Here is a 115,343-nt window from a genome sequence, read left to right on the forward strand (position 1 = left end):
GCGGTCTTACCGTCCCGCAGCTGTGGACATTCGGATCAATGAGAGGAGCGAGGGCTTTCACACTTTCTGTCGCTTCATCGATCGCCGTCCGCAGTTCGCTGAAAATGGTGCGGTCCGGACGATTGCCCGTATTGACGATCATTTCATCCACTCCTTTGATTTCAGTTGTGGCATTCTTGATGATCAACGTTCCATTTTCAGCAGACATCACTTGCTCGATCTTGAATCCTTCATATACTTGGACGATGCCGGAATCGACGAGGCGATGGATGCGGCTCCCGAGTTCTCCCCTGGCAGCAAGAGCGTCTTTCTCCTCACCACCGTAAGCCTCACTGACGCTTTTCTTACGGATTATCCAGACAATTCCCGTTTCAGGGTATGCTTCTTTCAGTGTTGCCAGTTCAAGGAGGGCATTAATGGCGGAGTGCCCGCTCCCGACAACAGCCACATTTTTTCCGGAATAACGTTCACGATGTTTCCCCGTCACATCCGGCATGCCATAGAATGATCGTTCGTTGGCATGTCGCTCACCGGAAAGCCAGACACCATCTGAATTGGCCGGGTTCGGGTTCCCCCAAGTCCCCGTAGCATCGATGACGGCCTGCGCTTCAACCTTGGAGACTTCCCCGTCCCGCTCGACGTAGAGGACAAACGGGACTTCGTCACGGCCTGCGGTCTTCATCTTATCGCGATCTTTCTTGCTGATCGACAAGACCTTTGCATTCAGTTCAAGATGAGGCTTTATTTCAACGGTCTCAGAAAGGGGGAGGAGGTAGTCATCGACCAGCTCCCGGCCTGTCGGCAGCGCTTCCAGATCCGGCTCTTGCCACCCTTGGCGTTTCAACAACTCCACTGATTTTTTATCCATGTTATACCTCCAAGGTGAGAAGAGGCGGATATGTTCCCACGTCTTGATATTCGCTCCGACCGCTTCTCCTGCTTCAAATAGGACAAACGGTTGACCGTAACTGATAAGATGAGCGGCAGCTGCCAATCCGACTGGTCCCGCTCCGGTGATGGCAATTGGTAATTGAGGTGATTGGTTCATGATTCTCTCTCCTTTTGGTTAGTTGGTAGAATTTTTTCCATGATCATGACATCGACATATGTTCCATCCAGTATTCCTTGATCCTTAAAGATTCCCACTTCCCGGTATCCACGTTTCCTGTAGAGCCCTTGCCCAAGGGTATTAAACGGGAAGGTGAAGAGGACGAGTTTGTGAAACTGATTTTTGGCCGCTTCCTCCTCCAGGTTCCTCAGAAGCTGCCCGCCGATCCCTTGCCCTCTTGCTCCCCGCCTGATATAAACCGACAACTCGCCCACACCGGCGTACGCCGCTCGCGGACTGTACGGTTGAATACTTGCATATCCGTTGATTCCACCCATTCCTTCAGAAACCAGTACGATGTATCGACCCGTATGACTTTGAAACCATTGGTTTATGTAGACTGCGTCTTTTTGATCCGTTTCCAGCGTGGCAATCCGGTCTTCAATCCCCTCGTTGTATATCGACAGGATCGCTGGCAGGTCCTTTTCTGTAGCATGACGAATCATTCCACCACCTCCATTTGAATTAGTCATTTATTGACTTTATCAAATACAGGTCCGAAAGCAACACCACTCCCATCAAGTGGCGCAGCTCCCATTTCCTCCGTTCTGGCGCATAGCCGAGAGGAGGAGACTCATACTTTCCATGACCTGATCATGTTTAGCCGGCTCTATGAACTGAAAAATATTCCCGATGTATTGGAGCATCTGACCAGCAATTTCGTCCGCTTTCTCTTCACCTGTATCTGTCAGGGCAAGGAGCACGTAGCGCCGGTCTTTTGGATCGGCTGTCCGGGAGAGGAGCTCCATTTCTACAAGCTTGTTTACTTGTTTGCTTAGCATACCCGTATCCATCACCAGCTTTTGAGCCAGCGTTTGAAGGGAGATAGCAGGACTTTTTTGAAGCTCATACACAATATGACTTTGCGTTACCGTGATCCCGCAGCAGTCGGATCCATCTCGCTGCAATAATCCGAAATCCCTGACAAGCTGCTGAAGCATTTCGCGCATCTCACTCTGCTTTTCTTTATTCATAGAATCACTTCCTTACTTACATGATAATACCAATAGTTGATTAAGTCAACTATAATTCTTATTCTTTCCGCTTTTTTGAAAATAGTCTACTATTAAAACGAGACACGATCATAGTTTTCAAGAAAGGACGGCGGCAATGTCATCACTAACGATTCTTACCAAAGAAAAACTGACTGATTGCATCCACCTGTACGTCGACGTATTCAATTCTCCACCCTGGAACGAAACATGGACCGTGGGGTCGGCAGAGGAACGGCTGTCAGACCTCGTGAGCACACCGAAATTCCGCGGTTATACCCTGCACATTGATGGAAAGCCCGCCGGCTTCATTGCAGGTAATGCCAAAAGGACATCAAAAGGGATGACCTTCTATATCGCAGAGCTTTGCGTCGACCCATCCATACAGGGAAAAGGAATTGGATCCACACTCCTCTCTCACTTGGAAAAGGAACTGAACCGTGAAGGAATTCAGTCGATCTATCTTCTCACCTCGCCGGGATCTCCTGCGGAAGGTTTTTATGAACGGCACTCCTTCACAAAGAATGACAACAGGATTATCATGCATAAATGAAAGCGTTTCACGTGAAACAATAAAGCCTGGGAATGCTTATATTCAAGCATTCCCAGGCAATTTATCAATTCAGCACGTTACCCGTGATATACATCGTGATCAGACCGCCGAAAATAAAGAACAATAAGATCATACCCAAAATGATCCAAAATTTCTTCATGTATAACCAACCCTTCATGGATATTGATACGCCCATTGTAACACAACAGGCTTAAAAACAACCCTCTCCGGATGCGTCCAAATGTGACAGAATCAGGGCTTATTCGTTCAATTCTTCTGTCAGCTTCCGTCCCCCGATGCGGTAGGCAAGTGGGGTGAATATGATCAGGGTCGTCACCACCATCGTGAGGACGATCCCTCCTATGATGCCGTAGTCAATGGCCAGCGGTCCCGGATCAATGATATTGATGATATAGGAGATGACGGCTCCAACCACGATACCAAGACTTATTCCGATCAAGATATATAATAGCACCTGTGTGAGGATCACACTGATGATTCCTTTCCTGGTAAGTGACAGGGTCCTTAATATGGCAAACTCCTTACGCTTCGAATGAATATTGTTCAATAGGGTGTTGAAGACGCCGATTGTGACGCTCAGAAGCATCACGCCAAGGAAGATGATGAAGATGGACCAGCGCTGTTGGAACATTTCATTTGATTCTTTAACAGACTGCCCGTACGAGTGGACCTGCAGTTCCGGAAACTCCCCCTTCAATGATTCCAGTTGCCCTGGGACCCCTCCACTGACGAACATCCTCGCAAATCCTGCGTCACTGAACGTATCGTCCTTCCAATCCACCAGGATATCCGTATCAAAAAACTCACCTTCGATGGCGGCTACCTTTAAAGGCTTCAACGGAACATAGTCCTCCAAATCATTCGAGAATGTTTCCAATTGAAGGCGGTCCCCCGCTTTCAAATCATGCTTCTTGGCAAAAGGTTCAGAGACAATCACACCGTCCTCATCACTGGATGATTCATCGATGAATCCTTGCTTCACCATCCCATCCAGATCACCCCTCAGGACCGTCACGTCCAAGCGGGAATCCCCTTCCATAAGGGCGGCCCCTGTATAGGTACTGATGAAGCTTGCTTCAGAACCAGGCATTTTTTCTTCGACTGATTCCTTCAGTTTGAATGGATCAAGGGATGTCGACTCCAGTCTTGACTGCAACACGACTTCCGTCGGAAACTGGCTCTTTAGATACAGGGCTTCATTGTTCTGGATCGTCGTCAGCATGACGGATCCAAATACGGCAATGATCATCATCATGCTCACCGTCAGGATCACGAATGTATTTTTCTTCACCTGGGGAATGACATTCCGGATTGCGACGTAGGAGGCATTTCCGGCTATTCTCCTCAGGAAGGGCGCGCCCTTCTTCAGGATCGGTGAGAGATAGAGTGGGAACAGGACGAAAATGGAAAGGGTGAAAATTGTCGCGGCAGCAAGCACGCTCAACACCTGATTCTCCTCATCCACCGCCACCAGTTTTCCGAATACCAACACGACGATGCTCATGATGAGCAGGGCCCTGCCTATGACCCTCCTCCCCTTGGTGGAGAACGAGAGCTCCTCATTCTCCTGCATGACCTTCAATGGTAGGGTCTTCCCGTTTTTAATGGCCGGGATCAGAAGGAACAACTGGATCAGGAAGGCACATGCCACAGTCACCCACAGGGTGGTGCCGGTATGGAAGTCTCCACGTGCCACAGCTATGCCCATCCAATCCTGGAGGAATCCCTGGACGTAGCGCTGACTGAGGTAAGCGAGCCCCACGCCAAGGAAGGCACCTGTTGCCGTGATGACACTGCTTTGAATGAAGATGATTCCGAAAAGCTGCTTCGCGGTTGCGCCGATCGACCTCATGATGGCAAACTGCTGTTTATATTTGTATAAGAACGTTTCAAAGTTCGAGATGATCAGGAGTGAAGTCACGATCAGGACGAAGAAGCTAAGGACATAAATAAAGATGGAGAGGGATGATAGATTCGCTGTCAGATACGGGTTCTCTTCTGCCAGTTCGACGCGGAGTCCCTCATCCAATCCCTTGATTTGCGTCGCAAGCTTGAGATTGTCTGTTCCTGCTGCCGTCTTCACCAGTACATAGGTGGCTTCGATGTCCCCACCCATGAAGCGCTTCACGTCATCATAAGAGAGAATCAGGATATCGGGCACCACCCCAGTGCCCGTATTGTCCTTGAACGTCTCAATCAAGGAAAGGGTCTTCCCTTCCACCGTCAACTCATCCCCTACTCCCACTCCTAGGGCCTTGGCAAGGGACTCATTAATGATGATCTCACCTTCCCCCACCTCTTTGTTGAAATGATAGCGGCTCTTGACCAGCTCATCGGTACCGACCCCGAGACTGTACGTAGGGGCTTCCCCTCCGAATGAAGAAAGGGCGAGCTGGGAGATGAGGACATTGGACGTCTCTTCTACACCTTCCATTGCGGTCAGCCGGTCAAGGAAATCCTGATCGATGAACCCGTTATCAGCGGTATCATATCCGACAGACAGATCCATCGTCCCGAACATTTCCGTGACTTCATCCTTCACCGTCTGCTTGGCATTCATGGCGAACAGCATCATGGTGAGAACGAGGGAGATGGAGAGACAGACGCTCAGGATCGAAGACAGGGTGATGAACGGATTTGCCCTCAGGAAGCGCATGGAGGTGGCGAAGATCGTCTTCATGCCCCTCATTGACGTAGCTCCATGATCATCTGGAATTTCTTCAGGATGGCTGAAAGGTCGCCACTCCCTTTACACCGGTGCTCATCCACGATCTGACCATCATGGAAGAAGAGGACCCGGTCCCCATAGGTGGCCACATTCGGATCATGGGTGACCACGATGACGCTTTTTTGGAATGTTTCTTTCAGTTCGACCAGCATATGTAAGATATCCCTGCTTGTATTGAAGTCCAGGTTGCCCGTCAGTTCGTCTGCAAGGATGATGGGTGGCGATGTGACCAGGGCACGCCCGATGGCCACGCGCTGTTGCTGCCCTCCGGATAGCTCGACCGGCCTGTGCTTACGCCAATCCGAAAGCTGCACGAGACTCAGCATCTCATCCACCTTTTGCTTCACTATGTTCTTCTCCATGCCTTTCAACACCAAGGGCAGACCGATATTTTCTTCAACAGTGAGGTCCTTTAGAAGGTTAAATGACTGGAAGATGAACCCGATGTGATCGCGACGGTAGAGGGTGGCATCCGGTTCCTTGAAAAATCGGGTTTTCTCTTCTCCGTTCAGCATGATGGAACCTCCACTCGGCTCATCCAGTGCCCCGAGGATATTCAGGAGCGTACTCTTTCCGGATCCGCTTGTGCCCATGATGGTCAGCATCTCCCCCTGCTCCAGGGAAAATGATACCCCCCTCAGGGCGTTCACCTCGTGACCTGCACCTTGGTACTTCTTATGTAAATTGCTGATTTCCAATACCGATTGACTCATGAGCCACCTCGTTTAAGATAATCTATCCATTATTGTTGTAATTTTACAACCAGTGGTCACTTCCTGCAAATTTTAAATAAAAAAGTCCAGTGGCATCTAAAAGCCACAGGACCTTGAGGGTCATCAATCGATATGCTTTCTCTTTGTGATGGTCTCCTGAGCGAGCTGAAATCCATAAATCAGGAGAGACTTCAGAAAGAAAACGGCATACACTTGGTACTCATTCAATCTGACATATGAAAATATCCCATGCTTCTTCAAGAATTTTGAGAATGGATAAATGAAGAAAAGGTCGGTCACAAAGTTCGTCAGCAGATACTTAATGAAATTGCCGTAAGAGAACTTAAGGATCCAGATCGTCCCGATAAGGAACTGCCCCCATATGAGGGGTGTCTCCCCATTTGCTTTAGGAAACAGCCTCTCATAGAACCACCACCATTTCCTCTTCTCGGCCAGGACCCCTTCCAGCCGGATGAACAGACAGATGAACAGACTCGCCAGTCCGTATCGTTTAACGGTTTCCTTCCCAAGGAATGGAGCCGAAAGCCACGGAACCAATAAGATCAACCACAACAAGAGTCTTGGATGCTTCGTCATCAATACGCCCTCCTCAATGAATCTTCAAGCGTATTGTCTCCATGAAGCAGGATTAATATGAGAGGCTGCGATTAAAATACTTTTTTCTCATAAATGCGGATCGACAGGACCCACGAGAGCGCGAAGATCGCCAGGACCGCCACACAGACAATCAGATAGGGGGCGGTACTTTGCAGGGAGACCAGCGTCCCGACAGATTCCCTTATGATGTCATTCAAATTGGGGATGAACACATTCACGACGGCAAAGTAAGTCGCGAACAGGACAAGTGAGGCTATCATCAGATACTTGGATGCAAACCGGTAAGCAAACGGGAGCATGAAGGAAAGGGACAGGAGGGACAGCATCGTCATGAAGACGATCCCTTGCCATTCCATGATCCTGCCGTGAATGATCAGACTCCCTAAAAATAGCAGGATGGTGATGGCAACCGTATAGATTAGGACGCTGAGATACTTGGAACTGACGATTTCCTTACGGGTGAACGGAAGGGAATTCAGAAGGAGATTGATCGTCGGCTTCTCATCATTCCCAAAGGTCGACATCGATAGGACCAGGATGAAGACAAGCCCCACCCAGATCGGCGGAGCCCCCAGGACAAGATAGAGGACCAAGACGCCCAAAAGGATGACCAGGATATTTCGATGGAGCATGAAGTCCTTACGAATTAACTGAAGCATTGATTCGGTCCCCTTTCTTCGTGTAATACATGATGTCCTCCAACGTCGGTGCCTCGATGAGGGCGTGGCCGCCGAACAGACTCTCAGCCTTCCCACGGTCGGCTGTCAGGGCTTCGAAGCCGAATTTCGTCTTCTTCAAACTGACAAACTCCTTTTCCGTATCTGCATCCAGCAGTTCAAGCCCACCTTTGACCAATGCGTAATCTTCTTCAATGCCGTAATAAGGCTTTGTGAAGATATGCCTTCCATCATGGATGAACGTGATATAATCGGCCGCGCTCTCAAGGTCCGTCGTGATGTGGGTCGAGTAAAGGATCGTCTTCTCCCCCTCCTCCATCACGCTGTGCAGGATATCGAGGAGCTCCCTGCGGAAGATGGGATCAAGACCTGCTGTCGGTTCGTCCATCAGGATGAGTTCTGCGTGATGGGAAAATGCAATAGCCAGTGAAGCCTTCATGAGCATTCCTTTCGAGAAGGTCTTAAGCCTTTTCTTCAAGGGAAGCTGGAACATCGTAACATACTGTTCGAACACATCATCATCCCATCTAGAATAGGACCACTTCGCAATTTTTTTCATTTCATGGAGTGTCAGCTGCTCGTAGAAGACATTCTCATCAAATACGAAGCCGATCCGTTCCTTTATTTCCTTTTCATGATTCCTGTAGTCCATACCGAGCACCTTCAGCTCTCCACGGTCCGGCTTCAACAGGTTCAGGATCATTTTGAGCGTCGTGGATTTTCCGACCCCGTTCCCCCCAATCAGTCCTGTTATGAACCCTTTCTTCACTTCGAGTGAAAAATCATTGATTTCAAAGCCGTTGAATCGTTTCTCCACATTCCTCAGTTCAATTGCATTCTCCATCAGTCTTCCTCCCTATATAACATGTCGAGCAACTCTTGAAGTTCGGAAAGAGGAATCCCCATTTCCTTCCCGCTCCGGATGGCTGAAGAGAGCTGCTCTTCAATCCCCTTCATCTTCTCCTCCTTGATCAGCTCGCTGTTTTGATCCGCAACGAACGATCCTTTCCCTACAACTGAGTAGATGTATCCGTTCTTCTCAAGTTCTTCGTACGCACGCTTCGTCGTAATCAGGCTGACGCTGAGTTCCTTTGCCAGCTGCCTCATGGATGGCAGGCTTTTTCCGGCTTGAAGATGCCCCGATATGATCTGCTCCTTTACCTGTTCGTTGATCTGTTCATAAATCGGCTGCTTGGAGCGATTTGAAATTAGGATTTTCATACCTGAACCTCTCAATTTTTACTTTATATGTAACAATATATACAATATACACAATATATACAATAGGAATTCCAAAAAGATTGTGATTGACCAATACTCCCTGATGATTTAATATGTTTAATAGTTTAACTACATAAACTATTAGAGGTGAATAAACTTGAATCAAGCTGCCTATATCAAAGAAGCCGTATCCATTTTCAACTCCATCAACAGCCATCTTCTGAAACATCATTTTGCGAAATTGAACCACGATATCCCTCCTAAGCAGTTCATGATCATGAAATACGTGTACGAAGTCAAGAAGACAAAAATCCAGGATGTGGCGGAACAATTCGACCTTTCCATGAGCTCCGTCAGCCAGCTCGTTAAAAAGCTAGAATCAGACGGATTTGTGACTCGCTCCATCAATCCAGACAATCGAAGGGAAACATTTTTGACCCTGGGTGATAAGGGAGAATACTACTTCAAAGAGTATGAACGCGTCGATCAATACATCATGGACCACTATTACGCACAATTAAGCATCGAGGAGACGAAACAGATGCGCGATATCGCGAGGAAGCTCCAAGGAATCGTCATGGATGATAGTCAAGGGGACGACGAGTGAATTGGGAGCAGCAGACAATCGACCTTTTCCTTGCATATGAGTCGATAGCCGTCGTCATCAGCATCGTATTGAACATTGTCATCAGCGTTCTGGGCGTCGTCCCCAGCGTCTTTTTGACTGCTGCAAACCTCGCTGTATTCGGCCTCTGGGGTGGAATCGGCGTGTCATTCATCGGGGAGGTATTCGGGGCCATCATCGCCTTTTTCCTTTATCGTAAAGGCTTCAGGCAGTTGAAGGATCGGAAGGGGTTCACCCACCCTAAAGTTCAGAAGCTGTTAGGTGCCTCTGGAAAAGAATCATTCATCCTCATCCTTTCCCTGAGGATCATGCCCTTCATCCCATCGGGGTTGGTGACGTTCATCGCAGCCATCGGCAAAACGCCGTGGACGGTATTTGTTGCGGCAAGCTCCCTTGGCAAGATCCCTGCCATTTTGATAGAGGGATTTTCGGTTTATCAGGTCATTCAGTGGACAGGAACGGGGAAATGGATCCTTGCCGCCCTTGCAGGAATCTTCCTCTTCATCATCATCAAAAGGCTTTATGCACGGCCAACCAGTTGAAACTTCTGCACGATGAATAATAATTACGACTGCTCAATGGCAGATACTTGGACACTATTTATCCATAGTAAGCATATTTATTATGAACGCTCTTTTAAAGTTACATTGTTAGTAAATTGATGCTTGCCCGATGAACAATGAAGACACTGTTGGGTTCGGGAAGGGCGGCAACGGTTTCAATGTCGACTAATTTGAAACGAGATGGGAAGTGCAAAATGGAAGATATTTATACTAATGTTTTGAAAAATGACAGATTAGATGAATACCCTTTATTCAAAAAGTTTTGTGTCCTCAAAGAAAAAGGGCTACGAAAGGAATCCTTTAAAGCATTATCCTCATTTATAGATGAAGCAAAGGAATGGGATAAAGATAAACAACAGAATTTTGCTTGTTGGCTATTTACTTTATTTGAAGTATCAGACAATATTCACCACTTACTTGTTCATCCTTTAGAAGAAAATTTATTAAAGTCTATACTTAAGGAATGGATTAAGAAAAATCCTAAAGAACCAAGACCATATAGGTGGTTTGGCTTGTTTTTACAAACCGAAGAACGTATTGAATACTTAAATATTGCAATTGAACTTGGTGGAAAAAGCGAACAATTATCATTGTTAAAACTCATTGATATTCATTTTTACTCGCTGTGGTATTCGTTTCACCATATATCTGAAGATTTATATTTAGGCAGTATTGAAAAAGATACTAAACTTATTTCCAATATACAGCAGTTAAATGATAAAGTAGAATGCACACAAACCAGGAAGAATATCGATGACGAAATTAACTATTATAGAGAACTTTTGAATGATTGGATGATGTTTAAAAAAGAACAAAAAAAGGACTTTGTTGAATGGTGTAAAAGCAATAATAAAGATTACCATTGGACAAATGCTTATTATTACGAATAAAGAAGGGCTTTTTATAGCCCACTTAAAATTGTGCTAAATCAACATTGAGATTTAGCGGAGGTATCAGGAAAATAAAGTATTTACATTATTTTCTTCCTCTGGTATAGTTGGTAACAATTTAATCAATCGACTCGGCCATGACGAGGATACGAGGCTGGATGAACGGTTTACAGAGAAGGGAGACAAGGCTGAAAGCTCCCCAATGCAGCATCCGGTTTTACTCCCTTTGAGCCGCGCTTGGAAACTTGCGCCGTCTTATGCGATGTTACAGCATATTCAATGAGCCACCGCTTGCGGTGGGAATTTGGGTGGAACCACGGGTAATCAACACATGCTCGTCCCTTCTTGGGACGTCATGTGTTTTTTTATTTTTATAGAAAAGGAGACAAAGAAGATGTCAAATCAACTCGTTAGGATTACATTTCCAGATGGTCAACAACAAGAATTCCCACAAGGTGTCACACTGACCCATATCGCTCAGTCAATCAGCCCGGGCTTACGCAAAAAAGCCGTGGCAGGGAGTGTGAATGGGACGACGGTTGATTTGACACGACCGATTCTTGAGGACGCTGACATTGCTATTTACGATGCCGGGTCTCAGGAGGGAATCGGTGTCTTACGCCATTCGGCCGCCCATATCCTCGCCCAGGCAATCAGACGACTGTATCCGGACGCCTCTTTCGGAGTAGGGCCGGTGATCGAGAACGGATTCTATTATGATATCGATATAGAAAAAGCTTTAGTCCCGGAGGATCTGGTGGAGATCGAGGACATGATGGGACAGATTGTCCAAGAGGATCTTCTTGTCCTCCGAAAAGAAGTGACAAAGGATGAGGCGGAGCACCTCTTCTCTCATGATCCATTGAAACTGGAACTGCTTGAAGATATTCCTGCCGGCGAAGCCATAACGGTATACGAACAAGGGGAATTCTATGATCTCTGCCGCGGTCCCCATGCGCCGTCCACTGGCAAGGTGAAGCACTTCAAGCTTATGAGTGTCTCAGGGGCATACTGGCGGGGGAACAGCGACAACCGTATGCTCCAACGGATCTACGGGGTCGCCTTTGCGTCGAATAAGGAAATGGGGGAGCACTTCCTTTTTCTTAAAGAGGCGGAAAAACGGAATCACCGGAAGCTCGGGAAGGAGCTCGACCTGTTCATGTTCTCGGAAGAAGCTCCGGGGATGCCCTTTTACTTGGCGAACGGACAGTTGATCCGGAATGAGCTGGAATCCTTCTTAAGAGACCTCCAGACATCATACGATTATCAGGAAGTACGCACTCCCCTCATGATGAACCAGCGCCTTTGGGAGCAGTCCGGTCACTGGGATCATTACAAAGAGAATATGTACTTCACTCAGGTCGACGATCAATCGTTTGCCCTTAAGCCCATGAATTGTCCGGGACATATGCTGATCTTCAAGAATGGTCTACGCTCTTACCGGGACCTGCCGATCCGCATGGCAGAGTTCGGACAAGTACACCGCCACGAGTTCAGCGGGGCCCTCAATGGTTTGTTGCGCGTCCGCAGCTTCTGTCAGGATGATGCCCATATCTTTGTAACGCCGGAGCAGATCGAGGCAGAAGTGTCCCTTGCCTTGAAGATCATCGACCATGTATACCAGGTGTTCGGGTTCAGCTACGAAATCGAGCTTTCCACCCGTCCCGATGACTTCATGGGGGATCCCGATCTGTGGGACCAAGCAGAATCTGCTCTGGAGAACGTATTGAAGAAGAATGATCTTCCTTACAAAGTCAACGAGGGTGACGGTGCTTTCTACGGACCGAAGATCGATATCCACATCAGGGATGCCATCAAGCGCAGCCATCAGTGCGCGACCGTCCAGCTCGACTTCCAGCTTCCCGAGAAGTTCGATCTGACATACGTGAATGAAGAAAACGAGAAAGTGCGCCCGGTTGTCATCCATCGTGCCGTCTTCGGTTCCATTGACCGCTTCCTCGGCATCCTGATCGAGCACTTTGGAGGAGCGTTCCCCCTTTGGCTCGCACCTAAGCAGGTCGAGGTCATCCACGTCTCAGATGCGCACACGCCATATGCCGAAAGCGTTCTGCTGAAACTTCGGCAGGCAGGGATACGCGCCTCTTTGAATAATAGGAATGAAAAGCTTGGGAAGAAGATCCGCGAAGGACAAATGCGAAAAGTTCCATATATTCTTGTGCTTGGAGATAAAGAGAAAGAGAATGGCTCCGTGACCGTCCGGTGCTACGGAAGCGAGAAGCTTGAGGAATACCCCGTAAATGATTTCGTGGAAAAGGTAAGAGATCAGATCCGCGACAAGCAGTGATGGGAATGTCGCCTTGTTGAATGCCAAAAAGTAGCGTATCCTAAAAAGATAAAGCTGCCTCAATCCAACAAGGAAGGTGTCAACATGACCGTTTCTCTTATCATGTTCGGCCTGATCGGGATCCTGATCGGGATTCTCTCAAGTATGTTCGGTTTCGGTGGAGGCTTCGTCGTGGTACCGGTGCTGTATGCATTCCTGCCCGACACGATCCCTCATGAATACCTCATGCACACAGCCATCGGATCATCCCTTGCCGTCATGATCATCAACTCATTCAACTCAACCTATAATCACTCCCGAAAAGGGAATATCAAGTGGTCTGTCTTCAAGAAGCTCGCGGGGTTCATTGCTGCCGGATCACTCATCGGCGGCATCGTGGCCATCTTCATCGACAGCGAGGTGCTACGATACCTCTTCATCGCCCTGCTCTCCTATATCCTGATCAGCAATCTGGTGAAGAAGACGTTCACCTCCGATCGGGAGGACGATGACTTTGAGCTTCCAGGAAAAAAGGCTGCGACTGTCTTCGGTACCGGGATCGGATTCATCTCCACCCTCCTCGGCATCGGTGGAAGCGTCATGACCATCCCGTTCCTCCGGAAGCAAGGGATGCGGATGCTGAATGCTGTCGCACTGGCGACCCCACTCGGCCTCCCCATCGCCATTGTAGGGGCAATCAGCTACTTGGTTTCAGGTTTGCAGGTAGACCATATGCCCGCATCCACCATCGGGTTCATTTACCTCCCTGCCCTCGTCGGATTCACGGTTGGGGGATTCATAGGGGTCCCATTCGGGAGAAAATGGGCACAGAAACTGCCTGACGGAATCTTTTCAAAAGCGTATCTTGCCATCCTGGCCGTCGTCATCATCATGATGATCGTGGCATAAATCAAACGGGGACGAATCCGGTGCAGACCTGCACTGGATTCGTCCCCGTTTTTATTCTTTATTCAGTTGCAAAAGCCCCGCTTACTTGAGAGGACGGCTGGAGATATATCACGATGAAACCTTTATGGTGGTCCATCCGTAAATAAGAGCAAAGGAGTTGAACAACATGGTTGCTTGTACAAACTGTCAGAATAAATGGAGGGGACGAGATCTTTGGAAACTTGGTTTCTCCAAAGAAGGAAAAAGCTGTCCCCACTGTGGTACCACCCAATACATTTCTGCCGAGTCGCAGAGGATGATGAGCCTCGGCTTCATCAGTTTGGTGGCCATTCTGCTTTTCCCTTTCATCATAAAGCTGAGCGGAGAGAAAGAGCCCCTCTGGTAAATCTGAACCGGCATGATCGGTAAGGGATCGTTCCGGTTTCTATAATTCTTCGAGAATGGACGAAACAATATGCTTGGAGTCCCATTCTCCTCTGGAAAATGACATGATCGGGTACTTTTTGGGGAACATAGTCTGTTGAATCTCATTGACTCCAAGGCCTTCATGATGCAGGGCCGTCACCTTTTCCTTAATTTTTGTTAAGTACTCAAGCTTAAGCTTCATGGCTTTTTTCCCATTCTTCACATAGCCTGCATGACAGCAGAACATCTCGTCGAAGTCATACGTGAGAATTTCTCTGATTGAGCGGATGATGGCAGGTATGCTTTCTTCCCGCAATACAATTTTCGTTTTAGGAGAAACGTAGAGATCCCCCGAGAATAGGTGCCCGGTTGACTCATTCAGGAATGAAACGTGATCGGCTGCATGTCCCGGAGTGGAGATGACCTTGAACACATCCCGCCCGGAATGGATGACTTCAGGCAGCGCTTCTGATTGGAATGCAGGACGCTTACCCCAGAACATCCGTCTGTAAAAGGGGTAGTTTGCCTTTTCCGTACATTCCTTATGATACAGAGGGTTCATCAAGACCGGGATTCCTTTGCTGTTGCAATAGGAGGCGTTCCCTGTATGATCTTCATGATGATGCGTGATCATGACCAATTCAGGGTTCACTTCATCAATGAACGGTCGGAAATGATGACGCAAGGAATGCGACCCGGTATCGATCAGGACATTCCCTGCCGCAAACGCATAGCAATTTAATTTGACTCCGAATGCTTCTTGCCTACATTCGAACAATCGTACGCCTGATTGTTCACTCTCACATGCATATTGTTTAAAAAGCACGTAGAACCCTCCCCGTGATCTCTCTTTCCTCTACTGTACCATATGAATGAATATTCACTCACTTTTTTTCATTAGGAAAAGGAGCAGGAATCTCTCCGCTCCTTCTTACACGACAACCTTACTTGAAATAAAAATGATGAAGGATGAGGGCCACCAGTGCCTCGTGATCCCCGGTCCCCACTTCCATGACCGAAACGTTACTCACGTCATGATTCCGCTTCAATGTTCCGATCGATTCGGTACCTGAAGTCACTGAGATGATAGAGGTGACAGGGTTTGTGATCGTTTGAAGCGTCCGCTCTCCAATCTGTAGCTCGATGACTTGCTTCCGTTTCCCTACGCTCTTTGAATTCACCAGTGTCTTGGCTTTCCCGATCGGCACACCGCCCCGCACGATTTCCCAGTGTTCCTGCATGGAAAACCTGTGTTCCCGATACCATTTCACCTGATAAAGCTCCTCGTCAATCTTGATCTCCATGGATACGTACCAGTTGGAACTGACCATCTCCCCGAGGATGAAACGGCGTTTGTTTTCGTAATACCGTTTGAGATATCCCCTTTTTTGGTCGCCTTTGAATAAAGGCTTAGGGGCGGCGAAGGACCGTTGAAGGTGATAAAAGCTCCACCCCTTCACATCCTTCGGAACATATGCCTGCTCCTTCTTTTCGATATGCTTGGTCAACACGTACAGAATAAGGGCTGCGACGGGAAATAGGAAGGCCGCTCCCAACAGTTCTGGATCGAATGCATCGAAGACAAGATAGCGGAACAAGGCCACGACCATGACCATGACAAAATAAAAGAGTAATTGAATCAACGTTTTCCCTACTTTCAGCTTTCATTTCTCAGAAGTTCGGCCAGGACCTCAAGTGCCCTGGCATCGGTGATGATGTAACGGGTGCCTTCTTTCCTGATGTATCCTTTTTGTGTAAAGGATGAGAGCACATGAAGGAGATGTCTGTAGGAAACACCAAGGAAATCGCAGACCGTCACATGCTTCTCTTTATAGATGGTACCATCCGCCGTCTGGAGGATGAAATCGGCCAATCGATTCTCAAGTGGAAATGACAGGGTTTGAGAATACTTGGCCGACATGGCCGTCGCCTTCAGCGTAAGGAACTTGGTCAACTCCCTCAAGAACGTGGCGTCTTCTAGCAGTTGATCACGGAATGATTCGAATGGAACAGCATAGCAGACCGTTCTTGTAAGTGCCTGGATCCCTTTGGAATAATATACTTCGTTCACAAGCTCCATCTCACCGATGAAGTCATGGGCATTCACAAAGTTGATCAGGGAGACTTTTCCGTTGGAATACGTCACATAGATTTTCGCCTTTCCTTCGATCACATAATAAAAATAGTCGGGCCTTGTCCCTTCCCGGATCAGCCACTCATCCCGCTCAAACACGTGGACTTCCAGATGCCTGTCCATGGGAAAGGAAAAGAAGGACCCTATGGAATGACGTTTCATGATGCTTTGTCTTTGCGCACCTGTGATTTTCTTCATGGCACTTACCCTCCTTTTCTCCACAATGTATAAAGAAGAAAGGTGATCAGGATCAAAAATACGAGTCCAACTCCCACTAACGTATCAAGGATGAAGTCGATTCTTCCCACCTCCAGTTATAATATCTAAAATCTACCATAGTCGTAAGGGGGTGGAAAGACGTGTTTTTCTCAAAATGTGAGATTTCTCATATTTTTTTGCCGCTCTCCTTGGTATGATGCAATCAAATGGAGGAATCGACATGAATACACAACGCTGGATGAGTAGACAATTTTTCACTTTTTATCTTACATGGGGAATCTTCCTGCCGTATTGGACGGGCTGGATGATCAATTCAAAGGGGGTATCGGTTGCAGAGGCAAGCTTGATCATGAGTCTCGGGCTCGTCATCCGCGGACTCTCGACCCTGTTCGCTTTTCCCTACCTTTCTTCTAAATTCAGTAGCAAGATGCTCTTGAACGGCATGGGGATCGGGACCTTCCTGGCCATCCTTCTCTGCATCCCGGCAAGTTCCTACTGGACCCTCATGGCGGTTGTCCTACTGCTGCACTTCTTCTATCCTACGCTCATGCCTGCACTCGACACCGCGGCTGGTGTCCTTGTACAGAACAAACAGCTGAAGCATTACGGAAAAAGCCGCTCCTGGGGGTCCCTAGGCTTCGTCATCGGTGGACTGATCCTCACGCTGTTCACAAGTAAGCTTGGAGATGGGGTCATCATATGGGCCTTATTGATCGGGCTGTTCCTGTTGATCGGACTCGGGATGCTGAAGGCTCCAGACGTCCTGTCTAATAAGCCTAAGCCGTTACCTGCCGACCGAGGCGCCATGCTCAAGCTGTTCAAGGTGAAACACTTCGGCCTTGTCCTTGTCATCGTCATCCTGCTGCAAGCGGCCCATGCGTCTTACTACAACTACGGTTACATCTTCCTTCAGGAAATCGATGCACCCAAGTCCTGGATCGGGGCCATCATGAACATCGGAGTCATCGCTGAGATCCTGTTCTTCCTCGTGGCAGACCGCTTATTCCGGAACGTGTCTGTCGGGACGATGCTTGCAACGGCCGCACTTGGTTCGACCATCCGCTGGCTCCTTGTATTCGCCTTCCCGAGCGTCGCCGTGTTCTCGGTTTCGCAGCTTCTGCACGCCTGCTCATTTGCCATGGGACACTATGCGTTCATGCAGTATCTGATCAAGAACATCGCACCGAAGGACGTCCCGAAGGCGCAGGGCATCTATTCCGCCCTCGCCCTCAGCTGGAGCACCGCCGTCTTCACACTGTTTGGGGGATTTCTGTACGAAATCGACCCGCGTTACGCGTTTTTGGGGATGATCGTCTGCACCATCCCTTCGTTCATCGTCGCACTCGTTTACCGGAAGATACAGAAAAACGACCGGAGTGCCCAGTCGTCCCTGGCAAGTTGACGGGGAACATTACAAAAAGGAATCCCAAGCCTGAGGAGGCGGGATTCCTTTTTATGTGTGGCGATTAACCGTCTAATGAGCCACCGGATGAAGCAGAAGGTACACGGCCGTCACCATGCTCCCGATTCCGATCAATCCTAACAGGGCCATTGTTATCATCCTGTTGATGCGATGCAACGCGAGCAGGCCATAATAAAGGACGGCTCCTACAACCAGGAAGAGAAGGAATCCCTTCATCTCGTGCGAGCCCAATGGATGGAGAAGCAGATTCAAGGCAATTCCCCCGAAGATGAATGCCCCGGCTGAAGCCACTACCTTGCCGGGACTGACAAACTGTTCCATGATTTCACCTCCGCCTGTCTTTCCATTTTATTCAGTATAACGGATTGGGGAGTCCCCCATCCACTGGGCGGTACCGGAATCACACATGGAGGATCAAAGACGATTTAGAATCATCGACACCAGTCCATAGAGCATACCGAAGGCAGGAAAGATCACCCACCAGGGCCACATTCTCCTTACACTCCCCGTTTCCCTGATGATGATCCTCTCCTGAAAGCTTTTATCCCCTTTGATCAATTCATCAAGTGATATCTTATACAGATCGCTCAAAAGGATCAGATTATCCAGATCGGGGTAGCATTTGCCCGTTTCCCACTTCGATATCGACTGCCTTGAGATATTCAGCTTTGAAGCCACGTCATCCTGGGACAGCCTGCACTCTTCACGCTTACGTTTTAAATTCCCTGCCAGTTCCATGCCTATCGACCACCTGTTCATTAGTATGGCTTCAGTATAATCCCACGCTCACGCCCCCGGAAGAAGCCATTGGTTGAACGTCCGCAACCTGTGGTTGCATTCCAAAGCTGCCATTCTTAAGAGCTGTATTCGCGTTTCATACTCCATATTCCTCCCATTGCTTGCTTTTGGGGTAGAATGGTAAAAACGATTTCTATGTAAAGGTGAGGGACCATGAGAAAACGATTGAAGATCGGAGAAATATCCAAACTCTTTAAATTATCAAAACCGACGCTTCGCTATTATGACGAGATTGGTTTATTCAGCCCTAAATATACAGACGAACAGAATCAATACCGCTACTATGGCGTCGAGCAGTTTGCCACGCTGGATGCCATCATCTTCCTGAGGAAGAACGGGTTTGCCATCAAGGATATCAAAGAACAGCTGGAGAAGCGATCGCCCGAGGGGACCCTCGACCTTCTTCAACGGAAACTGGAGGAGACCAGACAGGAGATCCGGGACCTGGAGATCATATCCCGCAAGATCCAGAACAAGATCACCACCATTGAAGAAGGACTGTCCCTGCTGAGGGAGACGACTGTCACCATCAAGGAATTCAGCGCCCGTTTCATCACATACTACTACAATGAAGGACCCGTAGATATGATCGAAAAGATGGATGAGATCCATTTGAGCGATATGGAGAGGATCTCCCAGATGTCCCACGTCTACGATGGATTTTTCACTGGGGACCTCGGCTTTGTCGTCGATTATCCGAGCTTGCATGAAGCAGGGCCGGTGAAATATAGCCGCATCTTCGACTTGAATGAAGACCATGCCTCGCCCCACTTCCTGAGAGGAGGTCTGTACGCCTGCTATCCCTATAAGGGGCCTTATGAAGATATAAAAGAAGCCCACCTGCACGTACTCGACCACATCCATACTCACGGCTACCATGTCGACGGGGAGGCAATCGAACTCTATATCCTTGATGAATCTGTAGTCAAGGATGAGAACGACTACCTGACCATGATCCAGGTTCCCGTGAAAAAATGATGATTGACCTTCAAGCTGCTTGAACGTTTACAATGACTTCTATCACCATCAATGGAGGTCCATTCATCATGGAAACGACAGACAGTCTATTTCTAAAGCAACCGGTGAAGAAAGTATTCCTGCGGTACTTCTTCCCGTCCATGTTCGGCCTGATGGTCATGGCCGTCAATATCCTGATCGACGGCATCTTCATCGGCCACGGCGTCGGTGAGATTGCACTTGCGGGCGTCAATGTGGCCCTTCCTGTATTCTCCCTCATCTTCGCCATTGCACTCTGGATCGGGATGGGGGGCGGGACGCTTTACTCCATGCACCTGGGACGCTCTGACCATCATGCAGCAGGAAGTTTCTTCAGTCTTTCCGTCATCGCCGTCATTACCCTGCTCGCTCTTCTCGGGTTCATGGGATACGTGAATATGGAGGCTGTGGGTAGCTTGCTTGGAGCAAATTCGGATACAGCCCCTTTCGCTCATGAATACTTGAGCGTCATGTTCCTATTCGGTTGGATCATTGCCCTTGAACAGGTGCTGAGCATCTTTGTCCGGAATGACGGAAGCCCCATTCTTTCCATGATCTCACTGGTCGTCATGGCGCTGGTCAACATCGGCATGAACTACCTGACGATTTTCGTCTGGGGACTTGGGGTGACGGGTGCTGCCGTCTCCACGGTCACAGGGGGAGCAGTCGGCGTCCTGATCCTCCTGTCCCATTTTATGAAAAAAGAAAGCTCCCTGCGGAAGCCGGCATTTGCATGGAGCCTCCAGCGACTTCTTCGTATCTTCTCCATCGGGTTCCCGAGCCTGCTGGCTGAGATGGGGATGTTCGTTTTCGTGGCAGGCTACAATGTGACGATCGTCCACCTCCTGGGGACAGATGGGGTGGCCGCTTTCTCCGTCATCAATTACCTTCATAGCTTCATGTTCATCACCTTCTTCGGGATCGAAGCCGCCCTGCAGCCCATGATCAGCTTCTATCACGGAGCCCGGGAAACAGGGCGCATCAAGGACAGCGTGAGGATCGGGGAAAAAGCCGCACTGATTCTCGGAATCGGATTGACTGGTATCGGATTGGTGGCAGCGCCACTCCTAGTATCCCTGTTCGGCATCGAATCGGAGGAAGTCCGAACCATGGCCATACAAGGACTCCGCCTCTTCTTCCTGGGATACTTCTTCCTTGGGTTCAACTTTGTCTATATGACCTACTTCCAGGCGACGGGGCAGATCGGGGCGTCTTCCCTGATCATCCTCTTGAGGGGATTCATTTTCCTTGTCACATTCCTATTGCTCCTGCCTGCTCTGATGGGATCAACCGGAGTATGGCTCGCCTTGCCATTTGCAGAACTGACGATGACGGCCTTGCTTTTCTTCTTCGTCAGGAGGAAGACACTCTCGGCAACGCATCTAACTGGGAAATTTCCCATCCACGGATGAACCACCACAACAGCCCAAGTCGGAAATCGACTTGGGCTGTTTTTCATTAAGTGGGCAGGAACACGTTTCTTATGGGCAAGGTTGTGGAAAAATAAAGTCATCTTTCTTTCGTTAAAGGCAGGGTTTCATGGTTTACAATTTCAGGTGACAGGAATATAATGACGTTAAGTTTGACCTAAGGAAACTTTTTAACCTTTAACTAACTATCATGAAGCAGGTGAACATAAATGAAGCAGTCAACAAAAACCACGTCTGCGGCAGAAGCCGTCCTGAGAGGGGATGTAAAAGGTTGGAAGAGGATCCTGCCATTCCTTGGACCCGCCTTCATCGCAGCCGTCGCCTATATCGATCCAGGGAACTTTGCGACCAACATCGCAGCAGGATCCACTTACGGCTATCAGCTGCTGTGGGTCATCGCCTTTTCCAATTTAATGGCCGTACTCATTCAATCTTTATCAGCAAAGCTCGGCATCGCTACAGGGCGGAATCTTCCTGAAGTTGCGAGGGACCGGTTCTCCAAGAAAACATCGATCTTCCTCTGGTTCCAGAGCGAACTCGTCATCATCGCCACCGACCTTGCCGAATTCATCGGTGCCGCCCTGGGTCTCCATCTCATCTTTGGGATTGGCATGGTGCCGTCGGCCATCATTACGGCCGTCGCCTCTTTTGCCATCCTGGAAATGCAACGCAGGGGATACCGGGCGTTCGAGACGACGATCTCCGCCATGGTCATCATGGTCGTCCTTGCATTCGCCCTGCAGACATTTTTCGCCCAACCGGACTGGGCAGCCGTCGGTATGGGGATCGTGACGCCATCCTTTGAGGGGACAGAGAGCATCATCCTTTCCGCAGGAATCCTGGGGGCCACCGTCATGCCCCACGCAATCTACCTTCATTCCGCTCTGACGAACAAGCGCATCGTCGGACGTTCGGAAAAGGAAAAGAAACAGATCTTCCGCTTTGAATTCATCGATATCGTCATTGCCATGATCGTAGCCGGTGCCATCAACATGAGCATGCTCATCATCGCAGCAGCCCTCTTCTTCGAGAAGGGCATGCGGATTGAGGATTTGACGGTCATGTTCAACGAACTCGGGTCCAACCTTGGTTCATTCACCGCCATCCTGTTCGGCCTGGGCCTTCTGATCGCCGGCCTTTCCAGCTCCTCCGTCGGAACGATGACAGGTGATGTCGTCATGCAAGGCTTCATACGCAGGCACATTAATCTCTACCTGCGACGGGCAATCACGATGTTTCCGCCGCTGATCATCATCATCTCCGGCGTCAATGCAACCAAGGCCCTCGTCGTCAGTCAGGTGATCCTGTCATTCGGTATCGCCTTCGCCCTTGTCCCCCTCATCATGTTCACCAGCAACAAGGAGCTCATGGGCGAACTGCAGAATCACAAGGTGACCACCACCATTGCCTGGATCATCTGCGGAATCGTCATCCTCCTGAACGGGTACTTGATCATCGATACATTCCTTTGACCACGAAAAAAGAGCATTCCACCCGGGATGCTCTTTTTCGTTGATTAAATTGTTCACAAATCTGTCACTTACGAAAGAAGAACCTTCCTTGGTATCCTTAGCTTCATTACAAATGAAGGAATGATCAATATGCCAAACTCTAAAAAAGAAGGTCTTATATTCGGGGTGATGATGTGCTTCGGAATGGTCATCGTCATGTCACTTTATAACGCTGTCATTAACGGCACCATTCAAGACTTCTCCATGTTCTCCGTGGTCGAAATCGTCATAGGACTCGTCATTGCCCTAGTACTGGATATCGCCGTTGTCGGACCCCTGGCCAGGAAGATTGCGTTCAGCCTCCCCATCGACCGTTCGAAAAAAATCAACATGATCCTCGCCATGTCATCCTGCATGGTCATTGGAATGGTTCTCTTCATGTCGCTCTTCGGACTTGTGACAGCCGTCTTCGCTCACGGGTTGGAGGTAGAAAACCTCTTCACAGCCTACCTCATGATTGCCGGGAAGAATGTCATCATGGCCTTGCCGCTACAGCTACTCATCATGGGGCCACTTGTACGGGGGTTATTCACAAAAGTAGTGAAACCACGCCTTACACCTGCTGCTTGATCCCTTGTGATTCCCGCCCATTAAACAACCTCGAACAATACCGCCAACCCAATTCCTCCCCCGCTTCCAATGGCCGCTAACACGAAGCGGACACCGTTCCGTCTCTGCACCTCATAAAAAAGCCTCGTCACCATGATGCTTCCAGAGGCACCATATGGATGACCGATCGTCAAAGCACCGCCCGAAACATTCAATCTTTCATAAGGGATAGAGAGCTCCGTGGCGCATGCGACAATCTTGGAGGCGAACGCTTCATTGATTTCGACCAAACCGATGTCGTCCATTGTAAGCTGATTCCGCTCGAGGATTCCCATGATCGCCGGGATCGGTCCTGCGCCTGGAAAGTGGGGATGAACCCCCACCACTTCACTGTCCACAAAACGAAGAATGGGCTTTAATCCGTTCTTCACCGCAAGGAACTCTTCCATCACCAGGACTGCCGCTGCCCCGTCGTGAACCCCGCAGCTATTCGCGGCCGTAACGGTGCCTCCCGGTTTGATGAGGGGTCTGGCCCTCTTCAACAACGCAGGAAGATTCCTCTTTTTCATCAGCTCTTCGTCTGTATCCACATCGGGAAGGGGAAGGATTTCCCGATGAACCATGCCATCCTCATGGGCACGCCAGCTCCGATCAAAACTGAGGAGGGCATACTCATCCTGGGCTTCCTTCGTAATGAAGAACCGCTCGGCCACCAGCTCGGCTGCTTCCGGCATCTTCGGGTCCCCAATTTCATCCGGTGAAAACCGGGCGCGTCTTGGGAACGGTGAGGTGCTGACGCTTTCTGCTCCACCTGCAATGTATGCATCCCCAGCCCCTCCCTGGATAAGGTGACAAGCAAGGCGGATCGCCTCCAATCCTGCACTGCACTGCCGGTCGATGGTCATTCCCGGTACAGCAAGTGGGATACCCGCTTCGAGACTTGCCAGACGCGCCACATTGCCACCTGGACCAACGACGTTTCCGAGGATGACATCACGAATGGGGACCTTGGCACCTCCGGCGAGATGACGGATGAGGGGAGCCGCCAAGTCATGGACCTCCAGCCCCTTCAAGATTCCTCCGGCCTTTCCAATCGGGGTTCGCTTCGCCTGGACGATCACGGACCGTTTCATACGCGAGACTCCATCTGTCTTCGGAGCTCAGCCCTGGCTACTTTTCCGCTCGTCGTATAAGGGAGGGAAGGGACGAAGAGCCACCGCCTGGGTATTTTGTATCCAGCAAGATGCTCTTTGCAGAAACGCTTCAATTCAAGTTTCTCCGCGTGTCCAACTACCACCGCGACGGCGATCTGTCCCCAGTAGGTGTCGGGCATCCCGATGACGGCGACTTCTTCCACCCCCGGATGGCGGGCAAGGACCGTTTCAATCTCTTCCGGAAAGAGATTGATGCCCCCGTACATGATCATGTTTTTCTCCCGTCCTTCAATGGTCAGGAACCCGTCCTTATCAATCTTGCCCATATCATGGACCGTTGCCCACCCGTCTTTATCCCTTATCCCTTCAATCGTCCCGTCTTCCTCTTCATAGTAGCCATCGATCAGGAATGGACTCCGGACATGGATCTTCCCGACCTCATCAGGAGAGGTGATGACCCCTCCGCTGCGATCACGGATTTCGATTTCCACATGCCGGCACGGCTTTCCGACAGTCGAGGTCTTGGACTGTCCGTCTCGACCCGTTAGGAAGGAGACAAAACTCAACTCACCCGCTCCATAAAATTCGATCATTTCCATATCGGGGAACATCATCCCGATTTTCGCTTTTGATTCCTCCGTCCATTTTGCCCCTGATGAAAGAAGCTTGAATGTCCTCTCCACACTCTGCCCGTCTTTCAGGAAGGCTTCGACCATCGTCGGGACTACATAGAGGGCTGTGATGGGACAGGACCCAAGCCACTCCATCGTCTGGCTTGGAGAGAATTTATTCAAAAGATACACCGTTCCGCCAAGATGAAGCGTACTGATGGCTCCGTAGAGGAAATGGGAGTGGAAAAGGGACCCCGGTATGAGAGCATGTACCGTTTCATCCAGTCCGAAGTCATGGACACTGCACTCGAAGCTCTTCACCCATGAATCATGGGAGCGTACGAAGGCCTTCGGACTGCCTGTCGTTCCAGAGGTGAACCCTGTATAGAAGGGAGGATTGTCTCCAGGTGGTGTGATGGTTGTGACATGCGTAACCGCTATTTCTTGAAGGCAATCACCAACCTTTCTCACCTCCGGGAATACCTCGTTCAAATAATTGAAGGATTTTTCAGTCGTGACAATAATGGAAGGTTTGGAGAGGGCCACCCGCTTCTGCAGTTCAGGCGTCTTCCATTTCATATCATAGGGGACGGCATTCCATCCTGCCATGGCTGCCCCTGCGAAAAACTGCAGGAAGTCGATCCCGTTCGGCAGGAGGATACCGATCGTCCGATTGCATGAATCCCTGGATTGTAGCCAAGCTGCTGTTCGCTCGACTGCTTCTGCCCACTCGCGATAGGTAACGTCTTTATCTTCTGTATGGATGGCCGTTTTTTCAGCTCTGATTTTTGCGTGCTGTGAATATGCCTTGGTGATGGTCGTCATCGTTTCTCTCCTTTTATATGGTCTGTTTTGACCCTTTCGTGGAATAGATGGCGGATTCCTTCTTTATAAAGCAAAAAAGGACACGAGTGTGTCCTTTCGATTAAGCCGTTTTCGATAGATTGCCTGTCCGTTTCAACGAGCCCAATGAGCGCATGATGACAGGATGGGTACGGAGCTTGTAGACGAGGATCGACCCGACCACTGCCTTGATGATATCACCCGGAATGTAGGCAAGGCTGACCTTCACCGTATCCATCACCGAAATGCCCATGACCATTGCCTGCACCGGGATCCCGATCAGATAGATAAGGAAGATGCCGACGGTAAGATTGACGAGCAGCACATGATGGAACTTCACTTTTTTGAAAAGGGACAGGACATAGCCGATGACAAACGCCGTGACAGCCCATGAAATGATGTAGCCTCCGCTCGGACCGACGAAAACACCGAGTCCGCCGCGTCCACCAGATAGAAGGGGTACGCCCGCGGCGACAAGTAGAAGAAAGACTGCCTGACTCATGAAACCCAGTCTAGCCCCCAGGATACCCCCCGACAGGAGCACACCCATCGTCTGAAGGGTAAGGGGAACCGGGGTGAAGCTAAGGGCGATGGACGGGATCAACCCGAATGAGCCCATTACGGCCGCGAAGACCGCCACTAATGTCATTTCTCTGATTTTCATATGATGATCACCTGTTTTATGTCATTTGATAGTTTTATCATAGACACTGGGAAGACTTATGTCAACTTAATTTTATAACAGGTTTACATATAAAGATTTCTCCTGATAAGAGTAGCCTCTAAACGAAAAACCACCGGACTGCTCCTGATCAGAGGCGGTCCGGTGGCACACAAGCAATCGCTTATTTTAATACATCATCCTTATAGTCGGTGTCGACTTCCCCAACGAGATAATCCCCGTCGACTTTCTCCATGACCCAGAACACGACTTCTTCGTCCTCATCCTCAGATTTCTTTGGACTTACCATGACGACTTCCCATGGGTTCTGGTATTGTTCATCTAAATCTTCCTCAATCTCTTTAAGCAGATTCTTTTTTTTGATGGTTTCGAAGTTCAACTTCTCTACCCCGCCCATCTCACGGACCATATCTGCAACCATATCGATTGAACCAACAAGATCGCTGTTACCCCCGACAATTTTATTATAGGTTTCTTCGTCGTTTTTAAGTGCGGCCTTATAAAGCGCTTCGACTGCCTTATCAGGTGAACTCCCAATCGAACAGGCACTTGTCAGTAAAACTAGACCGGCCATCAATACATACAGTAGTTTTTTCATGTTGAATCTCCCATTCTACTCTCTATTTTTAAACCATTGACTAGAATACGCCAAAAAGGAATATTATTCAATCTTTTTAGGTATTTACTAGTAGGTATTTGTGTTCATTGAATGCACAAAAAGAAGACGGCAGAGTCATCTGCCGTCCGGAAAGGATTATAGTTCTTCACCATTTGTTTCAATCACTTGTTGATACCAGGCGAAGGAGTCTTTCTTGGAACGGTTCAGGGTACCGTTTCCGTCATCATCTTGATCCACATAGATGAACCCGTAGCGTTTGGACATTTCCGAAGTCGACATGCTCACAAGGTCGATCGGTCCCCAAGCGGTGTAGCCCATGAGGTCGACACCGTCCTTCACGGCTTCCTTCATCTGCTCGATATGCTGACGAAGGTAGTCGATGCGGTACGGATCGTGGATGGAACCATCCTCTTCAACCGTGTCGTAAGCTCCAAGACCATTTTCCACGACGAAAAGCGGTTTGCCGTAGCGGGTTTGGAAGTCCTGAAGAGCCACGCGGAGGCCTTTCGGATCGATCTGCCATCCCCAGTCGGATGACTCAAGGTATTGGTTCTTCACTGCACCCTCGACTAGATTGCCGGCCGTTGCTTCGAATTCACCGTGGGTTGTCACGGAAATGGACATGTAATAACTGAACGAGATGAAATCTACCGGATACTGTTTCAGGATCTCGTCGTCGCCTCTTTCCTTGATGACTTCAATGCCGTTTTCAGCGAAATATCGGTTCATGAAGGACGGGTACTCCCCTTTGGCATGGACATCGGTGAAGAACAGATTGAGGTCGTTCATGCGCTGTGCCTTCAAGACATCATCCGGATGATTCGTGACAGGATATGTCTGCATGCGGGCAAGCATACAACCCACCTGTGCACCCGGTATGATCTCATGGGCAAGCTTCGTCACCAATGCGCTTGCCACGAATTGGTGGTGGGCAGCCTGGTAGGCAATCTGATCGCTTGTTTTCTCAGGGAGGCGATCGATGAGGACCCCTCCACCGGTGTACGGGCTGTGTGTGATCACGTTGATTTCATTGAACGTCAGCCAGTATTTCACGTAGTCCTTATAGCGGGTGAACACCGTTTCGGCGTAGCGGACGTAGAAGTCGATGACTTCGCGGCTGTACCAGCCGTTAAATTTGCGCGTAAGTTCTAGTGGTGTCTCATAGTGGGACAGGGTCACGAGCGGCTCAATATCATACTTCTTCAGTTCCTTAAAGACGTTCTCATAAAATTGAAGGCCTGCTTCATTCGGCTCGGCATCGTTGCCGTTCGGGAAGATCCTCGCCCAGTTGATGGAAAGGCGGAATACTTTAAAGCCAAGCTCGGCAAACAAAGCGATATCTTCTTTATAGCGGTGATAAAAGTCGATTCCGTCACGTTTCGGGAAACGATCGTCGATTTTACCCGCAAGGACATCCTCGATGTATTGGGAAGTCACGTCCATTTTTACGTTGAGTCCGCGCTTTTCCTTCGGGATATAAGGGACCATATCAGCTGTCGAAAGACCTTTACCATCAAGATCGTAGGCTCCTTCCACCTGATTCGCAGCTGTCGCTCCGCCCCATAGGAAGTCAGGTTTGAATCCTGTTATTGTTTTCGTCATGTTTCATCGTCCCTTTCTATAATGGAATGCTTTGGAGACTGCTGCTCTGCAGCCTCCAAGCGATACTTACTTCACTAATGTCAGCAGTTGTTCCCCTTCAAAGATCGGTCCGGATTCGTTCAGCGGCAGCACATCGAGATAATCGGCGGTGTTGGTGATGATCACCATGGTGACGGCCTCCAGACCCGCTTCCTTGATGGCATCACGATCAAACTCGACGAGTACCTGTCCGGCTTCGATCCGGTCATTCGTAGCGACATGGGCCTTGAAGTTCTCACCCTTCAAGGAAACCGTATCGATCCCGATGTGGATGAGGATTTCTTCCCCGTTGTCCCCCTTGATCCCGATGGCATGCTTCGAGTCGGCAAGGACCATGATCGTCCCGCTGATCGGCGCCACAATACGGTTGACAGATGGTTCAATCGCAATCCCTTTTCCCATGATCTCTTCGGCAAAGGTCGCGTCGGATACGTCTTTCAGTGGAACAATGGTTCCTTCAAGAGGAGACTGGATGCTTCCCTGTTTATCAGTAGCAATCGGTTGTTTCGGCTCACTATCTGCTTTTACCGTCGTACCGTCTTCCGGGATATCCTCGAACCCAAGGATCAGGACAAGGATGAACGGAAGGAGAAGCGAAAGGACGAACAGGATGATGGCAATGATGATCGCAGCCGATGCACCACTCGGATCTGCGAAGACCGGGAGGGAGAATACCCCCACAAGTCCGCCGAGTGCGAAGGCTTTGAATCCGTACCAGCCGGCAAACGCCCCAAGGACGGCACTGGAACCCAACGCGTATACAAATGGCTTTTTCAGTTTCATATTGACCCCGTACATGGCCGGCTCGGTGATTCCGATAGTGGCGGAGATCCCTGCCGAGATTGCCATTTGACGAAGTGCTTTATTCTTAGTACGTACAGCCACACCGAATGCGGAGCCGGCCTGTCCAAGGTTGCTGATGAACATCATCGGCTGTAGGACAGCGTCATTGCCGTATAGGTTCAAATTTTGGATGGCAATTGGAACGAATGCATAGTGCATTCCGGTCATGATGATCAACGGCATCAACCCAGCCATAAGGGCTCCGGCGACAGGACCTGCATGTGTGAAGAGCCACAGGAAGATATCAGATAAGCCGTTTCCTAGGTTGGTTCCAAGCGGGCCGATCACCCAGAGGGTAAGAGGCATAACAATCAACAAAGTGATCATCGATGAGAACATAAGTGAAATGACCGATGGAATCACTTTTTTCACTAAGTTGTACACGTACTTTAGCAGAATGACGCCGAGGATGATTGGTACGACGCTTGATGCATAGCTCAATACAGGAATCGAGATGAAATCTGCACCGAACAAGGTGAAGCTTTTCGCGTCGGTAAAACCGTTGGCTGCATTCATAAACGTCGGGTACATAAGCGTTCCGGCCACGGCAAGAGCCAGGTATTCATTGGTCTTCAGCTTGCGGGCTGCCGATACGGCCAGGAAGAACGGCATGAAATAAAACACGCTGTCTCCTATGGCATTAAGGACGGCATACGTATCTCCGGTATCCTTCAGCCATCCGACTGTAACAAACAGGGCCAGGAACCCTTTCAGTAACCCCGCACCGGCAAGGGCCGGCAGGATCGGAGTGAAGATACCGGAAATGAAGTCCATGACAGCAGACAACGCACCTTGCTTTTGCCCTTTGCCTTCCGGAGCACCCCCGGATCCGCCCACAAGCGGCTCGACCTCCTCGAAAACATCCGAGACCGTATTCCCGATGATCACCTGGAACTGATCACCTGAGAACTGGGCGCCAAGCACCCCGTCGATTGATTTGATCGTATCGATATTGACCTTTTCTTTGTCATGAAGATTGAAGCGGAGCCGGGTGACACAGTGCCACGCCTGATCGACGTTCCCTCCGCCTCCGATGTTTTCAACTACTTGTTCGGCCAATTCTCTATACTTCTTTGCCATCATTCGTTCCCCCTTTTTGTCCAAAAAAAATACCCAAACGGAATTGGCTCTTTGGCCGAATCCATTTGGGTAATGCCTGATCGAATCAGTAACAATCCACCATGAAACTATTTAGCTGATTGGTTGGTGACGCGCCACACGTGAAGCGTGAGATACAGGATCTCATTCGAGGACAGCGTCCAGCCGTACTGCTTGAGGAGCAGATGGGAGATTTTCTCCACTGCCCGGTAGGCTTTCTCATATTTGTTCTTCACGACCTCAAGTAAGGTGACATCGACTTCCTCGGGGTCGCCCTGTTCCTGTTTGAACTGCCGGATGAAGAAGTAGCGCAGATGCGTGATGAAGCGGGTGTAATTGAGGGAATCCTCATCAAGCTTCACCTGGAAGTGATACTGGACGATCTCGATGATCCGGTTAATCACTTCTGTCATCTTGAGTGTTTCTTCGATATCGGTTTTGCGTTCCTGCTGCCCGTTGACAAAATGATAGGTGATGAAGGTTTCTTCACTCTTCGGAAGCAGCACATCCAACCTGTCGAACACCTGCCGGATGGCATTTTTCGCCGCTGCGTATTCCTTCGGATAAAGATTCTTCACTTCCCACCGGTTCGTATCGGGATAGTCCACCCGTTCATTCGCCCGTTTGACGGCGAAATTCAGGTGATCGGCGAGGGTAAGGTAAATATTATTATTGAATGTGACCCCAAGCTCCGCCTCTGCATTCTTGATGATTTCCACTGAAACATCGAGGACCTCGGAATCAATTTCATCCAACACCTGCATCAATGGTCTGCGGGTCGATGACTGTTCTGCGACGAATTTGCGCCGGATATTCTCTTCGGGAATGGGATCTCCCTTTTTCCTTTGGAACCCTACGCCCGTCCCCATCACAATCCATTCAGTCCCTGATGAATCCTCTACCAATGCTACGTTGTTATTGAATGCCTTTGAAAATTTCATGGAACGTCCTCCATATCCCCTAAAACAACAAAATCCTATCTTAAAAACACACAGTGAACCTTTGTGCTTTTAACATAGGTAATGCCTGATCGAGTCAGTAACAATCCTGATATGACTTTGTACTCATACTATACTGCTTTGTGAAAACGATGTCAATAGTTTTGAGCTGCTATAAAAACCTCCATAATCTACCACCCCCACAAAAGCTTGACTTGGAGTCAACTCCAGATTGTAGCTGATTGTCGGGGCGGCAGGACTGGCCACTATCATGGGGCCAAAGCTTCTCCATCTGTCTTGGAATCTTGCCCTGTTTGGCGAAATCGTCCTCGTCGTATCGGCCCTCTTCTGGTCTTCAGCCAATGTGTATACAAAAAAATCGGACGTGATCACAATAATATCAAAATGACTCTATGGTAGCTGATTGACAGGGGGATCATTCTCCTTATCATCTCCCTGCTGAAAGAACATCATGAAATCGCCCATCTGAGTATCTATATGCCTTCCATGCTGGCCCTTTTATACAGCAGCATACTAGCGGCCGCTACACTCGTCGGATGGAACTGGGTTCTAGGGAATATAGAGGCTTCGATCGCCTCCACCTCCCTTATCCGTCACGATCGTTCAGACCACATTCTTAGGTTAATAATGGAAAATGAGCAAAATGGCCTGATAGGATTAGAAGGAATCATGGAAGAAGTGGTAGAATGAATGGAGATAGACCATCCCGCACTCGAAACCAGAGTGAGGACATGGAGAGGAGAGACTGAACCTGTGACGAAGAAAAAAAGTGAATCCCTGGAATGGATCAAGGCACTGGCCATCGCCATCATCCTAGTGGTCATCGCCCGTTCCTTCCTTATCACCCCGATCGTGGTTGAAGGGGCATCCATGAATACGACCCTTCAGGATAAAGACCGGATGATCGTAACGAAAATCGGTGATCCGAAGCGGTTCGATATCGTAGTGTTCCATGCCAATGAGCAACAGGATTACATCAAGCGCGTCATCGGGCTGCCCGGTGATACAATCGAATTTAAAAATGACACCCTTTACGTCAACGGCAAGGCCTATGATGAACCCTACCTCGACGACCAAAAAGTGGCCCGAGCAGGCGACCTGACCGAACCGTTCAAGCTGGAAGATACAGCAGTCGGCCAAAAGACCGTCCCGGAAGGCACCGTCTTCGTCATGGGGGACAACCGCCAGAACAGCGAAGACAGCCGCATGATCGGAGCCATTCCCATGGATCAGATCGTGGGGAAAACGAACTTGATCTACTATCCGTTTAAGGATTTTAAGATTATTCATAACTGATGATCGTAGGAACCCTGAAAATCCCCCATGGGACATTCAGGGTTTTTTCTCATTTGTCTTTTTTACATTCATCCCAATAGCTTAATGGAGGAGGTCAACGTGAGTAACCACTATATGATCTTTTGATGTCCTATAAGTCGTCCATTTAAAAGTATTAAGACCCCTATAATCAGTGTTTAACTTACTCCTATTTATGTTAACCTTATATATAATAATTTCCATTAAATACATAAGGAGGAAACATGAACTCTTCCACTATTACATTCAATTCGGAAGTGACAGAAAAAGATATGATAGAGCTAACAAAACACGCTCCATTCTTAAAATTAGGGGCAATCCTTTGTTTTGTTGGATATTCATTGTTCGACATCATATTCTGTATATACAACGGAGGATTAGACCCAAATAACCCTAACCAATGGAATATTCTAGGGTGGGGAACTTTCCTATTCGCTTTCACTACATCCATGGTCTATTTTGGATACAAACGGCTCCCGTACACTAGAGGAAAAAAGGCGTTTAAAAAATTCAAAAAAATGGGGTCTATAGAAACCAAGATTGTTTTTCATAAAGATTCAAATGTCTTTACTGCTGGTAGATCCTCGCATACGATTACACCCGATAAAAACATGCAAGTTGTAAAAACAAAAGAAAGATACCTCTTTTATTTTGGCAAAGGGCTATACTCCCCCTCATTTTGTATATCAGCCACGTCACAAACGGAAGTCGTTAAAGTAGAAAAAATCATGAACCACTTATCTAATACATATCCTCAAATAAAAGTAGAAACCAAAGAACAATAATAAAAATGACTTGAGTTTTCAGTGGGGAGGGCCTAAGATTTGAGAAAAACCTTTGAAAATCCCATTACAAAAAAGAGATTATCCAATCTACAAAAATATGATCCTATTTACAAAACAATCGTTTTCATTGTTGTCCTTCTCGTTATTCCAATTTGTAGTGTAGTGTTTTTTTTAAATGACGATTTCACTGGGAAATTAAGAGCTTTCCTTATTATAGAAGGGATATTCATTCTCTTTATACCAATAATACCCAAGATAGATGGATTTGCTAAATTAAGAGCTTTGAAAAAAAGAGGCGTCACAACGTACCATGTTGAATTAGATTTTAAAAACGACAGAATATTCATCGGAGAAGGCCAAGTGGTATTGGACCCGCGTAATCGAATGCACATTGTCTCGACTGAAGACGAATATTATTTTTATTATGCGCTCGGAACAAACCATTATAAAAAATTTTCTCTTGCTAAGGACACTGAATCAATCGGGGAACTATTATCATTCTTTGACGTTCATTTCAAGCGGCTATCCATAAAGTATAAATGATCCTAACTCATTCGCTTCATACCTCACCGCCCTTCGCTAATGAAATGCTTCTCGACTTGGCAAACGAAAAAAACCGCCTTCCCATTCACGGAAAGGCGGTTTTTCGTATTCATCCATTCTTCAACGTTCGCTTCAAGAACTCCCTCGTCCGATCCTGCTTTGGATGGTTGAAGATCTGTTCCGGCGGGCCTTCTTCGGCGATGACGCCTTTGTCCATGAAAACGACGCGGTCGGATACTTCCTTGGCGAATTCCATTTCGTGCGTCACGATGAGCATGGTGAGGCCGGATCCGGCTAGCTCCTTCATGACCCTTAATACTTCACCGACCATCTCAGGATCGAGTGCGGATGTCGGCTCATCGAAGAGCATGACATCAGGCTCCATTGAAAGGGCGCGTGCGATGGCGACACGCTGCTTCTGGCCACCTGAGAGCTGTTTCGGGCTGGCGTTGACATATTGGCTCATGCCAACGACGTCCAAGTATTTCAAAGCGACCTTTTCCGCTTCCTCTTTGGAGCGCTTCAGCACCTTGACCTGGCCGACGACGCAGTTCTTCAAAACATTGTGGTTGTTGAACAGGTTGAACTGCTGGAACACCATGCCCAGGTTTTGGCGGTATGCGAAGATATCATGCTTGCTGTCGAGGATGTTCTCCCCGTTGTAAATGATCTGGCCGCCGCTCGGTTTTTCCAACAGATTGATGCAGCGGAGAAGGGTGGATTTACCGGAACCGGAGGAACCGATGATGCTCACCACTTCCCCTTTTTCCACTGAAAAGTCGATGTCCTTGAGCACTTCATGGGTGCCGAAGGATTTGTTCAAATGCTGGATGTCTATGACGTTTTCCACAGGGCTTCCTCCTTCTCCTTATTTGGCTTTCGCATCTACCATTGTATAGCTTTCCGGTCCGTCGAGCTTCTTCTCGAAGTGACGGAGGATCTTGGTCACGGCGAATGTCATGACGAAGTAGATCATACATGCGACGAAGAATGATTCGAAGTAACGGAAATTGTTCCCTGCCACGGATTTGGTCAGGAAGTACAACTCCGATACAGAGATGACATTCAGGACGGATGTATCTTTGATGTTGATGATAAAATGATTCCCCGTTGCCGGCAGGATATTACGGATGACCTGAGGCATGACGACATTCCACATCGTCTGCACATGGTTCATCCCGATGGCCTGGGCAGCCTCGAATTGCCCCTTGTCGATGGAGATGATCCCGCCGCGGACGATTTCGGCCATATAGGCCCCCGTATTGATGGAGACGACGATGAAAGCCGCCACCATGACGTTCATATCGAATCCGAAGGCCATGGCCGAACCGTAATAGATGACCATTGCCTGTACAATCATCGGCGTGCCCCGGAAGAACTCGATGTAGATGGATAATACGATGTTCACGACTTTGAGGATGACCTTCTTCGGTCCGCTTTCAGGGACTGGGATGGTCCGGATGACACCTGCCAACAGGCCGATGGCGGCACCGATCACGGTACCGACAAAGGCGATCAACAGGGTCACACCCGCTCCTCGCAAGAACATGGCCCAGTTGTCTGTAATAATTCTGATGACCCACTCTAAGCTCATTGTTCTCCTCCTTCTTCATATTGCCTGACCAGCAACATGATTACTGCTCTGCAGGCTGATTCTTGATGGCCTGATCCATGATTTCCGTACGTTCGTCTTCTGAAATATCCTTCAATGCTTTATTGATTTCTTCCGTGAGGTCGCTTCCTTTTTCCACTCCTACTGCTATGGCCGTATCATCTTCTGACGTTTTGAACCCTTCATTGAATTCAACCATGGCGAAATCGTCATTGGCTGTTGAAGCACTCACTGCTTCCGGACGTTCCGATACATATCCATCGATGATGCCTGATTGAAGGGCAACCCTCATGGCAGGGAAGTTATCCATGGCCGTTTCTTTGGAAACCCCTTTGATCTGATCGATCACAGAGTAGTGGAACGTGTTCAATTGGGCAGTCACCTTGGCCCCTTTGAAATCCTGGATCGACTTGGCTCCTTCATATTTACCGCCTTTTTTCACGACCATGACAAGATCGGATTTGTAGTAGTTATCAGAGAAGTCGATGGCTTTTTTACGCTCAGCTGTCGGGGACATCCCTGCGACAATGGCGTCGATCTTACCTGAGTTCAGGGCAGGAACGAGTCCGTCCCACTCTGTTTTCACAACAACGAGTTCTTTGCCCATCTTATCTGCAAGCTTTTTCGCCATTTCCACGTCATACCCGCCGGCATATTCCTTGCTTCCTTTGATTTTAACCGCTCCATTTGCGTCTGATTTTTGTGACCAGTTGAATGGTGCATATCCTGCTTCAAGACCTACAGTGAACGTGTCTTTGTCTTCCGAACCTGAAGCGCCGCTTTTCCCGCAGCCTGCCAACATAACCAGTGCCGAAACCAACAATAATGCGAAGATCGTTACTCTTTTTTTCATTCTTTTCGTCCCCCTATTTTTTGTAAATGCTTTTGGACAAACAAAAAACGGCCTGAGATCAACTCAGGCCGTAGTATACGAAGTCACCCATAAGTCCTCTCTATTCCCCAATGAGATAGCACAACTCAATAAACCGGGACGTTTATTGAGACAGTCCTGCAGCTCTTAACTGCAGACCCAGCAGGTCATACCGAGAAATATGATCCAACTTCGGCGACATTTCCTTCTCCCTGACATCGACGCTTCTCAAGCTCCGTCAAGGACTGTTAAATCTCGCACCTCTACCTCACTATTAATAGCGAGGTCTTATTAAATTTTCTCTAACAGTCTACAACTAAACCAGGAAACTGTCAATCCATTGAACTAGTCATTTATCCTGATTTCTGAAAGATTATGATCCCTGACAACCGACAAACACATAGAAAGTCCTAGGTCTGATATAATGAATTATCTGAACGTTTACGAGTTAGGAGAGTGCTGGCATGGAAATCTACGTGAATTCCACCATCATCACAGCCGTCCTGTTTATCGGCTTCTTGTTTACCTTGATCATGGTTGGATCATACGGATTCACCCACAAAAGGGACTCGACATTGAATCGATTCTTTTTGGCCAAGTGCCTCCAGATCATAGCCGTTTCCCTTATGGTGTTCCGTGGGGATATTCCGGATGTACTGTCGATTTGGCTGGCAAACATCGCCTTATATGCCGGGACCTCTTTGGAAGTTGCAGCGCTAGTGAATCTTCAGGGCTATTTACGTCCTAAGATGAGGCTCATCTATATATATGTGACGATCATCGGAATTATGGGCTTTTCCATCTTATTTATCTTTGACAGCACAGAGACTGTCCGCATCGCCTACTATTCGTTCCTGACGGCCATCCTCCTTTCACCGGTTTGTCTGGTCGGTTTCAGGAGTTCATCCCTTCTGATGAAGGTTGTGAGCCTGCTTTATGGAGTTGGCCTCACCTTCTCCATCGTCCGGGGATTCAGTTCATTTTTCATCCCAATCCAATCCTTTACCCTTTATAATCCCGGAGTCCTTCAATTGGTTGTCCTGCTTTCTTTTTATGTATTATCGAATTTGATGAATCTTGCCTTCCTTCTTTTGATGAAGGAAAAGGTCGACCGGGAACTCGTCATCTTGGCAAACCAGGATGATCTGACAGGAGTACTGAATAGACGGGCATTCACCAGAAGCGCAGAAGAATTTGTTCGTCACAACGAAAAAGGAATGCAACACTCGTTCCTTCTCTTTGATGTCGATCATTTTAAACAGATCAACGATACCTATGGTCACTTGGCAGGGGATCAAGTCCTTCAAGATATGAGCACAACGATACAGGGTCAATTAACGGATAAGGACCTGTTTGGGCGATATGGTGGAGATGAATTCGCCATCTTGCTTGTTGATAAAGGGATAGAGGCTTCAAATCGCTTCACTGAACAATTGATTTCTTCTCTCCACTCAACCAAGAGCACCGTCCCATATCAAGTCAGTATAGGCATCACCACCTTCGAGACCTCAACCTTGGAAGAGCTCTATGCCTGTTGTGATGAAGCCTTGTATGAAGCAAAAAAAGCGGGCCGTAATCAATTCAAGAGATGGTGACCGGCGGATACCACCTCGTGACATCAGTCCCCAGGTGTGACATAATAGTGTTTAAATATGCAACAGATTAGGAGTATGTCGGACATGAAAGCTCTCTTAATAGCACCTTATAGCGGAATGGCTGAAGTCAGCAAGCAGCTTGAACTCCCTCCAGACGTGAAGATGGACGTCACTGTCGCCAACCTCGAGGAGGGAGCTGACTTTGCACGTCAAACGATGCTGGAGGAGTACGATATCATCATCAGCCGCGGGGGTACGGCACTGGCAATCGAACAGGTTGCTTCCCTACCGGTGATCCATATTCAAATATCAGGCTACGATATGCTACGCGTCTTTACGCTGATTAAAAACATCGGAAAGAAAGTCGCGCTAGTCGGATTTGCGTCTGTTACACAAGGGGCCGCAACTCTTTGCAATATCCTTGAATACGACATTGAAGTAAAGACCATTGCCAACAGGACTGAAGTGAAGCCACTCCTCGAATCCCTCAAGGAAGCCGGATATGAATCCATCATAGGAGATGTGGTAACCGTGCAAGCTGCCGAATCCATGGGCCTTCATGGAGTGCTCATCACTTCAGGAAAAGAGGCATTGATCCAAGCAATTGAGGAAGGAAGACGTGCTTTCCAGCTTTCCAAAAAGGTAAGGCATAATTACGATATCTTCCATCAGCTTTTTCATGAATTTCCTTACCCAACTGCCGTAATCGGAAAAGACCTCCTGATTCATGAGCGAAATGCGGCTTACCGTGCATATCTTGATGACAATGCGTTAACCCAATCAACCATTAAACTCCCACTCGAAGATGTGTTGAGTACAGGAAAGAACCAGTGGTTGAAACTTGAACACGGGAACCAGTTTTTAGTGGTTCAACTTTTCAAACTCACGGATACGAAAGCCGGAATGATGTGCTTTGTCAGAGGAAACCCATCCGACAGGAAGCCGATATCGATCGATATTGGACCGAATGCCTCTCCACTAATAGGAGAAAGCCACTATTCACAGGATCTTGCTAGACAATTGAAACGACTGGGCCCAATGCCACTCTCCATCATCGGTGATAAAGGAACTGGCAAATCGACGGTGGCAGAAAACATTCACCACCAACGATTTGGGCACGCTGCTCCTCTAATCAGCATCGACGCCGCTTTGCTCGATGAACATGCTTTGAGCGAATTGAAACAAATCCTTTTGCCTATCCAGGCAGGGAGCATTGTGGTTCTAAACCAGGATAAAAGCCAGCACTTGGAAGAATTCACGAGTTTGTTGACATCCTATTCTCATCGTGTGCAGGTCATACTTATCCAGGAAGATGCCGGGCAGGATGTAACGATCGAAACGCAAAGTATCCACTTAGCCCCATTATCAAGACGAAAAGAGGATATCCCGGTCTTCGCCCATTATTTCTTAACCGCCTTACATGCTCAAAACGGAAGTGAAACCGTAGGGATAAAGCCGGAAGCCATGACCTTGTTGAAGGAATATGATTGGCCTGGGAATCTCCATGAACTGAAGCAAGCGGTCCATGAATTGGCACAGAAAGCAGACGGATATTATATAGAAAAAGCACAAACAGAAATGTTGCTATCATGCAAAAAAGCATCGATTCATTCCACATCAGTCGACGGGACACTCAGACAAATCGAAAAAAGGATTATAGAAACGGTTTTAGCTGAGGAAAACGGGAATCAATCCCGCGCTTCGAAGCGTCTGGGTATTAATCGATCTACATTGTGGAGAAAACTGAATGAAGAGAATTGAAGAGCCATCGGGGGCTCTTCTTTTTTGTTTTATTTTGCAACAATAATGATTAACCAAAAATAAATATATTATTAGTGTTGCAAAATTAGATACAAAGTTCTATTATGTAAATTGTAAGCGGTTTATCGAGAGATTATTCACGACATACACATAAGGGGATGTTAAAATGAAGATCAAATCAACATTAAACCGAATCCCAGGCGGGATGATGGTTGTTCCTCTGTTGCTTTCTGCAACAATCAACACCATCGCTCCAGATCTACTGAGGATCGGGAACTTCACACAGGCATTGTTCGTAGACGGTGCCGGTACGCTTATCGCTTTATTTCTATTATGTACCGGCGCACAAATCAACGTCAGGAATGTAGGGGTCAGTCTTGGAAAAGGAGCAGTGCTGTTATCCGTAAAATGGCTAGTAGGGGCGGCAGTTGGATTGCTAGCCTATATGTTTGCTGGTGAGAATGGACTTTGGCTGGGGTTGGCACCTATTGCCGTCATTGCCTCCATGACGAATAGTAACGGTGGACTTTATATGGCGCTTGTTGGGCAATACGGAGATAAAACGGACAGGGCGGCATACTCATTGCTTGCGTTGAATGACGGACCCTTCCTTACAATGGTAGCGCTCTCTATCTTCGGAGCCATGGGCTTTGTGGACGGATTATTCTCTGTCACTGCATTCATTTCGGTCCTGCTTCCCATCATCATCGGAATGATCTTGGGTAATCTCGATGGAGAAATGAGAGATTTCCTTAATACCGGTAGCTCTATGCTGATTCCGTTCTTCGCCTTTGCATTAGGGATGGGAATCAACTTCAAGGCTATTGTCGAAGGCGGATTATCAGGGGTTGCACTCGGGCTCATGACGGTATTCATAACAGGGACTGCAGGGTACTTGGTGTTCAAAGCACTGAAATGGAATCCGATTGCAGGAGCTGCTGAAGGGTCTACTGCGGGTAACGCCGTTGCAACGCCGGCGGCAATAGCAGCCGCCAGTGCAGGATTTGCAGCCAATGTGGAAATCGCGACCGTGCAAGTTGCAGCTTCCGTCGTGACGACAGCTGTCCTCCTCCCACTTTATATAGCGTTCCTAGTGAAACGCCTGGAGAAAAAAGGGGTCCGGTTACCGGAGGACTACTCAACAGATGAAAAAGCAGCATCGTAGAAAATGAGATTCAAATGAGGGATTACACTATGGAAAAATGGATCGCAATCGTAGCGGATGATCTGACGGGGGCAAACGACAGCGGAGTTCAGTTGACGGAAAAAGGGGTACCTACCTCCGTCCTGTTTGACCTTCCGGATCATTCTCAAACGCTTGACCAAGGTATTGTCATTGACACGAACGGACGCGCACTTCTTAGAGAAGAAGCCTATAAAAAAACAAAAGAGGCAGCGCAATTTATTAAAGAAGCAGGTTATGGGACGATCTATAAAAAAATGGATTCTACTTTACGCGGACATATCGGCACCGAATTAAAGGCCATGAAAGACGTCTTTCAACCAGAATTCGTATTCATATCCCCGGCTTTCCCGGCCCTTCACCGTACAACAAAGGATGGGATCCATTACATCAAAGATCAGCGAGTATCCGACACTGAAATCTCACGGGACCCTAAGCATCCCGTGAAAGAATCTTCGATTCCTACATTGATTGAAAACGAGATTGGAGAAAAAGTCGGCCTACTGAAGAAATCAGCGCTAATAAATAGAGAAACGTTTGAACAAATCGTCAGGTCCTTTCAATCTCAGGGGATATGCTACTTGGTTTGTGATGCGGAAACGGAAGAAGACCTCAAACTGTTCTCCAAATGGATGCTGCAGCTATCATCAAAGGTGATCTGGGCAGGTTCAGCAGGACTGGCAGAGGTATTGCCAGACGTACTTCAGTTACATTCTATACCGGCAGAACGGACGATCACTCCTTCTGAACAAGTGGTCATCGTATGCGGAAGCCTATCGCTCACCACGCAAAAACAGGTGCGGACAGCTGCTGCCAAAGATGATGTGATCGGGGTAGAAGTAGATACACTGAAAATCTTCTCACCTCTTTGGGTGGAGGCTCAACAAAGCTATCTCAATCAGTGCAAGTCGGCCATTGAAGAGGGTAAGCACGTTGCAATCTTTGTGCCTTCAAACGGTGAAATCAGGGAGAAGGTTAAGCAGGCTGGAGAGTCCCTCGGATTTTCGTCCTATCAAATAGGAGAAGAAATCTCCACCGCACTGGCCGAAATCGTCCGGGCCCTTGCAAACGCCTATCACCACCTAAACAGCTTTGTGTTAACTGGAGGGGATACGGCGAAAGAAACGGCTAAACAATTGGGCGGCAATGGAATAAGGCTGATCAAGCAGCTTGAACCCGGAATCCCGGTGGGTCAGTTAATCGGGGCGTCCAGGCCCTTGACTGTCGTAACAAAAGCAGGGGCATTCGGAGATGATGATTCAATCTACCGAGCTGCCTGTGAATTGAAGGGAGATATCGTATATGAGTAAGAAACCAATCGTCGGCATCACAATGGGGGATGGGGCTGGTGTGGGCCCGGAAATCATCATTAAGAGCCTCCAACACCAACATCTATATGAACAGGCCCATCCCATCGTCATCGGGGATGCTTCAAGACTGGTTAAAGCGAATGACATCCTCGGTAATAAAGTCAAGATCGTACGCTTGAAAGATACAGACGCGTTCGATGCAACGGAATACGGAACCGTTCATTGCCTGGATCTGCACCTGTTGCCTGAGGACCTTCCATTCGGAAAAGTGTCGGCTGAAGCCGGAAACGCAGCTTTTCATTATCTTAAGAAAGCAATCGAATTGGCCAATCAGCAGAAAATCAGTGCGATCTGCACGGCACCATTGAATAAAGAAGCTCTCCATAAAGGAGGGCATCAGTATCCTGGCCATACAGAGATTCTGGCAGAGTTGACAGGTACAGCCGATTTTTCCATGATGCTATCGTCACCTAAATTGAAAGTGATCCATGTGACCACTCATGTCGGCTTGTTGGATGCAATCAATATGATCGAACCGGAACGGGTACTGAGGGTTATCAAACTGGCGCACGACACCCTTTCCAAATCAGGAGTGGCAGCTCCGAAGATCGGTGTGTGCGGAATCAACCCTCATGCTGGCGAAAATGGACTATTTGGTTATGGAGAAGAAGAAGAGAAAATCATTCCCGCAATCGAACGTGCCCAAGGAGACGGGATTAACGTAGAAGGCCCTCTCCCAGCGGACACACTTTTCTTCCGTGCCCAAAGGGGCGACTTCGATATCGTCGTCGCCATGTATCATGACCAGGGCCACGGACCGATCAAAGTTCTCGGATTAGAATCAGGTGTCAACATCACCGTCGGACTCCCGATCATCCGGACAAGCGTTGATCACGGAACGGCGTTTGATATTGCCGGCAAAGGTATCGCAGACGAAGGCAGCATGTTGGAAGCCCTACGTCAGGCAATTGAACTTGCACCTAAGTAAATACCATTGTTGGACCTCGACATTCTCGAGGTCCATTTTAATTACAGAGCAGACAGTTTATTCGCTTCATCACCTGAAGTTCGATACAATAAAAAAATCTGAACCAAAGGAGTGGTACCATGCAATCAATTAAAGGAAAAGTAGCGTTGATCACAGGAGCTGGTCGCGGCATCGGACGCGCGACGGCGGAAGCCTTCGCCAAAGAAGGTGTCCATGTAGGGCTTGTGGGACGTACTATTGAGAACCTTGAGAAAGCAGCAGACGAATTGAAGCAGTATGATGTCAATGTGGCCTTTGCGGCTGCTGACGTAGCAGATCTCGATGGCATCACAAAAGCAGTTGAAACGATCCGAGCTGAACTCGGTCCCATTGATATCCTCGTAAACAATGCAGGAATCTCGAAATTCGGCGGCTTCTTGGAGCTCACACCGGATGAATGGACGAACATCATCGATGTCAACGTCAAAGGCGTCTACTATACGACACGCGCCGTGCTTCCGGAGATGATTGAGCGCAACACCGGCGATATCATCAATATCTCCTCTACAGCAGGTCAAAAAGGGGCACCGGTCACAAGCGCATACTCTGCTTCCAAAGCGGCCGTCATCGGGTTGAGCGAATCCCTCATGATGGAAGTACGCAAAAAGAATATCCGCGTGACGACTCTGACACCTAGCACCGTGGCGACCGATATGGCAGTGGATCTGAAGCTGACTGACGGAAACCCGGATAAGGTCATGCAAGCAGAAGATATGGCCGACCTCATGGTGGCACAGCTCAAACTCCACCCTCGCGTGGTATTGAAGCATGCCGGCCTATGGTCGAATAACCCATAATCGCACTCTCATAGACAAGCAGGACCCGCCAAGCAAAATGGCGGGTCTTTTTCTATATAACCCCTCAACAACCTTCGAGCATCCAACGCCTCCAATAAGAGGATGACCCGTCACAGAAATGTCCACATTCCTTTACAATTGCACAAAAATCCTTAAAACCCCCTCAACATTCCGGTGGTTAAATGAAGCTAAGCTTACATTGGGAGGGAATCAACCATGAAAAAACGCGTGTCCATTGGCCTATCCATCACACTTCTAGCTTCAGGAGCAACCTCTGCGTTCGCTTCCGAACACCATCACCACCCACATCCGAAACAGATCAAGAATGTCGAGTTTCAATCAATGAACGCACCAACCACCATCGAAGATATGATCAAAACCTATACCAATGCTTCCGTTAAAGTAACGTATAAAGATGGCAGTGTGAAAGAAACGCCACTTAAATACAATCAGCTTTTCCTTTCAAAAGACAAAATCGTGGATAACAAAGGGGAAATGATCGCTGCCGGTACCCCGATTGATGTAAACGGCGACCCGATCATCGACCGGAGTGTACCGGACCAACCGACCCCTTACGTCTCAGACGCACCCGATTCCAATAGCTTCATCACCATCAACGGGAAGTCTTATATCATCTCCCATTATGAATATGAGTCCATCGATAACGCGGGAGAAGAGCTTGGCGGACTTCCTGCATCCATGACCCTGACGCAAGTGGACCGCAATGATGAAACCGGTGAACTGACCGTCAATCATGCAAAGAAAATCGACTTTGCCAACGTGAACGGCCTATGGACACCATGCAATGGTTCCACGACCGAATGGGGAACCCACCTTGGTTCCGAAGAGTACGAGCCTGACGCCAGGGCATTTGAAGAAGATCCTTCATCAGACGCCTTTAAAGACGTCAACAGTTTCGCTGAGCGATACTTCGGCGATGCATCGAAAGCCAATCCTTATTTCTACGGATGGATCCCGGAAATTTCTGTGGATGACAACGGTGATGCTTCCGTCGTCAAGCACTACAGCACGGGACGCTTCTCACATGAAATGATGCAGGTCCTTCCTGATAACAAGACCGCCCTCTTCGGAGATGACGGAAACAACACGATGATGTTCATGTATGTCGCAGACAAAGAGAAAGATTTCTCTGCCGGAACACTGTATGCGGCCAAGTTCAAACAAAAAAGCGGTGAAAATGGAGGCAAGGGCGATCTTCAATGGATCAAGCTCGGACACTCCACGGATGACGAGGTCAAATCCATCATCGACAAAGGCGTGACGTTCAGCGACATCTTTGAAACATCCGATGAGCCTAAAGAAGGATTCACAGCCGTGAAGACGGCGGCAAGCAAGAACGTCGAATACTTGAAAGTGAAACCAGGCATGGAAAAAGCAGCGGCATTCCTCGAGTCCCGCCGTTACGGAGCCATCCTTGGTGCCACCAGCGAGTTCAACAAGATGGAAGGCTTGAGCGTGAACAAGAAGGACAAGAAAGCCTATATGGCCATCTCATACCAAAACAGTGCCATGCTGAAACAACCGGATGCCGTCCAGGATGACATCCAGCTGCCTCACCTCGAGTCCGGAGTCACGTACCAGCTCAACATGGCTGCCGGCCAAAAAGACCAGTCCAAAGGGAAGATCGACAGCCGCTATGTGCCTGCCAGCATGGAAGGTCTCGTCATCGGTGAAGACCTTGAACAAGCCGATGCCTATGGAAATACAGCGGATCCCGATAAAATTGCCAATCCGGACAACCTGACGTACTCAGAAGATATGAACACCCTCTTCATCGGTGAAGATAGTGACATGCATACGAATAACTTCGTCTGGGCTTACAACGTGAAGACGAAGAAGCTCTCCCGCATCCTATCCGTTCCGGTAGGAGCTGAAGCAACAGGACTGCGTGCCGTCGAAAACATCGAGAACTCCCGCTATCTGCTGAGCAACTACCAGCATCCAGGGGAAAAACTCGGTAAGAAAGACATCACAGCCGTTGATAAAGAAGCACTCGAAAAAGCCATGCGCGACAGCATCGGCATCCGGGAAACAGGCGGCGTCGGTTATGTATCCGGCCTTCCTTCCAATGAAGGACCACAGCATAAGAAACAGTAAATAGAAGAAAATCCGAACGATGATTCAAATCGTTCGGATTTTTTCTCTCTTTTACCAATGGTAAGCATGACTCTATCTCGTTACCGACAGCGGTAATGATTCAAGGGTTTGTTGCAAGCAAGCATTCTCAATCATCCTGTACTGATTTTCAAAGTCGCTTTGATTTAGGAATACGCGGATTCCCAGATTATACAATCGTATCATTAGAAATCCCATGCCGTGTAATGCTAAAATATAAAGGGTCATCCGGTATAAATCCCTTCGATTTAGGCAAAATCAGAAGATGGGGAGATTTTTTCACCGGAAGTGCCACTTTTCCTTTGACAAATAACCCAATGTATATAATAATGAGTATTGAATTAGAATTATTACAATTAACCAAGGAGGAATTTCGATATGTCATTAATCGGAACTGAAGTTCTACCATTTACTGCACAAGCTTACCACAAAGGTGATTTCGTAGAGGTCACTGAAGAAAACTTCAAAGGTAAATGGAGCGTAGTCTGCTTCTACCCTGCAGATTTCACATTCGTATGCCCTACTGAACTTGGCGACCTTCAAGATCAATATGCTACGCTTAAAGATTTAGGCGTTGAAGTATACTCCGTTTCTACAGATACACATTTCACTCATAAAGCATGGCATGACCATTCAGATACAATCAACAAAATCGAGTACGTGATGATTGGTGACCCTTCACAAAAAATCTCACGCAACTTCGACGTATTGGACGAAGAAGAAGGACTTGCTGACCGCGGTACATTCATCATCGATCCAGACGGCGTGATCCAAACAGTTGAAATCAATGCCGGTGGTATCGGACGTGACGCAAGCTCACTCGTAAACAAAATCAAAGCAGCACAATATGTGCGCAAAAACCCAGGTGAAGTTTGCCCGGCTAAATGGGAAGAAGGAAGCGAAACCCTTACACCAGGACTTGACCTAGTAGGTAAAATCTAAGGAGTTCGATTACATGTTGGATGCAAATATCAAAGCACAGCTAGAACAGTATCTTCAAATGTTAGAGAGCGATATTTTGCTCAAGGTGAGTGCTGGAGAAGACAAGGCATCGCATGACATGCTCTCATTGGTGGATCAGCTTGCGACCATGTCTCCCCGCATCAAAGTGGAGAACACTGAACTGGAACGCACACCAAGCTTCAGCGTCAATCGCATCGGCGAAGATACCGGCATCACATTTGCCGGCGTCCCGCTGGGGCACGAGTTCACTTCATTGGTCCTTGCTTTGCTGCAAGTGAGCGGCAGGGCACCGAAAGTCGATCAAACCGTGATCGACCAGATCAAGAATGTGAAGGGTGAATACCACTTCGAGTCGTATATCAGCCTCACATGCCACAACTGCCCTGATGTCGTACAGGCCCTAAACATCATGAGTCTCCTCAATGACGGAATCTCTCATACGATGATTGACGGCGCTGCGTTCAAGGAAGAAGTCGAAAGCAAAGAAATCATGGCGGTCCCGACTGTATTCCTGAATGGTGAAGAGTTCGGAAGCGGTCGTATGACCCTTGAAGAAATGCTGAACAAAATGGGTAGCGGCCCTGATGCAGCTGAATTCGCCGATAAAGATCCATATGATGTCCTCGTAGTCGGTGGCGGTCCCGCTGGTGCAAGTGCTGCGATCTACGCGGCGCGTAAAGGTATTCGCACCGGACTTGTAGCCGAGCGCTTTGGTGGACAGGTGATGGACACCCTCGGCATCGAGAACTTCATCAGCATGACCAAGACGGAAGGTCCGAAACTTGTCGCAAGCCTCGAAGAACACGTGAAGGATTACAACATCGACGTGATGAACCTTCAGCGTGCCAAGGGCCTCGAGAAGAAAGACCTCGTCGAATTGGAACTTGAAAACGGTGCGGTCCTGAAGAGTAAGACCGTCATCCTTTCAACAGGTGCCCGCTGGCGTAACGTCGGCGTCCCTGGCGAAGCAGAATTTAAGAACAAAGGGGTAGCTTACTGCCCTCACTGTGACGGACCATTGTTCGAAGGAAAAGATGTAGCGGTCATCGGCGGAGGAAACTCCGGCGTCGAAGCAGCCATCGACCTTGCAGGGATCGTCAAGCATGTGACCGTCCTTGAATTCATGCCTGAGCTGAAAGCCGATGCTGTACTGCAGGAACGCCTCAACAGCCTTCCAAACGTCACGGTCGTGAAAAACGCCCAGACGAAAGAGATCACGGGTACCGACAAGGTGAACGGGATCACGTACATCGATCGTGCGACAGAAGAAGAGCATCACGTGGAACTTGCCGGCGTATTCGTTCAGATCGGTCTTGTACCGAACACGGAATGGCTCGGTGACTCCCTTGAGAAAACACGCATGGGTGAGATCGTTGTCGATAAGCACGGTGCAACCAGTATGCCTGGTGTCTTCGCTGCCGGAGACTGCACAGACAGTGCCTACAAGCAGATCATCATCTCCATGGGATCAGGTGCAACCGCATCACTTGGTGCGTTTGATTACATGATCCGGAACTAACAATAAAAAGGTCACTTGCCTAAGAGCAAGTGACCTTTTTTGTGCGTGTTGAAAGGAATCTTATTTCGCTTCCTTCAACGCTTTCTCCGACACATAGAAGTCTTTTCCGTTATACACCGTTACCCCATCGAGGGTCTTCGTTTTGGACTTTTTCTTATCCGTCACCGTGATGATATTCTTATTCGCGGGCACTTCAATTTTCTTCTTATTCTTCTCGGCCACGAATACCGGATTGTTCTCATCCGTTACATCAATACGGGTTTTGTAGCCTTTTTTCTCAAAGGATTCCCTTGCATTGACGAATAATTTGTCCGTTGTCTTCTCCAGGTTCACACCCATGAAATCAGCCATCTTCTTCGGCAGGTCGGTGTTCTCTACCATTCCGTATGGTCTGGACGGTCCATAGGCGTACAGGAATACATCCTCACCCGTGTGCCCGCCTGTGGTGAAGCCAAGGTTCGCACGGCTTGCAAGCATTTTGGAAAGGTCTCCGTTCAGGTTCTTCGATGCCTTCAGGGCTTCAATCTCTTCCTTCGTGAGGTTGTCCAGCCCATAGAGAGCGGCGACCTGCTTCATATTCGAGCGATCGGCTTTGAGCTTACCTGTCGCACCTTCAAGGGTCATGCTCGCCTTTTTCAACGGATCGATATAGGCTGAAACCGGTGTGCTCGGGTAACTTTCGTTCGTATTGACATTCCCCATCGTGATGCCGCTGTTCCCGTGATCGGATACGGCTATGACCATGGTGTTTCCGTCTTTTTTGGCAAATTCCAGCGCTTCATTGACTGCGTCATCGAATGCAAGCACATCTCCGATCATGCCGATTGGATCATTGGCGTGGGCCGCCCAGTCGACCTTGCTTCCCTCTACGAATAGGAAGAACCCTTCTTTATTCTTGGAAAGGGTATCGATCCCTTTCTTCGTCATCTCGGCAAGCGTCGGTTCGTTTTTGCGCGTCTTCTCACGGTCGATATCATACGCCATGGCAGAAGGGGCAAACGCTCCCCAAAGCTTCTTGGAATTGGACTTCATCAGGTCTTTACGTGTCTCCACCACGTCATACCCTTTGGAATCGATCACCTTCAGGAGATTTTCCCCGTCTTTTCTTCCTGCTGGAGTGAGGGATTCCTTCCCGCCGCCTAGAACGACATCGATCCCTTGATACACCTGCTGTTCGGCAATGTCATTGTAGTTGCTGCGATGTGGTGCGTGAGAAGAGAACCCGGCCGGAGTGGCGTGCTGGATCTCGGATGTAGAAATGATTCCCGTGGATTTCCCTTTAAGTTTGGCTGCTTCGAGTACATTGGCCACAGGACGTAATTGGTCTTCCTCTTTGATCTGCTCCACTCCCGGAGAACTGACCACTTTAGGCAGAAGGCCAACGACCTTATCATTGCTTTTATTCCCTGTTGCAAGAGCGGTGGCTGCGGGTGCTGAATCCGTGATCGCCGACTCTGCTGAATATGTACGGACGCCGCCGATGGCGATCTCATCCATAGCCAAGTCCTCCCCCTTGTACCAACGGGCGAGTGATGTTGCCCCGGCACTTGTCCCATCCATCACCATCATGATGACGTTGGTCGGTTCCTTTTTCTTGTCCTTTGCTTCCACCTCAGTCTTCACTGATCCTGCAAAGCCCAGTGATGAAAAAGCCAGAGCGGCGGCCAATGATAGGCCGGTCACCTTTTTCGTACTCATTCGTCCCATTCCAATCTCCTCCTCTATCATCCATCTTCATCTCCATACTAGAAGGCTTTTGTAAAAAGGAACAAGTGTATATGTTATTATTTTGTAAATGTGTTTAGCTGACCCAATTCCCCTCGTATTACCTATGGCATAGGTTCAGGTTTTACCATTCATAAAACAACCCCGCACAAACGTGTACGGGGTTGTTTTTATGATGAAAGTGAAGCTTTTTGCCTGATCCGATAGACTGCAAACAGGATGACGAACCATAGTGGTGTCAATAAAAGTGCCGGCCTTGTCTCATCGGCAAACAGCATAATGACGAGTATCGCAGCGAAAAGCACCAGTACAAGATAATTCACCAACGGGGTGAACGGCGCTTTAAAGTTCGATTTCTCATGGAGGTCAGGACGCTTCCTCCGGTATAAAATATGGCAAACGAGGATGATTCCCCACACCCAAATGAAGCAGATGGCACTGATCGTCGTGACGATCCCAAAGGCTTGATCCGGGATGAGCTTGCTTAGCAACGCACCGACCGATACGACCACCGTGGAGACCAATAGGGCAGAACTGGGGACATGGTTCCGGTTTAATCTTCCCAGTCTGGCCGGCGCCTGTTTACCTTTACTAAGATTGAAAAGAATCCGGCTCGTGGAGAACATTCCACTGTTGCAGGCGGACGCCGCCGATGTGAGAACCACAAAGTTGATGATTCCGGCAGCCACAGGAACCCCGATCAGACCGAATGTTTTCACAAATGGGCTCTCTGCTGCCGTCAGCTCCATCCAGGGATTGATGCACAGCAGAACGATGATAGCCCCTACATAAAAGAAGAGGATACGCAAGGGTATCTTATTGATGGCAGAAGGGATATTCTTCTGAGGGTTGGACGTTTCCGCCGCCGACACCCCGATGAGTTCCACACCGACATAGGCGAAGATCACCATCTGAAGGGAGAGAAGGAAGCCGCTCATCCCATTGGGGAAGAAGCCGCCATTCTCCCATAAGTTCGTCACGGTCACCGGTCCTGCATCCGTATTGAACCCGATGACAAGCAGGATCACGCCCACTGCAATGAGGGCAAGGATCGTAATGACCTTGATCAGGGCGAACCAAAATTCCAGTTCACCGAACAGCTTGACCGTCAGAAGATTGAACCCAAGAAGAATGACCAGACAGATCAGGGCCGGAATCCACTGGGGAATGTCAAACCAATAATTCACATACACCCCGACGGCGATCACATCGGCCATTGCCGTCATGATCCAGCAGAACCAATACGTCCAGCCCGTGACAAACGAAGCCCATGACCCGAGATAGTCCTCCGCTATATCGGTGATGGATTGATACCCTGCTTTCGAAAGCAATAGCTCGCCGAGTGCCCTCATGACGAAAAATAGGGCGATTCCAACGAGTAAATACGCAAAGATGATGGAAGGACCCGCCGATTGTATCGCCTTACCGGACCCAAGGAACAGCCCGGTCCCGATCGTACCCCCGATTGCGATCAGCTGTACATGGCGATTGGAAAGATCCCTCTTTAACTCTTGTTGTGCCAAAACAAACTCCTCCTCAACATGTTCCACGTGAAACGAAAATAAAAAAAAGAGATTGGAAGCATCCAATCTCTGAGTCGAAAAGAATATCAAATATAGATCTCCCCTCGTTCGGAAAATCCATACCCGGTACCCTTCTGTCCTTTTGCCTGAGATTGTGAACCCTTCGGCGCCGCTTGAATAGCGGTCTCTCCAGAAGCTGCTCCTGCTGTAGTGTGACCCACAGCGATCGTAGCTTGATAGTATTATGTTTGAATAGTTATATATTGTAGACCCGTTGAATGGATTTGTCAAAGGAAGATCCTCCTTGTGCAGAAGCCACGCAACTGATTCCTCCAGATGATGTCAGTTACTTGGTTGAGCTCTCCAGATCGACCAAATCTTTTTTTATTTTTTGTATTGACAGTGATAATCATTCTCATTATTATAAAGCTTAGAAACGCACTCATACCATACGGGGGAATACATATGTTGGATTCGCTTTTTCTTTCATTTCGTGAAGGCCTGGAAGCGGCCTTGATCATCGGCATTATTTTGGCAACGCTCTCACAGCTGAACCGGAAGCATCTTGCCAAGGTTGTCGGATTCGGTACCATTGCAGGCGTCATCGGCAGTTTGATCCTGGGCTGGGGTCTATTCACGTTTGCACAAAGCATTTCCCATGAAGCAGAAGAAATCATGGAGGCCGTCATGAGGATCGTGGCCGCAGGCTTGATTGCCTACTTCATCCTTTGGCTCCACCGCAATCAGCAGGTTGCCGGCAAAATCAAAGGGCAAACGGAGAAGTCTTCCTCATCCAAAATCGGCTTATTCTTATTGGCCTTCCTGTCCGTCATCCGCGAAGGCATGGAGCTTATGGTATTCAATATGACCAAGATCTCAGAAAGCGCCGGTACCGTGGCTCTCGGTAGCATCATCGGAATCATAGCGGCTGCACTCGTTGCATTCGTGATCTTCAAGACGACAATCAAGCTTAACCTCTCCCTGATCTTCAAAGCATTGGGGCTCATCCTCGTCTTCCTTGGCGGAGAAATGTTTGCAGAAGGCATCGTGGAGCTCTTGGAGACTCACTCTGAAGCAATGGAGATTCTATTCTTGGCCGTCTTCATCGTTCCGGCATTGTTTATCCTCCTGAAGGATGATATGGCGAGATTCAGACGAGCGGCATAACAAAAAGAATCCCATCTCAATCGAGATGGGATCTTTTTATTACTAGACGATCAGTATTCCAACAGAGATCAAGATGGAGCAAGCCCCCATGATGAATGTACCCTGGGTGATCCGCGTGGAAAGATTGGATTTGAATGCCTGGAAATCATGATCTTTCTGGATCAGGTCATCAGCCCGCTCCATGGATCGCGACCGCCTGATCATCCGCTCGCCGATGATCTTAAATCCCTCCACGATAGGCGAGAGGAACCCTGTCTTCATGATCATCGCACTGACACCCAGGATCAAAAGGCAGAGACCGATCAGAAAGGCAGAGTCGGCTAAATCAGCCCTGGATCCCAGCTTTAATCCGATAGCAGCCACCCACCCTGAAACGGTCATCATCACGAGTCCCATCTTCCATTTCATCAACAATCTCCCCTTCTCATCCTTACGCTCTCCATCCACATCAGGATCAGAGAACAGGCGTTGTTATTCTGATACTTTCTCCGCCCACTTCAAGTACGGATAACGGTTGACCGGATACACGATGTCCTTGAAGTTCTGTGCGGTCATATAGTTATTCGTATAGTGATAGATCGGGTTGAACGGTAGGTCTTCCATGAGTACTTCTTCTGCCTGATGAAGGAGGTCGTAGCGCTTCGCTGTATCCTGCTCCACTTTGGCGTCGGCCATCAGCTTGTCGTACTTGTCGTTGACCCAGTTGGTACGGTTGTTCGGGCTGTCCCCGAGGTAGTAGTCAAGGATGACGACCGGATCCACCAGGACCCCGATCCACCCCATACGGGCCATCTGGAAGTTCTTCTGCTGGGTCGTATCTAGATAGGTCTTCCATTCCTGATTGGAAAGCTTGATATCGACGCCAAGATTCTTCTTGTACATGGACTGGACGGCTTCTGCGATCTTCTTGTGGTTCTCGGATGTGTTATACGTGAGGGTCACTGCCGGCAGCTCGCTCCAGCCTTCCTCTTTCATGCCTTCTTCCAAGAGCTTTTTCGCTTCTTCAACATTCGATTCGAAATATGCTCCGCCCTGTTCACGGAAGTCGCCATCGCCTGTATCGACACCATTCGGTACAAAGGCATAAGCAGGTGTTTCACCGGCTTTCGTGACGTTTTTCGTGAGGGACTCGCGGTCAACGGCTAAAGTGAAAGCACGACGGATCTTTTCATTGGTGAACGGTTCCTTGTCCACGTTGAACATGTACATATACGTCCCGAAGTACGGTACTTCACTATATTCCTTGGAATCCTTCTCCTGGGCTACCACATCAGACGGAAGGGTCTGGATCAAATCTAATTCCTTTGTTTTGAACATCTGATAATACGTTGTAGCGTCATTGACCATTTTGTAGGTGACTTTATCAAGATTAACGACTTTGTTATCCCAGTATTCCTTGTTCTTCTCGATGACGACTTCACTGTCATGCTTCCAGTTCGTGAGCTTGAACGGTCCGTTGCTCACATACGTGTCTGCGCCTGCCGCCCAGTTTTTATTTTCTTCGACTGTATCCTTCTTCACAGGATAGAACGTCCACATGGTCAATAGTTCATCGAAGTAGCTGAGGGGAGCTTCAAGATCCACAACAAGCGTTTTTTCATCTTTGGCCGTTACGCCCACATCTTCCACTTTCCCTTTACCCTTGTTATAATCCTCGGCACCTTTCAGGTAATAAAGATAGAAAGCGAACGAACTTCCCGTATCGGGGTTCAGCACGCGTTTCCATGCATATTCAAAATCTTCTGCCGTGACATTGCTGCCGTCGGACCATTTGGCATCGTCACGGATCGTGAAGGTATAGGTTTTCCCGTCTTCTGATACATCGGCTTTACTGGCCGTTCCTAGGACCGGTTTCCCTTCTTTGTCCTTCGTATACAGTCCTTCGAATACATGGTCCATCACCCATCCGGATGTAGTATCGGTTGCAAGGGCCGGGTCGAGATCAGGCGGCTCACTCATGGCATTGACCGTGATTTCCTGTGCGACTTTTCCATTGGATCCGCTTCCTGACTCCTTGCTGCTGCAACCCGCGGCCACTAGGGCGAGGGATGTGACCAAAAGCAAACTCTGTGTCCATTTTTTCATCGGGGTTCCTCCTTCAACATTTTAATATAGATGACACGCTGTCCAGTGATTCTCTTCAACTTCCTTCCACTCCGGTACCTGCTGCGCGCAAATCTCCGAAGCATGGGGGCAACGGGTCCTGAACCGGCAGCCGCTCGGCGGGTTCACCGGGCTCGGGGGATCCCCTTCAATGACGATCTTCTCTCTTTTGGCTGCAGTTGGATTCGCAACAGGGATGGCTGAAAGCAGAGCCTTCGTATAGGGGTGAAGAGGGTTGCGAAACAGTTCGTCACTGTCTGCAAGCTCCATCATCCGTCCGAGATACATGACTCCGATACGGTCGCTGATATGCTTCACCATGCCGAGATCATGGGCGATGAAGAGATAGGTGAGCTCCTCTTCCTGCTTCAGATCCTCCAAGAGATTGATCACCTGGGCCTGGATGGAGACATCAAGTGCGGAAATCGGTTCATCGGCGACGATGAATTTCGGTTCCACCGCCAGGGCGCGGGCAATGCCAATCCGCTGACGCTGTCCACCGCTGAATTCATGAGGGTATCTCTTGGCATGCTCCGGCTTCAAGCCAACTTTTTCAAGCAGCTCATATACCCTTTCCTGACGGGCTTTTCCCCTTGCCAATCGATGAGCATCAATCCCTTCGGCAATGATATCCCCTACCCTCATGCGGGGGTTCAGGGAGGCGTGGGGATCCTGAAAGATCACCTGGATCTCCCGGTTGACCCGCTTCTTCTCCCTCTTATCGAGCTTGGTCATATCACGACCGTTATAATGAATCGTTCCTGACGTCGGCCCCTCAAGACCGACGATCGTCTTCCCGAGGGTGGACTTGCCGCTTCCACTTTCCCCGACGAGTCCGAACGTTTCACCTTTCTTGATCTGGATGGAGATATCATCGACCGATTTGACGATGGCTCCCTTTCCGATCGGATAATGCTTCTTCAGCTTGTCTACTTCTATGATGTGGGTCATCACTCTTCCCTCCCTGCGCTGACAAGTTCCGTAAGTGCCGGGGTCCTTGGGTCGTTCAGCCAGCACTTTGCTTCATGCCCTTCCCCGATGGCAAAGGCAGGGGGCATCTCCTCGACACATACCTCCATGGCATATTTGCAACGGGGGGCGAATGGGCATCCCTTCGGTGGGGAGAAAAGGTCCGGCGGCGTTCCTTCGATGGGAACGAGCCGTTCTTTTTCAGCTGCTTCAATATCGGGGATCGATTCCAGCAGCCCCCAGGTGTAGGGATGCTTCGGACGATGGAACAGCTCTTCGACGGTGGCCGTCTCCACGATCAGACCGCCATACATGACGGCTACCCGCTCTGCCGTTTCGGCCACGACGCCAAGGTCATGTGTAATGAGGATGATCGATGTACCCATGTCTTCCTTCAATCCTTTCATAAGATCAAGGACCTGGGCCTGGATGGTCACATCAAGGGCCGTGGTCGGTTCATCGGCAATCAGGATTTCAGGATGACAGGCAAGGGCGATGGCAATCATGATCCGCTGCCTCATCCCGCCGCTGAATTCGTGGGGATACTGTTCATAGCGTTCTGCAGGATTCGGGATTCCGACCTTCTTGATCATCTCGACAGCCCGCTTCCTCGCTTCATCACGTTTGACGCTCTGATGGGTGATGATGCTTTCCTCGATCTGCTTGCCGACCTTCATCGTCGGATTCAGGGACGTCATGGGATCCTGGAAGACCATGCTGATCCTGGATCCTTTGACCTTCTGCATCTCCCGTTTGGAAAGCTTCAGGAGGTCCCTCCCGTCAAACAACACTTCCCCTTGCTTGATCCGTCCCGGGGGAGTGGGGATGAGCCTCATGACGGCCTGCACCGTCACACTCTTCCCGCTTCCACTCTCCCCGACGATGGCGAGGATCTCTCCTTTATTCACGTGGAAGGATACGTCCCGCACGGCCTGGACCTCTCCTCCGTATGTTTTAAAACCGACTTCCAGATGGTTGACTTCAAGTAGACGTTCCATCCTGTTCACCTCCTTATTTATTCGATTTAGGGTCAAGTGCGTCCTGAAGACCGTCGCCAAATGCATTGAATGCGAACATGGTGAGGGAAATCATCAAGCCAGGGAAGAATAGGCGCCACCACTGACCGCTGAGGATGACACCAAGTGAATCGTTTGCCATTGTCCCCCAGCTTGCGAAAGGAGCCTGGACACCGAGCCCGAGGAAGCTAAGGAACGATTCGGCAAAGATGGCCTGTGGAATCGTGAACGTCAAGTTCACGATGATGATCCCGGCTGTGTTCGGGATCAGATGCCGCCAGATGATCTTTGAATGGGAGGTCCCGAGCTTTTCTGCCGCTAGCACATATTCCTGTGACTTCAGCTGGAGGATCTGTCCTCGGATGATCCTCGCCATCCCCACCCAGCCCGTGACGGAAAGGGCGATGATGATGGACGTGATGCCCGGTTCCATGATGACCATGAGGAGAATGACGATGAGCAGATAAGGGATTCCGTATAAGATCTCCACGATCCGCATCAGGATGCTGTCGATGCGGTCACCAACCTTACCGCGGCCTGCCATGTAGCCGGAAATCCCGCCTATGGTCACCCCGAGGATGATATCGATCGCAGCGGCAATCAGCCCGATCGTAAGGGAGACACGTGCCCCGTACCAGGTTCGAGACCACACATCCCGTCCAAGGTCGTCCGTACCGAACCAGTGATCACCGTTCGGCGCGATATTCGTTTTCTCAAGATCCTGCCCTGCTGGGTCATACGGTACAAGATGGGGCCCGAAGATACCTAATAGAATGATGACGAATAGAAGCGATAGCCCCAATATGGACATCTTGTTCTTGATCACATTCAGGAGCATTTCCTTCCATACGCTCATGCTCGGGCGTTCGGCTGCTTCCTGTTCTGTTTTGTTGGATAATGGACGGAATAGGGAGTCGTCGACTCGTTTGGCTTCCATGTTACTCCCCTCCACTCGTAAGTTTTATTCTCGGATCAATGAAACGGTAAGAAATGTCGATCAAGAACAGGGTGACCACCAAAAGGGTGCTGAAGAAGATCGTCGTCCCCATGATGACGGGATAATCCCTGTTAAAGATGCTGTCAACGAAGTAGCGACCGATCCCCGGTATGGCAAAGATCTTCTCGATGACGAAGGTACCGGTGATCAAGGCGACAAACAGTGGTCCAATGAAGGAAATCACGGGAAGGATGGCATTCCGGATCCCGTGCCGGACGACAAGCTTGGTCGTCGATAACCCTTTGGCATCGGCGGTCCGGATGTAGTTCTGGTTCAGGACCTCGAGCATGCTCGATCTCATGAACCGTGCGATGACGGCGAGTGGCGTCGCAGCCAGTGCCAGTGACGGAAGGATGGAGTGCTGCCAGGTCCCCCAGGAAGCGACGGGAAGAATGCCCCACTCTACTGCGAAGTATTTGATCAGCAGAGGGGCGAGAATGAAGCTCGGAACCGAGATCCCGATGATGGCGATGAACATGGACAGATAATCCAGGGCCCGGTTATGATGAAGCGCCGCCACAATCCCGAGCAGCAGACCGAATGCCAAGGCGATGACAAGCGCCTGCAGTCCGAGGAGTGCCGATGCCGGTGCTCCTTCAGCAATGATCGTATTGACTGAACGCGTCTCCGACTGGATGGAGATGCCGAGGTCAAAGGTGGCCAAGTCCTTCATATATAGAAGATACTGGACGGCAATCGGTTCATCGAGATTGTATTTTGCCCGCATATTCTGCAGCACTTCAGGGGGCAGGACATCGGCATCCGAAGCAAATGGATCCCCCGGGATCATCTTCATGATCAGGAACGTCAGGCTGGCAATGACCCAGATGGTCATCAGCATGGTGAACAATCGTTTAACTATGTACATCCACTCACCTCCAAGGTTTTTTTGTTCTGTGTCAGGCGTTCACACTGCCGAGTACACCATTGGTCGCCGACATGGCGATGATCACGCAGCCCCACATATGCTTGTAGGCCGTGACCATGTCATCACAGGTGAAGCGGATGCCCCTCGGCCCGGTCAGTTCCACTGTCGGAAGCGTCGTGGTCATCATCGCCTGCTGTGATCCCTTCAGCTCAAGCTCAAAGGTGACGGGACCTTCCACTTGCAGTGGTACGGCCTGTTTAGCTGCTTTCACGGCTTCTTCCGCTTTTTCCCGGATTTCCTTCCGTGCCACTTCAGGATGGAGAAGCTCGGCTGCGAAACGGTCAACCGCTCGCTTCGTGACGGCTGCTTTCACCGAAGGCAATGTCTCCTGCACTTCTGCGACGTATGCATCGTCACCCGAGATGAAGATGGCCGGTACGCCAAAGCTTCCTGCCACGAGAGAATTCATCTCTGTTTCCCCCACAACCTGTCCATTGATCTTCATTTCGTTTACACAAATGCCGGCAAGTGTATGGCTGATCACCGCTCGTTCCGATCCCGCTTCACGACCGTGATGGCCGACGAACATGATCCCGTCGAAGCTTTCATCCAGTCCCTCGAGCTGACACATGACCCGGTTGTTGCCGGATACGAGGGTGGCCCGGGGATCCAGTTCTTCAATCAATAGATTCGACATATTCCCGTGCCCATCGGCTACGACAACGGCCGTTGCCCCGCCGTTATATGCTCCTTCAATGGCCGCGTTCACATCGGCGGTCATCAAGTGCCGGAAGCGCTGATATTCGGAAGGTGTTTTCAGCTGTTGATTGGTTGCAACCCCTGATATGCCTTCCATGTCTGCAGAGATAAAGATTTTCATAGGAGACCCTCATTTCGTTTTTTATAAGTATTCAAACGTATTCTTGTAGTTTTCGAGCTGGATGATGGTGTTATAGGAAATCACCCCTTCGATCTTATCCATCTTGAAGATGAAGTCCCTGATGTCTTCCTGATTCTGGACGTTGATCTGGATCAGGAGGGGATACTCCCCGGAAGTGATCGTGATATAGCGTACCTCCCTGATCTGGCTGAGGGAGGTTTTCACCTTCTCGATCATCCCTTGTCCCACCTTCAGCTGTATGATCGCGCCTGCCTTTAACCCCAAGGCAATCGGATTGACGACTCCAACGACTTCAATGATTTCGTTTTGCACAAGATTTTTATACCTGAGCCGGATGGTTTTTTCTGTTACTTCCAGTTCATTTGCTATTTCAGAAAAGGGAATTCTCCCATCCCTTGATAGCATTTTGATAATCCCACGGTCTAATTCATCGATCTGATAGTCCACTTGCTTCCCTACTCCCCGAACGTATTTCTCTAACTTTTTACCCATATCAGTACAGAATGTGTAGTTGACGAACATTTACAATACTAATTTTTTGAATTAATATCGTTATAAGGAAAATTTGAGTATAGAGGGTATTATATAAAATAAATTTTCAGAAAGCAATGATAATTCTGGATAATCGGAGGGGGATTTATTTCATGATAGCTTTAACGAATGTAACAGGGGTAGACGGGACAGGAAGGGAACTGAAGGATTCCATCATTCTCATTAAAGAGGGGAAGTTCGTATCGGTGGATGCGGATTCCGTACCGGAAGGATATGAAGTGATCGATGCCGCGGACAAGTATTTCACACCGGGGCTGATCGACGTGCACACCCACCTTGGGGTCCATGAAGAGGGCCTTGGGAAAGAAGGACAGGATTTCAACGAAACAAGCTCCGCCACCACTCCGGGCGTCAGGGCGATCGACGGGATCAATCCTAAGGACCGCGGATTTGAAGATGCAAGACGGGCAGGCGTCACGACGGTTCAGGTCATGCCGGGAAGCGCCAATGTGATCGGCGGGGAAATGTGCGTACTGAAGACCGTGGGAGACATCGTCGATGAGATGGTGATCCGGAATCCATCCGGTCTGAAAGCAGCCACCGGCGAAAACCCGAAGCGATTCCACGGGGAAAAGGGGCGGATGCCCACGACGAGAATGGGCGTAGCAGGCCTCCTGCGGAAGAAATTCATCGAGGCAGAAAACTATAAAAAGAAATTATCATCAGGTGAAACCGGCCGCGATGCCGAGCTCGAACCCATCGTCAAAGTGCTGGATAAAGAGATCCCACTGCGCGTCCACGCACATCGCGCCGATGATATCGTGACGGTGCTGCGCCTGAAAAGGGAGTTCGGCTTCGATGTGACAATCGAGCACTGTACGGAAGGTCACCAGATCGCTCCGTTCATCGCGAAGCACGATGTTCGCGTGTCCGTCGGACCAACCATGACGCCGCGTTCAAAAGTAGAGCTCTCCGATAAGGGATGGAACACCCTCCTTGCCCTTGCCGAAGCGGATGTACCGTTCTCGATTACGACCGATCACCCTGTGATTGCCATCGAGCACCTCATGACGAGCGTGATCCTGGCGGTGAAATACGGACTGACAGAAGCACAGGCCATGAAGGCCATCACATCCGATGCCGCCAAGCATCTCGGCGTAGATGACCGGGTAGGGACCGTGGAAGCCGGCAAGGATGCGGATTTTGTCCTCTGGAACGGGACGCCTTTCGACCTCAGGAACCAAGTGGAATACACCTATATCAACGGAGTACGGGTTTTCGGTGAGTGACCGTACCCATCATTAAAAGGAGGACACCAAGATGACCGAAGGACTTTCATCCAGGGAGCTACTCGACTTTTCTTTCATTTCAGACCCACAGATTTCACCCGATGGGAAACGGGCCCTATTTGTCAAAAGGACCGTGCTCAATGACGAACGTTACCGGTCCAATCTGTATCATATCAACCTCGTGACCGGAGAACTTTCTCCCTTCACGCACGGAGATGCTTCCGATACGCAGCCGAGGTGGTCGCCCGATGGAAAAAGCATCGTATTCGTGTCGGACCGGTCAGGTAAACGCCAGCTTTGGCGCATCGCGGCTGACGGGGGAGAAGCAAGAGAGGTTACCTCATTCAAACATGGCGCCTCTCAGCCGGTCTGGTCGCCTGATGGAAAGAAGATCATCGTCACGGCCCCCTTACGAGAGGAAGAAGGATTGGAGAAAGCGGGAGAAAGCAAGGAAGAATCAACGCTCAAGCCTTTTATCACCACGAGCATGCAATATAAGTCCGATGCCGAAGGGTTTTCCGATGGCACCTATCGCCAGCTTGTCCTTTTAGACCTTGAAACGGGGACGGAAACCGTGCTGACGAGCGGACCGTATGACCATGGAATTCCGGCCTTCTCACCCGACGGATCCACTGTAGCCTATTGTGCCAACCGCTCTGCCGATCATGAGAGGACCTTCTTCTCTGACGTTTATGAGCTCGACTTGGAAACCCTGAAGGTGGAAACCCTCACCAGCGGAAATCTTCGTTTGCGTTTGCCGAACTATTCCCCGGACGGCGAAACCCTGTCGCTCCTCGGAGATGACATGGCATATGCCGGTTCAACGCTCACAAGGGTTTGGACGCTTGATCGAAAGACAAGGGAATTGACCTGTCTCACTGAGGAGTGGGACGTGGAATGCAGCGACGTGGCCATCAATGATATGGGGACGGGAACGGCAGGCGGTGCGGTATGGTCAAAGGATGGCCAATCGCTGTACTTCGCTGCGAGCGACCGCGGTGCCACCAACCTTTACCGCATCACATTGGAGCGTGAGATCGCCACGATCATCGATGGGAAGCGGCAGGTGTACGGCTACAGCATGGACTCAGCTCAGGACAATATCCTGTTTGCCGTCAGCCAATATGATATTCCGGGAGATCTATTTATCTTGGATTCTACTGGTGAGAAGAGACTCTCGTGGGAAAACGAGGATGCCTTGAAGGAGATCGAGCTCTCCGTTCCTGAAGAATTCCCGATTCAGGCAGAGGACGGAACAGTTCTTCAAGGATGGATTATGAAGCCTGTTGGCAGCAATGAAACATCCCACCCCCTTGTCGTGGAGATCCACGGTGGTCCCCATGCCATGTACAGCTACGGATTCATGCACGAGTTTCAGGTGCTTGCATCCAAGGGGTACGGCGTCCTTTATACAAATCCGAGGGGGAGCCACGGGTACGGTCAGACCTTCGTGGATGCCGTCCGGGGCCAGTACGGGGGAATCGACTATGAAGACATCATGACGACACTGGACCAGGCGTTAGAGGCGTTCGACTGGATCGACCCGGATCGCCTCGGTGTCACCGGCGGAAGCTACGGCGGGTTCATGACAAACTGGATCGTAGGGCAGACCAACCGCTTCAAGGCAGCCGCCACCCAGCGCTCGATCAGCAACTGGATCTCCTTCTTCGGCGTCAGCGATATCGGTTATTACTTCACGGAATGGGAGCATAAGACGACCATCCTCGAGGATCCCGATGAGCTGTGGCGCATCTCCCCCTTGCGCTATGTGAAGAACGTAGACACACCGCTCCTGATCCTTCATAGCGAGAACGACCTTCGCTGTCCGGTCGAGCAGGCGGAACAGCTGTATATCGCACTGATGCAACTGAAGAAGGAAACGCGTTTCGTCCGGTTCCCAGAATCCAATCACGAGCTGTCACGAAGCGGAAAACCGGGTCTGAGACTCATCCGCCTCGATGAAATCACCGACTGGTTCGATCAGTATCTGAAATAAAGGAGTGATGCGAGATGAACGTCTTACTCACTGGATTCGAAGCATTCCTCGGCATGGAGTCCAACCCGACTGAAATCATCGTCCGTCAGCTGGACGGATCGACCGTGGCCGGGAACACCATCATCGGCAAAGTACTTCCCGTCGACTTCACCCAGTCGGCGGGCATCCTCCTCGACGCCATCAAGGAGCATGAACCTGACGTCGTCCTGTCCCTTGGACTTGCTGCAGGAAGGAACCGCATCACCCCAGAGAGGATCGCCATCAACTGCATGGACGGGGAACCCGACAACGCAGGAAACCGATATGATGGGCAAAAAATCATCGAAGATGCTCCCGATGCGTATTTCTCGACCCTGCCCATCAAGGAATTTGAAATGGAGCTCCGCAAGCAATCACTACCCGCCGGCATCTCCAATACGGCCGGGACCTATCTGTGCAACCAGATCATGTACGCCGCCAGGCATCATATCGAAACACATCAGCTGAAGATCCGCTCAGGATTCGTCCATATTCCGGCCCATCACGGACTGGCTTTAAATAATAAAAAGCTTCCATCTTGGTCTGTAGGGGATTTGGTAGAGAGTGTGCGGGTGATGGTGGGTATTTTGTAAGATTTGTTAAACGTAAAGAGCGGGATGCTTATGTGCTCCCGCTCTTTTTTATCTCATTCGTTCTTTTTTCGGCCGGCCAAAACCTGAATACATACTCTTCAATTGTTCAGGATTTTGGAGGATATACATGTATCGATGCAGGTATGTAGCTATGTACGCCATAATCAAGATCAGTACAGAGTAAGCTGCAACCAGTACCATCATCTTAAAGGATTGCGACACGGTTAAAGAAATCAAGAATTGAGCCACGATGTATCCGATACTTGACGCAGTAATGATCGGGGACAGATTGAAGCTTGAAGGATCCTCATCCAGCCTGTCATAGGTCCCGGAATACAACATCCGGTAATTGAAGATTTGAAAAAATATGAGGGCAGCAACAAGAAGGACGGCACTGATCACAGCATAAAGCGGCCCCTCCACTCCTACATTCACATACATTAATTTTTGGGAAACGATGAAATATAGGTAAGCTACGGCGACACCCAACACACCCATGTATAAGAAATAGGATCTTTCAAACTTAAAGGGTGCCACGAGGTAGACGATCCCCCATATATGCATGAGTATGACTGGGATCATGCCCGCCCAAAAGAATCCCCTATGAAAAGGGTCACTAAGGAGAGGGAGTACCCCGAGTAAGTCCATGAATAGTAGTAGGAATACAATTACATTCTGCCGATTTTCCTTAGGGAATTGCATATGAGTCAGGTAAAAGTCGGGTAAATCTTTCTCTTGTTTTTTCGGTTTATTCACTCCAGGGTCACCTCTTATTTTGATAATCTTGTATTATATAAATGCGAATTTCCAATTTTTTAACACCTTTATCATGATTGTATCGTTTTTGGTTTCTTTTTACCAAATATCATTCCTCCCACTTCGCTACTCTCAAATCTCTTCCAAACCTCATAATCTACTCATAAAAAAGAAGCATAGAATCCTATGCTCCTCACTTCAACCCCTGCGGAAACGTAAACACATTGAACGGGTCATATTTTCGATTGATCCGGTTGAGCGCCGGGGCGTTCCCTCCAAAATACTCCCTTTCATAGTTCGGTAGATTGCTAATGGGAAAATTAACAAACGATCCCCTCGTAATGGGTTTGATGGATTGGAAACGTTCCTGGACCCATTCGCGATTGACCTTGGCAGCACAGTCGTCCGTCCAGACGGATTGTATGCCGAGGATATAGCGGGCGTCACGGAAGAAGAAGGCGGTGTCCCGTTTTCCGACGCTTTCAATGGCACCGCCCATGGCATAGAACGAAACGGCGGCGTAGACGGACCCTTCTGCGGGATGTTGGACGAGATCAGCGATATTTGACAGTTCCTTCCCTGAATAAATTCTCTGTACGAATCGACCTGTAGATTTGAATTTCTCTGATGGAGGATAGGTTGCCTCCACCTTCTTCACGGCTTCCAGGAAAGAGGATTCTTCCAGCTCTTCACGGTATCCTTCCACCGCGCTGAACGGCTGTAGGAGTGCACTCGCTTCTGCCGGTGTCCCGTAGAAGAACCCCCGCGCAAATATGCCGAGTCCTTCCCCTTCGGCGTTGTAGAAGCTTGCTACGACGGTCATGCGGGGATCGAGGTCCGGCAGCCACTTCTGCCAGATATCCATGACGTTTGCCTGTTTGTCCTTCGTGGTGCCGACATAGAAAAACTGAACCAATGTAACGGTTGGATTATGCGGTTCCGGCAGTTGGAACGTCATGCCCACCACGACGCCGAAGTTCCCGCTCCCTGCACCACGGCATGCCCAGAACAGGTCGGCATTCGTGTCCTTATTCGCCTTGATCAGCTTCCCCTGATCGTTAACCAGTTCCAATTCAACTAAGCTATCGCACCCGAGTCCAAGAAGCCTGCTCGAGAATCCCCAACCTCCCCCGAGGGTAAAGCCGGACACCCCGACCGTCGGGCATGTCCCACCGGGAAATGCATAGCCGTTGGAGCCGACTAAATCATACACGGCCGTGTTCTTCGCACCGGCCTCCATCCTCAGAAGATTCTTTTCACGATCCAGCTCGAGCCTGTTCAGACGGCTGATATCGATGACGAGGACGCAGTTCCCCGTGGAATATCCCTCATAGTGATGCCCGCCCGATCGGATGCGGATCGGTACACACCGCTTCCTCGCCCAGCGTACCGCGTTCGCTACATCCTGCTTGTCCCCGCAGTAGACGATTACAAGTGGGAATTTATTGATCGCTCGGTTCCACTCCTGGCGGGACTCTTCATATCCTGGCGTTTTCGGGGTCACAATTTCACCCGTCAGTCCTTCAAAAAACCATGATTCTAACTTCATATCTTTCACCTCTATGAATACTTACATCTATTAGTATCGTATTCACGGTTAATAGAAAGGTGCGCAGGAGAACAATTTAACTTCCTATTTTTACCTTTATTCACTGTTCATTTGATATACTGAAGAAAACCGAAAAGAGGAATTGGCCTATGACTGGTGCAGAAGGAAAAGAACGCCTCATTCTAAAGAGCGAAGAAGCATTTCAGACCCTCATGAACCTCATCACCTCCATTCCACCTAGGAAGAGGAAAGAATCCATCATCACCGATGAAAGAGACAAGAACTTCCGAGATGTCCTCATGCATCTGTACGAATGGCACAGCATGCTTGAGCGCTGGTACCGCGAAGGGATGGACGGGGACGAGCCTTCCATGCCCGCACCCGGATACCAGTGGCGGGATATCGGTGCCCTGAATCAGAAGATCTGGGATGACTATCAGGAGGTTCCCTTGAATAAGGCCATTAAAAAGGTCACGAAAAGCCACACGCGGGTGATGGACCTCATCAACAGGCACTCAACAGAGGAAATCATGACGAAGAAATACGTTAAGTGGACGAAAACGAGTCATCTCTATAGTTATTTTGCAGCGAATACATATAAGCATTATGAGTGGGCGATGAGGAAGTGTGAAAAGATGGCTTCAGAAATGGAGGGTCAACCGTAAGGACAGAAGAAAAAAGCCGGCACTCCAATGAGTACCAGCTTCCCATCAATCCCGGTCCCTTGCCTGCTGGGTGTCCCGGATATTCTTCTGGATCGTGATGGCTGAAAACAGGCTCAGCACGAAGGCCATGGCATAGAAGCCTTTTTCGCTGAGGATGATGCTTCCCGCGTTGTAAAGACCGATTCCGACGAGGGCAATGGCGATAATCATTGCTACCCAGCTGAGGCCGTAGTAGATGCCTGAGACGGGAATGTCTTCTTCTTTATCTCGTACCGCTTTTTGCAGGGATACTGCAGAGTACAGGCCGAAGATGAGGACAGCGAAGTAGTACCCTTTCTCATTGAGCTCCATACCGGCGTTGAAAAGGCCGATCAGGTAAGCGCCTAGTCCGATGATGAGGGCTGCCCAGCTCGCGCCTTTAAACGCAGCAGTAGGTTCCCCTTCCTTGCGTTCCACCTTTGGCTTCGGCTTCTTCTCCTCGTTCTGTACAAACGGGTTATCATTCAAGTCTGCCATTCGTTTCTCTCCTTTTATAAAAGCATGATAAATGCGTATTCCAGAACATATTATAGCAAGTATTTTACATAAATTGTTTAAACAGGGGACAATTCGTGACTTTTGATGTGCCCTTATTTAGGATATTCTCTTGCTTCCTTGTTCTAGTACCTTATTTTAGCAATTGGTAAACCTTTACTTGATTCAAAAGTCCCCCTGATTCCGAAATGGATTCAGGGGGACTTTTGTGAGAACCTTATAAAATGGTATACAGCGTCGTATTGGCCACCGTGATCAAGGTGATGAGCACGGTATTGAGGAACGCCCCGACATAGACGTTACCGGTCTTGCGGTAGAAGTAGCGATTGAAGATCGATGCCACAAGCAGGACGGGTACGAGTCCGATCACGATGATGGAAGATAGTGATTCAGATGGGTATCCGGCTGTTCCTGTGGTGAACAACAATCCGTATTGATACACAAGGTACAGGATCAAGCCCCCGATGAAGTGGAGGGCAGAGATCACATATCCCTTGAATCCATCGTACTTGGTGGTTGCCGTATTCATATTCACCGACAAACCGACGATGAAGTAGTAAATGAAGAAGAGCGGCGCATATTTGAGAAGGGCGAAGAGATGATGCCCTTCAAACGTCTTCACGGCCACCGTCCAAATACGGAAGTCGACCTTGAAGATCCCATCGATAAGGTAAAGGATCCCGTAGCCGATCCCGACAGCGATGAGGACGGTGACAAGGGAAGCCACGACCGATTTCACACTTGCTCTCACGCCATAGCTTGCGATGGTAGCACCCTCAGGTTTTTTTGAGATATAGTGATACCCGATCATCATCATAAGGGTGATCAGTGCCACATTAATGGCCCAGTAGAGGATCGGATTCACAGTTGGTGCACCGAAGAACTGCGTCGTTTCCGTTAGCTTACCTTGGTAGCGTAGGAAGACGTATTGGATGATGCTCAACACCAGCATGATCGGTGCAAGCACGCCCATGTTGCGATCCGTCTTTTTCATGGCTGAGGCAATGACCCCGATAGCAGACAGGGCGATGAGGACCATACTGATCTGCCTTAACAGCCTCATACCGGATACATCACCGCTATAGAGCGCCGAGAAGAAGAGGGCTGGGAATAAACCGCCGATTACGACTAGGATCAATCCGGCGACCTTTGCCCCGTTCGACGTTGGACCAGGCAGCGGTTCCGGGAATTTCGTCCTCACATTCTTCAGGAACGGAAGTCGTGAAAGGAGCGAAATGAGCGGCACGAACAATAGGAAGAATCCGACCAGGGCGACGAAAGAGAACCACTCTTTGTACATCCAGCTTTGCCCTGACGTGTCGTTCAACGTATCGCTATAGTCTGCGAATGCCTTGCTGTAGAAATCGATGGCATATCCCGTTGAGGTCTTGGAGAAGTGATTCCAAGGATGGGTCTCATTCGGTTCATAAATGACCCTTTTACCACCGTTCACATCGTAGATCTTCCCTGCCTGTGGAGAGCTTGGATCACCGACGAAGCTCTTTCCTTCCTCCGTATTGATGTAATCCTTCTTCACGACGGATGCCCCGGCAGCAGTCGCATCGGCATCGAAGAAGAACTCATCATACTTTCCGGCAACCTTCCCTGAGAATCTTGGTCCATATGACTGATTGATGGCCTCAAGGCTGTACTCCATCGTCTTCAGCCACTGATAATCAGACCCCATGGTAAGGGAGCTGAAGATTTTCCTGACTCCTGTCTTCTGGAAGTCGGCTTCATCGAGCATCACGGCATGCGTCGAGGAGAATCCACCCATGGAGTGCCCCGACACGGCGATGATCCCATTGCCTTCACCATCCTTCAGCACGAAGTCCTGATCATACATATATTGCACAGCATCATACATGGAAAACGGCCAGAACGAGAAGAACGGAACCGGCTTTTCCATTGTACCCGTCGAATGCCCGTGATCATATTGATCGAGGGCAAGGACCACATAGCCACGCTTCGACATTTCAATGGCCTGGGCATCCTGCATCTCGGCAGAGTTCAAATATCCATGGGTCGCGACGATAGCAGGCCGTGGATTTTCATCCGCCCCGTCAGGCTTATACAGCAGCCCTGACAGTTCACCCCTTGGCGTGTCAAAGTAGATGCGCGACACATCGACCTTGCCGTTTGAATTATTGAAACGGGATGCTCCCACGCTTCCAACGAGAATCAATACCAGTGACACGAGCAACAGAACGACGGTTTTCTTTGATTTTCCCATCTTATCCCCCTGTGAAGTTTTATTTCTATATTTATTCCGATATACGAAATATTAGCCCATACCCAGCGAAAAAAAGACACACCAAGCCCCCTTGAATACGGAATTCAAGGTCCTGAATGTGTCTCACGGTCTCCTCACGGCGTATCAACTTGAAATTAATTCTATACCCGAAAGAAAACGCTGTCAATAAAAATGGTAACTTTTAACCCATTACGTTTTACCTGCAAACCTGTTAAAATGCACACTAACTGGATCCAAATTGGGGCAATGAAAGGGCCAGAGCGCCCGGTTCCCTTGCACTTTTCCTGTAGAACCATTAAAGTATATACTGGTTGGATTTTGACCATTAGCATGTTACTTTTTAATTTTGGGAAACGCGATTTCCCTCAAGGAAAGGGTTTAACGATACAATGAAAGATAATTTTTGGCATGAGTTACCTCGGCCGTTTTTTATACTGGCACCAATGGAAGCCGTGACCGATGTGGTATTCCGCCACGTCGTAAGTGAAGCGGCACGACCTGATGTATTTTTCACAGAGTTTACGAATACAGAAAGCTACTGTCACCCGAAAGGCAAGGACAGCGTACGCGGCCGTCTTACGTTCACCGATGACGAGCAGCCGATTGTCGCCCATATCTGGGGAGACAAGCCTGAATACTTCCGTCAGATGAGCATCGGCATGGCGGAAATGGGCTTCCGCGGCATCGACATCAACATGGGATGCCCCGTGCAGAATGTAGCCGCCAATGGAAAAGGCTCCGGCCTCATCCGCCGTCCCGACACGGCTGCCGAGCTGATCCAGGCAGCAAAAGCCGGTGGACTTCCCGTCAGCGTGAAGACCCGCCTCGGCTACACTGAAGTGGACGAATGGCATGACTGGCTCAAGCATCTCCTTGAGCAGGATATCGTCAACCTATCCATCCACCTCAGGACGAAAAAAGAAATGAGCAACGTGGACGCCCACTGGGAACTGATCCCCGAGATCAAGAAGCTGCGCGACGAAATCGCACCGAACACGCTTCTTACGATCAACGGAGACATTGCCGACCGTCAACAAGGGCTTGAGCTCGCCGAGAAATACGGAGTCGACGGCATCATGATCGGACGCGGAATCTTCCAAAACCCGTTCGCCTTCGAAACCGAGAAGAAAGAGCACAGCAGCCAGGAGCTCCTTGAACTCCTCCGCCTCCAGCTCGACCTTCACGACAAATACAACGACGAACTCGAACCACGTCCATTCAAACCGCTCCGCCGCTTCTTCAAAATCTACGTCCGCGGCTTCAAAGGCGCAAGCGAACTCCGCAACCGCCTCATGGAAACCGAATCGACAGATGAAGTACGTGCGCTGCTGGATGAATATGCAGAGAAAATCGGGATCCAGGAAGAGAAGGGATTCTCGGTTTCTTAATTCAGAAAGCTGGATTTGCACCCCAAATGTCTATCATTTGGAGGTGCATTTTTATTCTAAACTTTTTTGTTGACGCTTTCATTACTATACCCTATACTAAACTCAATCAAATAAAAACATTAGACATGTGACTGGTAGTGCAGGCAGGATCTAAAATGGCAAGTATAATACATTTGCCGTTTTAGGTCCTTTTTTGTTTATTTTTAACCGTCACATACAGAAATGGAGGGTTAGAGATGGATTTCAAGCAAACAGCAAAAGAGATTGTAACTTACGTTGGAGGTAACGACAATATCACCCACTTGGGCCATTGTTCCACAAGACTTCGCATTTCACTGGCCGACAACAAAAAAGCTGATATCAAAGCTCTTGAGGCTTTGCCAGGAGTGATTGCCGTCAGAATGACAGGGCAGTGCCAAATCGTAATCGGGAACGATGTCGTAGAGGTCTATGAAAAGGTGCATAAGCTTGTAGGGGCGCAGAATCAGGGAGCCTCTAATCAACAAGCAGGCAAACAAAAATTCGGTCCTCTTGTTCTAGATTTTATCGTGGGGGTATTCCAACCCCTAGTTCCTGCTATTGCAGGCGGTGGAATATTAAAATCTCTCCTCTTACTGTTGGCCTTGATCGGAATAATGGACAAAGAGAGTCAAACCTATCAAATTCTAAATCTGATTGGGGATGCACCTCTCTATTTCCTGCCTCTACTTGTGGCAGTCACGGCTGCTAATAAACTCCGAGTCAATTCACTTGTGGCCTTATCAGCTGTTGGTGCCCTGCTATTGCCAAGTATGGCGACCTTGCTTCAAGATGGTGCCCAGTTGTTCTCATTCAGTTTGACGAATATCGCTTATGCATACCAAGTATTACCAGCAATACTTACCGTCATCCTTTATGCACAGGTAGAAAAATTATTCACAAGGATCTCTCCGAAACCAATTCGGATCTTCTTCGTCCCGATGATGTCCCTACTTATTACCGTACCTGTCGCCCTTTTGCTATTAGGTCCGTTAGGCTATACATTCGGACAAGGGTTTGCCAGCGTAATACTATGGGTGTTTGACCATGTAGGCTGGTTAGCCGTTGCATTGCTAGCTTGCGTTCTTCCATTCATGGTAGCTACAGGAATGCATAAAGCCATGATTCCTTACGCCGTCACCACGATGGGAAGCCTTGGAAGGGAAGCACTCTACCTGCCTGCTTCATTAGCCCATAACTTTGCAGAAAGCGGAGCGTGCTTTGCCATTGCTCTCCGTACAAAGGATAAGCGCTTACGGACCACCGCTATTTCGGGTGGCATATCCGCTTTCTTCGGCATTACGGAACCCGCATTATATGGTGTAACACTTCAGAACAAAAAAGTCCTCACGAGCGTCGTGATTGGTTCATTTATAGGGGGTTCGTTTATTGGAATCATAGGCATTCAAGCATTCGTATTGGTAGGTCCGGGCCTTGCCAGTATGAGCATGTTCCTCTCGGAAGACCTACCAAGAAACTTTCTCTACGCTGTTGCAGGGCTGATCCTATCCTTCACCGTTGCATTCGTCTCAGCCTTCATTATGGGCAAGGATAAAGACGCAGTCCATGTTCAAGAAGAGACATTTGCTCAGAATATAAGCAATGGTGAAACATTTACCAGTCCTGTTGCAGGTAAAATGATACCACTAACAAAAGTCCATGATGAAGTATTCTCATCGAAAGCAATGGGAGACGGCCTTGCTATCATCCCGACCAAAGGAGAATTGTTTGCCCCAGTTGACGGAGAGATTTCCATGATCTTTGATAGCTATCACGCCCTTGGGATGCGGACCAATAATGGAGCCGAAATCCTATTCCATGTTGGTCTTAATACAGTAGAGCTGGGTGGGAAGCACTTTACACCACATGTTCACGTTGGTCATCGTGTGAAAGCCGGAGATTTACTACTTACCTTCGACTTGGAGAAGATAAAAGCAGCTGGGTTTGATCCCGTCACCATGGCGGTTGTGACCAACTCTGATCAGTATGATTTCCAAATCAATCAACAAGAAAACGTGACCCGTCAAGATAAACTGATGGTACTAACTCAAATAGGAGGATGAATTGAATGACTTTTTCAAAAGACTTTTTATGGGGCGGCGCCATTGCCGCCAATCAGGCTGAAGGTGCATGGAACATTGATGGAAAGGGACCAAGCGTGGCGGATGTGGCTACCTATAAGCCAAATCTCAGTCTGGATGACTATCATGGCCATTTGAAAGTGTCCTCTGATCTCATCCAACAAGCAATGGATGACCCATCAGACAAATATTACCCGAAACGCCGAGGTATTGACTTCTATCATCACTACAAAGAAGATTTAGCCCTATTTGCAGAGATGGGACTTAAAGCCTTACGTGTCTCCATAGCGTGGAGTCGTATTTTTCCAACGGGTGAAGAGAATGAGCCGAATGAAAAAGGCCTTGAATTCTATGAAAATCTTTTTAAAGAAATGAGAAAACACCAAATCGAACCGATCGTCACTTTATCCCACTACGAAATGCCACTAGCCTTAAGTGTAAAGTATAATGGCTGGGTAGAACGTAAGGTTATAGACGATTTTGTAAGATTCTCAAACGTCTGCTTTCATCGATTCAAGGACTACGTGAAGTATTGGCTAACCTTCAATGAAATCGACAGCATTCTCCGTCATCCTTTCACCACAGCCGGAATCATACCTGACCGCTGTCCGGAGGGCAAAGAAGAAGAGCTCGTTTACCAGGCCCTTCACCATCAATTTGTTGCTTCTTCCATCGTCACTCGAGATTGCCACACCATTATACCGGGAAGTAAAATGGGCGCCATGCTCACCAAACTGACTACCTATCCAACAACCTGCAAGCCAGAGGATGTAGAGATTACCTTAAAAAAGAACCTGCAAAACTATTTCTATGCAGATGTTCAGGTCTTTGGTGAGTATCCTCCGCTGACCTTACGGAAATTAGAACGGAAAGGAATCAACATTAAGATGGAGGAGAATGATCTGAACCTCCTCAAAGAGTATACCGTTGATTACTTATCCTTCAGCTACTATATGTCATTAACAGAATCAGCAGAAGAAGGTCTTGAAAAGACTGATGGTAACACAGTCCAAGGTGTTAAGAACCCTTACCTACCTTCGACTGATTGGGGATGGCAAATTGATCCCGTTGGCCTTAAAATTTCTCTTCTAGAGCTTTATGACCGTTACAATATCCCACTAATCATTGTAGAAAATGGAATGGGTGCAAAGGATATAGTTGAGAGTGACGGCTCGATTCATGATGAATATCGGATTTCCTATTTCCGTGAACACTTCCGTCAAATGAGAGAAGCGGTAGAAGAAGGAGTGGACTTATTCGGCTATACGAGCTGGGGAACGATTGATATTATCAGTGCCGGAACATCACAAATGTCAAAACGATATGGATTTATCTATGTCGATCAAGACGATGAAGGAAATGGGACCCTCGCCCGTTCCCGTAAAGATTCCTTCTACTGGTATAAAAAAGTAATTAAAAGTAATGGAGAAGACCTAGACTGATTAAACAGGGGACAGGTGAGGTCAATGTACAAGATAAAGAAAGTACTGAATTCCAGTGTCATCCTTGTCGAAGGTGAGAACTTACAAGAGTTCATCCTCTTTGGCAAGGGAATTGGCTACGGTCAAAAAGCCGGTAATATGGTCAAGGACGATCAGGCGGATCAAACCTTCATGCCAATTGAAAATGCCAAATCAAAAGAGCTTTTACGGCTTCTTGACTCCATTCCACAATCATTTATTGATTTAACCCAACAAATCGTCCATCATGCGGAATCGCAGCTGGATACCAAACTAAATAACGGTATTTATTTTACATTAATGGATCACCTTCACTTCGCGGTGGAACGTCACAAAAAGAATATTAATATAACCAATCGGGTATTCTGGGAAATTAAGAATTTCTATCAGGCTGAATTTGAAATTGGTATGTACGCACTAAGCCTCATTAATCAAGCCTGCAATGTTGAACTTCCTAAAGAAGAAGCTGCGAATATTGCCTTCCACTTGATCAATGGTCAAGGGGAAGAATCAAAAAACGGTATGCAGTATGCTAAGATGATAGGCGGGATTGTCAATTTAGTCCGATATGCACTCCAGATCAAGATGGAAACTGACAATATCCATTACGGGAGATTTATCACCCATGTGAAATTTTTCGTAGAGCGCTTCTATGCTGATTCTATGCTAGAAGATCCGGACAACCTACTATTCGAGCAGATCGCCAATCTCTATCCTGATGCAATGGATATTGCCTTCAAGATTGAAAACTATATCATGCAGGTTTACGGTAAGATGTTACCCAAAGAAGAGCTAGCTTACTTGGCAGTCCACATTCACAGATTGGCATCCTATCAGCAGCTAAAATAAACCCCAAAAACACTTCTCCGCCTGATAAGGAATTAAACTATCAGATGGGGAAGTGTTTTTTTATTTTATAAGTAAAACCCATGAATAAATGTTAAAATATCCCTATACCAAAGGAGGCACTCTCATGGAACTGATCAACCACTTCATCGAAGGATTACACGAGCATCTGCTGCCAGAAGAATTGGAAGAACTCCAAAAATCACATGGTGCCAGCCCAGAAGACCTTGAGGAGCTTAGACGACTCTACCCAGACTGCCCGGAATCCCTGCTGTCCCTGCTTAAAAACATCGACGGGACGTTCTGGAGACAATACGGCGAAGAAAAGATCGCCGTCTGCATCCTCGGTTCCGATGTGGAAGATGGCAGATATCCCTATTACCTCCTCTCCACCCAGCAGATGATCGACAGCTCAAAAGAAGAAGTAGACACCTCTTATCTTTCCGAGTATGAAGAAGACGACGTCGATTCCAGGATCAATCAAGACGGCCTGTATCCAGGAACGTACATCCACTTCTCCGACTGTATGAATAACGGGGGAACCTCCAGCCTATTCATCGATTTCAACCCGACCGACCAAGGCGTTTCCGGACAGATTGTCTGCTTTTTACATGATCCGGATGAGTTTAAGGTGATTGCTGACAGTTTTGATGAGTATGTGCAGGGGTTGATTGATGGCGGGTTTGTGTTTTTGGAGGAAGAAGAGTGATTCAAATGGTACGCCCTTCAAATCCCTACACCAGTAAAAGGAGACAACAACCATGAGTGATATCCAACAATTAATGAACAAGATCGACAAGTTCCGGGACGACCGGAACTGGAGACCGAACCACAACCCGAAAGATCTCGCCATCTCGATTTCTATCGAAGCTGCCGAGCTGCTCGAAGACTTCCAGTGGGTCACCAGTGAAGAAGCACTTGAGGAAAACACTGAAAATATCCGCGAAGAGATTGCCGATATCCTGATTTATTCCCTTACCCTGTGCTCAGAACTCGGGTTCGATGTGAAGGAGATCGTGGAAGAGAAGATTGTGAAGAACGGATTGAAGTACCCCTTAGGAAATTCCAAATGATCCCCCCTTCCAATATGGGGGTTCTTTTTATATAGTCCTTATCAATCTTTTTCTCCTTGATTGAAACTATGTGCCTCATTTAATGGCCTCATTGATGCTTCAAGATATCCAACAAATGCACCTGGCAGTGAAGAACAGGGTGATATAACACCAACATAGGCTCATAACCTATGTTACTTTCTATTAAATAAACTATCTTAAAATAATAGTTTGCATCTAATTTGTCCTACTCATCTCATCATCTTAAACCAATATAGTTTACCATCCTCCTTTTACCAGTCATACCTTCTATGAATTCTTCCTTGCCATCTATGTCTATTTGTAATTTTCACTGTAGCTGTTATTATTTTGGTAGTGTTACATCAATCAAGCAAATGGCACGAGACTGCTTTATTATACTAGTCCAGTAAAAAAGGAGAATTCTATGGAAAATCCTATCACGATCTTGAAGGACAACATATCTGAATTAACAAAAGCGCAAAAAAACATTGCTGATTACATACTCAAAAATCCTTCTGAGGTTGCATTTCTTACTATTAACCAGTTAGCCACAAGGGTGAATACGAGTACAACAACCATCATGAGACTTACGTCCAGCATCGGCTATTCAGGGTATAGTGAATTCCAAAAAGGACTGCAGCAACTCTTAAGAGAACAAACCGCTCCTCAGAATCGCCTAACTGTTAATCTCCAAAATGTCGATCAGGATGACTTATGGTCACATACCATTCAACACCATCTATTTCACATTCAGCAAACAATGGAACGTATCTCTAAAGAACAACTCCATGATGTCGTGCAACGAATCACCTCATCTGAACGGATATATTGCACAAACGTGCGCAGTGGTCTTCCTGTAGGAGAATATTTAACTCACGGGCTAAATAGGAGCTTAGGGAACTGTAGATTGATTTGGGCTGACGTAAGCGATTGGGTCGATGAAGTAGTTGCGATGAACGCAAATGATGTATTGATTGCCATAAGCTTCCCCCGCTACGGAGTACGGATCATTGATTTTATCAAAGCAGCCAAGGCGCGCGGCGTTCAAGTGATAGCCATCACAGACAGCTATTCATCTCCTATCGTAGAATACGCTGATTGCCTTCTTACTTGTGATTCAAGCAGTCTGGCCTTCCATAACTCCCCCATTCCCGCCATGGTACTGGCCGACTATCTAATTAATGCTGTAGCTATCACCAAATCAGAGAAAACAAAAGAACGGTTAAACGAAATCAATGAAGTACTGACAACCATAAACTATCATGTTCAGAATGCAAGACAAGAGTAAATATCTATCCCTTAAAACACTATACCTTCCTTAGAACTTCTAGTTCTGAGGAAGGTTATTTTTTTGACTATTTAAAAATGTAAGTGTTTACATTATTACCGCAGCTTGTTATAGTAATAAAAATTACTTTTTTATTTTAAAAGTTAATAAAAATTACTAGGAGTGGTGTTGAGCATGACTCATTCTCAAAAAACGTTAGTAGCACGCATGAAAAAACTTGGCTCATCGGTTTTTGCTGATGTGATGGAAACAAATAACGTGATGGATTATCATATAAAGCCTGTGAACTTCCGGGAATCCCTGGTGGGACGCGCGCGTACCGTTGCATTGCCAAAAGGGGATAACTTGTTCTTGCATTACGCCATCTACCAAGCACATCCTGGTGACATCCTTATCGTGGACGGGCAGGATTATAAAGAGGCCGCATACTTGGGTGAATTGATGGCAGGGGCCGCAGAAGCTATTGGCGTAGAAGGCATTATCATCGACGGACTCGTTCGAGATCGCACTGACCTTAGGCATCTTGATATCCAAATTTATGCCAAAGGGTATCTATCGACAGGTCCGACGAAGGAAGGACCAGGAGCGTTTGACACAGCCATAACCTGCGCTGGAGCCATGGTCTGCCCTGGTGATTATGTCATCGCCGATGAGGACGGTGTTGTAGTCATACCTCAGGGTGAGGTAGCTGACATACTAGAGAAAGCTGAAAAAAAAGCCGCATATGAATACAACCGGCTCAAACAAATTGAAGCATTTAAACAACTTGAGAATAAAGAGGATACATCCAACCTGGAACCCGGTTGGCTACAGGAAAAACTGAAAGCCTATCATTTGTGAACCATTACTGGGAGGTATTGAGATGAGAATCGGTTTTATTGGATTTGGCGAAGTCGGATATGAGATGTCCAAAGGGTTTCTTACTGAGGACCCACAAGCACAATTTTTTGTTTACGATCCGTTATATGAAAAAGAGGAAACGCAGCAGCGGGCCAAAAAAACCCACGCAACACTTTTTAGTGATCCACAGAGTGTAGCCAAAGAAACGCTAGATGTACTGTTCGTGGCCGTGCCGGCTCCCTTTGCTGAGGATGCTTGGAGATCTATATGGTCAGAGTTAAATGAAGAAACATTGCATGTTGATCTCACAACCGCATCTGCTCAGGTCAAGCAGAGACTGGGAGAGGACATGTTGAATGAAAAGCGTACATTCATTGATGGAGCCATCATGGGCGCGCTGAAAGTTTATCAACATAAGGTGCCAATCATGGTTAGCGGAACTGGATCAACCTCTCTAATCGATTGGGGAAAATCCACTCATATGAACCTTACTTACGCGGGGGACCTTCCAGGGGATGCTACCAATATTAAATTCATCCGAAGCATTTTTACAAAGGGTCTTTCTGCCCTTCTGCATGAAGTCATGCAAGCTGCAGATAAGCTTGCATTGGACGATATTATACTCGATTCCATCACACGTACAATGGATAAAGAACCGTTTGAACAGATCATCAATAGGCTGATTTCAAGTAACGTTATCCATTCTCAACGGCGTGAAAAGGAGATGGAAAATGTCATAGACTTTCTGAACAGTCATGGCATAGAACCACAAATGACAAAAGCCACCCGTGATAAGTTAAAAATGATTACACAGGCCAACATTTTAGAAAAGAATCAGGGGGATCCACCTAAGGATTGGAAGCAAGTGATGCGCTTGGTCAACTGTACGTAAAATGGAGGGGTTCATATGGGGATTATTGCTCTCATTGTATTTGTCAGCATCTTGATAGTTTGGAGTCTGTGGTTGAAACGAAACCTTGGTGAGGCTTCATTAATTGGTTTCATAGCCATATCGCTTCTCGGCGGCACAAAAGCTCTTGACTTATTCTTTAGGGGAATCAGTTTCGCTTCCACCTTTTCCGTTCTATACGCTGCTGTGGCTTTTGTCTTTATGGCCTATGTCATTGATAAATTTGGTATCGTAGAACGTTTGCTGGGTATTTTAAATTCTCTTGTCGGTAGACTACCTGGTGCACCAGCCATCATGGACGCCGTCGGCTCGTCTCTCATGGGCACTTTATCCGGTGGAGATTCTGGTAATACGGCGGCCACGGGCTCTATAACAGGTCCTTGGATGCTCAAGAATAAATGGAATAAAGAGATAGCAGCATCTGTCATGGTTGGAAATGGGGGAATGGCTTCCGTCTTGCCACCCACGACCTCCATGTTCATCGTACTTGGTTTTGCGCCAGTAGCAGCCGCCATTACTACAGGTGAGTACTATATCGCCCTTTTGATCGCAGGCGCCTACCAGTTTATCCACCGGTTGATCTTGATTGGATATTTTGTAAAAAAGCAGGGTATAAAGGCGTTCCCAGCGGAGTCCATTCAACCTCTTCGTGTATCCTTACGAGAAGGCTGGACCTCCATATTCATCTATCTGGGTGCCATCATTCCTCTTATCTTAACCATCGGACCTCTTTCTGAAGTATTGAAGAATATTTCATCCATCGGCGAGAGTGCGCTAAAAAGCATTGATATCGTCATTTGGATTCCAACCTTGATGATTGCGATATCATTCATATTAGCGCGCAAATCCAGGCCAAGGTCCATTTCCAGTTTACTAGATTTCGTAAGTAGCTCCATACCACGCTTTACAGTCATAGGAGCACTGATTTTCTTTGCAGTAGCGTCAAGTGAAGTATTGACTGCACTTGGTTTGTCAGATAACATCGCGCAATTGATGAGTTCAGCTAACACTCCTGGATGGCTCACTGTCCTATTGTTAGGAATAGGGATTACAGCTATCGCAGGACCTCTTACTTCAACAGGAACACTTACTGCCGTTGGCCTGGTCTCTTACGAAATATTAGTAGCATCAGGGTTTTCACCTCTAGTTTCTGCCGTTGTCGTCATGACGTTTGCTTCCACTTCTGCTCAGATGCCACCAGCATCGGGATCAATCTATATCGCTTCAGGAATCGTTGGTGCACGTCCAGAGAAAACATTCGGCATGCTGATGCTCTACTATGCTTGTCCAGTCATCCTAATTGGGTGGCTTATCGCAATGGGGATACTACCAATATAAGGAGGTCCAAACATGCAACGATTATTAGAGCGGCTTTTCGCAATAAGCTTACTTTTATCTTTGGTGCTTGCGTTCATCATGGTTATAAGTCAACTCATCGGGCTTATCATGGGGAATGGAGAATGGGCGGTTTTAAGTAGCGAATGGCTTAAGCAGCCAACTATCATTCTAGCTGCCATTTTTTCAGGTATCGCGTTTGTCCTAGGCTATACGAAAGCCTATAAAGTCAAGGGCACATCCTAAAATAAGAATAAACACCAGGGACCCTGAATAATCAGTTGACCCTGGTGTTTTTGGTTATCACCCACGAAACTAGCCTTCCAAAATCCTTGTTCCGTGCGCCTCATTAATGCTTAAAGAGGATTCAATAGCAGGAAGATTCAGGTGAGTAATTCCACCACCTGGAAGAATCGTAATCCGCTTATCCGAATACTCAATATACGCTTTCAACCGGTCCACATTGTCTTCAATCTTCGTATCCGACGGACCGCCATGGGTGAGAATACGATGGACACCATGCTCGGCCAGCCAATCGATGGCCTTCAGCTGGGACTCAGCCGTGATCGCATCAAAGGCCATGTGAAAGACCACTTCAAGACCAGTGGCTGCTTCAAGCAGCATAATCATGGCTTCCTCATCAATCCAACCGTCCTGAGTCAGGCAGCCGAAGACGACGCCATCGGTTCGGAGCTCTTTCAGATGGATGATATCCTGCTTCATGATTTCGATTTCATCGACATTGTAGACGAAATCCCCGCCTCGGGGGCGGATCATGCTCATGACCTTCACATTCCGACTGCGGCAGTAATCCAGCGTGACCCGTGCCACACCGGGACTGACCGTCGTTCCACCAACAGCAAGGTTATCGCATAGCTCCACCCGCCGGGCACCTTTTTCGATGGCTTCAGGGACCTTCGTGAAATTCTCAACACAAACTTCCTTCAACATGCTAGTTCACCTTACTTCTTATTGATAGTTTACAAAAGCCGGTGCAGGGTCCAATTCCAAGACGTCTTCAGGCGTCATGACCGGTTCGTCCTTCTTGTAGAATACTTTGAACCCGCCGTACTGGATCGGCTGATTATGGACGAGCTGATGGTATCCTGCCCGCTTCAATCCAGCGATTCCGTGGCCGTCATTATTCAGCACCACTTCCACGTTCTCTGTGGGCTGGATCGCGTCTTTATTGTTCAGGATGATGTCGGCAAATTGGTGCACCACCACCATCTTGTCTGGAAGGTCATTCTCGGCAGTCAGCTTGGAAATATACTCAATCGCCTCTTGTACTTCCTTACCATCTACATGCCCCAGATCTTCACCTGGAACCTGTCCGTCTGTCACATGGAATTCAGTATCAATGGCCAAGTGAACATTCGGACGCTTCAAATATTTCTCTACCAGTTTCACCTGATGCATGATCGTGTCTTTCCCCAATTGAATATCCAGGATCAACAAGGCGTCATTCTCCTCAGCGAGCTTCGCATACGTCTCGATATCCTCTTCCGATGTCGGAACCATATACAGACCATCATCCCCAGGACTACGCTGCGCCACTGTTGCGATCAATTCAATTGCAGGGATGGCCGGACGATCCGGATCCAATTCGGAGTAGGCCTTCGTCTGTTCCTTCAATTTGGTCATCAACTCATCCGGACTGTACTCACCGAGGATCCCCATGTTCTCTGAACGGGGAGTTCCATAGTAGGAAACAATCCTGTTCTCTTTTAGGGGACCATCCGTCTGGTCTTCCTTATCCTTAGCAAGCGTCTGCCCTAGTGGTACACTTCTCGTCGTGTCTTCACCATGCGCCTCAGAAGTCGGCATATCCGACTGCTGCTCACTCGTATAATGACTCTCAATCGGCTCGGCACCCTCAGATGGCTTGATCGCTTCATAGCTCGCCACAGGTTCCTTCTTCGCAGGCTCCTCTTTCTTCTTCTCATTCTCTTTCTTTGAGGTCTGCTCAGTCTTCGGCTCTTTCTTCTCAGTACTTGCTTCCTCAGAGCAGCCCGCTAACAGCAAACCCGGGACCACACCAAAGAAAGCTCCTGCCATCACTAGTTTTTTCACATTATCCCACCTGTTTCAACACGTATTTCATATGTATGATGATCCGTCCACACCACAAATGATTTCTTTACCATTTTTACTATAATTCTATCAGAATATCAAATGTATCTAGTTTGTAGAGACCTTACCATTTACCATACCACCTTAAAACAGGAATAATCGTATATTTAAAATGTTTTTACAATTTCAGGTGATCTTCTTGTAATATAGTGAAAAGGACATGTGAAATAAGAAAGAGGTGCACAAGTATGTTTGGCGTCATTCATTTTGAAGTATTTCTTCTAACGGGAATCCTACTGAACCTGATTCCCGGAGCAGACACGATGTATATTGTCGGTCGAAGTATATCACAAGGTCGGACAGCAGGTATTTACTCGGTGCTGGGGATCATTAGCGGTTCCCTAGTCCATACGTTATTCGTGGCGTTTGGTCTATCCTTGATCCTAGTAAAATCCGTTCTCTTATTCAATGTCATCAAGGTCATCGGAGTCGTGTACCTCGTATACCTGGGTATTCGCATGATTTTAGATAAATCGAATCTTGCCTTCCAACAAGCGACAGGCACCACAATGAACAAACGAAAAATCTACATCCAGGGCTTACTGACCAGTCTCACCAATCCCAAAGTATCGCTATTCTTTATCGCATTCATGCCTCAGTTCATAGACCCCAATGTCACAAGTCCCGTTCCTTTCTTGATACTAGGACTCACCTTCACCATAACGGGGTTGCTCTGGTGCCTGTTCGTAGCCTACTTCTCCTCCTACGTCACCAAAACGCTCAGGGGAAACCAAAAGGTTGGACAGGTCTTGAATAAAGTAACCGGAGTGATCTTTATCGGGATGGGGATCAAACTCCTTCAAACAAAAGCTCCGAGCTAAAGTGGTTAAAATCCTCAAATTGCAAACAAGCCGATCAGATTTTGTCTGATCGGCTTTCTTTAGAATTACAATATATTCCCGTCACCTAAAAACATTTTGTGATTCATCAAAAATATATTAGTATGTAAGATAACAATTGGATTAAAAGAGGTGCTACCATGCGTATTAACAAATATATAAGCGAAGCCGGAAAAGCGTCCCGACGCGGTGCGGACAAACTCATCGAAGACGGAAGGGTCACTATCAACGGGAAACGCGCTTCGATCGGCGACCAGGTGAACCCCGGAGATAACGTCGTCGTAGACGGAAACCCAATCTGGGTCGCACGAAACAACGTCTACATTGCTTTGAACAAACCAGTAGGCATCACAAGCACAACCGAAAAAGGCGTAAAAGGAAACATCGTTGACCTCGTCAATCACCCCTTGAGGATCTTCAACATTGGACGACTCGACAAAGACTCTGAGGGACTCATCCTTATGACCAACGACGGTGACATCGTAAACGAAATCCTGCGCTCAGAAAATCAACACGAAAAAGAATACATCGTCTCAGTCGACAAACCCATTACACCTGAATTCGTCAAAAAGATGTCAGAAGGCGTCAAGATCCTAGGGACCACAACGCTCCCATGTAAAGTCGAGCAACTATCAAAATACGATTTTCAAATCACACTGACACAGGGATTGAACCGCCAGATCCGTCGTATGTGTGAGGTATTGGGATATAACGTATATCGCTTGCAGCGGACGCGGATCATGAATATCCAATTGGGGAAACTGCCTCCTGGGCAGTGGAGGGATCTGTCTAAGAAAGAGAAGACTCAGTTGTTTAGGGAATTGGATTATGAGGCTCGGGAGTGGTGAGTGGGGTACTAATTCCTTACTCTTGAAAAAGAAGAGCAACGTTCCTTTTATCTTGGAACGTTGCTCTTTTCTTGTTAGTGTTTTACTTACTAAACGTTTCTCCGTACTGTGTCTAAAATAGTTCTATCTTCGTCAAATCACTAGAATCTATGCAACTACAAATAGTCTATAGTCTACCTTCATCAATGAGTATTTTTTCAATTCTACTTCCACTACATAAAAAACTCATTTATCTTTGGATATTTTTTCTTGTTTTCTTTAACCCTCTTCAAAATAAACCGCCGAAACTCTATAGCATCATGAATGGCTTCATCAACTTCTTTGAATGTAGGTATTCTTCCCCTATGAATTGCTCTGTTTCTTAATTCATATGTGTTTTTATACCACTGTCCAATTTCTGTTTTATCTTGAGTGACATCCCAAATACCACCTAAGTACGATGACATTTTCTTTTTAATGATTGTCATAAACGAAGTGTTTTCTAATGTTCCTTTTACTTTGTCAGCTGGCATGCCGTCATTCTTTAACAATTCTTCGAAGAGTGTTCTTACTAAGACTTCTACACTTATTTGAGCATGATTTATAGCTTCCAGATAGAATCCCTGTTTGAAATATCTCTTTGCACTTAATACGTGCTGTTCACCCATTACAAAAGGATTCTTATCCCATACAACAACTCCCTGTAATCTTATAAATTCATTAAACTCATTATTTGTAAGGGGCTTCTTTTCAAAAGGAACATGTGGGTGTAGCATAAATAAACTCAACTCATTTTCCCATGTTTCAAGATTTGTTTTCCTAACCAATATTGTCGACTGCAGCATTTCCTTTGTTAGATAATGACAGTCCTCATCTTTACTTGAAACCATATAGCTTAATACTAATTGATTAAGGTGACTTAACAATATATCAAAATAAGTATTGTAGTAACCCTCTTTATCTTTTAAAAACTCATTATAATCTAAATCAATAGCTGCCATCATAAGCATCTTTGTTTTATGAATATCAAGAACAGGTACAACTTCTCCAAGTGGATACTTATAAGATTCATTTGTTGTAACCATATCAAATCTATAGCTCAAATATCCCTCATGTGTACTCAATGTTATTGTCTTGCTAATGTACATTGGTATATGAAATGGTAGAACTACCTCGAATTCAATAAAAGTTTTTGGCTTACACAGTTCTAAGTCATAGACAGGTAAAAAATCTTTCTCATATACCTCTTTTGTCAGTATCATAGGTGACATATCTTTCTTATTTAAGCAACAATACTTATATTTTTTACCACTGCCGCAATGGCAAGGGGCATTTCTCCCTGTTCCCATATTAATCCCCCTTAATCTGAGTAGGGCGGAGATCATTATTTATCTTGGTCATAATCGTTATTGCAAGATCTATTGAGAGCCCCTTTTAAACTTCTTTAGCTTTATTTAGTATTTATCTTTCGCCAAATCTGCTAATTCTGAGTAGTCCACACCTCTTTATCTTTCTTTAGTCAAGTTCCTACTTCTTTAATACTATTTATCATTAACCCATGTTGCCTCCACTTTTGACTCTCAAAGTTGAATAGAAGATAATTCTTTCTTCATGATTAGATTGTTACTATTAAAAAATTCTTTTTTGCCAACAATCTCATTTATTTATGATACGGTTCCCCCCGATTAATCCTAAAAGCCCGATAAACCTGCTCCACCAGCACCAATCGCATCAGCTGATGAGGAAACGTCATTTTCGAAAACGACAGTTTCTCATCAGCCCGCTTCAAAACATCATCACTGAGTCCGAGTGATCCACCGATGATGAAGGCGACTTTGCTTTTGCCGTAGGTGGCTAGTTTATCGAGGGTGTCGGCGAGTTCCTCGGAGGATTTCATTTTGCCCTGGATGGCGAGGGCGATGACGTGGTGATCCGGGGAGATCTTGGAGAGGATGCGCTCGCCTTCTTTGTTTTTGACCTGCTGCATTTCGGAGTCGCTGAGGACTTCGGGGGCTTTTTCATCGGCGAGCTCGACGATGTCGATTTTGGCGTAGGCCCCGAGTCGTTTCGTGTATTCGGCGATTCCTTGCTTCAGGTATTTTTCTTTCAGTTTACCGACGGTGATGATGGTTATGTTCATGGTTTATCCACACTCTCTTTACAAACAGATTACAAACATATTATCCACAGAAATTATCCACATATCCACAAAACCCATCCATATGTCGTGGGGGAATACTAGTTCGCCACTACATATATTGCGTTATTCCCACAATATTCACAGGTTGTGGATAACTGTTTTTCCTTTGAAAGCTCTTCCAGTTTAGGCGCGACCTCATGCTCATCGACGGCGATGTCAAGTGCGAGTTCCACGTGTTCCAGGCAGCAGTTAATCATGCTGAATCGACTCCTTTTGCTAAGTTTTATACTTATCCACAGGTTATCATACCACGTAAAGAAAAAGCAGGAAAGGGAATCCCTTTTCCTGCTTTTACGTTATCCACATATTACAATTGTGATTCATCCGTTAATTTCATGGTGACTTCCTGGAGTTTTCCGTCGCGGTAGAATTTCACCTTCATGGAGTCGCCGACTTTTTTCTTCGTGTAAAGATGCTTCCGCAAATCGACTGTGCTTTCGATTTTTTCACCATCAAGCTCAACGATGACATCAAGCTCTTTCAGCTTCGCTTGTGCTGCCGGTGAGTTCGGCATAACTTGGCGAACCAGCACGCCTGATTTCACATCTTTAGGAAGCTTCAATGTTTCTTGTTGGTGATACGATGATACTTCGCTCACATCTTGGAGCGTGATTCCCATTGAAGGACGTTTCACTTCTCCATGCTCTTCAAGATCTTCTATGATCGGTTGGGCAGAGTTGATTGGAATTGCAAGACCGATTCCTTCAACGGCGTCCTGGGCAATCTTCATGGAGTTGATTCCGACAAGCTGACCGGAAATATTGACGAGGGCTCCACCGCTGTTACCAGGGTTGATGGCCGCATCCGTCTGGATGACTTCGGTGTTCCAGTCTTCCACGCCGTCCTGGTTGATATCAACCGGAATCGTACGGTTCACACCGGACACGATCCCCTGTGTCACAGAACCTGAGAACTGAAGGCCAAGGGGGTTACCGATGGCAATGACCGGCTCACCTTGTTTCAATTTATCAGAGTCACCGAATTTCGCAATGGCACTGTCTTTAACATTGCTGCCGTCGATTTCAATGACCGCAAGATCCGTCCACTGATCGGCACCGCGTGCGTTCGCTTTTACTTTGGACCCATCTGAAAGGGTGACTTCAAGCTGATCGGCCCCTTCAATGACGTGGTTATTCGTTACGATGAGGACCTTGTCCCCTTCACGCTTGTAGATGACACCGGAACCCGATCCCGCTTCCTGGGTTTGAGATCCGTCACTACCGGATTGACCCCAGAAGCTCTGAGACTGGATGTTGCTGATCCCGACAACGGAATCACCGGCTTTTTCAACAGCTTTCGTGACATCCGACGATACATCGACCGCCACATTCTCCGTTTTCGCACTATCTACCTTATTCTCCGTCGTCACGCCGTTCGCATTATTATTCGAACCGAACAAATCGGTCCCGGTCAACTGAGGCACCGCCACCAGCACCAAAAGCGCACCGACAATCACACCAATCAAACCCGAGAAGAAAATCCCACCGCCTCCTCGTCTCCTTCTTTCCCTATTCTCCGAAGAGGGGCCCTGATCATAATATCCCATCTATTCTTCATCCTTTCTCCATTATTAGTCCATTCGTTAGTTTTTCTTTACTACCCTCATTATAGTCAGATTAAATTAGAAACTGATGAAAAAAAAGTAAGAAAACCATGATGATATAGAGGCAATTTTGTGAACATTCAAGGTGCAAAAAACCATTTTTTCTATTCCCCATACAACTAAATGAGGGCGAAGAAGAATTGATCTATGCACTAACTCCCATATCACGCAATAGTGCAGTGCAGCGGAGGCCGACCGACTCCCGCGGAAACAGAGGAAAGGTCGAGACCCCGCAGGCACGAGGAGGCTCGACTTCCTCTCCGCAGGAAAGCGGTCGGCCGAAGCGGAACGAAACGCCCCATCTCTCTTCCCCACCAACAAAACAAAAGGAAGGGGGTATTGAGATGTACCCATCTATAAACTAACACCTCATATCAACCACTAGTGCAGTGCAGCGTAGGCCGACCGACTCCCGCGGAAACCAGAGGAAAGGTCGAGACCCCGCAGGCACGAGGAAGCTCGACTTCCTCTCCGCAGGAAAGCGGTCGGCCGAAGCGGAACGAAACGTCCCATCTCTCTTCCCCACCAACAAAACAGAAGGAAGGGCTAGTGAGACGTACCCATCTATACACCAACACCTCATATCAACCAATAGTGAAGTGCAGCGAAGGCCGACCGACTCCCGCGGAAAAAGAGGAAAGATCGAGACCCCGCAGGCACGAGGAGGCTCGACTTCCTCTCCGCAGGAAAGCGGTCGGCCGAAGCGGAACGAAACGCCCCATCTCTCTTCCCCACCAACAAAACAAAAGGAAGGGGGTATTGAGATGTACCCATCTATAAACTAACACCTCATATCAACCACTAGTGCAGTGCAGCGTAGGCCGACCGACTCCCGCGGAAACCAGAGGAAAGGTCGAGACCCCGCAGGCACGAGGAAGCTCGACTTCCTCTCCGCAGGAAAGCGGTCGGCCGAAGCGGAACGAAACGTCCCATCTTATCACTAAAAGCTAGCCAAGCTCAAAATACAAAAAAGGATGAAGACCCGAAAGCCTCCACCCTTACTCTACCCCTTGCCAAACAAAGGATAAACCTTCCATCACACAGCCACAAGCGGCGTAGGAACCTTCGGATCCGTATCCAGCAAATCAAACTGCTCCCCAACAAGAATGCCCTTCGTCTCCAACGTCTGCGAAACGCTCATCCTTGCCAGATCCTTCATATTATTATCCAAGCTCAAATGCGCCAAATAAAAATTCTTCGTCCGATCGCCAGCCACCTCGGCCATGGCAACCGCCGCATCTTCATTCGACACATGCCCCACATCGCTCAAGATGCGGCGCTTGATGTTCCACGGGTAACGCCCCATACGGAGCATCCCCACATCATGATTGCTCTCGAACACATACGTATCGGCATTCGAAATGATGCCCTTCATACGGTCGCTCACGTAGCCTGTATCCGTCATGAGGACGAGTTTCTTCTCTCCTTGATGGAACACATAGAACATCGGCTCCGCTGCATCATGGGACACACCGAATGACTCAATGCTTATGCCGCCGAAATGCTTGGCCGTTTCCATGTCAAAAGTGAATTTCTGCTCGGTGTCGATATTCCCCACGAGACCGTCCATGGCGTTCCACGTCTTCTGATTCGCATAGATGGGAAGCTTGTACTTCCGTGCAAGGACGCCGAGGCCCTTGATGTGATCGCTATGCTCATGGGTGACGAGGATGCCGGACAGGTCTTCGATCTTTCGTCCGATCTGGCTGAACAATCCTTCCATCTGCTTGCCGCTGAAACCGGCATCGACGAGGAAGGAGTGCTCTTCATTCTCAACGAATATGGCATTTCCTGTACTGCCGGAAGCAAGTACACTAAAATGCATGCTCATGTTTCTCTCACTCCAATGGTTTGTCTTTATCTGTCGTGCTCGTCTCCAAGAATTGACCTTCGAAGGCGTTCTGATAGTAATCCTCTTCCTCATCCCCGTTCTTCACGACAAAATGCCATGTAGGGGCCAGCACCTGGGATTCTTCCCAAGGGACAAAGGTGGAGTAACCAAGGACCGGCCGTTCCACTGTGCTGCCAGCAGGAATGCGCTGGGTGTTATAGAGGTTGCTGAAAGCCGAAAACGGGGTAATGATCGGTTTTTGCTCATCGCTCAGTTCCTTAATGCTGTCGAACATCGTCTGGGTGTACGAGACGATTTCATTGCTCTGATTGAGCTGGAACACAATCATCCCGTTCGTATTATTGTAGATCTTCCTATCCTTATAGGTCTGGAAATAGGTGATCGTTCCTTTTTCTTTATCGAAATCCCAGTAGCTGTACTTGTCCCCATCGATCATATTCACCTTCATGAACTCATTGAGTTCCTCAGGCTTGAATTTCTCACTGATCGGTAAAGGATCCTTCAATACTGAGTTTATCGTATTCTCGTTCATAATTCGAGCATCCTGATTTTTCAAGTCCTTCAGATCCTCTGATTTGAACTTCTTCGCCACCGCTTCGATATACGGTTCCCTCACGACTTCATTGGAGAGGTCCTTCGGATACTTGATATTCTCAGACTTCAGCTGTTCATCAATCGTCCACTGACCGAGGGTATCGAGATTGCTTTCAGAGACCTTTCTGATGAAAGAGGAGACCAGGAAGACGTTCAAGATGAGAAATACGACGATGAAGATCGTTTTCGTCTTACTCCAATCCATTCAAGACATCCTCCTTTTGCTCCGTATCCAACCTGATCCAATTCCCATCGTACTTATAATACCAAGAAGGCTCAAAGTTCAGCTTCCGGCTATCCTCCGGGTTTCGGGTCATCTTATAGCCGACCACGATATCCTGCACGGAATCTAGATCGATATTCTTCGTGTCCTGGAGCATCGCAATGACAGAAGATCCGCTCGGAAGCTTCTCCTTGGATACCGCACTCGAAGAGAAGTCACTGGATGAGAAGTCCAAGGTGAAATAAGGACGGCTGTACTTACTGACTGAGGAGTTCCCCACCGTTTCGGAAATCTCCGCCATCCCTTGGTCATTGAATACCGGGAGATTCTGGACGAAGAGTCGATAAGTGACTTTATTCTGATCCGGATTGATGGAGAAATATTGGAAGTTCTTGTCCGTCCAGCCGCCGTGATCATTGACGAAGCCCATGGTTTCCGTAAGGAGATAGGAAGACGGCCACGGATCGACTTTTTCCTCCGTCGGATACACGAAGGAGAGCGTGTTGTAATTTTTATTCACCGTCATGAGATTGTACACCGAGATATAGGTGTCAACGTTCCCATTTGACGACAGATTAATGCTCTTCCCATCGATAAATAGCGCGTTCTTATAGTCCTCTATGGAATCAAGATCGGTGAAATATTGATAGCTGATGTACTCATCCTTGGCAAGCGGCAGATAGATCGTCCGGTCGTCCGTCAGCGCATATTCCATATACTCAGTATATTGAAGGGATAGCTTTTTCAAATATCGACTCGCGAATGCATTGACGCTGTTTTGATCGACACGTGCTGTATAGACGCTTGCCCCCCCTTTATCCGCTTCCTTCGGGAGGAAGAAAACGGCACTGGAATCAAGGCCTTTATCATTTAAATCGATGATGAGGCGATCAAAATCGGCTTTCGGAACAGACGAGCTGTCCAGATTCAGGATCTGGCTGTAGACCGATAGAGGAACATTGTCAGGGAAGATGATCTCGATACGATTCTCTCCCTTGGATACCTCTTTCAAGTCCTGTTCATTCAATTGCACCTGGGAGAAATCGTAGACGTTCCATGTCCCTATATCCTCCATCACCTTATCGATTTCTTTTTGATTCGACGTACCGAGGGTCTTATCGGCCTGATGGTAAAGAAGCTTGAACGGTTTAATCAAAGAAGACGCAAGTTCATCTTCCGGGCGCTTCTCCCCGACGGTCACTTTCACGGGGCTATCCTGATCTTCGATCGTTTCGTAACGCGGTTGATACGTCCATAGACTATAGGTCAGGAAGATACTGATCGCCACCAGGACAGTCAGCAGTATGGATTTAAATTTTTCGTAGTTCATGACCAATCATCCTCTTGAAGAGCGTCATACGGCAGGGTAAAGGTGATGGTCGTCCCTTTTCCTTCTACACTGTCCGCCCAGATATCGCCACCATGGGCAGTGATCATTTCCTTCGCGATGGCAAGACCAAGGCCGGTTCCACCCATTTGGCGGGTCCGCGCTTTATCGACGCGGTAGAACCGCTCGAAGATTTTACCGAGATTATCTTTCGGAATCCCAAGCCCCTGGTCGGAAATGCTGATTTCAATGAACCCGTTCTTCTCCTCGACGATGAACGTGATTGTCCCGCCTTCAGGTGAGTACTTGAGGGCATTGGAAATAATATTATCCAGAACCTGCGTGATCTTATCCTGATCGATCTCGACAAACAACGCCTGATCAGGAAGGATCCGCACAAATCGGACATCCTGATTCTTCGACATTTCGAAACGATCGATGATCTTATGGAAGAATCCGATGAAGTCCATCCAGTCCCTGTTGAACCGGTAGTCCTTGCTGTCCATCTTCGACAGTTGCAGCAGGTCATTGACGAGACGGATCATCCGCTCGGTTTCATTCTGGGTCACATCCAGGAATCGCGGCGCGATATTCTCATCCTGCCACGCTCCTTCTGCAAGGGCCTCCAGGTAGCTTCGCATCGTCGTGAGCGGCGTCCGGAGCTCATGGGACACGTTCGCCACGAATTCCCGGCGTTCAAGGTCGATTTTCTCCTGCTCCGTAATATCATGAAGCACGGTGATCAGGCCGTTCACAAAGCCCGTCTCCTTCTGGATGATGGAGAAATTCGCGCGCAGGATATACGGCTTTTCATTCGTACTGTAGTCCAGGATGATGGAGTCCTGGGTATTGGAAAGGTCCTCGAAGCTAAACTCTTCTTCGATCCCAAGAAGGGAAACGATCGGCTGCGACACCACCGTTTCACGTGAAACATTTAGCATGTTTGCTGCGGGATCGTTGATGAGGATGACCCGGCCTTTCCGATCGGTGGCAATGACCCCATCCGTCATATAGGAAAGGACGGAGGACAGCTTCCTTCGCTCCCCTTCCGTTGACGCCTGGGAATCCTGGAGCCGTTTCGTCAGATTGTTGAAGGTGATGGCGAGCTGACCGATCTCATCATACCCGTAAACCTTGACCTTCCGGGAGAAGTTCCCCTTCGACATGGCCAGAGCCTGCTTCCGCATATCGGAAATCGGTCGCGTGATCGTCTGGGCGAGAAGCACCCCGAGGATTGCCGTGATGACAAGGGCGATGATCGTCCCTCTCGTGAAGATGGCATTGATCTCATTCATCTGATCATAGACCGTCTCGATCTGACCGACGACGAACATCGCTCCGATCACTTCATTATTGCTCTCGATCGGTTCCGTGAACACCCAGATCCGATCGCCTGATTTTTTATCAAAATAGATATCGTTATGGTTGATACCGAGGGCAAGGGCCCGCTTGACTTCCTTCTCCCCAGCTGCCTGGCCGATGAGGTTCTGTTCATTCTGTCCCGAGGTCCCGATGACCCGGCTCTTCGAGTTGATCACCCGGATCTCAGAGATATCGTTCGTCCTGCTGTCCCGGAGGATCCGGTTCAGATCGTCTTCAAGCTTCGGATCGGTATCGGTCCGGGTTTTGAGCATTTCTTCTTTCACCGTATACTGAAGGATCTCCACCCTATTCTGGATGGAGGTCTTGAAGTTATTCACAAACCGTTCCTCAAGGGAGCGGACAAAGTACACCCCGATGATCTGCATGGCGAGCAGGATCAGGAGTACATAGATCATCACGAACTTAAGATGGATGGAACGGGTCAATCCGACTTTCTTCATCCGATCAATCCTGTTCTGGGTTTCTCAAGTAGTACCCGACACCCCGTCGCGTCACGATCCAAGTCGGATGGCTCGGATTATCCTCGATCTTCTCACGGAGCCTGCGCACCGTTACGTCGACCGTACGGACATCTCCGTAGTAGTCATAGCCCCATACCGTCTGCAAGAGATGCTCACGAGTCATGACTTGTCCGATATGCTTCGCTAGATAGTGAAGCAGCTCGAACTCACGGTGAGTCAGCTCAATGGTGTCTCCACGCTTCGACACGACATACGCATCAGGGTGGATCGTGAGTGAACCGATCGTGATTTCATTATTCTCATCCTCTTCCACCTGGGCCGCACCCTGCTGGTGACGGCGAAGATTCGCCTTCACACGGGCGATCAACTCGCGTGTACTGAACGGTTTGGTTACATAATCATCCGCACCAAGCTCAAGGCCGAGGACTTTGTCGATCTCTGAGTCCTTCGCCGTCAGCATGATGATTGGCATCTCATATTTTTTCCGTATTTCACGGCACACTTCCATGCCGTCACGGTTTGGAAGCATAATATCAAGAAGCACAAGGTCCGGCTTGATTTCCTCTGCCATACGCACGGCTTCATCCCCGTCATACGCACAGTGAACCTCATATCCTTCTTTTTTCAAATTGAACTGCAGTATATCAGCAATGGGTTTTTCATCGTCAACGACTAGAATTTTCTTATCCATATGAATTGATCTCCTTATTTAAACGAATTTGATTCAGGATTCTCTCTTTAAATTTATCACTTTCTTCATATTAAATCATCTTTTACTCAGAAAACCCCTTTTTCCCAATATAACAAAGGGGACTGACATTGCAAAATGGATGTCAGTCCCCTCGTGATTAAATCTATTGATGAAGTACGTCCAATGGATTCAGCATCTTTCCGTCCTTATACACTTCGATGTGCAGGTGGACACCGGTTGATTGCCCCGTATCCCCCATCACGCCGATCTTCTGGCCCTGCTCGACCTTCTGACCCGCCTTCACAGAGATGGAAGCCAAATGTCCGTAAATCGTCTTATAGCCATTCTGGTGATCAATGACGATCTTGTTGCCGTAGCCGCCGTCATTCCAGCCCGCCGACTCGACAACGCCGTTATCCACGGTTTTGATTGTGCGATCGGTCGGACGCGCGATGTCGATTCCCTTATGGAATTTACCCCAGCGCTCACCCTGCTTGGAAGAAATATATCCCCCGTTCGTCGGCCACATGAAGTTTCCGTTCCCACGACCCGGGATCTCCTTCGTTCCTTTAAGGACGATGTAGTCCTCCGGCTTCTTCAGCGTTTCCTCATCCTTCACGTCCTTCGATTCGACCGCACCGTTCTCTTCGGTCACCTCATAGGTAACGGATTTCTCGCCTTCTTTACCGGCCTGCTCGACCTTCGTATCGCCCTTCGTCATGGACGCATCGTCTTTCACTTTCTTCTCATAGTCGATTGCTTCAAGCTTGTTGACTTCCTTCTTCACCACCATATGAAGGAATGGTTCAGAATCCTTGATCACAAGCTTCTCGCCGACTTTCAGCGCTTCGTCTGCCTTCACGTCCTTGTTCAAGTCGAGGATGTCATCCATGGAAAGGTCATGCTCCTTGGCAATTTCCCCAAGGCTATCTCCTCGCTCCACTTTGTAATCCTTCTCTTCGACTTTACCAAACTCAAGATCCTTCGCAGCCTCTTTCACCGAAACCACTTCATCCGGATCGACCTTCGCTTCCTTCGTCTCTACCTGCTCCTTGAACGAAAGATCCAGGATCCTGGACTCGTTCTCCCCGAGCTCAGGCAGGGACTCGTCGTCCTTACGATTCTCGTAATCTTCCAGTTCTTTTTTCGACACGTGATTGAGCTTGAACGCCTTGAGTACGTCCTCAGCGTCCTTCTCATCCTTCACATACGTCACCGGCTCACCGTCCACCTCTACGGCATAGGCATTCGCCTCGACAGAAATCGACTTCTGAATCGTATTCAACACGTCCTGATCCTGTGATTCAATCGTAAATACATCTTCAGGTATGTATGTTACTTCTTTATTAAAATCAAGATCGATATCCTTATGTTCATCCATGGCTTTGGAAAGCTTCTTCTCAAGTACAGCATCCACTTCCGCTTTATCCGTCACGGCCCCGACATACTCAGAACCCATATATACATGATACACCGTCTTAAAATCCTCAGCGGCAGAAGCACCCGAGGCCGTCGTAAAAGCTCCCAGCACAAGGGCAATCGCACCTGCTCTTTTCAGCGAGGGAAACGGTGATGATGGTAACCCCAATTTCATTGATTTTCCTCCTATTACAAGACATGCATGTCTATCGTAGTAGTCTTTCAATCACTCATACCAACCCAATTTACCATATTCCAACGAATTCCGGGCTGATGTATCATGATTGTAAAAAAACTGTAGCAACGACTAGGACAATCGATTGATAGGAAGGCTATGAAGCTTGTCATAGAGCGAATTGGGAGTGTAAGGACATTGCAATAAACATGGGGAAACATGGGTAAAACGATCGGGGAATATTACAGAGGGATGACAAAAAAGCATAATAAAAAAGTACTACGAGAGGCAACGTCGTCGCAGTACTTTTTATAAATGGCTCAGGACAGAATCGAACTGCCGACACATGGATTTTCAGTCCATTGCTCTACCAACTGAGCTACTGAGCCACAATATGAAAATGGCGGTCCGGACGGGACTCGAACCCGCGACCTCCTGCGTGACAGGCAGGCATTCTAACCAACTGAACTACCGGACCAGAGCTTTTTGCGATAGCAAAATAGCTATCATTATTATTCGCGATAGCGAAAATAAAGAACTTTGCTTCAGCAAAAGAGCTGTCATTGCCCTTTCGCGTTAGCGAGAATAAATCTACAACATATTCGTGAACCATACTCGACATAGATGACAAAGATCCCACATCAAACGCCGAAACCTTTTAATTCCGGAAAATTTCGACAAATCACGAATAAAAATTTGCGACCCACATGGTGGATCGTCTATTTTTAAATCCCTATGAAGGAATGAAAAAATGACCCGTACGGGATTCGAACCCGTGTTACCGCCGTGAAAGGGCGGTGTCTTAACCGCTTGACCAACGGGCCACAAAAATAATGGTGAGCCATGAAGGATTCGAACCTTCGACCCTCTGATTAAAAGTCAGATGCTCTACCAACTGAGCTAATGGCTCTAAAAAAGGATATATATAAACACGATTCGGCCGTTTATATCTTACATCTATCAGGCCTCTTTCGTGACAACGAAATTAATATTATCACAGAGCAAAACACTACTGCAATAGTTTTTTGTCTTTTTTCGTCGAAAATTATTTCTCGGGGAATAATTTAGAGGTTTATTTGCTCGGAAATGGTGTATACCGTGCTTTTGTAGTGGCCGGATTTGGTTAGGTGGGGGGTGGATTGGAGGAGGCGGTTTGCCAATGCAAGACAATCGATAAGAAGGAACTCTCTACACTGTTGATTGGTTATTGTATCACTGAGTAGCAGGAAATAATCTCGTACAGCTGTGAAGTGGGCATCCTTAGATTTAAAATCACAATTAATACATCTCCAGAACTTATATATACGATCCATCGGTAAGAATGAACATTGGGGACATTTGACTCCAGGATGAATATCACTTCTCTTCAAACCATACCGAAGTAAAATAGAGGTGTGATCCGATATATGGTTCTTAAGTGTTTGCTTAGAGATTTTCTTGATGATTCGATGAGGGAGTGGATGGGTTTCGTAATAATTCATTAGTGTCTGAAGGTTTGATACGAGGGTCTGTGGACGGATGATGAGGTTATCGTCTTCGTAGTTTTCAGAGGTTAATATTGTATATGGATTACTCATAACAATGAAGCCGTGGATGGGTATCTCAGGGTATCCATTCTTTTTTAGCCAGCTCCTATATTGTGAAATTTGCTTCTGAAGTTGCAACATAGGGTCTGGAAAAGCCTTTTGTTCACCATTTTTGGTTTGGACTACTTGATTGAATTTCCCGTCAAACGTTAGGTGACCGGACATATTCTTCACTTCTACTATTGCGACAAAACAAGGCGAAATGATAAGAAGATCGAGTTGAAAAAAATGCGTACCATTAAAAAGTCGAACGTCATGTAAAACATAGTATTGGTCATTCGGTAAGAATGAAAGGTAGTATTCTAAAGATTTTTCCCCATTGTAACCCGACATGAACTTCCTAAGATCAGATTGAATGAGGGGGAGCTTTCCACTAGACTCTTTCACTCTTTCTGAAAGGGCTTGTAACTTTTGGATGGTTAAAGAGGGTTTTAGTTCTTTGACCTTCATTGCATCACTCCTTTTTAATTATTCCTTGGACTATTTTCGACTTATTACAGCAAAATCCTTCCTTTTTAATTATTCTTTTTTTGAGTGAAGAAATTTACTTTCAACTCTGGCAAATTCACTTTCAACAATGGAAGATTTACTTTCAACTTTCAAACAAATACTTTCAACTCTAAAATTCAACAGTTTTTTCAAATCAACTTTCCCGACTTACTTTCAACTTCCATTCCTTTCTTTCAACATGGTTCTCATATTAGCTACTCCACCCACATCGACCACCCCTGCCCAACCGCAACCACCGCTCCACACCAACACCAATCCACCAAAAAAAGACCCAACCCCAAAGGGCCAGGTCCATAAATCATACCAATCTTATCGTACACTCCACACGCTGCGAACCACGTTCGTCTGTGAACGATCCGGTCCGACAGAGAAGATGGATAGCGGGATACCTGTGAGCTGTGATACGCGCTCGAGGTAGTGACGTGCGTTGTCTGGAAGCTCTGTGAGCGTTTTGCAGCCAGTGATGTCTTCGGTCCAGCCTGGAAGCTCTTCGTAGACAGGCTCGCACTCGGCAAGGATGTTGAGGTTTGCCGGGAATTCTTCCATGATTTCGCCTTTGTATTTGTACGCGACACAAATTTTCAATGTTTCGATGCCGGTTAGGACGTCGATGGAGTTCAATGAAAGATCAGTCAATCCGCTGACACGGCGTGCGTGACGGACGACGACGCTGTCGAACCAGCCTACGCGGCGGGCGCGGCCAGTGGTTGTGCCGTATTCGCGGCCGACTTCACGGATTTGGTTACCGATTTCGTCTGTCAGTTCAGTCGGGAACGGGCCATCTCCTACGCGGGTCGTGTATGCTTTTGATACACCGACAACGTGGTTGATCTTCGTCGGGCCGACACCTGAACCGATGGTCACGCCACCAGCTACCGGGTTGGATGATGTAACGAACGGGTATGTACCCTGATCGATATCGAGCATGACACCTTGTGCTCCTTCGAATAGAACGCGGCGTCCGTTGTCGATGGCGTCGTTCAGAACGACAGATGTATCAACGACGTAATGCTTGATTTGTTGACCGTACTCATAGTACTCATCAAGAATATCTTCGATCTTGAATCCTTCTGTTTCGTAGAAGCGCTCAAGGAGACGGTTCTTTTCTTCAAGATTGCGTTCAAGTTTTTCTTCAAATGATTTGCGGTCAAGAAGGTCGGCGATACGGATTCCGATACGTGCTGCTTTATCCATGTATGCAGGGCCGATTCCTTTTTTCGTTGTACCGATCTTATTGGCACCTTTACGCTCTTCTTCCACTTCGTCAAGCTTCAAGTGATATGGAAGGATGACGTGGGCGCGGTTGCTGATGCGCAGGCTGTCTGTTTTTACGTCACGGTCGTGAAGGTATTTCAATTCTTGTACGAGTGCCTTCGGATCCACGACCATACCGTTTCCGATGACAGAGATTTTTTCATTATAGAAGATTCCAGATGGGATCAAGTGTAATTTGTAAGTTTCGCCATCGAATTTGATGGTGTGTCCGGCATTGTTTCCGCCTTGATATCGTGCGATTACTTCTGCATGTTCAGAAAGGAAATCAGTGATCTTTCCTTTTCCTTCGTCTCCCCATTGTGTTCCAACAACTACTACTGAAGACATGTGAGCACCTCCGACGGGAATCGTGATTCCCCTTTTTTCAAACAAGCTTATTTTATCAATTCACTGGAAGAAAGTCAACGAAAACACGAACATTTATTATTGTACGCATCAAATACGTTCGTGAAAATTGGTGAATCTTTTCTCCTCACCACACCGGAGCTATGGTAAAATTATCTTATGTTTTGTCTATTACATAAAGGTGGAGTGGTCCTATGATCAAACGATTTTTCTCGTATTACCGTCCCCATCGACGGCTTTTTTATATTGATTTCTTTTGTGCCGTACTCGTCGGAGTCCTGGAACTTGGATTCCCCATGGCCGTATCATGGTTTATTGATTCCCTCCTTCCTGAAGGGAATTGGAGCACAATCGTATCGGTTAGCATCGGCCTCTTGCTTCTTTATCTGATCAGCTCGTCCATGCAGTTCGTCGTGAACTACTGGGGGCATAAGCTCGGCATCAACATTGAGACGGATATGAGGCGGGAGTTGTTCCATCACGTGCAGCGCCAGTCGTTCCGCTTCTTTGATAATACAAAGACCGGGCATATCATGAGCCGGGTGACCAATGACCTCATGGATATCGGGGAACTTGCCCATCACGGACCCGAGGACTTGTTCATTGCCGTCATGACCTTCTTTGGCGCATTCTGGATCATGATGACGATCAATGTGAAGCTTGCACTCGTGGCAATCATCATCGTACCGTTCCTCATCTGGCTGATTTCGTACTCCAACATCAAGATGAACAAGGCGTGGACGAAGATGTACGGAAACATCGCAGACGTCAACAGTCGCGTGGAAGACAGCGTGTCGGGCTCCCGCGTCGTTCAATCATTCACGAACGAGTCTTATGAAATGGAGCGCTTCAACAAGAACAACCTGTTCTTCCGCAAGTCGAAATTGAAGGCATACAAAGTGATGAGCGTGAATCTGTCCGGGATCTACATCACCACAAGGCTCATGACGCTGGTCATCCTCGTGTACGGGGCATGGCTCACGTTCAGCGGCGCCCTTTCTTACGGGGAGCTAGTCGCCTTTATTCTATACATCAACGTACTGTTCAAACCGATCGACAAGATATCTGCCCTTCTGGAGCTCTATCCGAAGGGGATGGCAGGCTTCAAGCGCTTCACGGAGCTCATGGATCAGGAGCCGGATATCGAAGACCGTCCGAATGCGGTGGAAGTGGAAAGTCTCGAGGGACGCATCACCTTCCGCGATGTGACGTTCGGATATGAAGCGGAACGGCCGATTCTGAACGACCTCTCCTTCACGATCCAGCCGGGGCAGACTGTCGCATTCGTCGGACCATCCGGTGCAGGAAAAACGACGATCTGCTCCCTCATCCCGCGCTTCTATGATGTGCAGGACGGGGCGATCACCATCGACAGCATCGATGTCCGCAACATGACGAAATCATCACTCCGGTCCCAGATCGGGATTGTGCAGCAGGATGTGTTCCTGTTCGCCGGTACGCTGCGTGAAAACATCGCCTACGGACGTCTGGGAGCGACACAGGAGGAGATCGAGGAGGCGGCAAGACGCGCTCATCTGACGGATCTCATCGCTTCCCTGCCTGACGGGTATGACACTGAGATCGGGGAGCGTGGACTCAAGCTCTCTGGCGGTCAGAAACAGCGCCTGTCCATCGCAAGGATGTTCCTCAAGAATCCTCGCATCCTCATCCTTGATGAAGCGACGTCGGCCCTTGATACGGAGACAGAAGCAATCATCCAGGATGCCTTGAACGACCTGGCGAAGGACCGCACGACCCTGGTCATCGCCCACAGGCTCGCCACGATCCGGAAAGCCGACCGTATCCTCGTCGTCACAGAAGACGGCATTGCAGAAGACGGGACCCATGAAGAGCTCCTCTCGGACGCAGGAGGAATCTTTACGAGGCTGCATTCCCATCAGAATGCGACGATCGGTTCATAAATGAAAGTAGAAAGGAGGAAGCCGTGTGTGGCTTCCTCCTTTTTGTCGTTTGATAGTTGGTTGGTAGCGATTTAGTCGGGGCGGATATGGATGGATGGTTGGTTGGTGTCTATTTGCGACTTTTTCCTGTTACGAGTGAAAGGTATGGGATACTTGGAAAACAGGGTGATTTATCAGCGAGATACTGGATGTGATTTTCCAGTTGTACCTCCACCGACAAATTCCGACTTATTTCGCAGGCTATTTTAGAGAATTTTGACCCTATTGAGGACGCCCAGGGCCGAGAATAGTGGATTTACTTGCGACTTTCAAAAAAGTATTTGCGACTTTTTGAATTTTATTTGTGAAACCAAACATTTAATTTGCGAACGGCAATTCTGCTCGAATGTTCATTTGCGAGTGAGGCACGGTACATACGAATGGCCTTCCTTATTTGCGAATCCCTCCGCCATGCTCCCATTCAAACCAACTGCTCCAATCTCTACCTGAACCTTCTCTAAACACTCAAATCCCATATCAAAAGCGAACCTCTTGCCATGCCACAAACGCACACTCTGACCCTCTGCTTAGCATCTACTCTTACGATATCCACTTTCCCTCCGTAAACAGCACGCCCTACACTCAAAAAAAGAGACCCGGCCAAAACCGGATCTCTCCCTCTAAGCAGGAGCATCATCAAATCGACGCTCCAGATTCACGAACTTATTGTATTCTTTCACGAACGCCAGTGAGACGGCGCCAACGGGACCGTTACGCTGTTTGGCGATGATGATTTCGATGATGTTCTTGTTCTCTGATTCTTTGTCGTAGTAGTCTTCTCGGTACAGGAAGGCGACGATGTCGGCATCCTGCTCGATGCTTCCGGATTCACGGATGTCGGACATCATCGGGCGCTTGTCCTGACGCTGCTCGACTCCACGGGAGAGCTGGGAGAGGGCGATGACGGGTACTTGGAGCTCACGGGCGAGCCCTTTGAGGGCACGGGAGATTTCCGATACCTCTTGCTGACGGTTTTCGCCGGCGCGGCCGCTACCTTGGATGAGCTGGAGGTAGTCGATCATGATCATACCGAGTCCCTGGTCCTGAGCGAGGCGGCGGCACTTGGAACGGATTTCCCCAACTTTGATACCAGGTGTATCATCGATGAAGATACCGGCGTTGGAGAGGCTTCCCATGGCCATGGTGAGCTTCCGCCAGTCCTCGTCACTCAGGTCACCCGTACGGAGGTTCTGGGCGTTGATGTTCCCCTCTGCACAGAGCATACGCATGACGAGCTGTTCTGCTCCCATCTCGAGACTGAAGATCGCGACATTTTCCCGTGCCTTGACGGCGACGTTCTGGGCGATATTCAGGGCGAAGGCGGTCTTACCCATGGAAGGACGGGCTCCTACGATGATGAGATCATTCCGCTGGAATCCGGCGGTCATGTGATCAAGATCGGCGAAGCCTGTCGGGATTCCCGTGACGTCCCCTTTTCGGTTCGTCAGGATCTCGATGTTGTCGTATGTTCGGACAAGGACGTCCTTGATGTTGTGGAAGGCTCCGGCGTTTTTCCGCTGGGCGACTTCCATGATGTTTTTCTCGGCTTCTCCCAAAAGGGCGTCGACTTCATCTTCGCGGGCATAGCCGTCTGAAGCGATGTCGGTGGCGGTGCGGATCAGTCTGCGGAGAAGCGACTTCTCTTCGACGATCTTGGCATAGTATTCGATGTTGGCTGCCGTCGGGACGGAGCCGGCCAGTTCACTCAGATAGGCTACTCCGCCCACATCTTCGAGTTCCTTGGCGGCAGCTAGTTCTTCCGTGACCGTGATCAGATCGACGGCTTTCCCTCCGTCACCGAGCTTCAGCATCACATTGTAGATCTTTTGGTGGGAATGACGATAGAAGTCCTCCGGTATGAGGATCTCCGATGTCGTCGTCAGAGCACTTGGCTCCAGGAATACCGCACCCAGTACGGCCTGTTCGGCTTCGATGTTCTGAGGCGGGATCCGGTCCTGAAACATTTCGTTCATTGTATATGACCTCCTGCACGAGGAATTCTTGGTTTCCACTATAGGCTGATGTTTGAGGCATGTATCGTTTACGGAAAAAAAGTGACCTGGACCGAATCCAAATCACCTTTTTTCAATCTAGTACTATTTTAACATGTTTTCGTTGGAAATGAAGATGTCAATCTCTTACTCTTCTGTGACGTGGACCTTGAGGGTAGCTGACACATCAGTATGGAGCTTGACCGGTACGTTCGTGAATCCAAGGGCGCGGATCGCATCGTTCATCTCGATTTTGCGCTTGTCGACTTTGATGTCATGCTGTTTTTTAAGGGCATCGGCAATCTGCTTGCTCGTGATGGAACCGAACAGGCGGCCACCTTCACCGGATTTCGCTTTCAGTTCGACCTGAAGCTCTTCCATGGCTGCTTTCAGCTTTTTCGCTTCGTCGAGTTCTTCCTGTGCGATTTGCTTTTCTTTGTTCTTTTGACCTTCAAGCTGGCTGATGTTGGCGTTGCTTGCTTCTACCGCCAGGCCTTTTTTGAGAAGGAAGTTATGTGCGTAGCCATCTGCCACGTTTTTCACTTCTCCTTTTTTACCTTTACCTTTTACATCTTTTAAGAAAATGACTTTCATAGTTCTCTTCTCCCTTCGAAATAATCATCTAGTGCTTCTTTCAGAAGTTTTTCGGCTTCTTGGACCGTTTTATGTTTCAGCTGGGTGGCGGCGTTGCTCAAGTGGCCTCCGCCTTCAAGATTCTCCATGATGATCTGGACGTTTACATCACCAAGGGATCTGGCACTGATGCCCACCGTCTCCTCATCCCGCTTCGAGATGACGAAGGAGGCGATGACACCGTCCATGGTCAGAAGCGTGTCGGCTGCCTGGGCGATGAGGACGGGGTCGGAAACGACCTCGTCCGGCGCATGGGCTATGGCGACACCGTCCCGGTAGAACTCCACGGTTTCAATGAGGCGGGCCCGTTTGATATATGTGGCCACGTCCTCCTTGAGGAACTTCTGGACAAGGACCGTATCGGCTCCCTGCGCCCGCAAATACGAGGCAGCATCGAACGTCCGGGATCCTGTCCGGAGGGTGAAGCTTTTCGTATCGACTATGATACCTGCGAGAAGCGATGTCGCTTCCAGCATGGAGATCTTCTCGTGCTTCGGCTGATACTCCAGGAGCTCTGTGACAAGCTCTGCCGTCGAGGAGGCATATGGCTCCATATACACAAGGAGAGGGTTCTGTATGAAGTCCTCGCCACGTCTGTGATGGTCGATGACGACAACCTTGTCCACCTTGTTCAGGAGGCGTTCCTCGATGACAAGGGAAGGCTTATGCGTATCGACGACGACGAGCAGCGTATCATCCGTCGCCATCTCGAGTGCTTCCTCAGGCGTGATGAAACGGCTGTGAAGATCGGTGTTGCCTTTGATTTCCTTCATGAGGCGCTTGACGCTGTTGTCGATTTCGTTGAAATTCAGCACCACATACCCGTCACGCTGGTTCATTTGGGCCACTTTGCGGATTCCGATGGCCGCTCCGATCGCATCCATATCGGGATGTTTATGCCCCATGATGATGACCTTGTCGCTTTCCACCATGATTTCCTTCAGGGCATGGGAGATGACGCGGGCACGGACACGGGTCCGTTTTTCCATCGGGTTCGTTTTCCCGCCGTAGAACTTGACCTTCCCGTTCGTCTGCTTGATGGCGACCTGGTCTCCTCCGCGGCCGAGGGCAAGATCAAGGCTCGACTGGGCGAGGGTACCGAGTTCCGGCAGGGATGATACGCCGGTCCCTACCCCGATGCTCAAGGTGAGGGGGACGTTATGCTTGGATGTGGAATCGCGGACATCATCGAGGATCCCGAATTTTTCTTTCTCAAGAATCTGAAGGACTTTATCGTTGATGACGGCGATGAACCGCTCGGACGATGTTCTCTTAAGGAAGACACCGTATTCCTGGGCCCACTTGTTGAGGTTGGATGTCACCAGGCTGTTGAGGCTACTCCGGGTCTGGTCATCCATCCCCTGGGTGAGCTCATCATAGTTATCCAGATAGATGATGGCGATATTTGTTCGTTCTTCATGATACTGCTTCTCGATCTCCTTCTGTTCTGTCACATCGAAGAAATACAGCAGTCGTTCTTTCAGTTTTAATACAACATGATATTTCCGTTCATTGATCGTCACGATTTCCGAGTCTACCTCTTGCTTGATCAAGGGGACAAGTGAGTCCGCCACATCATAAAGGGATCTTCCGACGACGGTATCCTCGTTGAAACAAGAAGCGAGGAATGGATTGGTCCATTCTATGTAGTACTCGTCATTGATCAGCATGATCCCGATCGGCATCTCCATGAGCGCTTCTTCACCGACGCGTTTGACCCTGTAGGAGAGGGTGGAGATGTACTCTTCCGTCTCATCATGTGACCTTCCTTCGAAATAGAAGGCAAGGAAGAAGACAAGTCCGAACACGAGGAGCCCCGCAAGCGCAAGGATCCAATTATAAAACACGATTGCTACCAGTAAGAGAAGCGTTAATGCAGCAAGACCGTACAGTGGGTAGCGGATCATTCGCTTATTGAAATAAGAAGGCATACTGTCAGCTCCTGCAACAAATTTTTTCTATGACTTATTCTTTAAGCGTTCTCTGAGATCGAATCCTAAGTCAATTATACCTAAAATCCGGACGAGAGAAAGGAGTGGGATTGAAATAATGGTCACTACTACCATTAAACCTTTCGACCAATTTTTCATGTGGCCGAAGAAATAGAGGAACGAAAGCCCTTGAATGGTGAACAGCATCCCAAGGATGATCTGTACATTGATGATGGCGCTGAATGTAAACGATCCGCTCTCGGGCTGAATGACCAATGATAGCACAAACAATATGATGTAGTACCACAGGATGCTCTTTGGGAACTTCCAGTCCCGGAACCGGAGGAACGATGGGACATTCCTTCCGAGGCGCTTCATGATCGGGAAGCTGATCGCCAGGATGAGGAACGTGTATAGTGCAGCCCCGATCGCAAATGAGGCCGGCGTGGTCACGTTCATCAATTTAAGCAAATTATCCATCTGCTCAAGCTTTTTGTCATCAGGCTGGATGAAACCAAGATCGGTCATCGCTGCATAATTCCGATGCACCACAGTCTTCGCCATGTCCAGGCTCTCCTTGATGACATCCATCCCAAGCAGTTTAATGGAGATTACATAAGCGACTACGGCATTGATGGTGGTCACCAAGGTTCCGAGCAAAAGGATGTGGGTTTTCTGTATATCCGATTTTATCGCCCAGCCGATGGCCGTCCCGAGGGAAGCGCCCAATACACCGAAGCCCAATCCGGGGAAACCGCCGAACAAGAACGAGATCCCAATGCCTACGAACAACATCACCATCGCATCACGATGGGCGAATTTTTGACTGTAGAGCATGAACGGTAGCGGCAGGAAAAGCACGCCTACTACGGATATAACAGGTGTATATAGCGTAAACAATAGAAACACAGTAAAGATGGCCACCGAGATGGCGCCTTCTGTGATGATGCGGGCATTTTTCACTTCATTACTCTCCTCGCGAAATACATACAATAGTATCATCATATCAATTTTGGAAGGGAATTTCATCTTATGGACTCTTCAGTCATTTCCCCTCTAAATAGGATGCGTATAAACCCGGGCTTTGAAACGTTTTAAGATCACAAATAAAACGGCCGGACCATGGGAGCATCCCCGTGTCCGGCCGTCATCGTTTATTCTGATTGGGCGATCTTGAAACGGTCGATGGCCGCCTGGAGTTCCTGGCTCAGGTCGGTGAGCTGTTCGGCTGCCGCTGTGATGGATTGTACGGCCTTCAGCTGCTCATCGGTGGACGCATTCATCTCTTCACATGACGCAGCCGTTTCTTCTGCCGCTTCTGCCATGGCTTTGATGACGGTGAATACCTGATCTTTATCTCCATTGATCCCTTCGATTCCCTCATGCATATGTCCGATTTCTTCATTGATGGTCCTCATTACCTCTGCATTCCGGTCAAACACATGATGGGTTTCATTCAACACGCTGAGCTGGGCGTCGAATGTGTCTTTGGTCAGCTTCATTTCTTCCACTGCCTGGTCGGAACCTTCCTGGATCTCCTTGATCGTGCGCTTTACGCTCTCCGTCGCCTGGACGGATTGATCCGCAAGCTTTCGTACTTCTTCTGCCACGACGGCGAATCCTTTTCCGTGCTCTCCTGCACGAGCAGCCTCGATGCTTGCGTTGAGGGCAAGGAGATTGGTCTGGGAGGAAATGACCGTGATGGTCGCCATCACGTTTTCGATATTCTTCACGTGATCCCCGAATCCGAGGATCACCTGTTGCATCGAGTCCAAATACTGCTGGGACGTATCATACGCCCCGCGAAGCTTGGAAATTTGATTCATACCCTGCTCATTGCGCTCGCCTACCTCATCGGCAAGCTCCGACATTTTATGGGACTGTGCGTAGATATGGTCGATGCTTTCCCCTAGGCTTTCAGCACCACTTTGAGCACGCTCGGAATCAGAAGCCGTTTCAGAGGCGGTCCTGGCGATACTTGAAATGGCCGAGGCCATCTCTTCACTTGACGCATGCGTCTCCTCAGAGACGGCGCTGAGACCTTCAGCAGACTGTCTCACATGGAGGAAGGCATGCTGTACAGTCTGAAGCGTCGTGGAAATCGAATTGATCATTTGGTTGAAGTCATGAGCAAGACGGCCTGTTTCATCCGTCGCCTTCACATCGGAACGCTTTGTCAGATCGCCCGTTGCTACATGTTTCACCGTTGCCTGAAGTGATTTCAGCGGTCGGGTCATCTTTCTCGAGACGATGGCGATCACCACAAGGAGGACAGCCAGGGTGATGAGTCCCGTCACAAGGAGCTGGCGCTCGATATCTTTTGCATTGCCAATGATGTTATCCATCGAATAGACGGCACCTGTCTTCCAGCCTGTGCCGGGGATCGTGTCATAAATCATGACTTTTTGTTCCCCTTCGAGGGTGTAATGGATGATCCCGCTCTCATCCGTGGAATCCAGCATCTTTTTGATGAATGTAAAGGACGATAGATTCTCTCCTCGCCTTGTAGGATGGACGATGGCGGTTCCATTCTCCCCGATCAGCACGGCATTGCCGCCGTATCCCAACTCCATGGAAGAAATCCGCTCCGTCAGCTTCGATAGATTGATATCGACACCGATGACACCGACAAGTTTGTTATCCACCAGGATGGCCTTGGAAGCCGTGATGATGTCCTGATTGGTGGCTGTATCCACATACGGGTCGCTCCAGTTTACATCGTTCTGTGAAGCTGCAGCAGCCTTGAACCAATCCCGTCCTGTGGGATCGAACCCTTCCGGCAATTCAGCCTCGGGAACAATGAAAAGGTTCTTGTTCGGAGAAGCAATATAGATAGAGGTCGCTTCATCATAGAGATCGATATAATTATCAAAGTCCTCCTGTACACCTTGAGTAAGCTCTTCTTCCGATTTTCCGTTCTTATTCCCCGTCATCTTGAAGGCTTCATATTCTAGCAGCCCTTTCGACTTTGAGTACTGAATGAGGCTCTTCTCAAACTGGCCGAGGAAGAGCTCGACAGAATCACCCATTTCGCCCGCGACGGTGGTCGACTGTCGGATCACTTCATCCTCCGTCTTCGACCGGGTTTGCCACGATGTAATCGCAAATATGACTGCCAATGATAAAACGAATAATGTCGAAAACACCCCTGTTAACTTTGTTCGAATCGAAAGGCCCTTCTTTTTCTTCTTCACCAAAACTCACTCCAGACACTGCTTAGTATTGGTTGTATCGGCAGAACGGGGAAGAGGTTGAGTCTTTCTTACTAAAAATATGGAATTTTCTAATATTTATAAGGGGTATTGGTATGATAGAGATAAAGGGGGCGTATACATGAATCCAATTGAAACGGCATTTTTTACTATACACTTGCTCTGCGAAGGCGTTTACGAAGTGATTGCCAAACCTGGGCAGGGTGCATGGAGTAACGCAGGGATCATTGATTTAGGAGGGAAAACCCTCATTTTCGACACCATGTCCACACCGTCGGCAGGATACGAACTTCGGACGCAGGCCGAACGATTGACAGGGAATACGAAAATGGAGGTAATTAATAGTCATTTCCACGGTGATCATATGTTTGGAAATCAAGCATTTGAAGGATTTCCGATCTATTCTACAGCCATCACGAAGCAATGGATCAAAGAAAAGAACGATGTGGAGGACCTTGATTTAGAACGAGAAGAAATGAAAGCCTATCTACACGGCATAGAACAACGTATAGCGCAGGAGGCGGATCCGGTATTGATCGAGAGCCTTACGCTACAAATGGAGGAAATGACGCTTATCCTACATGACATATCGCGCTTGAAACTCTTCTTACCAGATAGAATTTTCGATACCGAGCATGTATTCAATGGTTATCTCAGAGAAGCGGTTATCTGTTGCCACGGGGGCGGTCACTCACCTAGTGATTCCTATCTATACCTCCCACAAGATTCTGTCTTATTTGCAGGGGACCTGATAACCCGAAAGCTGCACGTACCCATCTATGATCCCGTTTCGTATCTTGCCTTGATCGAAGAGATTGGAGATTTGAAGGTGGAAACCTATGTACCAGGACACGGGGATTCAGGAGGAAGGGAGCTACTCGATTCTATGAAGGGTTATCTCACCATGCTCCTGGAAAGAGCACAGAAGGCACATGATAGGGGAATTCCAATGGAGACATTCGTGAAAGACTTTGTGCACCCTCCTGAATATGCGGAATGGCTCGGCATACATGGCATTCAAGGTAATCTTCGCAAGGTGTATGAGTGCACTTCCATCATTCGAACTGAAATGAACCCGTAGAAAATCGGATGTAAGAGTCTCTTCTTTTATGCTAGATACAATGTAACGTGAAAGTGAATCTTGCGCACAAAAAAAGACATCCTCCAAAAGAAGGATGTCTCTCTTATTTATTCTCCGCTTACGTATGGAAGCAATGCCATTGTACGCGCACGTTTGATTGCACGAGTCAATTTACGTTGGTACTTAGCGTTTGTTCCAGTTACGCGACGTGGAAGAATTTTTCCACGTTCAGAGATGAATTTTTTAAGAAGTTCCACATCTTTGAAATCGATGTGAGTAATTCCGTTTGCTGTGAAGTAGCATACCTTACGGCGTCTACGTCCACCTCTACGTCCTCCTGCCATGTTTTTCGCCTCCTATCCTTTTAAAAGTCGGTATCGTTCGCTCTTAGAATGGTAGATCATCATCGGAAATGTCGATCGGCTGACCGTCATTTGCGAATGGATCTTCATCTACGCGAGTGTAGTTATTGTTATTATTGTTGTTGCGCTGTTGTTGATTCTGATTCTGGCCGAATGAGTTACCACCTTGGTTACCCTGTTGGTAACCACCACCGCCGCCAGAATAGCTTGGGCTTCCGCCGCGATCTCCACCTTGATTCGCACTGCGAGGCTCAAGGAATTGAACGCTTTCGGCCACGACTTCCGTCATGAACACGCGTCGTCCATCCTGACCTTCGAAGTTACGGGTCTGGATTCGACCGTCAACGCCGGCCAGGCTTCCTTTCTTAAGGAAGTTCGCTACGTTTTCGGCAGGTCGGCGCCAAACAACACAGTTAATAAAATCTGCTTCCCGTTCACCTGATTGATTCGTAAAAGAACGATTCACTGCCAGTGTGAATGAGGCAACAGCCACTCCGCTTGGAGTATATTTTAGTTCAGGGTCTTTGGTTAATCGGCCCACTAATACAACTCGGTTCATCATCAGAATCAACCCCTTCCTTCTATTGCTAGAAGTGTATATCTATGAAACGTTCGAATTATTGTTCGTCTTTTACAACGATATGACGGATAATGTCGTCACTGATCTTAGCCAAACGATCGAACTCGTTTACAGCTTCAGAGCCAGCGTTGATTTTCACCAATTGGTAGAAACCATCACGGAAATCGTTGATTTCATACGCTAAACGACGTTTACCCCAATCTTTTGACTCGATGATCTCCGCGCCGTTAGTAGTCAATACGTTATCAAAACGCTCAACAACTGCTTTCTTTGACTCTTCGTCAACGGTTGGACGGACGATGTACATAACTTCGTACTTTCTCATCTGAATGTCACCTCCTCGTGGTCTATGCGGTCCTTTCTTTACGAAAGAACAAGGAGCAATGCGTTCATTACTCACGAATTAAAATTATATCATAGGGATTGTCCAATTGCAATAAGCTGGGGGAAAAAGACAGATTACCAAGGTACATGACCGAAGTCTTTATTTCCAAAGCAAAAAGCCCCGAATCTCCATTCGGGGCTGAGTGATCTTATACGTTGAAGCGGAAGTGAATGATGTCTCCATCTTTCACCAGGTACTCTTTCCCTTCAAGACGGACTTTCCCTGCTTCCTTGGCTGCACTCATAGTACCTGCGGCTACAAGGTCATCGTAGGAAACCGTTTCGGCACGGATGAATCCTCGTTCGAAGTCGGTGTGGATGACACCGGCACATTGAGGAGCCTTCATGCCTTCACGGAAGGTCCATGCGCGGACTTCCTGTACGCCTGCCGTAAAGTAAGTGGCAAGTCCAAGAAGGGAGTAGGTCGCGCGGATCAGCTGATCGAGTCCTGATTCTTCGATACCAAGCTCTTGAAGGAACATGGCTTTCTCTTCATCATCAAGCTCGGCGATTTCTGATTCGATCTTCGCACAAACAACGATGACTTCCGCGTTGTCTTCACTCGCAAATTCGCGTACCTTTTGCACGTACTCATTGTCTTCAGTATCAGCAATCTCGTCTTCGCTGACGTTTGCCACATAAAGGACAGGTTTAGACGTCAACAAGTGAAGCTGTTTCACGTATTTTGCCTGTTCTTCATTGAATTCAGCCGTACGGGCAGGCTGCTCGTTTTCGAGGACTTCTTTCAGTTTGGAAAGGATCTCGAATTCAAAGACCGCTTCCTTGTCCTTTTGTTTCGCCATTTTTTGGACCTTCACGAGACGCTTGTCCACGGTTTCAAGGTCGGCAAGGATCAACTCAAGGTTGATGACCTCGATATCTGCGATCGGATCCACTTTCCCCGCTACGTGAGTGATGTTATCATCAGCGAAGCAACGGACAACCTGACAAATGGCGTCAACTTGGCGGATATGAGAAAGGAATTTATTCCCAAGTCCTTCCCCTTTGCTTGCACCTTTCACGATTCCTGCAATATCGGTGAATTCAAAAGCGGTCGGAACCGTCTTCTTCGGATCCACAAGCTCAGTCAATTTATCCAGACGATGATCGGGTACTTCTACAATCCCTACGTTGGGATCGATGGTACAGAACGGGTAGTTGGCAGATTCCGCACCCGCTTTAGTAATTGCATTGAACAACGTAGATTTACCGACGTTCGGCAGACCTACAATACCAGCTGTTAAAGCCATATCGGTCACTCCTCCTGATTGATTACCTATCTATTCATATCTCTGTCATCATGACAGCTTCATACCTGAATGACGACCGTACAAACGGTCGAACCTTTCACAATTATAGAGATAATGGGGGAAAAAGACAAGTGATGCTCCACTGATGCCACAGCGTAAAACCCCTGTCCCGCTCCCCGGGAAATAAAAAACAGCCTGCCGGTATACGGTAAGCTGTTTTTGTGTGTAAAGACACACTGATTGGGATTATGGATCATGCCAGCTGGGTACTTATCAGTATCAGCTTTCTGATGAGCTAAGGACTTTTTTCATCTTTTTGGAAAAATCCTTCCGGGGGATCATTACGCTATGGCCGCAGCCCTCGCATTTGATCCTGATATCCATCCCCATGCGAATGATTTTCCACTCATTGGTGCCGCATGGATGGGGCTTTTTCATTTCCACCACATCATTTAGTGCGAACGTCTTCGCCTCCATGGACGCATACCTCCTTAGTCTCGTTCAACCTGCTTTTGTTTTTTCTGAAGTTCTTCCTGTACATCGTCCTCATCGTTGCGTGAATACATGACCATGCGTGGAAGAGGGATTTCGATCCCGTTCCGTTCGAAGCATTGCTTGACTTCCTTGC

Annotated in this window: 110 protein-coding genes, 4 tRNA genes and 2 riboswitches (2 of these 116 only partly in view); of the genes, 46 read left to right on the forward strand and 68 right to left on the reverse strand. The window is 48.2% G+C overall.

What is annotated here, in order from left to right; all coding sequences use genetic code 11:
- The 3 genes from AF331_RS20335 to AF331_RS20345 form a co-directional block, all read right to left on the reverse strand.
- Positions 1 to 1,048 carry the 5' portion of an NAD(P)-binding domain-containing protein gene (locus AF331_RS20335; RefSeq protein ID WP_053429806.1) on the reverse strand. The gene continues 254 nt to the left of window position 1, outside the view, so the window shows 1,048 of its 1,302 coding nt (coding positions 1-1,048); the start codon lies at positions 1,046 to 1,048; its stop codon lies beyond the left edge, outside the window.
- The gene (locus AF331_RS20340; RefSeq protein WP_152915741.1) at positions 1,045 to 1,554 is read right to left on the reverse strand and encodes an arsinothricin resistance N-acetyltransferase ArsN1 family A; all 510 of its coding nucleotides are present in this window, start codon (positions 1,552 to 1,554) and stop codon (positions 1,045 to 1,047) included. The genes AF331_RS20335 and AF331_RS20340 overlap by 4 nt, the downstream gene beginning before the upstream one ends.
- A 72-nt stretch (positions 1,555 to 1,626) precedes the next feature.
- Entirely contained in the window at positions 1,627 to 2,082 is a 456-nt protein-coding gene (locus tag AF331_RS20345) for a MarR family winged helix-turn-helix transcriptional regulator (protein ID WP_048016117.1), read from the reverse strand.
- A 136-nt stretch (positions 2,083 to 2,218) separates the two neighbouring features.
- Here AF331_RS20345 and AF331_RS20350 point away from each other — a divergent pair, with 136 nt between their 5' ends.
- A complete protein-coding gene (locus AF331_RS20350; protein ID WP_053429808.1) occupies positions 2,219 to 2,653 on the forward strand; it encodes a GNAT family N-acetyltransferase in 435 nt (144 codons plus the stop codon).
- A gap of 259 nt (positions 2,654 to 2,912) precedes the next feature.
- Here AF331_RS20350 and AF331_RS20355 read toward each other — a convergent pair whose 3' ends face one another.
- The 6 genes from AF331_RS20355 to AF331_RS20380 form a co-directional block, all read right to left on the reverse strand.
- Positions 2,913 to 5,363 carry an FtsX-like permease family protein gene (locus tag AF331_RS20355; protein ID WP_053429809.1) on the reverse strand — a complete coding sequence of 817 codons (2,451 nt, stop codon included), beginning with the start codon at positions 5,361 to 5,363 and terminating at the stop codon, positions 2,913 to 2,915.
- Positions 5,360 to 6,115 (reverse strand): ABC transporter ATP-binding protein, encoded by a 756-nt coding sequence (locus tag AF331_RS20360; protein ID WP_053429810.1) that lies wholly within the window; start codon positions 6,113 to 6,115, stop codon positions 5,360 to 5,362. Before AF331_RS20360 ends, AF331_RS20355 begins: the two co-directional genes overlap by 4 nt.
- 123 nt (positions 6,116 to 6,238) lie before the next feature.
- Entirely contained in the window at positions 6,239 to 6,712 is a 474-nt protein-coding gene (locus AF331_RS20365) for a hypothetical protein (RefSeq protein WP_053429811.1), read from the reverse strand.
- Between the two features lie 71 nt (positions 6,713 to 6,783).
- On the reverse strand, positions 6,784 to 7,392 hold the full coding sequence (locus AF331_RS20370; protein WP_053429812.1) for an ABC-2 transporter permease: 609 nt from the start codon (positions 7,390 to 7,392) through the stop codon (positions 6,784 to 6,786).
- The gene (locus tag AF331_RS20375) at positions 7,373 to 8,254 is read right to left on the reverse strand and encodes an ABC transporter ATP-binding protein (RefSeq protein ID WP_053429813.1); all 882 of its coding nucleotides are present in this window, start codon (positions 8,252 to 8,254) and stop codon (positions 7,373 to 7,375) included. The genes AF331_RS20370 and AF331_RS20375 overlap by 20 nt, the downstream gene beginning before the upstream one ends.
- Positions 8,254 to 8,631, reverse strand: a complete 378-nt coding sequence (locus AF331_RS20380; RefSeq protein WP_053429814.1) for a GntR family transcriptional regulator — start codon at positions 8,629 to 8,631, stop codon at positions 8,254 to 8,256. The genes AF331_RS20375 and AF331_RS20380 overlap by 1 nt, the downstream gene beginning before the upstream one ends.
- A 157-nt stretch (positions 8,632 to 8,788) precedes the next feature.
- Here AF331_RS20380 and AF331_RS20385 point away from each other — a divergent pair, with 157 nt between their 5' ends.
- The 6 genes from AF331_RS20385 (at position 8,789) to AF331_RS20410 (ending at position 14,287) form a co-directional block, all read left to right on the forward strand.
- On the forward strand, positions 8,789 to 9,238 hold the full coding sequence (locus AF331_RS20385) for a MarR family winged helix-turn-helix transcriptional regulator (protein WP_053429815.1): 450 nt from the start codon (positions 8,789 to 8,791) through the stop codon (positions 9,236 to 9,238).
- The gene (locus tag AF331_RS20390; RefSeq protein ID WP_053429816.1) at positions 9,235 to 9,798 is read left to right on the forward strand and encodes a TVP38/TMEM64 family protein; all 564 of its coding nucleotides are present in this window, start codon (positions 9,235 to 9,237) and stop codon (positions 9,796 to 9,798) included. Before AF331_RS20385 ends, AF331_RS20390 begins: the two co-directional genes overlap by 4 nt.
- A gap of 215 nt (positions 9,799 to 10,013) precedes the next feature.
- Positions 10,014 to 10,709, forward strand: a complete 696-nt coding sequence (locus AF331_RS20395; protein WP_053429817.1) for a hypothetical protein — start codon at positions 10,014 to 10,016, stop codon at positions 10,707 to 10,709.
- 394 nt (positions 10,710 to 11,103) lie between these two features.
- Positions 11,104 to 13,014 (forward strand): threonine--tRNA ligase, encoded by a 1,911-nt coding sequence (thrS, locus tag AF331_RS20400; RefSeq protein ID WP_053429818.1) that lies wholly within the window; start codon positions 11,104 to 11,106, stop codon positions 13,012 to 13,014.
- An 84-nt stretch (positions 13,015 to 13,098) separates the two neighbouring features.
- Positions 13,099 to 13,902, forward strand: coding sequence for a sulfite exporter TauE/SafE family protein (locus AF331_RS20405; RefSeq protein WP_053429819.1), 804 nt, complete (start codon positions 13,099 to 13,101; stop codon positions 13,900 to 13,902).
- Positions 13,903 to 14,068: 166 nt separating this feature from the next.
- A complete protein-coding gene (locus tag AF331_RS20410) occupies positions 14,069 to 14,287 on the forward strand; it encodes a hypothetical protein (protein ID WP_053429820.1) in 219 nt (72 codons plus the stop codon).
- A 39-nt stretch (positions 14,288 to 14,326) separates the two neighbouring features.
- Here AF331_RS20410 and AF331_RS20415 read toward each other — a convergent pair whose 3' ends face one another.
- The 3 genes from AF331_RS20415 to yeiL form a co-directional block, all read right to left on the reverse strand.
- Positions 14,327 to 15,133, reverse strand: coding sequence for an MBL fold metallo-hydrolase (locus AF331_RS20415; RefSeq protein WP_053429821.1), 807 nt, complete (start codon positions 15,131 to 15,133; stop codon positions 14,327 to 14,329).
- Between the two features lie 118 nt (positions 15,134 to 15,251).
- Positions 15,252 to 15,950, reverse strand: coding sequence for a hypothetical protein (locus tag AF331_RS20420; RefSeq protein WP_053429822.1), 699 nt, complete (start codon positions 15,948 to 15,950; stop codon positions 15,252 to 15,254).
- Between the two features lie 14 nt (positions 15,951 to 15,964).
- Positions 15,965 to 16,639, reverse strand: a complete 675-nt coding sequence (yeiL, locus tag AF331_RS20425; protein WP_053429823.1) for a transcriptional regulator YeiL — start codon at positions 16,637 to 16,639, stop codon at positions 15,965 to 15,967.
- A gap of 241 nt (positions 16,640 to 16,880) precedes the next feature.
- On the opposite strand from yeiL, the gene AF331_RS20430 reads away from it, so the two are divergent.
- Positions 16,881 to 18,062 carry an MFS transporter gene (locus AF331_RS20430; protein ID WP_053429824.1) on the forward strand — a complete coding sequence of 394 codons (1,182 nt, stop codon included), beginning with the start codon at positions 16,881 to 16,883 and terminating at the stop codon, positions 18,060 to 18,062.
- Between the two features lie 72 nt (positions 18,063 to 18,134).
- Here the strand turns inward: AF331_RS20430 and AF331_RS20435 are convergent, their stop codons facing one another.
- Positions 18,135 to 18,404, reverse strand: coding sequence for a hypothetical protein (locus AF331_RS20435; RefSeq protein WP_053429825.1), 270 nt, complete (start codon positions 18,402 to 18,404; stop codon positions 18,135 to 18,137).
- 93 nt (positions 18,405 to 18,497) lie between these two features.
- Positions 18,498 to 18,842, reverse strand: coding sequence for a helix-turn-helix domain-containing protein (locus AF331_RS20440; protein ID WP_235576450.1), 345 nt, complete (start codon positions 18,840 to 18,842; stop codon positions 18,498 to 18,500).
- 192 nt (positions 18,843 to 19,034) lie between these two features.
- Between AF331_RS20440 and AF331_RS20445 the strand changes: the two genes are divergently transcribed.
- From AF331_RS20445 to AF331_RS20460, 4 genes are all read left to right on the forward strand, one after another.
- The gene (locus AF331_RS20445) at positions 19,035 to 19,859 is read left to right on the forward strand and encodes a MerR family transcriptional regulator (RefSeq protein ID WP_053429827.1); all 825 of its coding nucleotides are present in this window, start codon (positions 19,035 to 19,037) and stop codon (positions 19,857 to 19,859) included.
- A 32-nt stretch (positions 19,860 to 19,891) separates the two neighbouring features.
- Positions 19,892 to 21,289, forward strand: coding sequence for an MATE family efflux transporter (locus AF331_RS20450; protein ID WP_235576451.1), 1,398 nt, complete (start codon positions 19,892 to 19,894; stop codon positions 21,287 to 21,289).
- Between the two features lie 227 nt (positions 21,290 to 21,516).
- On the forward strand, positions 21,517 to 22,779 hold the full coding sequence (locus tag AF331_RS20455; RefSeq protein ID WP_053429829.1) for an Nramp family divalent metal transporter: 1,263 nt from the start codon (positions 21,517 to 21,519) through the stop codon (positions 22,777 to 22,779).
- Positions 22,780 to 22,908: 129 nt separating this feature from the next.
- Positions 22,909 to 23,388, forward strand: a complete 480-nt coding sequence (locus AF331_RS20460; protein WP_053429830.1) for a hypothetical protein — start codon at positions 22,909 to 22,911, stop codon at positions 23,386 to 23,388.
- Between the two features lie 20 nt (positions 23,389 to 23,408).
- On the opposite strand, the gene AF331_RS20465 is transcribed toward AF331_RS20460, so the two are convergent.
- The 7 genes from AF331_RS20465 to AF331_RS20495 form a co-directional block, all read right to left on the reverse strand.
- Positions 23,409 to 24,500, reverse strand: a complete 1,092-nt coding sequence (locus AF331_RS20465; RefSeq protein ID WP_053429831.1) for an acetyl-CoA C-acyltransferase — start codon at positions 24,498 to 24,500, stop codon at positions 23,409 to 23,411.
- On the reverse strand, positions 24,497 to 25,957 hold the full coding sequence (locus AF331_RS20470) for an AMP-binding protein (protein ID WP_053429832.1): 1,461 nt from the start codon (positions 25,955 to 25,957) through the stop codon (positions 24,497 to 24,499). Before AF331_RS20470 ends, AF331_RS20465 begins: the two co-directional genes overlap by 4 nt.
- A 100-nt stretch (positions 25,958 to 26,057) precedes the next feature.
- Complete coding sequence (locus tag AF331_RS20475; protein WP_053429833.1) at positions 26,058 to 26,639, reverse strand: biotin transporter BioY; 582 nt, start codon at positions 26,637 to 26,639, stop codon at positions 26,058 to 26,060.
- A gap of 181 nt (positions 26,640 to 26,820) precedes the next feature.
- Positions 26,821 to 27,255, reverse strand: coding sequence for a hypothetical protein (locus tag AF331_RS20480; protein ID WP_053429834.1), 435 nt, complete (start codon positions 27,253 to 27,255; stop codon positions 26,821 to 26,823).
- A 156-nt stretch (positions 27,256 to 27,411) separates the two neighbouring features.
- The gene (locus tag AF331_RS20485) at positions 27,412 to 28,878 is read right to left on the reverse strand and encodes a glycoside hydrolase family 1 protein (RefSeq protein ID WP_053429835.1); all 1,467 of its coding nucleotides are present in this window, start codon (positions 28,876 to 28,878) and stop codon (positions 27,412 to 27,414) included.
- 66 nt (positions 28,879 to 28,944) lie between these two features.
- Positions 28,945 to 30,840 carry a beta-glucoside-specific PTS transporter subunit IIABC gene (locus AF331_RS20490; RefSeq protein WP_053429836.1) on the reverse strand — a complete coding sequence of 632 codons (1,896 nt, stop codon included), beginning with the start codon at positions 30,838 to 30,840 and terminating at the stop codon, positions 28,945 to 28,947.
- A 107-nt stretch (positions 30,841 to 30,947) separates the two neighbouring features.
- On the reverse strand, positions 30,948 to 31,799 hold the full coding sequence (locus AF331_RS20495; RefSeq protein WP_053429837.1) for a PRD domain-containing protein: 852 nt from the start codon (positions 31,797 to 31,799) through the stop codon (positions 30,948 to 30,950).
- Positions 31,800 to 32,067: 268 nt separating this feature from the next.
- On the opposite strand from AF331_RS20495, the gene AF331_RS22660 reads away from it, so the two are divergent.
- From AF331_RS22660 to AF331_RS20515, 5 genes are all read left to right on the forward strand, one after another.
- Positions 32,068 to 32,205, forward strand: a complete 138-nt coding sequence (locus AF331_RS22660) for a hypothetical protein (protein ID WP_160316605.1) — start codon at positions 32,068 to 32,070, stop codon at positions 32,203 to 32,205.
- Between the two features lie 89 nt (positions 32,206 to 32,294).
- A complete protein-coding gene (locus tag AF331_RS22665) occupies positions 32,295 to 32,507 on the forward strand; it encodes a hypothetical protein (RefSeq protein ID WP_053429838.1) in 213 nt (70 codons plus the stop codon).
- 63 nt (positions 32,508 to 32,570) lie between these two features.
- Positions 32,571 to 33,113, forward strand: a complete 543-nt coding sequence (gene lepB, locus AF331_RS20505; protein ID WP_053429934.1) for a signal peptidase I — start codon at positions 32,571 to 32,573, stop codon at positions 33,111 to 33,113.
- Positions 33,114 to 33,388: 275 nt separating this feature from the next.
- On the forward strand, positions 33,389 to 33,916 hold the full coding sequence (locus AF331_RS20510) for a hypothetical protein (protein WP_160316606.1): 528 nt from the start codon (positions 33,389 to 33,391) through the stop codon (positions 33,914 to 33,916).
- Positions 33,917 to 33,955: 39 nt separating this feature from the next.
- On the forward strand, positions 33,956 to 34,459 hold the full coding sequence (locus tag AF331_RS20515; protein WP_053429840.1) for a hypothetical protein: 504 nt from the start codon (positions 33,956 to 33,958) through the stop codon (positions 34,457 to 34,459).
- A 109-nt stretch (positions 34,460 to 34,568) separates the two neighbouring features.
- Here the strand turns inward: AF331_RS20515 and AF331_RS20520 are convergent, their stop codons facing one another.
- From AF331_RS20520 to AF331_RS20530, 3 genes are read right to left on the reverse strand one after another with little or no spacing between them, the layout of a single operon-like run.
- Entirely contained in the window at positions 34,569 to 35,309 is a 741-nt protein-coding gene (locus AF331_RS20520) for an amino acid ABC transporter ATP-binding protein (protein WP_053429841.1), read from the reverse strand.
- Positions 35,310 to 35,327: 18 nt separating this feature from the next.
- Positions 35,328 to 36,053 carry an amino acid ABC transporter permease gene (locus tag AF331_RS20525; protein WP_053429842.1) on the reverse strand — a complete coding sequence of 242 codons (726 nt, stop codon included), beginning with the start codon at positions 36,051 to 36,053 and terminating at the stop codon, positions 35,328 to 35,330.
- A 40-nt stretch (positions 36,054 to 36,093) separates the two neighbouring features.
- Positions 36,094 to 36,924 (reverse strand): transporter substrate-binding domain-containing protein, encoded by an 831-nt coding sequence (locus AF331_RS20530; protein ID WP_053429843.1) that lies wholly within the window; start codon positions 36,922 to 36,924, stop codon positions 36,094 to 36,096.
- 108 nt (positions 36,925 to 37,032) lie between these two features.
- Positions 37,033 to 37,216: riboswitch (Lysine riboswitch) on the reverse strand.
- A 190-nt stretch (positions 37,217 to 37,406) separates the two neighbouring features.
- On the opposite strand from AF331_RS20530, the gene AF331_RS20535 reads away from it, so the two are divergent.
- The 9 genes from AF331_RS20535 to ahpF all read left to right on the forward strand — a co-directional run bounded on the left by AF331_RS20535 (position 37,407) and on the right by ahpF (position 49,233).
- Entirely contained in the window at positions 37,407 to 38,537 is a 1,131-nt protein-coding gene (locus tag AF331_RS20535) for a GGDEF domain-containing protein (protein WP_053429844.1), read from the forward strand.
- An 84-nt stretch (positions 38,538 to 38,621) separates the two neighbouring features.
- Positions 38,622 to 40,298, forward strand: a complete 1,677-nt coding sequence (locus AF331_RS20540; protein ID WP_053429845.1) for a sigma-54-dependent transcriptional regulator — start codon at positions 38,622 to 38,624, stop codon at positions 40,296 to 40,298.
- Positions 40,299 to 40,464: 166 nt separating this feature from the next.
- The gene (locus AF331_RS20545) at positions 40,465 to 41,463 is read left to right on the forward strand and encodes a 2-keto-3-deoxygluconate permease (RefSeq protein ID WP_048004649.1); all 999 of its coding nucleotides are present in this window, start codon (positions 40,465 to 40,467) and stop codon (positions 41,461 to 41,463) included.
- Positions 41,464 to 41,492: 29 nt separating this feature from the next.
- Complete coding sequence (locus AF331_RS20550; protein ID WP_053429846.1) at positions 41,493 to 42,791, forward strand: four-carbon acid sugar kinase family protein; 1,299 nt, start codon at positions 41,493 to 41,495, stop codon at positions 42,789 to 42,791.
- Positions 42,784 to 43,779, forward strand: coding sequence for a 4-hydroxythreonine-4-phosphate dehydrogenase PdxA (gene pdxA, locus AF331_RS20555; RefSeq protein WP_053429847.1), 996 nt, complete (start codon positions 42,784 to 42,786; stop codon positions 43,777 to 43,779). Before AF331_RS20550 ends, pdxA begins: the two co-directional genes overlap by 8 nt.
- Positions 43,780 to 43,898: 119 nt before the next feature.
- On the forward strand, positions 43,899 to 44,615 hold the full coding sequence (locus tag AF331_RS20560; protein WP_053429848.1) for a 3-ketoacyl-ACP reductase: 717 nt from the start codon (positions 43,899 to 43,901) through the stop codon (positions 44,613 to 44,615).
- Between the two features lie 216 nt (positions 44,616 to 44,831).
- Positions 44,832 to 46,733 (forward strand): PhoX family protein, encoded by a 1,902-nt coding sequence (locus AF331_RS20565; protein ID WP_053429849.1) that lies wholly within the window; start codon positions 44,832 to 44,834, stop codon positions 46,731 to 46,733.
- Positions 46,734 to 47,129: 396 nt separating this feature from the next.
- Positions 47,130 to 47,693 (forward strand): alkyl hydroperoxide reductase subunit C, encoded by a 564-nt coding sequence (ahpC, locus tag AF331_RS20570; protein ID WP_048004644.1) that lies wholly within the window; start codon positions 47,130 to 47,132, stop codon positions 47,691 to 47,693.
- Positions 47,694 to 47,706: 13 nt separating this feature from the next.
- A complete protein-coding gene (gene ahpF / locus AF331_RS20575; RefSeq protein ID WP_053429850.1) occupies positions 47,707 to 49,233 on the forward strand; it encodes an alkyl hydroperoxide reductase subunit F in 1,527 nt (508 codons plus the stop codon).
- A 60-nt stretch (positions 49,234 to 49,293) separates the two neighbouring features.
- Here ahpF and AF331_RS20580 read toward each other — a convergent pair whose 3' ends face one another.
- Positions 49,294 to 50,940 (reverse strand): alkaline phosphatase, encoded by a 1,647-nt coding sequence (locus AF331_RS20580; protein ID WP_053429851.1) that lies wholly within the window; start codon positions 50,938 to 50,940, stop codon positions 49,294 to 49,296.
- 188 nt (positions 50,941 to 51,128) lie between these two features.
- On the reverse strand, positions 51,129 to 52,481 hold the full coding sequence (locus AF331_RS20585) for an amino acid permease (RefSeq protein WP_053429852.1): 1,353 nt from the start codon (positions 52,479 to 52,481) through the stop codon (positions 51,129 to 51,131).
- A gap of 124 nt (positions 52,482 to 52,605) precedes the next feature.
- Positions 52,606 to 52,684, reverse strand: a riboswitch (glycine riboswitch).
- 262 nt (positions 52,685 to 52,946) lie between these two features.
- Between AF331_RS20585 and AF331_RS20590 the strand changes: the two genes are divergently transcribed.
- Positions 52,947 to 53,648, forward strand: a complete 702-nt coding sequence (locus AF331_RS20590; RefSeq protein WP_053429853.1) for an FTR1 family iron permease — start codon at positions 52,947 to 52,949, stop codon at positions 53,646 to 53,648.
- A 42-nt stretch (positions 53,649 to 53,690) separates the two neighbouring features.
- Here AF331_RS20590 and AF331_RS20595 read toward each other — a convergent pair whose 3' ends face one another.
- From AF331_RS20595 to AF331_RS20630, 8 genes are all read right to left on the reverse strand, one after another.
- Positions 53,691 to 54,056: a DUF3899 domain-containing protein gene (locus AF331_RS20595; protein ID WP_053429854.1), complete on the reverse strand. Its 366-nt coding sequence runs from the start codon at positions 54,054 to 54,056 to the stop codon at positions 53,691 to 53,693.
- A gap of 63 nt (positions 54,057 to 54,119) precedes the next feature.
- Positions 54,120 to 55,733 (reverse strand): peptide ABC transporter substrate-binding protein, encoded by a 1,614-nt coding sequence (locus AF331_RS20600; RefSeq protein ID WP_053429855.1) that lies wholly within the window; start codon positions 55,731 to 55,733, stop codon positions 54,120 to 54,122.
- Between the two features lie 21 nt (positions 55,734 to 55,754).
- Positions 55,755 to 56,702 (reverse strand): ABC transporter ATP-binding protein, encoded by a 948-nt coding sequence (locus AF331_RS20605; RefSeq protein ID WP_053429856.1) that lies wholly within the window; start codon positions 56,700 to 56,702, stop codon positions 55,755 to 55,757.
- Positions 56,702 to 57,718, reverse strand: coding sequence for an ABC transporter ATP-binding protein (locus tag AF331_RS20610; protein ID WP_053429857.1), 1,017 nt, complete (start codon positions 57,716 to 57,718; stop codon positions 56,702 to 56,704). The genes AF331_RS20605 and AF331_RS20610 overlap by 1 nt, the downstream gene beginning before the upstream one ends.
- A gap of 13 nt (positions 57,719 to 57,731) precedes the next feature.
- A complete protein-coding gene (locus AF331_RS20615; RefSeq protein WP_048004636.1) occupies positions 57,732 to 58,673 on the reverse strand; it encodes an ABC transporter permease in 942 nt (313 codons plus the stop codon).
- A gap of 1 nt (position 58,674) precedes the next feature.
- Complete coding sequence (locus AF331_RS20620; protein WP_053429858.1) at positions 58,675 to 59,601, reverse strand: ABC transporter permease; 927 nt, start codon at positions 59,599 to 59,601, stop codon at positions 58,675 to 58,677.
- A gap of 31 nt (positions 59,602 to 59,632) precedes the next feature.
- A complete protein-coding gene (locus tag AF331_RS20625) occupies positions 59,633 to 60,481 on the reverse strand; it encodes a M55 family metallopeptidase (RefSeq protein ID WP_053429859.1) in 849 nt (282 codons plus the stop codon).
- A gap of 21 nt (positions 60,482 to 60,502) precedes the next feature.
- Positions 60,503 to 60,994, reverse strand: coding sequence for an Lrp/AsnC family transcriptional regulator (locus AF331_RS20630; protein ID WP_235576453.1), 492 nt, complete (start codon positions 60,992 to 60,994; stop codon positions 60,503 to 60,505).
- Positions 60,995 to 61,146: 152 nt separating this feature from the next.
- Between AF331_RS20630 and AF331_RS20635 the strand changes: the two genes are divergently transcribed.
- The 3 genes from AF331_RS20635 to AF331_RS20645 are packed head-to-tail and all read left to right on the forward strand — an operon-like array spanning position 61,147 to position 64,890.
- Positions 61,147 to 62,283, forward strand: a complete 1,137-nt coding sequence (locus AF331_RS20635) for an amidohydrolase (protein WP_053429860.1) — start codon at positions 61,147 to 61,149, stop codon at positions 62,281 to 62,283.
- A gap of 31 nt (positions 62,284 to 62,314) precedes the next feature.
- A complete protein-coding gene (locus tag AF331_RS20640) occupies positions 62,315 to 64,279 on the forward strand; it encodes a S9 family peptidase (protein ID WP_053429861.1) in 1,965 nt (654 codons plus the stop codon).
- A gap of 14 nt (positions 64,280 to 64,293) precedes the next feature.
- Complete coding sequence (locus AF331_RS20645; protein WP_053429862.1) at positions 64,294 to 64,890, forward strand: pyroglutamyl-peptidase I; 597 nt, start codon at positions 64,294 to 64,296, stop codon at positions 64,888 to 64,890.
- Between the two features lie 48 nt (positions 64,891 to 64,938).
- Here AF331_RS20645 and AF331_RS20650 read toward each other — a convergent pair whose 3' ends face one another.
- Together AF331_RS20650 and AF331_RS20655 are read right to left on the reverse strand one after the other, a co-directional pair.
- On the reverse strand, positions 64,939 to 65,646 hold the full coding sequence (locus AF331_RS20650; protein WP_053429863.1) for a hypothetical protein: 708 nt from the start codon (positions 65,644 to 65,646) through the stop codon (positions 64,939 to 64,941).
- Between the two features lie 193 nt (positions 65,647 to 65,839).
- Positions 65,840 to 67,195, reverse strand: coding sequence for an FAD-binding oxidoreductase (locus AF331_RS20655; RefSeq protein WP_053429864.1), 1,356 nt, complete (start codon positions 67,193 to 67,195; stop codon positions 65,840 to 65,842).
- 149 nt (positions 67,196 to 67,344) lie between these two features.
- On the opposite strand from AF331_RS20655, the gene AF331_RS20660 reads away from it, so the two are divergent.
- Entirely contained in the window at positions 67,345 to 67,860 is a 516-nt protein-coding gene (locus AF331_RS20660; protein ID WP_053429865.1) for a ClbS/DfsB family four-helix bundle protein, read from the forward strand.
- Positions 67,861 to 67,905: 45 nt separating this feature from the next.
- Here AF331_RS20660 and yiaA read toward each other — a convergent pair whose 3' ends face one another.
- Both yiaA and AF331_RS20670 read right to left on the reverse strand, forming a co-directional pair.
- Complete coding sequence (gene yiaA / locus AF331_RS20665) at positions 67,906 to 68,376, reverse strand: inner membrane protein YiaA (RefSeq protein WP_048004613.1); 471 nt, start codon at positions 68,374 to 68,376, stop codon at positions 67,906 to 67,908.
- Between the two features lie 235 nt (positions 68,377 to 68,611).
- The gene (locus AF331_RS20670) at positions 68,612 to 70,627 is read right to left on the reverse strand and encodes an alpha/beta fold hydrolase (protein ID WP_053429866.1); all 2,016 of its coding nucleotides are present in this window, start codon (positions 70,625 to 70,627) and stop codon (positions 68,612 to 68,614) included.
- Between the two features lie 410 nt (positions 70,628 to 71,037).
- Between AF331_RS20670 and AF331_RS20675 the strand changes: the two genes are divergently transcribed.
- The 11 genes from AF331_RS20675 (at position 71,038) to AF331_RS20725 (ending at position 82,133) form a co-directional block, all read left to right on the forward strand.
- Positions 71,038 to 72,036: a tRNA dihydrouridine synthase gene (locus AF331_RS20675; RefSeq protein WP_053429867.1), complete on the forward strand. Its 999-nt coding sequence runs from the start codon at positions 71,038 to 71,040 to the stop codon at positions 72,034 to 72,036.
- A gap of 236 nt (positions 72,037 to 72,272) precedes the next feature.
- A complete protein-coding gene (locus tag AF331_RS20680; protein ID WP_053429868.1) occupies positions 72,273 to 74,117 on the forward strand; it encodes a beta-glucoside-specific PTS transporter subunit IIABC in 1,845 nt (614 codons plus the stop codon).
- A gap of 5 nt (positions 74,118 to 74,122) precedes the next feature.
- A complete protein-coding gene (locus AF331_RS20685) occupies positions 74,123 to 75,577 on the forward strand; it encodes a glycoside hydrolase family 1 protein (RefSeq protein ID WP_053429869.1) in 1,455 nt (484 codons plus the stop codon).
- Between the two features lie 24 nt (positions 75,578 to 75,601).
- Positions 75,602 to 76,444: a PRD domain-containing protein gene (locus tag AF331_RS20690; RefSeq protein ID WP_053429870.1), complete on the forward strand. Its 843-nt coding sequence runs from the start codon at positions 75,602 to 75,604 to the stop codon at positions 76,442 to 76,444.
- Positions 76,445 to 76,568: 124 nt separating this feature from the next.
- Positions 76,569 to 77,150 (forward strand): SMI1/KNR4 family protein, encoded by a 582-nt coding sequence (locus AF331_RS20695; protein WP_053429871.1) that lies wholly within the window; start codon positions 76,569 to 76,571, stop codon positions 77,148 to 77,150.
- 52 nt (positions 77,151 to 77,202) lie between these two features.
- Positions 77,203 to 77,514, forward strand: a complete 312-nt coding sequence (locus tag AF331_RS20700) for a nucleotide pyrophosphohydrolase (protein WP_053429872.1) — start codon at positions 77,203 to 77,205, stop codon at positions 77,512 to 77,514.
- Between the two features lie 424 nt (positions 77,515 to 77,938).
- Positions 77,939 to 78,802 carry a MurR/RpiR family transcriptional regulator gene (locus AF331_RS20705; protein WP_053429873.1) on the forward strand — a complete coding sequence of 288 codons (864 nt, stop codon included), beginning with the start codon at positions 77,939 to 77,941 and terminating at the stop codon, positions 78,800 to 78,802.
- Positions 78,803 to 78,976: 174 nt separating this feature from the next.
- A complete protein-coding gene (locus tag AF331_RS20710; RefSeq protein WP_053429874.1) occupies positions 78,977 to 79,642 on the forward strand; it encodes an RraA family protein in 666 nt (221 codons plus the stop codon).
- A 22-nt stretch (positions 79,643 to 79,664) separates the two neighbouring features.
- Positions 79,665 to 80,534 carry an NAD(P)-dependent oxidoreductase gene (locus AF331_RS20715; protein ID WP_053429875.1) on the forward strand — a complete coding sequence of 290 codons (870 nt, stop codon included), beginning with the start codon at positions 79,665 to 79,667 and terminating at the stop codon, positions 80,532 to 80,534.
- 15 nt (positions 80,535 to 80,549) lie between these two features.
- On the forward strand, positions 80,550 to 81,890 hold the full coding sequence (locus AF331_RS20720) for a TRAP transporter large permease subunit (protein WP_053429876.1): 1,341 nt from the start codon (positions 80,550 to 80,552) through the stop codon (positions 81,888 to 81,890).
- Between the two features lie 12 nt (positions 81,891 to 81,902).
- Entirely contained in the window at positions 81,903 to 82,133 is a 231-nt protein-coding gene (locus AF331_RS20725; RefSeq protein ID WP_053429877.1) for a hypothetical protein, read from the forward strand.
- Positions 82,134 to 82,202: 69 nt separating this feature from the next.
- Here AF331_RS20725 and AF331_RS20730 read toward each other — a convergent pair whose 3' ends face one another.
- Both AF331_RS20730 and AF331_RS20735 read right to left on the reverse strand, forming a co-directional pair.
- Positions 82,203 to 82,838 carry a copper homeostasis protein CutC gene (locus AF331_RS20730; protein ID WP_053429878.1) on the reverse strand — a complete coding sequence of 212 codons (636 nt, stop codon included), beginning with the start codon at positions 82,836 to 82,838 and terminating at the stop codon, positions 82,203 to 82,205.
- Positions 82,839 to 82,856: 18 nt separating this feature from the next.
- Positions 82,857 to 83,960 carry a hypothetical protein gene (locus AF331_RS20735; protein ID WP_235576454.1) on the reverse strand — a complete coding sequence of 368 codons (1,104 nt, stop codon included), beginning with the start codon at positions 83,958 to 83,960 and terminating at the stop codon, positions 82,857 to 82,859.
- Between the two features lie 248 nt (positions 83,961 to 84,208).
- Here AF331_RS20735 and AF331_RS20740 point away from each other — a divergent pair, with 248 nt between their 5' ends.
- Positions 84,209 to 84,841, forward strand: a complete 633-nt coding sequence (locus AF331_RS20740) for a LysE family translocator (RefSeq protein WP_048004607.1) — start codon at positions 84,209 to 84,211, stop codon at positions 84,839 to 84,841.
- 158 nt (positions 84,842 to 84,999) lie between these two features.
- Positions 85,000 to 85,707: a 23S rRNA pseudouridine(2604) synthase RluF gene (gene rluF, locus AF331_RS20745; RefSeq protein WP_053429879.1), complete on the forward strand. Its 708-nt coding sequence runs from the start codon at positions 85,000 to 85,002 to the stop codon at positions 85,705 to 85,707.
- Between the two features lie 212 nt (positions 85,708 to 85,919).
- Here the strand turns inward: rluF and AF331_RS20750 are convergent, their stop codons facing one another.
- The 17 genes from AF331_RS20750 to AF331_RS20820 all read right to left on the reverse strand — a co-directional run bounded on the left by AF331_RS20750 (position 85,920) and on the right by AF331_RS20820 (position 101,312).
- Positions 85,920 to 87,035: a YecA family protein gene (locus tag AF331_RS20750; RefSeq protein WP_053429880.1), complete on the reverse strand. Its 1,116-nt coding sequence runs from the start codon at positions 87,033 to 87,035 to the stop codon at positions 85,920 to 85,922.
- A 311-nt stretch (positions 87,036 to 87,346) separates the two neighbouring features.
- A complete protein-coding gene (rlmH, locus tag AF331_RS20755; protein WP_048004605.1) occupies positions 87,347 to 87,826 on the reverse strand; it encodes a 23S rRNA (pseudouridine(1915)-N(3))-methyltransferase RlmH in 480 nt (159 codons plus the stop codon).
- A 98-nt stretch (positions 87,827 to 87,924) separates the two neighbouring features.
- The gene (locus tag AF331_RS22070) at positions 87,925 to 88,083 is read right to left on the reverse strand and encodes a CxxH/CxxC protein (RefSeq protein ID WP_079513930.1); all 159 of its coding nucleotides are present in this window, start codon (positions 88,081 to 88,083) and stop codon (positions 87,925 to 87,927) included.
- Positions 88,084 to 88,193: 110 nt separating this feature from the next.
- On the reverse strand, positions 88,194 to 89,432 hold the full coding sequence (locus AF331_RS20760) for a S1C family serine protease (RefSeq protein ID WP_053429881.1): 1,239 nt from the start codon (positions 89,430 to 89,432) through the stop codon (positions 88,194 to 88,196).
- Positions 89,433 to 90,525: 1,093 nt separating this feature from the next.
- Positions 90,526 to 91,320, reverse strand: coding sequence for an MBL fold metallo-hydrolase (locus AF331_RS20765; protein WP_053429882.1), 795 nt, complete (start codon positions 91,318 to 91,320; stop codon positions 90,526 to 90,528).
- A gap of 7 nt (positions 91,321 to 91,327) precedes the next feature.
- Positions 91,328 to 92,140, reverse strand: coding sequence for a two-component system regulatory protein YycI (locus AF331_RS20770; RefSeq protein ID WP_053429883.1), 813 nt, complete (start codon positions 92,138 to 92,140; stop codon positions 91,328 to 91,330).
- Positions 92,127 to 93,488: a YycH family regulatory protein gene (locus AF331_RS20775; protein ID WP_053429884.1), complete on the reverse strand. Its 1,362-nt coding sequence runs from the start codon at positions 93,486 to 93,488 to the stop codon at positions 92,127 to 92,129. The genes AF331_RS20770 and AF331_RS20775 overlap by 14 nt, the downstream gene beginning before the upstream one ends.
- Positions 93,485 to 95,308, reverse strand: coding sequence for a cell wall metabolism sensor histidine kinase WalK (gene walK, locus AF331_RS20780; RefSeq protein WP_053429885.1), 1,824 nt, complete (start codon positions 95,306 to 95,308; stop codon positions 93,485 to 93,487). Before walK ends, AF331_RS20775 begins: the two co-directional genes overlap by 4 nt.
- A gap of 4 nt (positions 95,309 to 95,312) precedes the next feature.
- A complete protein-coding gene (gene yycF / locus AF331_RS20785; RefSeq protein ID WP_053429886.1) occupies positions 95,313 to 96,020 on the reverse strand; it encodes a response regulator YycF in 708 nt (235 codons plus the stop codon).
- A 163-nt stretch (positions 96,021 to 96,183) separates the two neighbouring features.
- Entirely contained in the window at positions 96,184 to 97,614 is a 1,431-nt protein-coding gene (locus AF331_RS20790) for a peptidoglycan DD-metalloendopeptidase family protein (protein WP_053429887.1), read from the reverse strand.
- A 316-nt stretch (positions 97,615 to 97,930) separates the two neighbouring features.
- A tRNA-Phe gene (locus AF331_RS20795) sits at positions 97,931 to 98,003 on the reverse strand.
- A 12-nt stretch (positions 98,004 to 98,015) separates the two neighbouring features.
- A tRNA-Asp gene (locus AF331_RS20800) sits at positions 98,016 to 98,092 on the reverse strand.
- 274 nt (positions 98,093 to 98,366) lie between these two features.
- A tRNA-Glu gene (locus AF331_RS20805) sits at positions 98,367 to 98,438 on the reverse strand.
- A 10-nt stretch (positions 98,439 to 98,448) separates the two neighbouring features.
- Positions 98,449 to 98,524: transfer RNA gene (locus tag AF331_RS20810), tRNA-Lys, on the reverse strand.
- Positions 98,525 to 98,678: 154 nt separating this feature from the next.
- On the reverse strand, positions 98,679 to 99,650 hold the full coding sequence (locus tag AF331_RS20815; RefSeq protein WP_053429888.1) for a nuclease-related domain-containing protein: 972 nt from the start codon (positions 99,648 to 99,650) through the stop codon (positions 98,679 to 98,681).
- 69 nt (positions 99,651 to 99,719) lie between these two features.
- Positions 99,720 to 99,842, reverse strand: coding sequence for a hypothetical protein (locus tag AF331_RS23070; protein WP_268787387.1), 123 nt, complete (start codon positions 99,840 to 99,842; stop codon positions 99,720 to 99,722).
- A gap of 177 nt (positions 99,843 to 100,019) precedes the next feature.
- Positions 100,020 to 101,312: an adenylosuccinate synthase gene (locus AF331_RS20820; protein ID WP_053429889.1), complete on the reverse strand. Its 1,293-nt coding sequence runs from the start codon at positions 101,310 to 101,312 to the stop codon at positions 100,020 to 100,022.
- A 212-nt stretch (positions 101,313 to 101,524) separates the two neighbouring features.
- Between AF331_RS20820 and AF331_RS20825 the strand changes: the two genes are divergently transcribed.
- Positions 101,525 to 103,252, forward strand: a complete 1,728-nt coding sequence (locus AF331_RS20825; protein ID WP_053429890.1) for an ABC transporter ATP-binding protein — start codon at positions 101,525 to 101,527, stop codon at positions 103,250 to 103,252.
- Positions 103,253 to 103,911: 659 nt separating this feature from the next.
- Here AF331_RS20825 and dnaB read toward each other — a convergent pair.
- The 5 genes from dnaB to AF331_RS20850 all read right to left on the reverse strand — a co-directional run bounded on the left by dnaB (position 103,912) and on the right by AF331_RS20850 (position 111,040).
- Complete coding sequence (dnaB, locus tag AF331_RS20830; RefSeq protein ID WP_048004594.1) at positions 103,912 to 105,264, reverse strand: replicative DNA helicase; 1,353 nt, start codon at positions 105,262 to 105,264, stop codon at positions 103,912 to 103,914.
- A gap of 165 nt (positions 105,265 to 105,429) precedes the next feature.
- Positions 105,430 to 105,876: a 50S ribosomal protein L9 gene (gene rplI, locus AF331_RS20835; protein ID WP_048013888.1), complete on the reverse strand. Its 447-nt coding sequence runs from the start codon at positions 105,874 to 105,876 to the stop codon at positions 105,430 to 105,432.
- Positions 105,873 to 107,846 (reverse strand): DHH family phosphoesterase, encoded by a 1,974-nt coding sequence (locus AF331_RS20840; protein ID WP_053429891.1) that lies wholly within the window; start codon positions 107,844 to 107,846, stop codon positions 105,873 to 105,875. Before AF331_RS20840 ends, rplI begins: the two co-directional genes overlap by 4 nt.
- Before the next feature lie 27 nt (positions 107,847 to 107,873).
- Positions 107,874 to 108,851, reverse strand: coding sequence for a YybS family protein (locus tag AF331_RS20845; protein ID WP_160316607.1), 978 nt, complete (start codon positions 108,849 to 108,851; stop codon positions 107,874 to 107,876).
- A gap of 149 nt (positions 108,852 to 109,000) precedes the next feature.
- On the reverse strand, positions 109,001 to 111,040 hold the full coding sequence (locus AF331_RS20850) for a methyl-accepting chemotaxis protein (protein ID WP_053429893.1): 2,040 nt from the start codon (positions 111,038 to 111,040) through the stop codon (positions 109,001 to 109,003).
- Between the two features lie 139 nt (positions 111,041 to 111,179).
- Between AF331_RS20850 and AF331_RS20855 the strand changes: the two genes are divergently transcribed.
- Positions 111,180 to 112,139, forward strand: coding sequence for an MBL fold metallo-hydrolase (locus AF331_RS20855; protein ID WP_053429894.1), 960 nt, complete (start codon positions 111,180 to 111,182; stop codon positions 112,137 to 112,139).
- Between the two features lie 107 nt (positions 112,140 to 112,246).
- Here the strand turns inward: AF331_RS20855 and rpsR are convergent, their stop codons facing one another.
- The 6 genes from rpsR to AF331_RS20885 form a co-directional block, all read right to left on the reverse strand.
- Positions 112,247 to 112,483: a 30S ribosomal protein S18 gene (rpsR, locus tag AF331_RS20860; protein ID WP_048004588.1), complete on the reverse strand. Its 237-nt coding sequence runs from the start codon at positions 112,481 to 112,483 to the stop codon at positions 112,247 to 112,249.
- Positions 112,484 to 112,526: 43 nt separating this feature from the next.
- Entirely contained in the window at positions 112,527 to 113,063 is a 537-nt protein-coding gene (ssb, locus tag AF331_RS20865) for a single-stranded DNA-binding protein (RefSeq protein ID WP_053429895.1), read from the reverse strand.
- Positions 113,064 to 113,118: 55 nt separating this feature from the next.
- Positions 113,119 to 113,406 carry a 30S ribosomal protein S6 gene (gene rpsF / locus AF331_RS20870; RefSeq protein ID WP_053429896.1) on the reverse strand — a complete coding sequence of 96 codons (288 nt, stop codon included), beginning with the start codon at positions 113,404 to 113,406 and terminating at the stop codon, positions 113,119 to 113,121.
- Between the two features lie 208 nt (positions 113,407 to 113,614).
- Complete coding sequence (gene ychF / locus AF331_RS20875) at positions 113,615 to 114,715, reverse strand: redox-regulated ATPase YchF (protein WP_053429897.1); 1,101 nt, start codon at positions 114,713 to 114,715, stop codon at positions 113,615 to 113,617.
- A gap of 279 nt (positions 114,716 to 114,994) precedes the next feature.
- On the reverse strand, positions 114,995 to 115,192 hold the full coding sequence (locus tag AF331_RS20880; RefSeq protein ID WP_048004584.1) for a DUF951 domain-containing protein: 198 nt from the start codon (positions 115,190 to 115,192) through the stop codon (positions 114,995 to 114,997).
- A 14-nt stretch (positions 115,193 to 115,206) separates the two neighbouring features.
- Positions 115,207 to 115,343: the 3' portion of a mechanosensitive ion channel family protein gene (locus tag AF331_RS20885; RefSeq protein ID WP_053429898.1), read on the reverse strand. The gene runs 787 nt beyond the window's last position; 137 of the gene's 924 nt are visible here — the last part of the coding sequence; its start codon lies off the right edge, out of view; its stop codon occupies positions 115,207 to 115,209.

The sequence above is a fragment of the Rossellomorea marisflavi genome, from assembly GCF_001274775.1.
Taxonomy (GTDB): domain Bacteria; phylum Bacillota; class Bacilli; order Bacillales; family Bacillaceae_B; genus Rossellomorea; species Rossellomorea marisflavi.

What these genes read in the sequence shown, in the direction of transcription:
- AF331_RS20340 (WP_152915741.1), bottom strand. Translation starts at nt 1,554, where the DNA reads ATGATTCGTCATGCTACAGAAAAGGACCTGCCAGCGATCCTGTCGATA.
- AF331_RS20345 (WP_048016117.1), bottom strand. Translation starts at nt 2,082, where the DNA reads ATGAATAAAGAAAAGCAGAGTGAGATGCGCGAAATGCTTCAGCAGCTT.
- AF331_RS20350 (WP_053429808.1), top strand. Translation starts at nt 2,219, where the DNA reads ATGTCATCACTAACGATTCTTACCAAAGAAAAACTGACTGATTGCATC.
- AF331_RS20355 (WP_053429809.1), bottom strand. Translation starts at nt 5,363, where the DNA reads ATGAGGGGCATGAAGACGATCTTCGCCACCTCCATGCGCTTCCTGAGG.
- AF331_RS20360 (WP_053429810.1), bottom strand. Translation starts at nt 6,115, where the DNA reads ATGAGTCAATCGGTATTGGAAATCAGCAATTTACATAAGAAGTACCAA.
- AF331_RS20365 (WP_053429811.1), bottom strand. Translation starts at nt 6,712, where the DNA reads ATGACGAAGCATCCAAGACTCTTGTTGTGGTTGATCTTATTGGTTCCG.
- AF331_RS20370 (WP_053429812.1), bottom strand. Translation starts at nt 7,392, where the DNA reads ATGCTTCAGTTAATTCGTAAGGACTTCATGCTCCATCGAAATATCCTG.
- AF331_RS20375 (WP_053429813.1), bottom strand. Translation starts at nt 8,254, where the DNA reads ATGGAGAATGCAATTGAACTGAGGAATGTGGAGAAACGATTCAACGGC.
- AF331_RS20380 (WP_053429814.1), bottom strand. Translation starts at nt 8,631, where the DNA reads ATGAAAATCCTAATTTCAAATCGCTCCAAGCAGCCGATTTATGAACAG.
- AF331_RS20395 (WP_053429817.1), top strand. Translation starts at nt 10,014, where the DNA reads ATGGAAGATATTTATACTAATGTTTTGAAAAATGACAGATTAGATGAA.
- thrS (WP_053429818.1), top strand. Translation starts at nt 11,104, where the DNA reads ATGTCAAATCAACTCGTTAGGATTACATTTCCAGATGGTCAACAACAA.
- AF331_RS20405 (WP_053429819.1), top strand. Translation starts at nt 13,099, where the DNA reads ATGACCGTTTCTCTTATCATGTTCGGCCTGATCGGGATCCTGATCGGG.
- AF331_RS20410 (WP_053429820.1), top strand. Translation starts at nt 14,069, where the DNA reads ATGGTTGCTTGTACAAACTGTCAGAATAAATGGAGGGGACGAGATCTT.
- yeiL (WP_053429823.1), bottom strand. Translation starts at nt 16,639, where the DNA reads ATGAAGAAAATCACAGGTGCGCAAAGACAAAGCATCATGAAACGTCAT.
- AF331_RS20430 (WP_053429824.1), top strand. Translation starts at nt 16,881, where the DNA reads ATGAATACACAACGCTGGATGAGTAGACAATTTTTCACTTTTTATCTT.
- AF331_RS20435 (WP_053429825.1), bottom strand. Translation starts at nt 18,404, where the DNA reads ATGGAACAGTTTGTCAGTCCCGGCAAGGTAGTGGCTTCAGCCGGGGCA.
- AF331_RS20440 (WP_235576450.1), bottom strand. Translation starts at nt 18,842, where the DNA reads ATGAACAGGTGGTCGATAGGCATGGAACTGGCAGGGAATTTAAAACGT.
- AF331_RS20445 (WP_053429827.1), top strand. Translation starts at nt 19,035, where the DNA reads ATGAGAAAACGATTGAAGATCGGAGAAATATCCAAACTCTTTAAATTA.
- AF331_RS20450 (WP_235576451.1), top strand. Translation starts at nt 19,892, where the DNA reads ATGACTTCTATCACCATCAATGGAGGTCCATTCATCATGGAAACGACA.
- AF331_RS20455 (WP_053429829.1), top strand. Translation starts at nt 21,517, where the DNA reads ATGAAGCAGTCAACAAAAACCACGTCTGCGGCAGAAGCCGTCCTGAGA.
- AF331_RS20460 (WP_053429830.1), top strand. Translation starts at nt 22,909, where the DNA reads ATGCCAAACTCTAAAAAAGAAGGTCTTATATTCGGGGTGATGATGTGC.
- AF331_RS20465 (WP_053429831.1), bottom strand. Translation starts at nt 24,500, where the DNA reads ATGAAACGGTCCGTGATCGTCCAGGCGAAGCGAACCCCGATTGGAAAG.
- AF331_RS20470 (WP_053429832.1), bottom strand. Translation starts at nt 25,957, where the DNA reads ATGACGACCATCACCAAGGCATATTCACAGCACGCAAAAATCAGAGCT.
- AF331_RS20475 (WP_053429833.1), bottom strand. Translation starts at nt 26,639, where the DNA reads ATGAAAATCAGAGAAATGACATTAGTGGCGGTCTTCGCGGCCGTAATG.
- AF331_RS20480 (WP_053429834.1), bottom strand. Translation starts at nt 27,255, where the DNA reads ATGAAAAAACTACTGTATGTATTGATGGCCGGTCTAGTTTTACTGACA.
- AF331_RS20485 (WP_053429835.1), bottom strand. Translation starts at nt 28,878, where the DNA reads ATGACGAAAACAATAACAGGATTCAAACCTGACTTCCTATGGGGCGGA.
- AF331_RS20490 (WP_053429836.1), bottom strand. Translation starts at nt 30,840, where the DNA reads ATGGCAAAGAAGTATAGAGAATTGGCCGAACAAGTAGTTGAAAACATC.
- AF331_RS20495 (WP_053429837.1), bottom strand. Translation starts at nt 31,799, where the DNA reads ATGAAATTTTCAAAGGCATTCAATAACAACGTAGCATTGGTAGAGGAT.
- AF331_RS22660 (WP_160316605.1), top strand. Translation starts at nt 32,068, where the DNA reads ATGGGGCCAAAGCTTCTCCATCTGTCTTGGAATCTTGCCCTGTTTGGC.
- AF331_RS22665 (WP_053429838.1), top strand. Translation starts at nt 32,295, where the DNA reads ATGCCTTCCATGCTGGCCCTTTTATACAGCAGCATACTAGCGGCCGCT.
- AF331_RS20525 (WP_053429842.1), bottom strand. Translation starts at nt 36,053, where the DNA reads ATGAGCTTAGAGTGGGTCATCAGAATTATTACAGACAACTGGGCCATG.
- AF331_RS20530 (WP_053429843.1), bottom strand. Translation starts at nt 36,924, where the DNA reads ATGAAAAAAAGAGTAACGATCTTCGCATTATTGTTGGTTTCGGCACTG.
- AF331_RS20535 (WP_053429844.1), top strand. Translation starts at nt 37,407, where the DNA reads ATGGAAATCTACGTGAATTCCACCATCATCACAGCCGTCCTGTTTATC.
- AF331_RS20540 (WP_053429845.1), top strand. Translation starts at nt 38,622, where the DNA reads ATGAAAGCTCTCTTAATAGCACCTTATAGCGGAATGGCTGAAGTCAGC.
- AF331_RS20545 (WP_048004649.1), top strand. Translation starts at nt 40,465, where the DNA reads ATGAAGATCAAATCAACATTAAACCGAATCCCAGGCGGGATGATGGTT.
- AF331_RS20550 (WP_053429846.1), top strand. Translation starts at nt 41,493, where the DNA reads ATGGAAAAATGGATCGCAATCGTAGCGGATGATCTGACGGGGGCAAAC.
- pdxA (WP_053429847.1), top strand. Translation starts at nt 42,784, where the DNA reads ATGAGTAAGAAACCAATCGTCGGCATCACAATGGGGGATGGGGCTGGT.
- AF331_RS20560 (WP_053429848.1), top strand. Translation starts at nt 43,899, where the DNA reads ATGCAATCAATTAAAGGAAAAGTAGCGTTGATCACAGGAGCTGGTCGC.
- AF331_RS20565 (WP_053429849.1), top strand. Translation starts at nt 44,832, where the DNA reads ATGAAAAAACGCGTGTCCATTGGCCTATCCATCACACTTCTAGCTTCA.
- ahpC (WP_048004644.1), top strand. Translation starts at nt 47,130, where the DNA reads ATGTCATTAATCGGAACTGAAGTTCTACCATTTACTGCACAAGCTTAC.
- ahpF (WP_053429850.1), top strand. Translation starts at nt 47,707, where the DNA reads ATGTTGGATGCAAATATCAAAGCACAGCTAGAACAGTATCTTCAAATG.
- AF331_RS20580 (WP_053429851.1), bottom strand. Translation starts at nt 50,940, where the DNA reads ATGGGACGAATGAGTACGAAAAAGGTGACCGGCCTATCATTGGCCGCC.
- AF331_RS20590 (WP_053429853.1), top strand. Translation starts at nt 52,947, where the DNA reads ATGTTGGATTCGCTTTTTCTTTCATTTCGTGAAGGCCTGGAAGCGGCC.
- AF331_RS20595 (WP_053429854.1), bottom strand. Translation starts at nt 54,056, where the DNA reads ATGAAATGGAAGATGGGACTCGTGATGATGACCGTTTCAGGGTGGGTG.
- AF331_RS20600 (WP_053429855.1), bottom strand. Translation starts at nt 55,733, where the DNA reads ATGAAAAAATGGACACAGAGTTTGCTTTTGGTCACATCCCTCGCCCTA.
- AF331_RS20605 (WP_053429856.1), bottom strand. Translation starts at nt 56,702, where the DNA reads ATGACCCACATCATAGAAGTAGACAAGCTGAAGAAGCATTATCCGATC.
- AF331_RS20610 (WP_053429857.1), bottom strand. Translation starts at nt 57,718, where the DNA reads ATGGAACGTCTACTTGAAGTCAACCATCTGGAAGTCGGTTTTAAAACA.
- AF331_RS20615 (WP_048004636.1), bottom strand. Translation starts at nt 58,673, where the DNA reads ATGGAAGCCAAACGAGTCGACGACTCCCTATTCCGTCCATTATCCAAC.
- AF331_RS20620 (WP_053429858.1), bottom strand. Translation starts at nt 59,601, where the DNA reads ATGTACATAGTTAAACGATTGTTCACCATGCTGATGACCATCTGGGTC.
- AF331_RS20625 (WP_053429859.1), bottom strand. Translation starts at nt 60,481, where the DNA reads ATGAAAATCTTTATCTCTGCAGACATGGAAGGCATATCAGGGGTTGCA.
- AF331_RS20630 (WP_235576453.1), bottom strand. Translation starts at nt 60,994, where the DNA reads ATGGGTAAAAAGTTAGAGAAATACGTTCGGGGAGTAGGGAAGCAAGTG.
- AF331_RS20635 (WP_053429860.1), top strand. Translation starts at nt 61,147, where the DNA reads ATGATAGCTTTAACGAATGTAACAGGGGTAGACGGGACAGGAAGGGAA.
- AF331_RS20640 (WP_053429861.1), top strand. Translation starts at nt 62,315, where the DNA reads ATGACCGAAGGACTTTCATCCAGGGAGCTACTCGACTTTTCTTTCATT.
- AF331_RS20645 (WP_053429862.1), top strand. Translation starts at nt 64,294, where the DNA reads ATGAACGTCTTACTCACTGGATTCGAAGCATTCCTCGGCATGGAGTCC.
- AF331_RS20655 (WP_053429864.1), bottom strand. Translation starts at nt 67,195, where the DNA reads ATGAAGTTAGAATCATGGTTTTTTGAAGGACTGACGGGTGAAATTGTG.
- AF331_RS20660 (WP_053429865.1), top strand. Translation starts at nt 67,345, where the DNA reads ATGACTGGTGCAGAAGGAAAAGAACGCCTCATTCTAAAGAGCGAAGAA.
- yiaA (WP_048004613.1), bottom strand. Translation starts at nt 68,376, where the DNA reads ATGGCAGACTTGAATGATAACCCGTTTGTACAGAACGAGGAGAAGAAG.
- AF331_RS20670 (WP_053429866.1), bottom strand. Translation starts at nt 70,627, where the DNA reads ATGGGAAAATCAAAGAAAACCGTCGTTCTGTTGCTCGTGTCACTGGTA.
- AF331_RS20675 (WP_053429867.1), top strand. Translation starts at nt 71,038, where the DNA reads ATGAAAGATAATTTTTGGCATGAGTTACCTCGGCCGTTTTTTATACTG.
- AF331_RS20680 (WP_053429868.1), top strand. Translation starts at nt 72,273, where the DNA reads ATGGATTTCAAGCAAACAGCAAAAGAGATTGTAACTTACGTTGGAGGT.
- AF331_RS20685 (WP_053429869.1), top strand. Translation starts at nt 74,123, where the DNA reads ATGACTTTTTCAAAAGACTTTTTATGGGGCGGCGCCATTGCCGCCAAT.
- AF331_RS20690 (WP_053429870.1), top strand. Translation starts at nt 75,602, where the DNA reads ATGTACAAGATAAAGAAAGTACTGAATTCCAGTGTCATCCTTGTCGAA.
- AF331_RS20695 (WP_053429871.1), top strand. Translation starts at nt 76,569, where the DNA reads ATGGAACTGATCAACCACTTCATCGAAGGATTACACGAGCATCTGCTG.
- AF331_RS20700 (WP_053429872.1), top strand. Translation starts at nt 77,203, where the DNA reads ATGAGTGATATCCAACAATTAATGAACAAGATCGACAAGTTCCGGGAC.
- AF331_RS20705 (WP_053429873.1), top strand. Translation starts at nt 77,939, where the DNA reads ATGGAAAATCCTATCACGATCTTGAAGGACAACATATCTGAATTAACA.
- AF331_RS20710 (WP_053429874.1), top strand. Translation starts at nt 78,977, where the DNA reads ATGACTCATTCTCAAAAAACGTTAGTAGCACGCATGAAAAAACTTGGC.
- AF331_RS20715 (WP_053429875.1), top strand. Translation starts at nt 79,665, where the DNA reads ATGAGAATCGGTTTTATTGGATTTGGCGAAGTCGGATATGAGATGTCC.
- AF331_RS20720 (WP_053429876.1), top strand. Translation starts at nt 80,550, where the DNA reads ATGGGGATTATTGCTCTCATTGTATTTGTCAGCATCTTGATAGTTTGG.
- AF331_RS20725 (WP_053429877.1), top strand. Translation starts at nt 81,903, where the DNA reads ATGCAACGATTATTAGAGCGGCTTTTCGCAATAAGCTTACTTTTATCT.
- AF331_RS20730 (WP_053429878.1), bottom strand. Translation starts at nt 82,838, where the DNA reads ATGTTGAAGGAAGTTTGTGTTGAGAATTTCACGAAGGTCCCTGAAGCC.
- AF331_RS20740 (WP_048004607.1), top strand. Translation starts at nt 84,209, where the DNA reads ATGTTTGGCGTCATTCATTTTGAAGTATTTCTTCTAACGGGAATCCTA.
- rluF (WP_053429879.1), top strand. Translation starts at nt 85,000, where the DNA reads ATGCGTATTAACAAATATATAAGCGAAGCCGGAAAAGCGTCCCGACGC.
- AF331_RS20750 (WP_053429880.1), bottom strand. Translation starts at nt 87,035, where the DNA reads ATGGGAACAGGGAGAAATGCCCCTTGCCATTGCGGCAGTGGTAAAAAA.
- rlmH (WP_048004605.1), bottom strand. Translation starts at nt 87,826, where the DNA reads ATGAACATAACCATCATCACCGTCGGTAAACTGAAAGAAAAATACCTG.
- AF331_RS22070 (WP_079513930.1), bottom strand. Translation starts at nt 88,083, where the DNA reads ATGATTAACTGCTGCCTGGAACACGTGGAACTCGCACTTGACATCGCC.
- AF331_RS20760 (WP_053429881.1), bottom strand. Translation starts at nt 89,432, where the DNA reads ATGGGATATTATGATCAGGGCCCCTCTTCGGAGAATAGGGAAAGAAGG.
- AF331_RS20765 (WP_053429882.1), bottom strand. Translation starts at nt 91,320, where the DNA reads ATGAGCATGCATTTTAGTGTACTTGCTTCCGGCAGTACAGGAAATGCC.
- AF331_RS20770 (WP_053429883.1), bottom strand. Translation starts at nt 92,140, where the DNA reads ATGGATTGGAGTAAGACGAAAACGATCTTCATCGTCGTATTTCTCATC.
- AF331_RS20775 (WP_053429884.1), bottom strand. Translation starts at nt 93,488, where the DNA reads ATGAACTACGAAAAATTTAAATCCATACTGCTGACTGTCCTGGTGGCG.
- walK (WP_053429885.1), bottom strand. Translation starts at nt 95,308, where the DNA reads ATGAAGAAAGTCGGATTGACCCGTTCCATCCATCTTAAGTTCGTGATG.
- yycF (WP_053429886.1), bottom strand. Translation starts at nt 96,020, where the DNA reads ATGGATAAGAAAATTCTAGTCGTTGACGATGAAAAACCCATTGCTGAT.
- AF331_RS20790 (WP_053429887.1), bottom strand. Translation starts at nt 97,614, where the DNA reads ATGAAATTGGGGTTACCATCATCACCGTTTCCCTCGCTGAAAAGAGCA.
- AF331_RS20815 (WP_053429888.1), bottom strand. Translation starts at nt 99,650, where the DNA reads ATGAAGGTCAAAGAACTAAAACCCTCTTTAACCATCCAAAAGTTACAA.
- AF331_RS20820 (WP_053429889.1), bottom strand. Translation starts at nt 101,312, where the DNA reads ATGTCTTCAGTAGTAGTTGTTGGAACACAATGGGGAGACGAAGGAAAA.
- AF331_RS20825 (WP_053429890.1), top strand. Translation starts at nt 101,525, where the DNA reads ATGATCAAACGATTTTTCTCGTATTACCGTCCCCATCGACGGCTTTTT.
- dnaB (WP_048004594.1), bottom strand. Translation starts at nt 105,264, where the DNA reads ATGAACGAAATGTTTCAGGACCGGATCCCGCCTCAGAACATCGAAGCC.
- rplI (WP_048013888.1), bottom strand. Translation starts at nt 105,876, where the DNA reads ATGAAAGTCATTTTCTTAAAAGATGTAAAAGGTAAAGGTAAAAAAGGA.
- AF331_RS20840 (WP_053429891.1), bottom strand. Translation starts at nt 107,846, where the DNA reads ATGCCTTCTTATTTCAATAAGCGAATGATCCGCTACCCACTGTACGGT.
- AF331_RS20845 (WP_160316607.1), bottom strand. Translation starts at nt 108,851, where the DNA reads ATGATGATACTATTGTATGTATTTCGCGAGGAGAGTAATGAAGTGAAA.
- AF331_RS20855 (WP_053429894.1), top strand. Translation starts at nt 111,180, where the DNA reads ATGAATCCAATTGAAACGGCATTTTTTACTATACACTTGCTCTGCGAA.
- rpsR (WP_048004588.1), bottom strand. Translation starts at nt 112,483, where the DNA reads ATGGCAGGAGGACGTAGAGGTGGACGTAGACGCCGTAAGGTATGCTAC.
- ssb (WP_053429895.1), bottom strand. Translation starts at nt 113,063, where the DNA reads ATGATGAACCGAGTTGTATTAGTGGGCCGATTAACCAAAGACCCTGAA.
- rpsF (WP_053429896.1), bottom strand. Translation starts at nt 113,406, where the DNA reads ATGAGAAAGTACGAAGTTATGTACATCGTCCGTCCAACCGTTGACGAA.
- ychF (WP_053429897.1), bottom strand. Translation starts at nt 114,715, where the DNA reads ATGGCTTTAACAGCTGGTATTGTAGGTCTGCCGAACGTCGGTAAATCT.
- AF331_RS20880 (WP_048004584.1), bottom strand. Translation starts at nt 115,192, where the DNA reads ATGGAGGCGAAGACGTTCGCACTAAATGATGTGGTGGAAATGAAAAAG.